This window comes from Arthrobacter sp. Y3223151, assembly GCF_059091125.1.
The window spans coordinates 224,311-334,865 of the sequence record NZ_JBNHGI010000001.1; the positions used below are offsets into that span (position 1 = coordinate 224,311).

Below are 110,555 nucleotides of genomic sequence, written 5' to 3' on the forward strand. Positions count from 1 at the left end.
GGCCGGGGGCGGAGCCTCGGCCTCCCATTGGGCAGCCAGTTGCTCCGGCGTCAGATCGTCTTCGACGATGCCGACTGCCTCGGGGCCCTCGGCGGGCGTGTCGCGGTGGGGCGTCATGGATAACTCGATTCGCTGTGACGGCCGAACGGGGCCGTGCGGGTGGTGCTACTCGCCGGCCAGGGAGATGTCGTACTTCTCGGTGAGTTCCTTGTACTTCGCGGCCAAGTCGTTCCACTGCTGGACGACTTCCTCACCGGAGATCTCCTTGGGGGTCAGCATGTTCTTCTCGTTGAAAGCCTTGTAGCTGTCGGCAGACTGGGCCGCCTCGACGGATGCCACGAGCTTGGCCTTCACATCTTCCGGCAGGCCCTTCGGAGCGGCCAGGGCACGGTACTGGGAGACCGGAACCTCGTACCCTTCTTCGATGGCGGTGGGAACGTCCGGGAGGTAGGTGTTGCGCTCGTCGGAGAAGACGACGATCGGCTTGACGGTGCCGGCGTCGATCTGCGGCTTGGCCTCACCCAACTGGATGGTGGCCAGCTGCACCTGGTTGCCCATGACCGCCGTCAGTGCCGGCGAACCCGAGTCGAAGGGGACCTCGGTGCCCTTGATGTCGGCCTGGGCGAAGAGGATGGCCTGGGCCAGCTGCGAGCCGGTGCCCACGCCGGTGGTGCCGAAGGTCAGCTTCTTGGAGCTGTCCTTGACGTCGTCCAGCGTTTCGATGCCGGAGTCGGCGCTGGCCACCAGGACGTAGTCGTCTTGGGACAGGCCCTTGATGACGTCCAGGTCCTCCAGATTGACGGCTTCGCCCTCGGAGACGGCGAGCGGCGTAATGGTGATCAGCGAGGCGTTCAGCAGGACCAGGTTCTGGCCATCGGGCTTCATGGCCGCGACTTCCTGGGTGGCCAGGGCGCCGTTGGCTCCCGGCTTGTTCACCACGGGAACGGCTACGCCGAGCTCGTCCGCCATGCCTTCGGCTGTGGTGCGTGCGATCAGGTCGGTGGAGCCGCCGGCCGCCTGCCCGACGGTCAGGGTGATGGGGCCGGCGGGGAAGGCTTCCCCCTCGGACGCGGTGCTGCCGACGTTGCCGCCGCAGGCGGTCAGCGCCAGGGCGGCGGAGGCTGCGGTCAGACCGATAATGGTCCGGCGAATGGGAAATGCTTTCACGGGGGCTCCTTGCTCGATGAACAGCGGTGTTCGAACGGGTGGGCCGTGACCGGGTTCATATGAAGCAGGTCACTTGTGGCTCGGACACTGAGCTTAGGAAGAGACTATGATGCATGTCCAAGCCCATTACTGCATTGAATGATACTTGGAAGGCATCATGTTCACTTTGGACCAGGCACGCAGTTTCATTGCGGTGGCGGAGGAACTTCACTTCGGCCGCGCTGCCGAGCGGCTGAACATGACCCAGCCGCCGCTCAGCCGGCAGATCCAAAAACTGGAGCGCAGCATCGGCGTCGAACTCTTGGTTCGTGACAACCGCAAGGTGGCGCTGACCGCCGCGGGGCATGCCTTCCTCGCCGAGGCACGCAAGCTTGCGGTCTCGGCGGACCGGGCGCCCCGGACGGCGCGCCGCATTGCCGCGGGCCGGGCGGGAGAAATCCGGATCGGCTTCACGGCCACCTCCGCCTTCAGCCTGCTGGGTCCGCTGCTGGCCGAGATCTCGCAGGAACTGCCCGACGTGGACGTCGATCTGCAGGAGATGGTGACCAGCGAGCAGGTGCAGGCCATCGAGGACGGCGATCTCGACCTGGGTCTGGCACGGCCCCCCTTCGACACCGACCTGTTCGAGTCCCATCTGTTGTTCTCCGAGAACCTGATGCTCGCCGTCCCGAGCGGGCACCCGCTGGACCGACTGTCGCCGCCGCTTGCCATCGCCGACTTGAAGGACGTGCCGTTGATCATGCACTCGCCTATCAAGGCGCGCTATTTCTACGATCTCGTGGTCCGCCAGATTCCCATCGAACACCGCAACGTTGTCCATACCGTCGACCAGATACTGACCATGGTGGGACTGGTCGCCGCCGGCCGCGGCGTCGCCTTCGTCCCGGAGTCGGCCCAATTGCTGGGAATCGACGGCGTCGCCTACCTGCACCTGCCCGGGCTGGCCCCGGACTCGGTGGAACTCCACGCGATCTGGAACCGGAACTCCCATAACCCTGCGCTGCGTCGGATGCTGGATAGCGTCTGGGCGAAAGCCGCGTAGTTGGACATCTCCCGGAGCAATACTCTTCAGGCATCAATCCATACAAAATAGGGCTTGGACAGGCATCGCATTGCCTTCCTAGGGTGGAGCCAACGCATTCAACCCGCCGCCCGCGGCACCATCGCAAAGGAAGATGCACGTGGCCCAGTACACGCCCCATGAACTCGCAGACAAGCTCAAGGACGGGCTGCTGTCCTTCCCGGTGACGGCGTTTGATGCGGAGTTGAACATCGACGAAGCCGCCTACCGCAACCACCTGGACTGGCAGTCCAGCTTCGACGTCGCCGGCCTGTTTGCCGCCGGCGGCACCGGCGAAGGTTTCAGCCTGACTCCGGCCGAGTCCGCCCGCGTGGTCCGGATGGCCGTCGAGGAAGCCGGCAGCCGGGTTCCCGTCCTGGCTTCCGCCGGCGGTTCCACGGCCCAGGCCATCCAGAACGCCAAGGATGCCGAGGCAGCGGGTGCCGAGGGCCTGCTGCTGCTGCCGCCGTACCTGACCGAATGCGACCAGGCCGGTTTGCTGGCACACGTTTCGGCTGTGTGCTCCGCCACCAACATCGGCGTCATCGTCTATAACCGGGCGAACGCCATCTACGCCGCGGACACCGTTGCGGCACTGGCCGACCGGCACGCGAACTTCATCGGTTTCAAGGACGCCCTGGGCGACATCGAGCACCTCACCAAGGTCTACGCGAAGAACGGCGACCGCCTGTTCTACCTGGGCGGCCTGCCGACGGCGGAGACCTTTGCGCTGCCGCTGCTGCAGCTGGGCATGAGCACGTATTCCTCCGCCATGTACAACTTCGTGCCGGAGTTCGCCCTGGACTTCTACCGCGACGTCCGCAACCAGGACCGCGATGCCGTGACCGAGAAACTCAACCGTTTCGTGCTCCCCTACCTGGACATCCGCGACCGGGTTAAGGGATACGGTGTTTCCATCGTCAAGGGCGGCCTGAAGGCCGTCGGCCGCGACGCAGGCTTCGTCCGCCCGCCGCTGCAGGACCTGACAGAGAAGGACATCGCCGACCTGTCGGCCCTCGTCGAGGCCGCCGGCATCCGCCCGGCAGACACCATCCGGCAGAACGCCTAGCGTTCGCCGCCTGCCCCGGCTTCGCTTCGCTCAGCACGGGGACCCCGGGCGGCTCTCTTGGCCCGAAGCGGCCGCCCGAGACGGGCGGCCGCTTTCCGGCCCTCAGCCACAGCCGACCATCCGCAGAAGCAGTAAAGAAGGAGCATCCGATGCCCAGCACGCAGACAACTCTGACAGGCCACTCGATCATCGCCGGCGAAGCCGTAACAGGCACCGGCGGCACGGTGAACGGTTTCGATCCTGCCACCAACGAGGTCCTCGAACCGGCCTACAGCCTCATCGACGCAGCCCAGCTGGCAACGGCCACCGCCGCCGCCGAGGAAGCCTTCGACTCCTTCAGCACACTGGATCCGGAAGCGCACGCTGCTTTCCTGGAGAAGATTGCCGACAACATCGAAGCGGCCGGGGAAGAGCTGGTGGCACGCGCGATGGCCGAAACCGGCCTCCCCGCCGCGCGGCTGAACGGTGAACGCGGCCGCACCACCGGCCAGCTCCGCCTGTTCGCCGCGGTAGTGCGCCAGGGCGACCATCGCGGCGTCCGCATCGATCCGGCCCAGCCGGAGCGCCAGCCGATGCCCCGGGCCGACATCCGCCAGCGCAAGGTGCCGCTGGGCCCGGTCGCCGTCTTCGGTGCCAGCAACTTCCCGCTGGCCTTCTCCACCGCCGGCGGAGACACCGCCTCCGCCCTGGCCGCGGGCTGCCCCGTGGTGTTCAAGGCCCACAACGCCCACCCCGGCACCAGCGAGATCGTCGGCCGCGCCATCGCCGACGCCGTGGCCGAGGCCGGCCTGCACCCCGGCGTGTTCTCGCTGGTCTACGGCCCCGGCGCCAAGATCGGGCAGGCCCTGGTCGCCGATCCGGTCATCAAGGCCGTCGGCTTCACCGGGTCCCGCTCCGGCGGCACGGCCCTGGTGGCCACTGCCGCGGCACGGCCGGAACCCATCCCGGTCTACGCCGAGATGAGCTCCATCAACCCCGTGTTCTTCTTCGACGGCGCGCTCAAGGGCGACCTGGATGCCCTTGCCGCCGCCTACGTCGGCTCGGTCACCGGTTCCAGCGGGCAGCTCTGCACCGCTCCCGGGCTTGCCTTCGTGCCCGCCGGTGACGCCGGGGACGCGTTCGCCGCCGCCGTGAGCCGCGCCCTGGCCCCGGCCGCCGGCCAGACCATGCTGACCCGCGGAATCGCCGATTCCTGGGTTGCCGGCGTCGACTCCCTCGGCCGGCAGGACGGCGTGGAACTCGTGGCCCGCGGCCAGGAAGGCGCCACGCAGAACGCTCCCGCGCCGGCGGTCTTCGGCACCGATGTCCCCACCTTCTTGGCCAATGACGTGCTGCACGAGGAAATTTTCGGCGCGGCCTCGCTGATGGTCCGCTACACCTCCAGCCAGGACCTGGTGACCTCCGCCAGGCGGCTCGAGGGACAGCTGACCGCCACGCTGCACATGACCGACGAGGACCACGCCACCGTGGCCCCGCTGCTGCCCGTCTTGGAGCGCAAGGCCGGCCGCATCCTGGCCAACGGCTGGCCGACCGGCGTCGAAGTGGGACACGCGATGGTGCACGGCGGCCCCTTCCCGGCCACCTCCGATACCCGCACGACGTCGGTGGGCACCCTGGCGATCGAGCGGTTCCTCCGCCCGGTGGCCTACCAGAACATTCCGGATGCCCTGCTGCCGGCACCGGTGCAGCAGGACAACCCGTGGCGGCTCACCCGCCGCATCGACGGCACCCTGGAGCTCGCCGGAGGGCAGGCATGAGCATCCAACCCACCATTGCCGCCGTCGAGGTGGTCCCGGTCGCCGGACACGACTCGATGCTGCTGAACCTCTCCGGCGCGCACGGACCGTTTTTCACCCGCAACGTGGTCATCGTGACCGACTCCGACGGCCGCACCGGCCTGGGCGAGGTCCCCGGCGGGGAGAAAATCCGCGCCACCATCGAAGACGCCGGCGCCATGGTCACCGGCCGCCCGGTGGCACGCTTCCGCAGCCTGCTGCGGGAGATTGCCGCGGCCTTCGCCGACCGCGACGCCGGCGGCCGCGGGCTGCAGACCTTCGACCTGCGCACCACGGTGCATGCCGTGACCGCGATCGAGTCGGCGCTGCTGGACCTGCACGGCCAGTTCCTGGGCGTTCCCGTGGCCGAACTCCTGGGCGACGGCCAGCAGCGTGACGCGGTGCCGATGCTCGGCTACCTCTTCTACGTGGGCAACCCGGACGCCACGGACCTGCCGTACCTGCGCGAGCCCAACGGGGCGGACGACTGGGAGCGGGTGCGCCGTGAAGAGGCCATGACCCCGGAGGCCGTGGTCCGCCTGGCCGAAGCCGCGCAGGCCCGCTACGGCTTCCAGGACTTCAAGCTCAAGGGCGGGGTGCAGGCCGGCGATCTGGAAGTCGACGCGGTCACCGCGCTCAAGGACCGCTTCCCGGACGCCCGCATCACCCTGGATCCGAACGGCGGCTGGCTGCTGCAGGACGCCATCCGGCTGGGCGGGCGGATGCGGGGCGTGGTGGCGTATGCCGAGGACCCCTGCGGCGCCGAAGGCAAGTTCTCGGGCCGCGAGGTCATGGCCGAGTTCCGCCGAGCCACCGGCCTGCAGACCGCCACCAACATGATCGCCACCGACTGGCGCGAGATGGCGCATGCGGTCCGTACCAACGCCGTCGACATTCCGCTCGCCGATCCGCACTTCTGGACCATGGCCGGTTCCGTCCGCGTGGCGCAGCTGTGCAACGAGTTCGGGCTGACCTGGGGCTCGCACTCGAACAACCACTTCGACATCTCGCTGGCCATGTTCACGCAGGTCGGCGCGGCGGCGCCTGGCGAGATCACCGCCCTGGACACGCACTGGATCTGGCAGGACGGCCAGGGCCTGACCAAGGAACCGCTGTTGATCCGCGACGGCGAGGTCAAGGTGCCGCAGGCCCCCGGACTCGGGGTCGAACTGGACCGCGAGCGCCTGGCCGAGGCCAACGCCCTGTACCTGGAACACGGCCTCGGCGCACGCGACGATGCCGTCTCCATGCAGTACCTGGTGCCCGGCTGGGAGTTCGATCCCAAGCGCCCCTGCCTGGTCCGCTAGTACCCGCCGCCCGCTCCGCACCCTGCGGGGCGGGCGGTCTTTCTGTCCCGCCGTTTGGCCTCTGCCCGGCCGGCCGTCTTGAGCCGGCCGGGCAGAGCCGTGACTTCTGGAGGTCCCGTGGAAGGTGTGCTGCTCGGCTTCGGCGTGGTGCTGGTGATCGTTGCCGTCGGCTTTGCCGCCGCAGCCATCGTCCCGCAGAGGGCGCCGGAGATGCAGCGCGGACTGACCCCGGTGATTTACTACATCACCAACCCGGCGCTGATGCTGGTGCTGCTGTCCGAGGCGGATCTCGCGTCGGTCGTCGGCGTCTTCACGCCGATCGCGCTGATTACCGCCGCCCTCGCGGGATTGGTCTATGCGCTGTTCAGCCGCTTCGTCCTGCGCCGCCCGGCAGCGCAGACGGCCGGCGGCGCCATGGCCTCCACCTATGTCAATGCGGGGAACATCGGGGTGCCGATCGCCCTCTACGCCGTGGGCAGCGCCGACCCGGTCGTTTCGGTGCTGCTGGCCCAGCTGCTGGTCATCGCGCCCGTGTACCTGACCGTCTTCGCCTGGTGCCAGCGGAAGGCTGCGGCGGGAAAACCCTCACCGGACGACGGCGGTGCTCCCGCGGCCGTCCCGCTGTGGCGCACCGTGGTGAAGTCCATCCTTAATCCGGTCACCGTCGCCACCGCCGTCGGCGCGCTCATCTCTGTGACCGGGCTGCGCCTGCCGGAAGTGCTCTGGACGCCGGTGGAAATGCTCGGCAACGCGTCCATTCCGTTGCTGCTGATGCTGTTCGGCATGAGCCTGCGCGGGCAAAAGCCGCTGACTCAACGCGCCCTGCGGGCCGACGTCGCGTTGGGTTCCGTGGTCAAGCTGGCCCTGATGCCGGCCATCGCCTGGGCGGTGGCCCACTTCGTGTTCGATGTCGGCGGCATCCCGTTGCTGGGCGTGGTGGTCATGGCGGCCTTGCCGACGGCGCAGAACGTCTTCCTGTTCACCAGCCAGTTCCGCATGCAGTCCACGCTGGTGCGGGACATCATCTTTCTGAGCTCCCTGCTCTCGCTGCCCGCCGTCCTGCTGGTCGCCCTGCTGCTGGGCTAGGACCCGGACCGCAGCCGGGTCGCAGCAGCCGTACCGGCAGGGGCTGATCCCGGAGTTCGCCGTCGGGACCTGTGGCAGAATCGACGCTGTTGACGTGGGTCCCTGTGTTGCCTGTGCGGCGGGGCCGCGCCGGGAACAGGGCCTGGCGGTGATTGGATGGCAGACATGACGTTCGCGTTGATACTGGACCTCTTCGGCACGTTCTTTTTCGCCATGTCCGGCTGCATCCTGGCGGCCCGGCGGAAGTTCGACATTATCGGCTCGCTGTTCCTGGGTTCGCTGGCAGGCCTGGGCGGCGGAGTCATCCGCGATTTGATCCTGGGCACCGTCCCCAGCGCCTTCAATAATCCGCTGTATTTCGTCCCGCCGGTCCTGGCCGCCCTGGTGGTCTTCTTCCTGTTTCGCAGCGTGGAACGGTTCCAGCGTCCGCTGCTGATCTTCGACGCCGGCGGGCTGGCACTGTTCTGCATCACCGGGACGGTCAAGGCCCTGAGCCTGGGCATGAACCCCGTCGCCTCGGCGCTGCTGGGCCTGACCACTGCCGTGGGCGGCGGAATACTGCGCGACGTCGTGGCCAACCGGGTGCCCCAACTGTTCAGCCCGGACGACCTGTATGCTGTGCCGGCCATGTTGGGTTCGGCCTTGGTGGTGGTGCTGTGGTTTGCCGGGGTCTACGGAACGCTGGCCGCGGTGGGTGTGGCCGCCGTGGTGTTCGGGCTCCGCGTGGTCTCCCTGCACTTCGGCTGGCACATTCCGCACGCCGCCCCGGTATCGCGCCTGCCGCAGGACGACGGCTGATCAGGGAACACCCGCGGCTGGGCGGAAGCGGCGGCGGGACGGAAGCCGCGGCTCTGGCCCCACGCGGCGGCCGGACGGAAGCCGCGGCTGGGGCCCCGCTCCGCTCCCGGGCTTCTTCTGTGAGCGCCGCCGGCGGCCCCGCCCCGTTTCTGGGGCATCTTGTGTGAGCGCCGCTGGCCGCCCTATGCCCGGTTCTGCCGGTGGATCTCCTCGATGATGCGGATGGCCGCCACGGCGTCCGCGGGCTCGACGGGAACCGGGGCGCCCTCGTGGATGGCCGCGGCCAGCTGCCGGTAGTACTCCGGGTAAGCGCCGGCGACGGGGCGAACCCTGCGGGTACGGCCGGGCGTGCCGAAGGTTCCCCACCGCTCTTCGGGCTCCTCGCCGTATCCGGCTGCCCCGGGGACAGCGCCGGCCGCCAGCGCGGCCTCCTGGCTGTCCAGCCCCCAGGAGGTGAAGGCGGCGGCCGAGCCGAGCACATGGAACCTCGGCGCGGGCAGCGCGGAGATGAGGTTCATCGACAACCGCGAGCGCACCCCCGATTCGTGCAGCAGGGAGACGAAGGCGTCCTCGTCGGAGGCTGCGGGGTCGGTGTGGCGGGCGGTCTCGCCGTAGACCGTGGCGGCCGGCCCGAAGAGCGTGAGCGCCTGGTCGATCAGGTGGACGCCAAGGTCGAAGAGGATGCCGCCGCCCCCGGTGGCACCGGCCGTCGCTTTCCAAGCCCGCAGGCCCTCCGGCTTCCAGCGTTCAAAGCGGGACTCGAAGGTGTGCACCCGGCCGAGTTCGCCGTCGCCGATCAGCTGCTTCAGGGTCAGGAAATCCGAATCCCAGCGGCGGTTGTGGAAGACGGAGAGCACCACGCCGGCCCGCCCGGCCCTGGCCAGCAGGGCGTCGCCTTGGGCGGATGCGGGGACGAAGGGCTTGTCCACCACCACGTGCAGGCCGCGGTCAATCGCGGCGTCGGCGAGCGCGTAGTGGCTGGCCGGCGGGGTGGCCACCACCACGAGGTCAAGCGGCTCCGGCGCCGCGAAGAGTTCTTCCGCCGTTGCCACGATCCGGGCGCGCGGGTGCCGGGCCGCTGCCTGTGCGGCCCGCTCGGGATTGGCCGTGACGATCGCGTCCAGCGAATACCCGCTGGCGGCCTCCAGCAACGGCGCGTGGAAGACCCGCCCGGAGAGTCCGTAGCCGATTACGGCGGTGCGCAGCGGGTAGTGCCCGGCCATGGTTGCTCCTAGAATGTTCTGCTGCCGGCCGTAAGTGCCCGGCTGCCTCGAGCCTAGCGGTGGACCTGCGGCTGTTCACGCAACTGCTGCGTGAGGATGTGCGCCTCCTCCAGGAGCAGCTTGCCGAGGAACTCCTGCCGGTCGGGCCGGAACCGTTGTTCGATGCCGGTCAGCGACAGCGCCCAGGCCGGCTGGCCGTGCCGGTCGAACACGGCCGCACCCATCCCCCAACTGCCCTCCAGGATCAGCCCCGGGTTGACGGTATAGCCCCGCTCCCGGGTCTCGGCCAGATTCGCGCGGATCTTGTCCGGCGCATGCGCCGGGCCGAAGCGCTCGACCCGGGCACCGCCGTCGTCGAGCAGCCGGTCGATCTCCGCATCCTCGAGAAAGGCCATGATGGCCAGCCCCGCGGAAGCGATGCCCAGCGGGAAACGGACGCCTTCGTGCAGCACAAAGGAGCGCACCGGGAAGCTGCCTTCCACCCGGACCAGGCAGACGGTTTCGTCGCCCCGCCGGATGGACAGGAAGGCGCTCTCGCCGGTCTCGTCCGCCAACCGCTGCAGGCGCGGCCGGGCCAGGTCCTCGATGGCAAAGCGGCCGGCGGCCACCGACCCGAGCACATAAAGCTCCGGGCCCAGATGCCAGGCGCCGGTCGCGGCGTGGTGGTCCAGCAGGCCTTCTGCGGCGAGGGAGTTCAGCAGCCGGTAGACCGTGGGGCGGGTGAGGCCCGAGGCCCGGACGATGTCGGCCAGGGCCACGCCGGTCTCCGGGGCGCGGCCGACGATCCGCAGCAGTCGGGCCACCCGGCCGACCACTTGGGCACCCTGCACCTGCTTGTCCGGCACTTGTCCTCCTGACGGTCTGGCGGCGGGCCGCGGCGGTCGCCACCCCGTCGATCCACAATGTGGACAGTCTACCGGCCGCTGTCCACACTGTGAATGCGCGACTCGGGCACCCGTTGACGGTTCCGCCGCCGCGCCACTAGTCTGCCGGATAACAGCTGTCCACAAGATGGACAAGTTCCGCGCCGCGTCAGGATGAGTGGGTGCGGACGGCACTCAACGAGGAGGAAGCAATGTCCAAACTGACGGCAGGACCCGCCGCCGCACTGGCCGGCGTGCTGCATGACGGGATGACGATCGCGGTGGGAGGATTCGGGCTCTCCGGCATCCCCGCGGACCTGATTGACGCGGTGCGCGATTCCGGCGTCAAGGACCTGACGGTGGTCTCCAACAACATGGGCATCGACGGCAAGGGCCTGGGCGTGCTGATCGAGGCCGGGCAGGTTCGCAAGGTACTGGCCTCCTACGTGGGCGAGAACAAGCTGTTCGCGCAGCAGTTCCTGGCCGGCACGCTGGAGGTCGAATTCAACCCGCAGGGCACGCTCGCCGAGCGCCTCCGCGCCGGCGGCGCGGGCATCGCGGCCTTCTACACCAAGACCGGGGTGGGCACCGTGATCGCCGAAGGCAAGCCGCACGAGGAGTTCGACGGCGAGCTTTACGTGCAGGAGCGCGGGATCGTGGCCGACCTGGCCCTCGTCCACGCCCACACCGCCGACACCGACGGCAACCTGGTCTACCGCTACACCGCCCGCAACTTCAACCCGGTGGTGGCCACCGCCGGCCGCGTCACCATCGCCGAGGCCGAGGTGATAGTGGAGCCGGGTGCGCTGGATCCGAACCACATCGTCACTCCGGGCGTGTACGTCCAGCGCCTCGTGCAGGCCTCCGGCCGCGCCAAGGACATCGAGCAGCGCACCGTCCGCCCCCGCCCCGCCGTCGTCGGCGCCTAAAGACCACCCCCGAAGGAGCACATCATGGCTTGGACACGAGACGAGATGGCGGCCATCGCGGCCGCCGAACTGAACGACGGAGACTACGTCAACCTGGGCATCGGCATCCCCACGCTGGTGGCCAACAACCTGCCGCACGGCGTGCGGGTGGTGCTGCAGAGCGAAAACGGCCTGCTGGGGATGGGTCCGTTCCCGTACGAGGGCGACGAGGACGCCGACCTGATCAACGCCGGCAAGCAGACCGTGACGGTGCTGCCCGGCGGCTCCATCTTCGACTCGGCCACGAGTTTCGGCATGATCCGCGGCGGCCACGTGAAGACCGCCGTCCTGGGCGCCATGCAGGTCTCGGCCGCGGGCGACCTGGCCAACTGGACCATCCCCGGGAAGATGGTCAAGGGCATGGGCGGCGCGATGGACCTGGTCGCCGGCACCCCGCGCGTGGTGGTCCTGACCGAGCATGTGGCCAAGGACGGCACGCCCAAGATCGTCAACGAATGCTCGCTGCCGCTGACCGGGGTGAAGGTGGTCAACCGGATCATCACGGATCTCGCCGTCTTCGACATTAACGACGACGACGGTGCCCTCCCGCTGCGGCTGGTCCGCCTGGCGCCGGGGGTCACCGTGGCCGAGGTGCGGGAGAAGACCGAGCCGGACTTCGCCGTCGCCCCCGAACTGGACGAAGCCGCCGCCGAACCGGCCGGTGCGCGGAAAACAGCACTGGAAGGAACCCACTGATGAGCCTGAAGCAACATTTCGGCCGGGACATCCTGCTGACCGGCTGGGGGCACTCCCCCTTCGGGAAGCTGGCCGACGAAACGCTGGAATCGCTGATTGTCGGGGTGGCCCGGGAAGCCATCGCCAACGCCGGGCTGGAACCGGGACAGATCGACGAGATCTACCTGGGCCAGTTCAACTCCGGCATGGTGCCGCTGGGCTTCGCGTCCTCGCTGGCGCTGCAGGTCTCCGACGACCTGGCGAACGTGCCGGCCACCCGGGTGGAGAACGCCTGCGCATCCGGATCGGCGGCCGTGCAGCAGGGTGCCAAGTCGCTGCTGGCCGGCACGGCGCACAACGTGCTGGTGATCGGCGCCGAGAAAATGACCCATGCCGGCGCCGACGTGGTGGGCGCCGCCCTGCTGGGCGCCGACTACGAGGCCGCCGGCAAGCCGAGCTCCACCGGGTTTGCCGGCCTCTTTGCCGAGACCGCCAAGCACTACCAGAAGCGCTACGGCGAGGTGGGCGACGTCCTCGGCTCGATCGCCGCAAAGAACCACCGCAACGGTGTGGCCAACCCCTACGCGCAGCTGCGCAAGGATCTCGGTGAGGAGTTCTGCCGGACGGTCTCGGACAAGAACCCCGTGGTCGCCGAGCCGCTGCGCCGCACGGATTGCTCTCCGGTCTCGGACGGTGCCGCCGCCGTGGTGCTCAGCACCGAGTCGCCGCGTTCCGGTGCCGCGGCGGCCGCAGTCCGGCTGGCCGGGTTCGGCCACGCGAACGACTTCATGCCGGCCGAAAAGCGCGATCCCACCGCCTTCGCCGGCAGCCGCGCCGCCTGGCAGCGCGCCCTGGACATGGCCGGGGTGGGGCTGGAGGACCTGGACCTGGCGGAGGTGCACGACTGCTTCACCATCGCCGAGCTGATCATGTACGAGGTCATGGGGCTGACGCCGGCCGGCGAGGGCCGCCGCGCCATCGAGGAAGGCTGGGTGTACCGGGACGGCAAGCTGCCGGTGAACCTGTCCGGCGGGCTGAAGGCCAAGGGCCACCCGGTCGGCGCCACCGGCGTCTCGCAGCACGTGGTCGCCGCCATGCAGCTGTCCGGCACGGCCGGCGACATGCAGCTGTCCGGCGCCCGACGCGCGGCCGTGCACAACATGGGCGGATTGGCGATCGCCAACTACGTCAGCGTGCTCGAAGCCGTGTAGTTCCTTCTAAGTTGGCGGCAACGGGCGCCCGGCAAACCGGCCGGGCGCCCGTTCGCGTCACGGCGGGGCGGCCTCCCTCGCCCGACCGCCTTCCCGCGTCCCTGGCCCGACCGCATCCTTCACCAGCCCGGTCTCCGGCCGGTTCGCTTCCCGGACTCCGTGTCTCCTGGCGCCGGAGGCGGCGTCAAACCGGCAGGCTTGACCTAGGTCGCCGCCCCGTGGTTGATGCCGGCCTCCAGCAACTCCAGCAGCCCCCGGCGGAACAGCTCCTTGCCACCATGGGCCGGGTGGCGAACCTTCGGCACGTTGAGCCCGGCCGCGGCGACGCTGCGGTGGCCTATGTTCCCCACGGCTACGACCGTGTCGATGCCGAAAATGCCGGCCAACTCCTGCCAGAGCGGCAAGCCCGCCTGGATTTCGGCGCTTGAGGGCGTCCGGTTGGAGTGCGGCCGTCCGGGCTGGTGCGGGTGGAACGGGTACGCGCTCCAGAGCAACGGCAGGAAGTCCAGATCGGCCAGCACGTTCCACATCACCGTTGCCGTCGGCTCCGCCGGAACGGTCAGGACCTCCGGCGGGACGACGTAACCGTTGCCCGGGCCGAACATGCCGAACGGGTCACTCCCTGAAATCAGTGCCTTGTTGGTGAAGGGGACTCCTGTCACGGTCATGCCGCGGTACCCGGGGGCCTCCCCGACCAGCAGGACCTTGGGCCGGCGTTCCAACATCTGATCCAAGTACCTGGTGATGTTGTGCCGGCGCGCTGCGTTCGCCGGCACCGATGCCGAGAAGAAGTTGCGGCTCGCTGGGCCCGTCTCGAACTCCCCCAGCCGCACCACAAAGTCCCTGATTTCCTGCTGCGCCGTCACCATCCCAACCTATGCGATCAGCGTTGCGACGGTGGAACCTGACCGGTGGCCCCTGCTACCGAGTTGCTACAAGATCCGAAGCCCCGGCCCGGGACTGCCAACCATCCGAAGCCGCGTCCCCGAGTTGCTAACGATGCGATTCCCGGCCCCGGGGACCGCCAACCATCGACCCCCTGCCCCCCTGCCCCGGATTGCCAACCATCGAGTGGCGGGAAGCTGCAGCGAAACGGCCCTGTTCGCTGCAGCTTCTCACCACTCGAGTGCGCAGGGGAATGCATGTCCAGTCCAGAGGAAAACATGTCGAGGGCCCAGGGGATTACAGGTCGGTGAACTGCTGGTGGGACCAAGCGTCGGGGAGACAACCCAGGTCGCCCGCCCCACCGGCCCCACAGACAACGACGCCGGTGCCCGGGGCGAGGAAGAATCCCCAACCGGGCACCGGCGTCGCGCTGTAAATAGTTGTCAGGCTGCAGCGGGCGCGGAAGCCCGCCGCCCAGCCGCCCAGCCGCTAGGCGCGGGCAGAGTCCTTGGGCAGGCGGGCCGCCAGCTTCCACGCAGCCGGCATGGCCGCTGCCGCGATCAGCGACTTCACGATGCCGCCGATGATGAACGGGTACAGGCCCCACTCGAGCGTCTGCTGCAGGTCGGCGCCCAGGGAAATGGCCAGCCAGATCATGCCGAAGACGAAGGTGATCACGGTGCCCGCCAAGAAGGAGACGGTGGCGCCCAGGAACTTCTTGTCCCAGTTGCGCTTGGCCAGCCAGCCGGTCAGCCCCGCGGCGGCGATGAAGCCCACCAGGTAACCGCCGGTCGGGCCAACGGCGGCGGCCAGGCCGGAGGATGCGTCGGAGAACACCGGCATCCCGGCCACGCCGGCCACCCAGTACAGTGCCATCGACAGCATGCCGCGGACCGGACCCAGCGTGCTGCCCACCAGCAGGACGGCCAGGGTCTGGCCGGTGATCGGCACCGGCCACAGCGGTACGGCCAGCTGCGCCATCACGGCGGTCAGGCCGGCACCGCCCACGACCAGCGCGGTGTTGGCCAGGGCGGTGCTGGGGACCAGGGCGTCGGCCAGGACACCCTGACGCGCAACGGCGGCTGAACTCATATTTGCTCCTTCTCGGGGACATTTCCTTGCGGAAACTGTGGTCCGGTTTCGGCACCACTGTACCGGCAGCCCTCCCCTGCGGAGCCGATTATGGCGATGATTACGCAGTTCCCTGCCGGCTGCGGAAGGACTACCCTGAGATGCAGGAGCGCTATGGAGCCAATCGAAACACTGCTGGCTACTGCACGCGATGCCTACGCGCGCGGGGAATGGCGCCCAGCCTACGACGGATTTGAGCAGGCCCGCAGCCTCTCGCCGCTGGACGTGGAGGATCTGGCCCGGCTGGGCGACGCCGCCTGGTGGGTGGGGGATGTCCGCGAATCGGTAGTGGACTCCGAGGAAGTCTTCCACCGCTACGAGAACGACGGCGAGAAACTCGCCGCTGCCATGAAGGCCCTGGATCTGGGGCTGCTGTGGACGCTGCGCGGGGACCTGATGATCGCCTCCGGCTGGATCAACCGCGCCAGGCGCATGCTGCTGGATGCCCCGCAGAGCCCAATCCACGGTTACCTGCTGTATCTGGACACCGTCAACGCGCTGCTGTTTGCCGAAGACCCGGAGCCGGCCTTGGCCGCTGCCGATGAGCTGCAACAGATGGGGCGCAGGTTCAACGCACCCGTGCTGCATTCCTTCAGCCTCACCCTGGCAGGTTTGGCCGATCTGCGGGCGGGGCGGACCGCTTCGGGATTCGCGGCCTTGGACGAGGCGATGCTCCCGGTCCTCGCCGGGCAGGTGCCCCCGACCTGGGCGGGAGACATCTATTGCACGGTACTCCACGCCTGTTACCAACTGGCCGACCTGCCGCGGATGCGGGCATGGACCGAAGCCACCGAGCGCTGGTGCGAGCAACTGGCGGGCGGCATGGTCTTTTCCGGCGTGTGCCACATCCACCGGCTCCAGATCCGCAGCATAGAAGGCAATTGGGACGGCGTGGAACGCGAGATCGCCCAAAGCAGCCTGGAGTTGGCGGACCGAAACGTGTGGGCCGCCGGTGAAGGGTACTACCAACTCGGCGAGCTGCGCCGGCTGCGCGGCGATGTGCAGGGTGCCAGCGACTCCTACGCCAAGGCGCGCGACTTGGGTGTTGAGCCACAGCCCGGCGAGGCCAAGTTGCTGGCCGCGCGCGGACATGTCGACGCTGCGTGGGCCGGCCTGGCAGCAGCACTGGAGTCCAATGATCGGCTGACCCGGGCGCAAATGCTGCTCCCCGCGGTAGAACTCGCCGTGCAGCTGAAGTTGACGGTGGAAGCCGAGGAATACTGCCGGGAACTGGAGCAATCGGCCGGTGACTTCGGCAGCCCCGGTTTCCTGGCCTGGGCGCGGCATGCCCGCGGCGTCCTGCTGTTTTCCGGCGGCCAAGCCGCGCAGGCCCTCTCCGTGCTGAGGTCCGCGCTGCAGGGGTATCGTTCCCTGCACCACCGGCACGACACCGCGCGGGTGTACGAACTGCTCGCGGCCGTGCACCGCGAGCTGGGCCAGCCGGAGACCGCGGCGTCAGAAGCGGCGACGGCTCTGGCCATCTACCGGGAGCTCGGGGCGGAGCCGGACGTGCGCCGCCTGGACGGCCAAAAGTCCCCGGGCGGCCTGACGGATCGGGAAGCGGAGGTACTTGCCTGCATCGCCCGCGGTGCCACGAACAAGGAAACGGCAGCCGCACTGTTCATCAGCCAGAAAACGGTCGGCAGACATCTGGCAAATATTTTCCTCAAGATCGGCGTCTCGTCCCGCACCGCGGCCGCCGCGTGGGCCCACGAGCACGGCATCACCGCTCCCCTAACCCGGCGCTGACGCCTGCATCTTTTGCCCCATCCGCGCCGCCCGAACCACAGAACTTGCCCGATGTTCCGGATGCCGCCGGCTCCCTACCGTGGGATTCAGCAGGCAACAGGTGCCTGCTTCCAGACCATGGGAGAAGCCATGACCACCATCCAAGAAACTGCCGGGCAGTTCGACACCCAGGCCGCCGAAGCCTTCGTACAGCGCTGCCTGACCATCCTGAACGACGGCGCGCTGGCCATGCTGGCCAGCATCGGTCACCAGACCGGGTTGTTCGATACCTTGGCGGCGTTGCCGCCGGCCACCAGCCAGCAGATCGCGGACGCCGCGGAGCTGGACGAGCGCTACGTGCGCGAATGGCTCAACGGCCTGGCCGCGTCGCAAGTGGTGGCCTACGACCCGGTTGCCCGCACTTACCGGCTGCCGGCCGAACACGCCGCCTCATTGACCAGGGCCGCAGGCCCGGACAACCTGGCGCGGCTGCTTCAGTACATCCCGCTGCTCGGCGGCGTGGAGGAAGGAGTCATCGCCGCATTCCGCCAGGGCGGCGGGCTGTCCTACGCCGACTATCCGCGCTTCCACCAACTGATGTCGGAGGAAAGCTCGGCGGTTTTCGACGCCGGGCTGATCGAGGAAATCCTGCCGCTGGCCGACGGGTTGGATGAACGCCTGCGCCGGGGGATCGACGTGGCCGACGTCGGCTGCGGCAGCGGGCACGCCATTAACCTGATGGCGCAGGCGTTTCCCGCCAGCCGGTTCACCGGCTACGACTTCTCGCCGGAGGGAATCGCCCGGGCACGGCAGGAAGCGGCGCGCATGGGCCTGCAGAATGCCTCGTTCGAGGTCCGGGACGTCGCCGAGCTGAATGAACCGGGACGGTTCGACCTGGTCACCGCCTTCGACGCCATCCACGACCAGGCCCAGCCGGCGCGCGTGCTCGCCGAGGTCCACGCGGCCCTGCGGCCCGGCGGGACCTTCCTGATGGTGGACATGAAGGCCTCCAGCAATGTGGAGGACAACGTGTCGCTGCCCTGGGCGGGCTTCCTCTACACCATTTCGGTGATGCACTGCATGAGCGTTTCGCTGGGCCAGGGTGGCGCGGGACTCGGCACCGTCTGGGGCCAGCAGCTCGCCCTGTCCATGCTGGCGGAGGCGGGCTTTTCCGGGACGGTCGTCAAGGACGTCGAGCAGGACCCGTTCAACGTCTACTACATCGCGGCCAAACACTAACCCCGACGACGGCGGCTCACCGGTCAACGCGAGTGGGCACCCGTCCGCGCCAGGCCGCACTTAGGCTGGCTGGGCGCCGCCGGCTCAGCCGGTCAGGCCGGTGCGGCTCAGGCCGCCAGCCCTGCGGACTGGGCCGTCAGCTCCAGCGCGCGTAGCCGCTGTGCGACGGTCGGCGCCTGGAACGCCACGATCAGCTCGTCGGCGCCGGCGTGCTTCGCGAAGCCTTCCAGGTACTCCGCCACCGCCTCGGGCGTCCCGACGGCCGAGTACTTGACCATCTGCTCCACGTGCTGGCCCTGCGGCGAGTCCAGGATGAGATCCGCTTCCTCGTCGGTAAAGGTCCGGTCGCGGCCGAACAGCAGCGAGACCCGGCTGCGCCGGACAACCTGGAACTGCTCCTGCGCTTCCTCGTTGCTGTCCGCGGCGATGGCGTTCACACCGGCGATCACGTACGGTTCGGCGAGCTGCTCCGACGGCTGGAACTCTCGGCGGTAGACGGACACGGCGTCCTGCAGCGCATTGGGCGCGAAGTGCGAGGCGAACGAGTACGGCAGCCCCAGCGCCGCGGCCAGCTTCGCGCCGAACAGCGAGGAACCCAGGATGTACAGCGGCACGTTGGTGCCCTTGCCCGGTGTCGCATCCACGCCCTTGATGCGCGACTGTCCGGTCAGGTAACCCTGCAGCTCCAGCACGTCCTGCGGGAAGGATTCGGCGCTCATCGGATCACGGCGCAGCGCCCGCAAGGTGTTCTGGTCGCTGCCCGGTGCGCGGCCCAGGCCAAGGTCGATCCGTCCCGGATGGAGCGCCTCCAGCGTACCGAACTGCTCGGCGATGGTCAGCGGGGCATGGTTTGGAAGCATGATGCCGCCGGCGCCCAGTCGGATGCTCTTGGTGTGCGCAGCCACGTGGGCAATCAGCACGCTGGTGGCCGAGGACGCGATCGACGCCATGTTGTGGTGTTCGGCGTACCACACCCGCCGGTAGCCGAGTTCCTCCGCCCGCTGCGCCAAGGACACGCTGCCGGCCAGGCTTTCACCCACGGTTTCGTTCTTGCCGATGGTTGCCAGGTCAAGGATGGACAGAGGTACGTTCACGTCGGCGGGGCCTTTCGTCGCGGGACGCCCGCGGTAGTTGCCGCGGGCACACATCCTGCACAACGACGGCGGTGCCCGTCTTTATTTCTTCCCTCCCGTCCCGTGGGGGCTGGCTGCCGGGCCGTGGGGGCTTCCCTCCCGGCCCGTGGGGGCTGGCTGCCGGGCCGTCGCCGTCGTCACCACGCGGGCGTAGAGTCTGCAGGCATGGAGCATCATCACGACCGCCGGGAAGAGCCCGACCAGTTCTGGGAGTCCTTCTACAGCCAACGGGACCAGGTGTGGAGCGGCCGGCCGAACGCCATGCTGGTCCGCGAGGTCTCCGGCCTGCGGCCCGGCACCGCCCTGGAACTGGGTTGCGGCGAGGGCGCTGACGCCATCTGGCTCGCCGGCAAGGGGTGGACGGTCACGGGCCTCGACATGTCCGGGCTCGCGCTGCAACGGGCGGCCAAACACGCCGACGAAGCCGGCGTTGCGGGCCGCATTCGGTGGCTCCGACAGGACCTGGCCCGCTGGGAACCCCAGGAGAGCTACGATCTGGTCTGCGCCCAATTCCTGCACTCGCCGGTCGAGCTGCCGCGGAACGCCATTCTCACCACGGCGGCCCGCGCGGTAGCACCCGGCGGCACGTTGCTGGTTGTCGGCCACGAATCGTTGCCGCCCTGGTCGGGACATCCGGAGCCCGAGGAACCGCTGCCCACCGCCGGGGAGCTGGCCGATGCACTGGGACTGGGTTCCCCGAACTGGGCCCTCGACACGCTCGACTCCGTCCCCCGCGAGGTCACGGGCCCGGACGGGCAGGCCGCCACGATCACGGACAGCGTCCTGCGCGCCCGCCGGCTGGCCGTTTAGCCGGCAGCGGGCCTGGCCTGCAGCAGGCTTCTGAGCCGGCATCGGGCCTCGCCTGCAGCGGACGTCTGACCCGGCATCGGGCTTCGTCCGCAGTGGGCTTCTTAGCCGGCAGCGTGCTCGATGCTGCAGTCCGTGCCCGGGAAGACGACACTCTCATGGCCGTCGTCGAACCTCACGAAGTAGGGCGGGGCACCGCCGTCGCCCCTGACCTCGATGACTTCGCCGTGCCGGTCAGCCGATTCCACCGTCCTGCCCCTGATGACGATGCGGTCTCCGGGTGCTGCGATCATGACCGCTCACCTCCTTTCCCATAGCCTAGGGGAACGGGCTGCGGCCGACCAGAGTCAGCGCACCCAGCGGTGCGGGGCGGGCCGGCGGGTGCTGGGCAGGGCGTTGCTCTCCCGCCACTCGTGCAGCCATTCGGGCAAAACCAGGTCCGCCGGGGGCCGCTTGCCGACGGCCGCGAAGATCTCCTCATTGGAGACCGGTCCCTGCTTGGAAACCAGCCGGGTGGCGATGTAGGCCCGGGCATGGATTTCGCCGTCGGCCACCATGCGCTGCTCGAAGAAGATGGCGCGGTCGTCAAACCCGATGATGCGGGTTTCGATGCTGTATTGCTGGCCGAGTGTGAGCGATTTACGGAAGGCAATGGTCTCCGCGCCGACCACCGGCGACCAGCCCTTGCGGCGGAAGGTGTCCCACACGCCGGCGCGCACCATCAGCTCGAAGCGGCCGAGGTCCATCAGCGAGAAATACATCCCGTTGTTGACGTGCATGGCGATGTCGATGTCGGTGGGCAGCACGCGCAGGGACAGCGTGGACGAATCCCAGATGTCCAGGGCAGGACGGCGGCGGGCCGTCAGCAGCAGCAGGAGGGTGCGGAAGATCAGGTGCATGCCGCCATGTTACCCGGAGGTAACTTGCCGGGCGGGCGGGACCGGCGTCGCTACGCTGGTCCCGCCACCCTCCAGCCAGTCCCGGCTACGCGTGGTGTCCGTGTTTTTTGCCGTCCCCGAGGTCCTCCGGCAGCCCCCCCGCGGGATGCGCGGGGCCGCCGGAGCCGTTAATGCGCCCGGCCTGGCCCGGCTGCACGACCGGGGTCTCGGACGTCACCGGCACCGCGAACGGCACGTTGCTGGGGACGCTGACGGCTCCGCGCACCGGGCCCATGCGCCGCTGCCGCAGCGGATCCCGGCGCAAGTCCACGTACAGCGAGAGGCAGAGTCCCACCATGATCAGCACGAAGGGCGTTGACGCCAGGATGGTGAACGTCTGCAGCGCGTCGAGCCCGCCGACGAACAGCAGCACGGCCGCGACGGTACCGGTGAGAACGCCCCAGAGGATGACCAGCGGCTTCCACGGCTCCTTTCGGCCGCGGGAGGAAAGCGTTCCCAGCACGACGGCGCCGGCGTCGGCGCCGCTGACGAAAAACACCGCCGTCAGCACCATCACCACGATGGCCGCGCCGAAAAAGAACGGATAGTTCTGCAGGGTTGCGAAGAAACCGGCCGCCTCGTCTCCGGTCCCGGCAATATCTTCACCGCCCAGTTGCAGGTGGATGCCCGCACCGCCGAAGACCGAGAACCAGACCACGCTCACGGCGGTGGGGACCAGCAGCACGCCCAGGACGAACTCCTTGATGGTCCGCCCGCGGGAGATCTTGGCTATGAACGTGCCCACGAAGGGGGTCCAGGAGATCCACCACGCCCAGTAGAAGATGGTCCAGTTGGCCAGCCACTCGGTGCCGCCGAAGACGGCCGAGTGGAAGCTCATGGGGACGATGTTGGCCAGGTAGTCGCCGATCGCGGCGGGGACCAGATCCAGGATGAAGACGGTGGGACCCACCACGAAGACGAACACCAGCAGCACCGCGGCCAGCACCATGTTCGTGTTGCTCAGCCACTTGATGCCGCGGGCAACGCCGCTGGCCGCCGAAATCACCACACCCACGGTCAGCACGCAGATGATCAGGATCGGAGCCACGACGCCGGGGTTCTCCTCGAACCGGCCGGTCCGCAGCAGCGCCAATCCGGCGGCAATCTGCAGCGCCCCCAGGCCCAGCGAGGTCGCTGAGCCGAATTTCGTACAGATGATCGCCAGGATGTCGATCGGTTTGCCCCAGCCCTTTTCCTCAATCCGCTCCTTGCCGAAGATCGCCTGGAAGGGCGAACTCATCAGGTTGCCGCGGCCCATCCGGTACGTCGAATAGGCCAGGGCCAGGCCAACCACCGAGTAGATGGCCCACGGGTGCAGACCCCAGTGGAAGAGCGTGTAGGCCATCGCGCTGTTCGCGGCCTCGGGGGATCCCGGAGCGGCATCCACGAAGGGCGGCGGCGAGGCCAGATGGGTGACCGGTTCGTAGACGCCGAAGAACATCAGGCCGATGCCCATGCCGGCGCTGAACATCATGGCAATCCACGACAACGTGGAGAACTCGGTGGTCTCACCCTCCTGCGCGAGCGGAATGTTGCCATACCGGCCAAAGGCCAGCACCAGCGAAAAGACCACGAAGCCGGTAGCACCGAGGATGAACAACCAGCCGAAGGAGTTGGTCACCCAGCCGAGAATTGATCCGGTTACTTCGGTCACCTGCTGGGTAAAGAAAACGCCCAGCAGGCAGATGGCAACAATAATGCTGCCTGAAACGAAGAAAACCGTCTTGTCGACGGTATTCCAGCCCCGCTGCCCGTCATCACCCGCATCCCGGGAGACCGTCGGCAAGGGGCCGGTAAATTCGCTGCTCATCACTGATCCTCACTGTTGTCACCGGCTGTGCGCGTGCGGCGCTCCGGGCTTCCTGCGGCTCTTCGATGTCAAACGTCCCGTCAGTATGATGGCAGGCATGAGTGGAGATGGCGACTTTCAAAGCGATGATCAGACCCGGATGGACCACTATGGCGACACCGGGTACACCGCCTTCGGCAGCCACGGCGAGGTGTCCAAGAACGACCCGAGGGTGGTCGCGCATGCCGAAGTGGATGCCGCCAACGCCGCGGTGGCCGTGGCCATGGCGAGCGGGGGTGTGTCCCCGGAGGTCAGCGCCATGCTGGTCAGCGTCCAGAACGACTTGTTCGACCTGATGGCCGACCTGCTGGTGCCGTATCGCGGCAATCAGGCGGCGGACGCCCGCATCATCCCCGAGCATGTGGAGCGGCTGGAACGCGCCATTGACCACTTCAGGCAGGAAGCCAAGGACCTCAGCGGCATGCTGCTGCCGGGCGGAACCCTCTCCGCTGCGCTGCTGTATCAAGCCCGCACGGCGGTGCGCCGCGCCGAACGCGTGGTCTGGGCGGCACTGGATGAGTACGGCGACGTGGTGAATTCCGAGACCGGCCGCTACCTCAACCGGCTCTCCGGGCTGCTCTTCGTGATGGCCCGGGTGGCCAACGCCGAGCACGGGGACGTGATGTGGGTTCCCGAGTCCTCCGTCCGCGGCGTCCTCGAGGACCAGTCCGGCACCATCGAGTAGCGCTACGCACGATGTAACCGCCGTCACGATTTCCGATTCGCCGGGTATCCTCGACGGTGATGAGCATCACCTCCGGCGCGCCCGCGACCAGGGCCACGACCGAGCCGTCCGCGCGCACCCTGGCGCGCGGCCTGTCGGTGTTGAGCGTCTTCGATGACGGGCAACCGCAGATGCGGGCGGCCGAGATTGCCGCCCGGGCCGGCCTGAACCGTGCCGCTACGGCACGGGTGCTCCGGACGCTGGTCAGCCTTGGCTATGTGCGCTGCCGGGATGACCTGTTCTCGCTGGCCCATCAGGCCCTGGAGTTGGGCCACGGCTACGTCGCGGGCTCTCCGCTCGTCCGCGCCTCCCGCGGGGCCGTCGAGTGGCTGACCGAGGAATTCAACGAACCGTGCACTGCGGGCGTGCTGGCCGGCGGCGACGTCATCTGCATCGCGGCCACCCGCGTGCCCGGGATGATCCGCGCCGGACTGACCGTCGGCGCCAGGATTCCGGCGCACGCCTCGTCGATGGGCAAGGTGCTGGTGGCCGGGCTGTCCGAGGACGGCCTGCGGTCCGACGTCGACGGAGGCCTTAGCAGGCTGACCGAGCAGACCATCGACAGCACTTGGCGTTTCCGCCAGGAGATCGAGCAGGTCCGGCGGCAGGGCTACGCGGTCAACGACAGCGAACTGCAGCAGGGCCACCGCACTCTGTCCGTGCCCGTGAGGGACGGCGGCGGCACGGTGCTCGCCGCCGTCGGCGTCAACATGCTGGCCACCCCGGACACCCTGGAGGCGGCCATCGCCGGCCACCTCCCCCTGCTGCGCCGCGCCGCGGAGCAGATCACCGAAAGCGCCACGCGCTAAGAGCCCGACGGCGGTGCCTGCGCGCGGGGCCTGTCGGCGCGCCCGCGCGGTGAGATCCGCCCGAAGCGCGCACCGCCGTCGTCGTCCTGCGGTTCAGGAGATCAAGACACCGGATCCGCGGCCGCCGCGAACTGCGACATGTACAGCCGGTAGTAGGGGCCTTCGGCCGCCAGCAGCGCCGTATGGTTGCCCTGCTCCACGATCCTGCCGTCCTCCATCACCAGGATCACGTCGGCGTCCCGGATGGTGGAGAGCCGGTGAGCAATGACAAAGCTGGTGCGGTCCGTGCGCAGCGCGGCCATGGCGTGCTGGACTAGCAGTTCCGTGCGGGTGTCCACCGAGCTGGTCGCCTCGTCCAGGATCAGCAGCGACGGGTTGGCCAGGAACGCCCGCGCGATGGTGATCAGCTGCTTTTCACCGGCGGAGACGTTATTGCCCTCTTCGTCGATCACCGTGTCATAGCCGTCCGGAAGCGCCCGCACGAAGCGGTCCACGTAGGTGGCCTTGGCGGCCGCCATCACTTCTTCCTCGGTGGCGTCCAGGTTGCCGTAGCGGATGTTCTCGTAGATGGAGCCGCCGAACAACCAAGCGTCCTGCAGCACCATGCCCACCTTGGACCGCAGCTCGGCCCGGCTGAGGGCGGTGATGTCCACCCCGTCGAGGGTGATGCGGCCGGCATCCAGTTCGTAGAAGCGCATCACCAGGTTCACCAGGGTGGTCTTGCCCGCGCCCGTTGGCCCCACGATCGCCACCGTTTCGCCCGGCCGCGCGGCGAAGGAGAGGTCCTCGATCAGCGGCTTGTCGGGGCTGTAGCTGAAGCTGACGTTGTGGAACCGGACCTGCCCTTCGGTTTGGGCGGGCAGCGATTCGGTGGCGGTATCGGGGGCCTGCTCGTCGGCGTCGAGCAGTTCGAAGACGCGCTCGGCCGAGGCGACGCCGGACTGCAGCATGTTGGCCATGCCCGCCATCTGGCCCAACGGCTGGTTGAATTCACGCGAGTACTGGATGAACGCGGTGGCATCGCCCAGGGTCATGGAGCCGGAGGCCACGCGCAGGCCGCCCACCACGGCGATCCCGACGTAGCTCAGGTAGGAGATGAACTGCATGACCGGCATGATCATGCCGGAGACGAACTGCGCGCCGAACGAGGCCTTGTAGAGTTCCTCGTTCTTTTCGTCGAACTGTTCCACCGACTGCTGCTCGCGGCCGAAGGCGCGGACCAGATCGTGGCCGCTGAACGATTCCTCGATGTGCCCGTTGAGCGCTCCGGTGTTCTTCCATTGCGCGGTGAACAGCTTCTGGCTGCGCGTGCCGATGAGGCCGGCAGCGACGGCGGAAAGCGGCAGGGCAATCAGGGCGATCAGGGCCAGCTGCCAGGAGACGATGAACATCATGATGGTGATGCCGAGCAGGCTCAGCGCGGACATGATCAGCTGCGCGAACGCCTGCTGCAGCGCCTGCTGGATGTTGTCGACGTCGTTGGTCACCCGGGAGAGCATGTCGCCGCGCTGGCGGGTGTCGAAGTAGTTCAGCGGCAGCCGGTTCAGCTTGGCTTCCACGTCGCGGCGCAGCCCGAAGACCACCCGCATGACGATTTGGTTCAGCAGCCAACCCTGCAGCCACATGAACAGCGACGCGACCACGTACATCCCCAGCACCAGCAGGATCAGGTTGCCCAGCAGCTGGAAGTCGATGCCGACGCCGGGAACCAGTTCCATGCCGCTGAGCATGTCGGCAAACTGGTCCTGTCCCTGGGCGCGGAGCCCGGCGATGACTTCTTCCTGGCTGGCGCCGGCGGGCAGGTTCGCGCCGATGGCGCCGCTGAAGATGACGTCCATCGCGTTGCCCAGCACCTTGGGCGCAATCACGTTAAGCACGACTGCCACCAGCACCATGGCCAGCACCAGGATGATCCCGGCCTTCTCCGGCTTCAGCAGCCCGAACAGGCGCTTCGCGGACGGCCAGAAGTGCTCGGCCTTGCGGACCGGCGTCCCCGTCATGAAATCCTGGTCGGCCTCGCCGGGCTGGAACTGTTCTTCCAGCACCTCGGCCTCGGCTTCGGCGGCGGCTCCCGGCGTCGGCGCAGTCACGGGGTCCGGCCCGGTGGCGACCTTGGTCGGGGCTTCCTTGTCCGGCGTCATGCCGCTTCCTCCACCGCAGTCTGGGATTGAACAATTTCCTGGTAGGTTTCCGAGCTCTCCAGCAGCTGCCCGTGGGTGCCGCGGGCCACGATCTGTCCGTGCTCCATCACCAGGATCTGGTCCGCGTCGATGATGGTGGCGACACGCTGGGCGACGATGATGACCGTCGCGTCGCCGGTGGTCCCCTTCAGGGCAGCCCGCAGCCTGGCGTCGGTTGCCACGTCCAGCGCGGAGAACGAGTCGTCGAACAGGTAGACCTTGGGCTTGGCCACCAGGGCGCGGGCGATGCACAGCCGCTGGCGCTGGCCGCCCGAAACGTTGGTGCCGCCCTGCGAGAGCGCCGACTGCAGCCCCTTGTCCTTGGCGCGGACGAAGTCCTCGCCCTGGGCCACGCGCAGCGCCTCCCAAAGTTCTCCATCCGTGGCGTGCGGATCGCCGAACCGCAGGTTGTGTGCCACCGTGCCGGAGAACAGGTACGGCCGCTGCGGCACCAGCGCCACGCGGTCCGTGATGTCGGTGCGCTCCATCCGGGTGACCGGAACGCCGTCGATGAGCACCTCGCCGCTGTCGGCGTCGAACAGCCGCGGGAGCATGCTGATCAGCGTGGTCTTGCCCGCGCCGGTGCTGCCGATGATCGCGGTCGTCTGCCCCGGCCGGGCCGTGAAACTGACGTTGCGCAGCACCGGTTCCTCGGCGCCGGGATAGGAGTAGGTGACGTCGCGGAACTCGACGACGCCGGCCGGTTCCCGGGCCTTCTGCGGCTCGGCCGGTTCGTGCACGGAGGGCTCGACGTCGAGCACCTCGCCGATGCGTTCGGCACAGACTGATGCCCGCGGGATCATCATCGCCATGAACGTGCCCATCATCACCGCCATGAGGATCTGCAGCAGATACTGCAGGAAGGCCGTCAGGGCACCGACCTGCATCTCGCCCGCGTCCACGCGGAGGCCGCCGAACCACAGCACCGCCGCCGTGGCCAGGTGCAGGATCATGCCGATCGAGGGGAACATCAGCACGAACAGGTTGCCGACCGAGACCGAGACATCGGTCAGTTCGCGGTTGGCCTTCTCGAAGCGCTTGGCCTCGTAGGGCTCGCGGACGAACGCCCGGACCACGCGGATGCCGGTGATCTGCTCGCGCAGCACCCCGTTGATGTTGTCGATCTTCGTTTGCATCATACGGAAGAGCGGCATCAGCTTCCAGACCAGCAGACCGACGACGACGAACAGCAGCGGCACCGATGCCCACACCAACCACGACAGTTGCAGGTCCTCGCGCAGCGCCATGATGATGCCGCCGACGCACATGATGGGTGCCATCACCATGAAGTTCAGGCCCATCAGCACGAGCATCTGCACCTGCTGCACGTCGTTGGTGCCGCGGGTGATGAGGCTGGGCGCGCCGAATCGGCCTACCTCCCGGGCGGAGAACCCGGTGACCTTGTGGAAAATGCCGCGGCGGAGATCGCGGCCCATGGCCATCGCTGCCTTCGAGCCGAAATAGACCCCGGCGATCGCGGCGGCCACCTGGATGAAGCTGACCACCAGCATGAGGCCGCCGGTGTTCCAGATGTAGTCGGTATCGCCCCGGGCCACGCCCTCATCAATAATCTGGGCGTTCAAGCTGGGCAGGTACAGCGCGGCGATGGTCGCAATCAGCTGCAGCACCACCACGGCGAACATGTAGGGAAGGTAGGGGCGGCCGTAATGGCGGATGAGGCGGAGCAGCATCGGGATGTGACGCAACTTTCGGCGAAAGGGTGGATTGAGGCCAGATAGAGGCTACACCTTGGCCCGAACCACTGTAACCCGCCGCAGATGAACTTCTCCCCCGGCCTTCATCGGCCCGCCGGTACCCCCGCTGTTCTTCGTCCCGGGTGACACCGTCGCGCACTCAGTACCGGTGCCTCGGACAAGTCAGCCGGCTGCCGATGGGTTTGCCCCGGGCGCTCACCGGCCGTCCAGCCTCCACCAAAAATCCCCGCCGAAAACCGTCGACATAACTATCTCCATAGGTATAGAGTCAGAGTATCTTGGAAATGTGCAATGCGTCACACTCCGGCCCGCCATCGAGGAGGACAAGAACCCATGAGCGCCAAGAATCTTCAGGAAGTTTTGGACCAGTCCGGCAACACCGTCGAGATGCTGCGCAACTCGCAGATCGGCGCCTACATTTACCCCGTCGTCGCCCCGGAATTCACCAACTGGCGCAGCGAGCAGCGCGCCTGGCGCGAGTCCGCGGTCCTGTTCGACCAGTCGCACCACATGGACAACCTGTTCATCAGGGGCAAGGACGCCCTGAAGCTGATTTCGGACACCGCCATCAACTCGGTGGCCAACTTCCCCGTGAACAAGGCCAAGCAGTACGTGCCCACCACGCCGGCCGGGCACGTCATCGGCGACGGCATCCTGTTCCACGAAACGGAGGACCAGTACGTCTACGTGGGCCGCTCCCCCGCCGCCAACTGGCTGATCTATCACGGTGAGACCGGCGGCTACGACGTGGACATCGAGGTGGACCGGCGCTCCCCGTCGCGGCCCATGGGACAGCCGGTGAAGCGCAAGTACTGGCGCTTCCAGATCCAGGGCCCGAACGCCTGGAAGATCATCGAAAAGGTCAACGGCGGCCAGGTTGAACAGCTGAAGTTCTTCAACATGGACCAGATGCAGGTCGCCGGCCGGCAGGTCCAGACCCTGCGCCACGGCATGGCCGGCGCACCGGGGCTGGAGATTTGGGGACCGTACGAGACGTACGACCAGGTCCGCGACACCATCCTGGAGGCCGGCCAGGAGTTCGGCCTACTGGCCGTCGGTTCGCGCGCCTACCCGTCCAACACCCTGGAATCGGGCTGGATCCCCTCCCCGCTGCCCGCCATCTACACCGGCGAGGAGCTGCGCCCCTACCGCGAATGGCTCGGCGCCGACAGTTACGAGGCGGTCAACGCGGTCGCCGGCAGCTTCGTTTCGGACAAGATCGAGGACTACTACCTCAACCCGTGGGAGCTCGGGTACGGCCACATGGTGAAGTTCGACCACGACTTCATCGGCCGCGAGGCGTTGGAGAAGATCGACCCGGCAGACCAGCGCAAGAAGGTCACGCTCGAATGGAATGCCGAGGACATGGCGAAGATCTTCGCCTCGCTCTTCGACACCGAGGGCACGCCGTACAAGTACTTTGACCTGCCGCTGGCCAACTACGGTTCGTCCAATTACGACGCGGTGCTCGATGCCGCCGGCGAGACGATCGGCCTGTCCATGTTCACCGGCTACTCCGCCAACGAGAACCGGGGGCTGTCCCTGGCCACGGTGGACGCCGACGTGCCGGAGGGCACCGAGGTCACGGTGCTCTGGGGCGAGCCCGACGGCGGTACCCGCAAGACCACCGTGGAGCCGCACCGGCAGCTGAACGTGCGGGCCATCGTCAGCCCGGTGCCGTACTCACAGGCAGTCCGCCAGGACTACCCGGGCGGCTGGCGCTCCGGCCGGAAGGCCTGAGCCAGGCTGCGTTAGGGCGCGACGGCGAACGGCGGGGAAAGTGCCAAGGGCACCTTCCCCGCCGTTTTGCCGTTTTCCGTGCGCCGCTTAGGCGGGGCCGCCGTCAGCTGCTGTTTTCCTGGCTGCCGGTCTCTTCCACGTACCGCTCGCCCGATTCGGTCTCGCCGACGCGGAAATTCTGCTCCATGTGCTTGATCGCCGCGGTGTCTTCGGGGCCGGGCGCGCTGACTGGGTCGTCAATAGCTGTCCGGTCGGCATCGCCGTAGACGTTGGCCAGGCCCTTCTTGGCATCCGCAGGCAACTCACCCGGCGGGAGCAATTCCTCGTCCCGGGAGGTTGCGCCGCCCTGGTTCTCTTCGCGCTCCGTACGGTCGTAGCGGTCCGGGTTGTTGATTTCCTCGCTCATGAATCTCCTTCCCTCAAGCGCTGGTGCGCCCTGCCTTCACCTAATCACAGAGCGGCGGCGCGCAACAGGGCCGGGAATTGCGCACCACGCCCTCAGGAGCTCGATCAGCCGGCCTGGGCGGGCCACGGGGTGGCCCATCCGGCCTAACTCCGGCGAGCGCCGCTCAGGAGCGGCGCTGTCCAAGTATTAAAACCTGCTTAAGCATCGTCCCTTGTCAGTGCGCCATGGCGCACCAAAAGATGGACAATTCCGTCTGAACGTGGACAGCACCGCCCCCCCCCGGAAGCCCGCTACCATCGCCGCGGTCCGGCGAGCGCCCGCGATGAACTTCCGTTCGCGCGCCGCTACCGTCCGGCGCGGAAGTCCCTGACCCAGTCGGCCGTGGCCTTCATCCCGCCGAACGTGTAGAAGTGAAGCTTCACCGTGCCGTGCACCGAGGGGTCGTAACGGTCGGCGAATTCCTCCAGGAACTTGTCCGGCCCGGCGGTCCCCAGCAGGTTGGTCAGGGAGAAGCCGTACTTGTGCACGATCCCGGCGGACGAGGCCACTCCGAACCGCTTGGCATAGTTCAGCAGCCTCTTGACCCCGGCCGGCCCGGGGATGCCGATGCGCACCGGTGCGTGGATCCCGCGGCGGCGGGCCTCGGCCAGCCAGTCGAAGACGGGATCGGTGTCGAAGCCGAACTGTGTGATGATGACCGGTTCGAGGTCTTGCCGCTGCAGTTCGGCATGCTTGTCTTCCAGCGCCTTCCACAACACCTCGCCGGAAATGTCCGGGTGCCCCTCCGGGTAGCCGCTGATGCCCACGCGGCGGATTCCGTATCGGGTCAGGAGCCCGCTGCGGATGACCTCGAGCGAGTCCGGATAAGGCCCCATCGGCTCGGTCGGGTCCCCGCCGACCACGAAGACGTCCTCCGGTGCAGCATCGGCGGACAGCGCCTGCAGGAAGTCTTCCAGCTCGGCCCGCGACGCCAACCGGCGGGCAGAGACATGGGGTACCGGCAAGAAGCCGTGCCGCTTGACGGCGGCGGCCGCCGCAACCCGTGTGGGCAGGTCCTCGTTCCCCAGGAAGGTGACGTTGATCCGCGTTCCCGCCGGAATCGTGCCGGCGGCATCTTCCAGCGCGGGAACATCCTTGCCGGTCATCTCGAGCGAGAAGTCGTCGAGCAATGTCCGGGCCGCCTGCGACGGCGCGTGTTTGGGGTCGGCCATAGTCGGAATTCCTTCCACGTGTGGTGCCGGTCACCCTTGACCGACCTGCAGCGAGTCTAGCCGGAAAGCCACTACCGATATAGGGGGTGATAAGTGATTTGCATTTCTCAATCACTGGGTGGATACTATGTGAGCCCTTCCTTCTAATCCCAGGGAACAACCATGTCCACGCCCCGTGCGCTGCGGCCCTTCGCCCATCGCAACTACCGCATCCTCATTTCGGCCCTGGCCATCTCGGTCTTCGGCACCGGCATGTGGGCCGTGGCCATGGTGTATCAGGTCATCGCCCTGGGCGGCGGGCCCATTCAGCTCTCGCTCGTCGCCACCTGCGCCAGCGTCGGTTTGTTGGCGTTCGTGCTGCTCGGCGGCATCGCGGCGGACCGGCTTCCGCGCCGCCGCCTGATCGTCAGCGTGGAAGCGGCCAATCTGGTGGCCATCGGCGCGGTGGCCCTGTTGGCCATGACCGGGCTGCTGCAGCTATGGCACCTGGCCGCAGCCGCCTTCCTGCTGGGAGTCGGTGCCGCGTTCTTCTTTCCCGCCTACTCGGCCATCCTGCCGAGGATCCTGCCGGCCGAGGACCTGCTGGCGGCCAACGGCATGGAGGGCACCATGCGGCCGCTGCTGCAGCAGGCCGCCGGACCGGCGGCAGCGGGCATGATCGTCGCCTCCTTCTCCCCCGGGGCGGCCATCGGATGGATCACGCTGTGCCATCTGTCCGCGCTAATCATCCTGAACTTCCTCGGCCAGGAACTGGTTCCGGATGCGGGGACCACGGCGTCGGTCGCCGCTGCAGACGAGCCTTCGGGCAAGCGCGGCTCCGTGCTGGCGGATCTCCGCGAGGGGGTGGCCTACACGTTGATGACTCCCTGGCTGCTTTGGACGCTGCTGTGGGCCGTCGTGAGCGTGCTCATCTTCATTGGCCCCATCGAGGTACTGCTGCCGTTTGCGGTTGCAGACCAGCTGGGCGGGGACTCGCGCACGTTCGGTTTCCTGCTGGGCATCTTCGGCATCGGCGGTGCCACCGGGGCTATGGTCACCGCCTCGCTGCGGCTGCCTCGGCGCTACCTGACGGTGATGCTGCTGTTCTGGGGTGCCGGCGCCCTGCCCATCGTCGTCATCGGCTTCACCGGCAGCTTCTGGATGATGGCCGCGGCCCTGTTCGTGGTCGGCGCGACCGGCAGCGCGGGCCAGGTCATCTGGGGCACGCTGCTGCAGCGCCGGGTGCCGCCGCACCTGCTGGGCCGGATCTCCAGCTTGGACTTCTTCGTCTCGCTGGCGTTGATGCCGGTGTCCATGGCGCTCGCCGGGCCGTTGGGCGAAGTCGTGCCCATTTGGCTGATCTTCCTGCTGATCGGCCTCGCCCTGCCGCTCCTGGCTGTGCTGGCGCTCGTTTTCGGCGGAATGCTGAAGGACGAGCTCGAGCATCCGCTGGACCGGACCCTCGAACCGGCCGGACCGGCGCGCACCTAGCGCGGCCGACCGGAGGGTCGGGCGGGTGCGGAGCCGGGCGGCACACGGGGCCGGGGCGGGCACATCCCGAAAACGAAAGGCTTCGGCACCACTATCCGACGATCAACTCAATTTTTGCGTGGCCATACGACTATCGATGGATATAGTGATTGGCAACACAACACTGAAAAGGAAGTTGAATCAGTGAGTCTCCGCTACGCCTTACTGGCGCTGCTCAGCGTCGAACCCATGACCGGTTACGACCTCTATAAGGAATTCGAGTCGTCCGTCGGGAATGTGTGGCACGCGCCCGACTCCCAGATCTATCCGGAGCTGCGGCGGATGGAGCAGGAAGGGCTGCTCGACGGGGAGGAGGTCATCTGGGGCCAGCGCGGGAGGAAGCGCCGCTACCACATCACCGCCGCCGGGCTGCAGGCCTTCCGGGAGTGGATGAACACCACGCTCGACTACACCCGCGTGCGGGATCCCGCCCACCTTAAGGCGGCCTACCTGGAGTGGGCCGAACCGGACGCTGCGCGGGAACAGATGCGCGCGCACATTGAGCACCACACCGCGCTCCGGCAGCAGTGGGAGCAGCGGATCCGCGAGATCGACGAGGACAGCAGCGAGACGCTCAATCGCCGGCTGGCCGGCACCCCGGCGAGCGAACGGACGCGGGTGAAGGCCTTCAAGCGCTTTACCTATGAAGGGCTGGTGGCCCGCGCGGAACAGGAAATTACCTGGGCCCGCTGCGGCCTCGCGCTCATCGACCGGCTTTCCGACCAGCCGGGCAGCCAGCAGCCGCAGGCGCCGCAACCCACCGGCGCCCGCAAATAGCCCCGCGCCCGCAAGTAGCCCCGGCCCGGAGGCAGCCCCGTCTAGTTCGAGTATTCCTTCCGCAGGTCGGCCTTGCGGATCTTTCCGCTGGCCGTCCGCGGCAGGTCCGCCACGAACACCACGGACTTGGGGATCTTGTAGCGGGCCAACCGCCCGTCCAGGTGCTGCTGGATCTCCTCGGCGGACACCGAGAAGCCCTCGCGGACCGTGACCACCGCGCGCGGCACCTCCCCCCACTTCTCGTCCGGGACGCCGATGACGGCGGCACTGCTGACCGCCTCCAGCTCCAGGATGACCTGCTCCACCTCGGCCGGGTAGATGTTCTCGCCGCCGGAAATGATCATGTCCTTGAGCCGGTCGGAGATAAAGAGGAAGCCTTCGTCGTCCACGTAGCCCATGTCGCCGGACTTGAACCATACGCCGTCGGCATAGCTCTCGGCCGTGGCATCGGGCCGGTTCCAGTACTCGCGGATGACGTTCGGACCCGAAATCTGGATTTCGCCGACCTCCCGCGGGGGCAGGGCCTCACCCATCGGATCGGCGATCCGGATGTCCGTGAAGAAGTGCGGGAGCCCGGCGGATCCGGCCTTCGGACGGGACTTCTCCGCCGCCAGCGTGGTGGCTCCGGGCGCCGTTTCGGTCATCCCGTAGCCGTTGGTGAAGGACAGCCCGCGGGCCTCGTAGGCCTCCAGCACCCGCATGGGAACGGCCGATCCGCCGCAGGTCAGCTTGTTCAGGGAACTGATGTCCGTCTTGCCCCAGTCCGGATGCTCGCACAGCAGCTGGTAGGTAGTCGGCACGCCGCTCATGCTGGTCGCCCTGTACTTCTCGATCAGCATGAGGGTCCGCCCCGGATCGAACTTGGGCTCCAGCACCACGGTGGCCCCCTTGAGCAGGGCCGGCAGCACGCCCATGCCCAGGGATGCCACGTGGAACATCGGGGCGATCATCAGGGCGACGTCGGTGCTGGCCATGTCGAAGTCCACCAGCACATTAATGCTGTTCCAGGTCATGTTGCCGTGCGTGAGCAGCGCGCCCTTGGGCCGGCCCGTGGTGCCGGATGTGTAGAGAATCATGGCCGGGTCATCCAGCGACACTGCTTCATCGCGGCGTACCGCGCTGCCGGAAGCAATGACTTCCTCCAAAAGTTCGACGGCGGTGCCCGGCTCGACCGCCTCGGCACCGGTTCCCGCCGGGGTATCTTCCACCACGATCCGCTGGTGTAGCCCCAGCAGGGCACTGCCCCGGGCGGCCAGCGTCTCCAGGCTGCGGGCGTGGACCAGGATGCGGCTGCCGGAGTCCTGCAGGGCGAACTGGACTTCGGGCGGGGCCAGCCGGGTGTTCAGCGGGACGAAGATGGCGCCCAGGGTCCCGCACGCAAAAAAGGTTTCCAGGAACGCCGGGTGGTTCTCCCCCAGGTAGGCCACCCGGTCGCCGCGGCCGATGCCGCGGTCCGCCAGGGCGTTGGCCAGCCGGTCCACCCGCCCGGCGAACTCCCCGTAGCTCAGTTCACCCGCGCTGCTGATAATGGCGGTTTTCGCGGCGGACTTCATGCGTCGCTTGTGGATCCAGGCCCCGAGACCTTGATTCTGCATCGTGACATACCTTCCGACGTACCCGGCGAGCGGGTCTCGACAGCCCCGCGAGCGGGCCCGACCCCCAGCCCGGGCGGGCGGGGCCGGACTCACGGCTCCGCGGTGAACCAGATCACAGCGGACATCTCCAACGTAGGGCGTTTTAGTTGAGAAAGTCAATAGTTGACGTTGCAGTCGTACCGCGGGCCTCTACCGTCCACCGCTTGGCCGCATGCGTCATCAGGAACAGGAAAACACCCCTCCGCAAACGCGGAGGGGTGTTTCTGCCCATCACCCGCCCGGGCAGCGCCACCAGGCACAGCCGGAGCGTCGGGAACACGTGGCCGGCCAACGCATCCTGCCAGCCTTATTGCTGCGGCAGGAGCGCCTCCATGTCCGGGATCTCCTCGATCAGGCCGTTCTTCAGGGAGATGTCGGCGATCTCCTGGATGGACTCGGCGTTGACCTCCTGCGGGAATTTCGGCAGGGTCAGCTCCTCGATGACCGCGGGGTCAAGCTGCGTGTACTCGGGCAGGATCTCGCGCACCCGGTCCGGATTCTCGTCGGCGAACGCCAAGGACTTCTTCATGGCCCGAACAAAGGCCTCGGTAACATCCGGCTTCTCCCCGGCAATGTCGTCCGATGTGAAGTAGGTCGCCACGGTGAGGTTCTCCACCGGATAGGCATAGTTGGAGAACACCGGCACCGCGCCGTCGCCTTCGACGATGGTCACGAACGGTTCAACGGCGGCGATCGCGTCGACGTTGCCGTTGGCCAGCGCCGCGGGCATGTCCGGGAAGGGCATCTCGACGAAATTCAGGTCGGACGAGTCCGCGCCGGCCTGCTCCACCGCCTCACGGATCGTCGAGTCGCTGATGTTGTTCAGGGTATTCACGCCGATGCGCTTGCCGGTCAGGTCCCCAATCTCCTTGATCCCGCTGTCCGGCTTGACCATGACGGCCGCGAAATCCTCATCCTGGTTGCCGGTGGTTGAAGCGCCGTTCGCCACCATCTGCATGTTCAGCCCCTTGGAGCGGGCAATCACCAGCGAGGTGACATTGCTGAAGCCGAAATCCATCTGACCGCTGGTGATGGCCGGAATGATGGCCGCGCCGCCCTGTGCCGGGACGAGCTCGAGATCCAGCCCCTCTTCTTCGAAGAATCCCTCCTGGTCGCCCAGGTAGATGGGAGCCACGTCAACGATCGGGATGACCCCAACCTTGATCGGAGTCATTCCGCCGGCGGCTTCGGTGCCGCCGGTTTGCGCCGCATCACCGCCACCGGACGGGCTGCCCCCACCGCAGCCTGTCACCGCCAGCACGGCCGCCAGCGCAACCGCCGTTCCAATTCTTTTCACGGGTCCCTCTCCCACTCACCGCCCCATGCAGCAAGAGTGTGCCTTAGGTCACAGTATCTACGGACATAGTGGAGGCCGTCAACGATGCGGGGCGGCTCCCGCATCCCGGGAACCGCCCCGCCGCCAGAGGCCAAGAGCGAAGGCTACTGGACGGCCATGGCCGGCACGTCGGGGGCCTTGTCCACATACTCGTACTTGACCATCAACTCGCCCATGTCGCTGAGAACATCCACCGGAAGCTCGGCGTCGAACGTTTCCATTTTCAGGCCCTTCGCCACTTCTTCGGGCATGCCCATGAAGTCCGGCAGGACCGCGCGGACGCCGGCCGGATCCGCTTCCGCGGCCGTCAGGGTTTCCGAAACGGCTGCCTTGAAGTCGGCCACGATCTCCGCGTTCTGGTCGGCGTAGCTGCCGCTGGTGAAGGTCACCATGGTGGGCAGGCCCGGCAAGGCCTTCTGGTTCGGGTGGCCCAGCAGCTTGTACTCCTTGTTGGCCAACGCCTTCGACTGGAAGGGTTCAGGCACCCAGATGGCATCAACGTTGCCGCGCTCCAGCTGGGCTTCCATGTCCGGGAACGGCATTTCGCTGAACTTCAGCTTGGAGGGGTCACCCCCGTCGATCGCCGCCGATTCCATGATGGTGAGGTCGCCCTGGGTCTTGAGCGTGTTGACGGCGGTGGTCTTGCCCTCCAGGTCCGCGAAGTCCTCGATCCCGGAATCAGCCTTGACGATCACGGCGTTGATGTCCTCACCCTCCGCCTTGGAGTTGCTGTAGCCCGTGACGATATTCATATCCAGGCCCTTGTCCACCGCCGTCATCACCGACAGCGGATTGCCGACGGCGAAGTTCAGGGTGCCGGTGGAAACGGCGGGCAGCATGGCAGCGCCGCCCTGCCCGGTCTGCAACTCCAACTCCAGGCCGTGCTTCTCGAAGATGCCCTCATCGATGCCGTACTGCATGGCTCCCGACGGGGCGATCGGCAGCACGCCCACAGTGAGCTTGGTGAGCCCGGAGCCGGCGGGGCCGGGCTGTTCCGCCGGCGCTTCGTTCGACCCGGACGGGGAACCGGAGCCGCAGCCGGTCAATGCCATCGCGGCAACCGCGCCACCGGCCAGTAACTTCGCCAAGTGCTTCTTCATGAAATGCTCCTCGCGGTCCTTGGCGCCGCCGCCCCCGCCGTCGGGAGACTGACTGTGATCGGCACCACACCTAAATACAATGTAGATACAATAGTTGAATAAATCAACAGTTAGGGCAGATTTCTGCACCGACCTTGCTTCCGAACCGGGAGCGGCCCGGCGTCAGGCGTAAAAGCGGGCCAAGAACTCCGCGATGACCGCGGGGCGCTCCTCGCCTTCGATCTCGATGGTGTTGTTGGTCTTGATCTGGACGCCGCCCTTCACCTCGGTGACCTCGGAAATCACCGAATGCAGGCGGACCTTGGAGCCGACCTTCACCGGACTGGTGAACCGCACGCGGTCCAGGCCGTAGTTGACCTTGGTCGTGACGCCTTCCACGTCGAACAGTTCACTCCACAGCGGAATGACCAGCGACAGGGTCAGGAAGCCGTGGGCGATCGGCGCGCCGAACGGCCCTTCCTTGGCCTTTTCCGGGTCGGTGTGGATCCATTGGTGGTCATCGGTGGCATCTGCAAATGTGTTGACCTGGTCCTGCGTGATTTCACGGTAGTCGGTGTAGCCCAGGTCCTTGCCGACCAGGTTGGGCAGTTCTTCGAGGCTGACGACGGTGTTGCTCATGGAGTGCTCCTTGGGAATACGGACGGTTCTAGCGGAATGCGCCGGTGCCGGTGATTGCCCGGCCGACTATCAGGGCGTTGATCTCGTGGGTGCCTTCATAGGAATAGACGGCCTCGGCGTCGGCATGGAACCGCGCGACGTCGGTGTCCAGGGTGATGCCGTTGCCGCCCACCACTTCCCGGGCCAGGGCAACGGTCTCGCGCATGCGGGCGCTGCAGAACATCTTGGCCAAAGCCGAGTTCTCGTCCTTGTAGATGCCGTCCTCCTGCTGCTGGGTCAGCCGTACCGCCATGCCGAGCGAGGCCGTGAGGTTGCCGAGCATGGTGGCCAGTTTCTCCTGGACCAGCTGGAATCCGGCCAGCGGCTTGCCGAACTGCCGGCGCTCCTTGACGTAGCGCAGCGCGGCCTCGTAGGCGCCGGCTTGGACGCCGGCGGCGATCCAGGCGACGTCGGAGCGCATGTTGCGCAGCAGCGAGGCCACGTCAGCGAACGAATTGACGTTCTGCAGCCGCGCGGAGTCCGGTACGCGGACTCCGGCCAGGGTGATGTCGGCGTTCTGCATCATGCGCAGCGAGGTCTTGCGCAGGATCTTGGCGATGCCGACCCCGGGGGCATCGGTCGGGACGAGGAAGCACTTGACCTGTCCGTCCGCCTGGTCGCGGGCGAAGACGGCGAGCACGTCGGCAGCGGCGGCCCCGCCGATCCAGCGCTTGGCGCCGTCGATCACCCATTCGCCTCCCTCGCGGCGGGCGCTGGTCTCGAGCCCGCCGGCGATGTCCGAGCCGTGTTCCGGTTCGGTCAGCGCAAAGACGCCCTTCAACTCGAAGCTGCGGATCTTCGGGTCCAGCTCTGCAGCCTGCCCGGCGCTGCCGCCCAGAGTCACGGCCGTGCGGAACAGTCCTGACTGGGCGTTGTAGAAGGTGGCGACGGAGGCGTCGGTCCGGGCGAGCTCGAAGTTGCGGAAGCCCTCGTAGAGTCCGGAGGTCTTCGCGCCGCCGTCGGTCAGTTCGGCCGGCGCCATCAGGTTCAGGTCATACAGCGGCTGGGCAATCTGATAGGGAAACTCGCCCTGTTCCCAGTAGTCCGCCAGCAGCGGCTGAACCTGCTCCTCGAGCACGCTGCGCAGCCGGCCGAGCACGGTCCGTTCGGCGTCGGTCAGCAGCGCGGCGTAGCCGTACTGGTCGGAAGGATAGAAGGGTCCGGCCGCGGTGCCGGCCTTCTCTTGGGCCACCGTGCTCATGCCTGCCCACCGCCCAGCCCGAGCAGGCGCACCGCGTTGTCCTTGAGGATTTTCGGCCGGACCTCGTCCTTCATCGGCAGGTCCGCGAAGGCGCCCAGCCACTTCTGCGGGGTGATCAGCGGGTAATCGGTGCCGAACAGCACCTTGTCCTGCAGGACGGAGTTGGAAAGTTTCACCAGGGATTCCGGGAAGTACTTTGGCGACCAGCCGGACAGGTCGATGAACACGTTCGACTTGTGCGTGGCAATCGAGTTGGCCTCGTCCTGCCAGGGCACCGAGGGGTGCGCCATGATGATCTGGAAGTCCGGGAAGTCGGCGGCGATCTCGTCCAGCAGCAGCGGGTTCGAGTAGCCGAGTTTAATCCCGGAGCCGCCGGGCGTGCCGGCCCCCATGCCGTTCTGGCCGGTATGGAACACCGCCGGCAGGCCCAGCGATTGCAGGGCTTCCCACAGCGGGTAGAACCGCTCGTGGGACGGGTTGAAGCCCTGCAGGCTGGGGTGGAACTTGAAGCCCCGCACCCCGTAGTCCTCGGCCAGGGACTTGGCCCGGTCAATGGCCTCCGGACCCGTCAGCGGGTCGACGGAGCCGAACGGGATCAGCACGTCGTTGTTGCGGGCGGCGCCCTCGGCGATGTCCTCGATGCTGTTCGGCTCGTGCTTCAGGCGGGTCCGGGCATCCACGGTGAACACCACCGCCGCCATCTTCAGTTCCCGGTACGTTTCGGCAATCGCATCCAGCGACGGCGTCCGCTCCTCCGCCTTGAAGTACGCGCTCGACGCGTCCATCAGCTCCTGCGGCAGCGAGAGGTGTCCGTGGCCGTCGATCTCGACGTGCACATGCATGTCGATCGCGGCCAGCGACGCGACGTCGAGCGCCGGTTCGTAGCGTCTGGGAGGCACGGCTACTTCGCCGCCGTCTCGGGCTGCAGTTCCGCCGGCAGTTCGGGGAACGTCTCGCCCACGCTCTGCAGCCGGCCGCCGAACAGGTCCTGGAAACGCTCGCTCAGCGCTTCGTAGCTCCAGCCACCGTCCAGGTACTCGGTGGCGACGGGCTCCGGGTGGGACCACAGCTGCAGCCGGTCGCCGCCCACGCCGATCGCCTGGCCGGTCACGTTGGCTGCCGCATCGGAGGCGAGGTAGGCAACCAGCCCGGCAACGTCGTCGGCCGTTCCAAAGCCCAGGTCCTTGCGGAAGAAGTCGGGCATGGCCTCGCCGCGTTCGTCCGCTTCCACGGCCTTCTGGAAGAACGGCACCGTCTTCGTCATCGCGGTAGCTGCCACCGGGATCACGGCGTTGGCGGTGACGCCGGCCTTCTTCATCTCCAGCGCCCAGGTCCGGACCATCCCGACGATGCCGGCCTTCGCCGCGGCGTAATTGGTCTGGCCGAAGTTGCCGCGCTGGCCGGTGGGTGAACCGATCGTGATGATCCGGCCCGCGACACCGCTCTCTTTAAAGTACGCGTAAGCCTCGCGCACGCAGGTAAAGGTGCCGCGCAGGTGCACGTTGATCACCAGGTCGAAGTCCTCGTCGGTCATCTTCAGCAGCGATTTGTCCCGCAGCACCCCGGCATTGGTCACCAGGATGTCCAGGCGGCCGAAGGTCTCGACGGCGGCGCCCACCAGCTGCCGGGCGGTTTCGGTGGACCCCACCGGGGCGACGACGGCCGTGGCTTGGCCGCCGGCGGCAGTGATGCTGGCAACGGCTTCCTCCGCGACCTGCGCGTCCACGTCATTGACCACAACGGAGGCGCCCTGCCGGGCAAGCTCCTGGGCGTAGGCCAGGCCGAGGCCCCGGCCACTTCCGGTGACGATCGCTGTTTTTCCGGCCAAAGACATCTGCTGCTCCTAGTCCCGCACGGTGGAGGTGCGTTGCGGTTTATGCTGGTCTGAAACCTATGACAACCCATATGATTGAAAAAGTCAATCATTTTGGCAGGCACCAACTTCTAGCGAGGGAACATGTCCGCAGCAACCACGGCCGTCCGCCCGTCGGCGACCGCCGGCCTTGAACGGCTGTACGGTACCGATCTGGCCAACGAAATCGAGTTCCTCACGGCGCGGGCGCGTTCGCTGGGGTCCGGCTTAGCCAACAACATGCTGGCCGAGCTTGACCTGAAGGTGCGGTCCTACTCGGTGCTGTCACTGGCGTGCAGCGGGGAGAACCCGTCGCAGCGCGAACTGGCCGATTTCCTGAGTCTGGACCCCAGCCAGATCGTGGCGCTGGTGGACCAGTTGGAGCGGCGCGGCGCCGTCACCCGCGAAGCCGACCCGCGCGACCGCCGTTCCAAGGTCATCGTTGCGACGGCATCGGGCCGGAAGCTGTACAAGCAGGCCGAAGCGATCATCCGCAAGGCGTCGGACGAGTCCCTGGCACAGCTGAACGAACACGAACGGGAAACGCTGCGCGACCTGCTGCGCCGCATCGCCTTCTGACCGGCCGCGAGACGCATCGCCTTCCGACCGGCCGCGAGACGCATCGCCTTCCCGGTCGCGACGGGCGCCGGGCGCCGGGCGCCGCGCACCGGCTACCCCCTCCCCCAAGCCCCTCCCTCAACCCCTCCCCCTTCGACTACTCAAATAACGCCCTTTTCAGTGCTGAGAAGGGCGTCATCTGAGCAGCCGATCTCAGAGGGCGGGCGGAACCGGGGCGCTGGTTAAGGAACGGAGCCGGCCGCACCCTTGCTAGGATGCGGCCGGCGCACGCTGCCTCCTGCTAGCCGGCGCTGCCGGCCTGGGTGGCGGCGGCGGGGCGGTGGCCCTGCTTGGCGAGCTGGATCTGTTCGTAGACGTGGTGGCGCAGTTCGGTGAACCGCGGCAGCGCGCGGGTGTTCAGCTGGTCACGCTCGTCGGGCAGGTCGATCTCGAGGTCTTCCTGGATCACGGTCGGCGAGGAGGACAGGATGATCACGCGCTGGCCCAGGTAGACCGATTCGTCGATGTCGTGGGTGACGAACAGGACGGTGACGCCCAGTTTCTTCCAGACCGTGCGGATCAGGTCCTCCAGGTCTGCCCGGGTCTGGGCGTCGACCGCGGCGAACGGCTCATCCATGAGCAGCACCTCGGGCTGGTAGGCCACCGCCCGGGCGATGGCCACGCGCTGCTGCATGCCGCCGGAGAGCTGCCACGGGTAGGACTGCGGCACGTGGTCCAGGCCCACGGCCTCCAGGGCGTCGTCCACAAGCTTGTCGCGCTCGGCCTTGCCCATGCCGGCGTTCTTCAGCGGCAGTTCCACGTTCTCGCGCACCCGCATCCAGGGGAACAGCGAGCGGCCGTATTCCTGGAACACCACGGCCATCTTCTTGGGCGGGCCGGTCACCCGGGCGCCGTCCAGCAGCACCTCGCCCTCGGTGGGGGCCAGCAGGCCGGAGATGCACTTGAGCAAGGTGGTCTTGCCGGACCCGGACGGGCCGACCAGGCAGGCCAGCTCCCCTGCCCGCAGGTCGAAGGTAAGGTTGCGCACCGCCTCGATGTCGCCGCCGTCGGTGTGGTAGACCTTCTTGACGCCGCGCACCGAGAGCATGGCCTGGCCTTCGGGCAGGGTTTTGCCGGTCGGAACCGGGGTGGTTTCAGGCTGCATTTTCTACCTCTCGCAGGCCGTGGTACCAGCGCAGGATCTTGCGCTCGGTCCATTGGAAGATGAATGACATGGCAACACCGATCAGGCCCAGCACCACGATGCCGGACCACATTTCGGGGATCGCGAAGGAACGCTGGAACTGCACGATGGTAAAGCCAAGCCCCGAGGACGAGGCGAACATTTCGGAGATGACCATCAGGATCAGGCCGATGGACAGGCACTGGCGGACGCCGGCCATGATCTGCGGGCCCGCAGAGGGCAGCACGAGGTGACGCACGCGGGCCATGCCGCCGATGCCGTAGGTGTGCGCCGAGTCCGAAAGCACCGAGTCGATGGCGCGGACGCCTTCGATGGTGTTCAGCAACACCGGCCAGATGCAGCCGGAGATGATGACCACAATCTTCATCGTGTCGGTGATGCCCATCAGCAGCATCAATACCGGAATCAGCACCGGCGGCGGGATGGCGCGGAAGAACTCCAGCACCGGCTCGGTGAAGTCGCGCAGCCACTTGATCGAGCCGATCAGCAGGCCGGCGACGATACCCAGGATGATCGCCGCGGCCACCCCGATGATCAGCCGCCCGATCGAGGGCAGCACGTCGGACAGGAGCCGTTCGCCGAACCAGGTCTCGGCGAACGCGTCGACGAGCAGTGCCGGGGTGGGCACGAAGAAGTTTGTCGCGCCCAGCGTCGAGGCCCACCAGATCAGCACCAGGATGACCGGCAGCGCCAGAGCGTAGGCAATGCTTTTCAGGACTTTCACGCGATCACCTCGGAACGGATCGATTCATGCCACGACAGGGTCTTGCGCTCAATGAAGCGCATCACCAGGTTGACCAGCACGCCGATCAGTCCCGTGGCCAGCACCAGCGCATACATGCCCGCGATCGCGCCGCCGGACTGCGCCAGCGCGATTTCCCTGCCCAGGCCCGGCGAACCGATCACCAGTTCGGCCGTGATGGCCAGGATGAGCGCCACCGCTGCGGCCAGGCGCACCCCGGTCATCAGGTACGGCAGGGCGGTGGGGAAGACCACGTGGCGGACCCGAGCGAACCGGCCCAGGCCGTAGGACTTGGCCGTTTGCATTGCCACGTTGTCCACGTCGGCCACCCCGTACAGCACCTGGATGAAGACCTGCCAGAACGATGCGTAGACGATCAGCATCAGCGAGGACTCGATCTTCACGCCGAACAGCAGCACGGCCAGCGGAATCAGCGCCACCGACGGGATGGGCCGCAGGAACTCCACCGTGGAGTTGGTGAACTTCCGCAGGAAGTTTGACGAACCGATGATGAAGCCAAGCACCACGGCCAGCAGCACCGCCATCAGCAGGCCAAGGAACCATGCGAGCATGGTTTCGCCCACCGCAAGCCAGAACGCCGCCAAGCCGAAATCGTTGAACAGCACGGCGAGCACCTCGGAGGCAGGAGGCAGGAAGCGGGCCTCAACAATCCCAACCCGCGGCACCAGTTCCCACACCAGCAGGAACGCAAGGATCCCGGCAAGCCCCAGCAGCTGCTTGGTGGGACGCTTCTTGGAAGGGCGCCGGCGGGACCGGCTGGCCGCCGGACCCTTGCTGTCCGTTGTCACCGCGGGGGCGCTCATGGGAGCATCCCGAGGTGCGGCGCCCTATACAGCGCACAATTCATTTCCACTCCTTCTGCCCCGAGGAGAACGGGGATACAGACCACGCTGTTCGCTAGCCGAACATGCGTTCACTAGCTCAAGTGTGGTCGACGCCACTTGGTGACGTCAAACACTCTAGGCCATCGTTACGCAGGCAACACTGTGCGACGGTCTTTAACCCCGTTGAATTGAAAAGATCAACGGTTTGTGCTTAGGAGTTCAGCGCTTTCGCCCGAGCAGGAAATAGGCCACCGGGCCGATGAAATTGAGGAAGGAAGCGGCAAACCACACCGGCTTCGGCCCGTTGACCAGGGCGGCCGGGCGCTTCTTCAGGTCCTTGAGAGCGGCCGTCTGCAAGACAAGCTGCAGCCCGGCCATGATGGCCACACGCAGCCGCTGCCCCCCGCTCAAATCGCTGAAGGACTTCTTCTTCATGGCTTTCTTCATGGCGGCCTCCCGGTCGGTTGTGGCAGCAGGTGCCTCAAGTGTAGGCGTGCACCAGCCGGCGGCGCAGGGCTAGCGGTTCCTTTCGTACCGCCACGGCAGCGACCCGGTGGAGAGCCGGTGCCTGGCCCCGGCGGCCGCCGCCGGCCCGGGACCGGGGTAGGCGTCGTCGCCGGCCCAGACGATGACCTGACCGCCGGCCGGGTCGTCAATCACGTGGCTCTCATAGTTGAAAGGCTCCGTGTTCCGGGCGGCTTCCAGCGCGTCCGCCACGGTATCGAAGCGGCCCAGTTCATGCAGGGTTACCCAGGTCGGCGGGACCAGCCGCATCAGCCCGGACTCATGCCGCCGGAGCGCTTCGCCGGGCCGCATCCAGGCGAAGCCGGCCAGCTCGCCGTCGTTGAGCTCGACCTCCCCGGCCGGTGCCGCTGCGGTGAAAAACCATGTTTGGAAGCGGCGGACCAGGCTGTGGCGGGGCACCCAATTGGACAGGTGCACCAGTTCCTGGCCGCCGATCCGCAGGCCGGTCTCCTCGAAGGTCTCGCGCGCCCCTGCGATCTTTGCCGCCGCCAGCTGCCGGCCCTGGTCACCTTCGACGGCGCCGCCGGCCCCTGTGCGGGCTTCGGCTTCGGCTTCGGCTTCGGCTTCGGCTTCGGCTTCGGCTTCGGCGGCACGGTAGTCCCCCGGGTCCACCTTGCCGCCGGGGAACACCCAGGCCCCCGCGAAGGATCCACCGCCGGGGCGTTCCAGCATCAGGACTTCCAGTCCCTCCGGGCCGTCGCGCAGCAGGATGACTGTTGCCGCCAGCTCGGCCTGGTCCATTTGTTTGTCCACCGCTTTATCCACACCCTTAGCTTAGGACGGCGGCGGAAGGCGTTGATTCGAGCCGAGGAGATGGCCCGCGGGTGCACCGGCGGCGTGTCGTGCCTACTTCCGGGCCAGCAGCCGCTCAACGCGCGGCTTGACCTCGGTGGCCAGCAGCGTGATGGAATCGATCAGGTGCTCGTGCGGCAGCCCGCCGATGTCGGTCTGCAGGAAGTGGCGCACATGTCCGAGGTATCCGTGCAGGTGGGCAATCCGCTCGGCCACGTCATCCGGATCGCCGACGTAATAGGCGCCCGGGGCCTCGGCCTGGGCCAGAAAAGCGCGCTTGTCCGGTGCGGGCCAACCACGCAGCCTGCCCATTTCCACGTTGAGGTTGTGCCAGCCGGGGTAGAACCGGTCGAGGGCCTCCTGCTTGCTCGGCGCCACCAGCCCGAGGGCGGCAACGGAAACCTTGATCTGCGGACCGCTGTGGCCGGCCTGGGCCGCGGTTCGCCGGTAGAGCTCGGCCAGCGGAGCGAACCGGTGCGGGGCTCCGCCGATAATCCCGTAGGAGACGGGCAGCCCGAGCTGCCCGGCCCGGGCGGAAGAACCGGCGTTGCCCCCGGTGGCCAGCCAGATGGGCAGCGGCCCGGCGGCAGGGCGCGGCACGACGGCGAGGTCCGCGATGGGCGGCCGCCGGGATCCGCTCCACGTCACTTCGGGGGCGCGGCTGTTGTTGATGGCCATCAGCAGATCCAGCTTCTGCGCATACAACTCGTCGTAGTCGCCCAGGTCGTAGCCGAACAGCGGAAACGTTTCCACCGATGAACCGCGGCCCGCGGTGATCTCGACGCGGCCGCCGCCGGAAATCGCGTCCGCCGTGGAGAACTGCTGGAACACGCGAACGGGGTCGTCCGTGGAGATGATGCTGGCGGCGCTCCCTAGCCGGATCTGCTTCGTGGCGGCCGCGGCCGCGGCGACGATCGCGCCCGGTGAGGATGCGGGCATGCTGGTGGTGTGGTGCTCGCCGATCCCGAAGTAATCCAGGCCAACCTTGTCGGCGTGGAGGATCGCCTCAAAGAGATTGCGGATGGCCTCCGACGTCTCCCGCTGGCTGCCGTCCGGATTGAGTTGCGTGTCGCCGAAGCTGTAGGCACCGATTTCCATGTCTTGTCCTGTTCTGCCGGTCGATGCCGTCATGGACGCGCCGGTTCGTTGGCCTCCGCCAAGAGGCCTCGGAGCTCGTCGGCGGCATGGGCGGCGTTGAAGATGCGGGTGCCCGGTTGGAAGGCGCGGCCGGCCGACAGTGGGCCGGCATCGATCGGGTCGTAGCCGAGGCGATCGATGAAGGCCGCGACCAGGATTTTGGCGTCGTCGTGATCGCCGGCAAGAGCCAAGGCGCGGCGGGCGGCGGAGCCGGCGCTGCGGCTGTCCTCTTCGAGTTCCCGGTACCCGATGTGGTTCAGGGTTTTGACCACGTGCGCGCCCGCCAGGAAATCCTGGACGACCTCGCTGCTGCCGCGCGGGTCGCTCTCGAAGTCGCCGATCACGCCGTCGGTCGAAGCCCAGTAGTTCATCGCATCGATCACGGTCTTGCCGGCCAACCGGCCCGGATCCAGCGTGCGGTATCTGTGCAGTGGAATCGCGGCGAGAACCAGGTCCGCCGTCCCCACTTCGGCGGCGCCGACCGGCTCCGCCCCCGGCGTGATGATTTCCGTCAGCAAGGCGATCTCTGCAGCCGGCTTGGACGTTGCGATCTTCACCCGGTAGCCGGCCTTGAGCGCCTGCCGGGCGACGGCGGTGCCCACGCGGCCGGCCCCCAGGATGCCAACGGTGCCAAGCTTCATTTCAACTCCAGTCTGCGAATATGCTGTCCGACAGACTATATTCATCGCAGATTATCTGTGCAACTTCGCATGATTCGTTATCATGAGAGGCATGACAGGAGAACGAGCCGCCACAGCGGACAGGACGCACAGCCCGGTTCCCGGCGACTTCGGATGGAACCTCGGGATGGTCCTGCGCGGGTACCAGTCAAAATTCGAGGAGGCCGTCACCGGGATGCCGGAAGGCATCCGCGGCTACCAGATCCTCTCCGCCGTCGTTCATCGGGACCCGCCGAACCAGCAGGCCCTCGGGGCCCACTTGGCGATCGACCGCACCGTACTGACCTACATCCTCGATAAACTCGTGGCCGCCCGGCTGGTGGAGCGCGTCCCCGCCGCCAACGACCGGCGCGCACGGAAAATCGTTCCCACCGCACAGGGACGGGCCGCACTCTCGGAGCTTGAGGTCCGCGTCGCACGTGCCGAGCAGGAGTTGCTCTCCGGCCTGTCGCCGGAGGACGTGCGCACGCTTTCCGCCTTGGTCGAGATGTTGGCCATGGGAATCCACCGCGCGCAGCCGAACTCCAGCCCGTGCGAGGCGATGGACCACCTGCCCTAAACTCGTCAGCATGTGGATCGGCTGGATTGAGTTCGACCTGCTCCTGGGCGACGTGCATTCGCTCAAGGAAAAGCGTTCCGTGCTGCGGCCGATCATCGCCGAGGTGCGGAAGCGGTTCGATGTCTCAGTGGCGGAAGTCGGCCAACAGAACCTCTACCGGCGGGCCGAGCTAGGCATCGGGCTGGTAGGCGGCGACCGGGCCCATGTGGTCCAGGTGCTGGACACGGCCGAGAACTACATTGCCTACCGCCCCGGCGTGGACCTGCTCAGCACGCGGCGGAAAATACACTCGAGCGACGACTGAGCCCGGCCCCGCGCCGGCTGCAAACCGGTCCTGCAGGCCGCCGGTGCGCATCGACCGGCGTGGATATTGGTAGCGTTGGTCACGCCCATGATCCGCGCCACATCCGGAGGCTCCGTTGACTACCCCCGCCACCGACGAGCAGTTTTCCACCGTCGAGGAGCTTGTCCGCCACCGCTATGCCTCCGACAAAGCGTCGCAGCACCTTGGCATCGAGGTGCTCGAGGCCGAAGAAGGCCGCGTGGTGATGTCCATGGGCGTCCAGGACTACATGCTGAACGGCCACCACATCCTGCACGGCGGCTACCTGTTTACGCTCGGCGATACGTGCTTCGCGTTCGTTTGTGAGTCACTGGGCCGGCCGTCGGTCTCCCGTCAGGCGGAAATAACGTACATTGCGCCCGGCGCGGCGGAAGCCCGTCTGGTGGCCACCGGCGTCGAACGTACCCGCTATGGCCGCAACAACATCGTGGATATCTCCATTCACGACCATGACGGCCAGCACTTGGCCGAGATGCGCGTCTACGGCGTGCTGGTCCCGAAGAAGTAGTTTCCCCCTGCACCAAAGGAGCATTCCCGATGTCCGCAGTGCCCGCGATCGATCTCAACAACGGCGTCAGCATCCCGCAGCTGGGCTTCGGCGTCTTCAAGGTGCCGCCGGCTGAAACGCAACGGGCCGTTGAAGCTGCACTGGAGGCCGGTTACCGCCACATCGACACCGCCGCCGCCTACCGCAACGAGTCCGGCGTGGGGGCGGCGATCAGATCCAGCGGAATTCCGCGCGAGGAACTGTTCATCACCACGAAACTCCGCAACGGCGAGCAGGCGACGGCCCGCAAGGCGTTCGATGCCAGCCTGCGGGAGCTGGGCCTGGACTTCGTGGACCTGTACCTGATCCACTGGCCGGTGCCATCGCAAAACCTCTACCTGCGGGCGTGGCACGAACTCGAGGAGGTCTACGCCGAGGGCCTCAGCCGCGCGATCGGCGTCTCCAACTTCCTCATCGAGCATTTGGAAACCGTGCTGGCCGCCGGCGGTACGGTTCCGGCGGTGAACCAGATCGAAATCCACCCCACCTTCCAGCAGCGCGAGGTCGCGGAGTTCAGCCGTGGGCACGGCATTGCCGTCGAGGCCTACAGCCCGCTGGGCCAAGGTGCGGATTTGGAGAGCCGGACGGTCACCGCCATCGCGGCAAAGTATCTGGCGACCCCGGCCCAGGTGGTGCTCGCCTGGCATCTTGCCAACGGCGCCGTCGTGATCCCGAAGTCCGTCAATCCCCGGCGGATGGCGGAAAACCTGGCCGCGGCACGGCTCACGCTCGATGCGGAGGACCTGGCCGCGATCACGGCGCTTGACGCCGGCGGTCGCATCGGCGCGGACCCGGCCACGGCAGCCTTCACGCAGCTCTAGAAACGACGGTTGCCGGTGTCCGCGTTGGACACCGGCAACCGTAGGGAACCTGCTGAGCGCAGGCTGAGCGCTAGAGCCGGCGGTACTCGGCCACCATCGGGCAGTCGAACGGGTCACGCGCCGACAGGCCGACCTTGTTCAGGTACTGGACCACGATGCCGTAGGACTTGGGCAGCGACGTTTCGGTGTACGGGATGCTGTGGTTGGCGCAGTATTCGCGCACGATGTGGGCGGCCTTGGCCAGGTTGGGCCGCGGCATGCTCGGGAACAGGTGGTGCTCCACCTGATAGTTGAGTCCGCCCATGAGCGCGTTGAGGGCGCCGCTTCCCGCGGGAGTGCGGCCAACGATGTTGCGGCTGGTCAGGACCTGGCGGCTGAGGAAGTCCACCTTCGAGTCCTTGGGGATCAACGGCATGCCCTTGTGGTTCGGCGCGAAGGACGCACCCATGTAGACGCCGAAGACGGCCAGCTGGACCCCGATGAAGGCGAACGCCATGCCGGTGGGCAGGAAGATGAAGATCGCGGCAATGTACAGCGACAGCCGGGCGAAGAGGATGGCCAGTTCGCGCTTGCGGCCCTTGACGGGGCCGCGGGCAAACAGCGACCTGATGGAGGTGGCGTGCAGGTTGATGCCCTCGAGCATCAGCAGCGGGAAGAACAGGTAGCCCTGCCGGCGGGTGAACCAGGCCATTAGGCCGCGGCGTTCGGCGGCCTGCTCCGGCAGGAAGGAGACGGTGTCCTGCTCGATGTCCGGGTCTTTCCCGATGGTGTTCGGGTTGCCGTGGTGCCGGGTGTGCTTGTTCATCCACCACTGGTAGCTGATGCCCACCACGGCGTTGGCCAGGAACCTTCCGGCGCGGTCGTTGGCCGGGCCGGTTTCGAAGACCTGCCGGTGCGCGGCCTCGTGGGCCAGGAACGCCAGCTGCGTGAACAGGATGCCCAGTGCGCCGGCAATCAACAGCTGGAACCAGCTGTCGCCGAGCAAAACGAATCCGGTGGCCGCTCCGGCCAGCCCCAGCGCCAGCGCGACAAAGAGGCTGATGTAGAACCCCCTGCGCTTTCGCAGCAGACCTGCATCCCGCACGGTACTCAACAGCTGGGAGTAGCCGCTGGCGGCGGAAGAACCGCGCTTGCTACGGGTAGAAGTTGTCGGTGGAGATACAGATATGCTCATGCAGCCTTCAGTGGATCGGGTCCGACTTCCCAGCCGCTTTAGTAGGGCGTGTGCCCCGTAGATGAAGATCACTTTACGGTAGCAACCTGAACGCGTCCTGAACAGTGGGGGCCGTGGTAGTGCCATTCGGCTTCCCGTTCAAAGTCCTGTACAGTGATTCTTGTAGTTGTTGTGTTGCGCATTTGATTTTGAGCAACAAGCCCTTCACCGAAGGGTTTGTGCTTCTCTGAACGGCGGACGAAAAACACCGCTGCAAGCGACCCGTGAAGTCCGCGGGCCGTGTAAATACTCGGAGGAGTACAAATAATGGCAACTGGAACCGTCAAGTGGTTTAACTCTGAAAAGGGCTTCGGCTTCATCGCTCCGGACGACGGCTCGGCCGACGTTTTCGCTCACTACTCGGCTATCGAGAACAGTGGCGGCTACCGCGAACTGCGTGAAGACCAGAAGGTCGAATTCGAAACCGTGCAGGGCCCCAAGGGCCTGCAGGCTGCCAACATCCGCGGCCTCTAAGACGGCAGCGGCAACGCCGCTCTAGTCTTTTCCAATGGAGCCGGTTCCCGTACGGGAGCCGGCTCCATTGTTGTGTCCGGCTGTTTTGCCCGCTGTTTTGCCCGGCAATTCATTCCCACTGGCAGTAAGCGAGCCTCCGGGGGCAAACTTGAGGCATGCCCTTGACACCAGTGCCCGCCAGTACCGCAACCTTCGTGGCCGACATGGTCCTGCAGATTTTGATGTTCACCGGCATCGCCGTGCTCTGCGTCGGGACGGCGGCGGCCGTGGCCGTGTGGCTGGTGGTCCGCAGGATCCGGCGCTCCCGCAGGTTGAGGAACGGGCTCCGCAGGGGGTCTCTCACCGTCCGCAGTTTCACCCGGGACGACGCAGGACGCCGCCTGGCCCGCCAGCGGCTCGGGTTGCAGCGCTCGGCGGAAGCGACGGAACGGGCACTCGCCGCGGCACGGTCGGAGGGTCGCCCCGTCGGGGAGCTGCCGCTGGTGGCGGCCAGGCTTGAAACTGCTTCCCGGTCCCTGGACGAACAGCTGAAGCTGGCGGAAGGCGAACCGGTGCTTCAGGTGAAGCGCTCCCTCGCCGCCAGCCTGAGCGGGCGGGTCGAACAACTCAACCGGCTGTCAGGCCAATTGCGGCAACAACTGGTGGAAGCCGGGTATTCTGCCGACGCCGAACAGCTGGACCTGGCCGGGCAGCATCTGTCCCGGGAGATCGAGGCGCTGCATGCCTGGTCCTCGGCCTACCGCCGTGTCCGCGACGGGCGCAGCACTGCTGTCCCGCCACGCCTTCGCTCCGGCTTCCCGCCGCGCCGCCAGCCCGCCCCGGCCCAGCGTCGGCCCGATCCCATGAGGAGCTAACGTGTCCATCAAGCACCGCCTCGGACGCATCATCCGCGCCAACCGCGCGGCGAAAGAGGCTCCGGTCGATCCCCTGGCGGCCATCGAGGCCAGCCAGCAGCGACAGTCCCAAGCAGTAGACCAGGCACGCCGCAGCGTAGCGGACATCGCGGCCGACTGCCGCCGGATCGGGCTGCTGCTGGATGAAGCCAAGGCAGAGCAGGCGTACTGCGACCGCCAAGCCGAAGAGTGCGTGGCCCGCGGCGACGACGACGGGGCCCGCGAGTTCCTGCACCGGAGCATCACGGCGTCGAAGCGCGTGGAAACCCTCTCCAGGCAATATGAGCGCATGGCCGATCAGTGGCGCCGGCTGGACGGCGAGTTGGCCCGGTTGTCCTCGCGGATAGACGAAAGCCGGATGCGCTACCAGACCCTCCAGGCGCGCCACAACGTCGCCCAGGCCACCCTCGGCATGCAGCAGGCCGCCTCGGCGGCAGCCGGCAGCGCAACCGGAATGCAGTCCGCCGCCCGGGATGCTGAGCGGGAGACCCGGCGCATCGAGGCCGAGGCATCCGCGCGCAACGAAATCGCGTGGTCGGATCCGGACTCGCCGCAGGTGCAGGATGCCTTCGAATGGCTGGAGGCCAGCACGGAAGTCGACGACCAACTGGGCGCGCTGAAGTCGCGGCGCGACAAGGCGCCGGAAGCCTGATGGCCGCAGTCACCAGACCCGTCGTCGCCGTGCTGTACAAAGACCAGCTGCCACCGGGCATGGAGGATGTGGAGGCCGCCGCCGAGGTGCGCTATGCCACCGCGGATCAGCTGGCCGAGGCCCTGGACGGCGCACAGGTGCTGTTCCTGTGGGACTTCTTCTCCTCGGCCCTGGAGGACGCGTGGCATGCCGCCGGGTCGCTGGAGTGGATCCATGTGGCGGCCGCCGGCGTGGACAAGCTCCTGTTCCAGGACCTGCGGGATTCAGGCGTGGTGGTTACCAACGCCCGAGGCATCTTCGACCGGCCGATCGCCGAGTTCGTGCTCGCCGGGATGCTCGCCTTCGCCAAGGACCTGCCCGGCCTGCTGTCCCTGCAGCGGGAGCGCACCTGGCAGCACCGCGAGACCGAACGCTTGGAGTCGGGCCGCGCGCTGATCGTCGGCACCGGTGCCATCGGACGCGAGATCGCCCGCGTGCTCAAGGTCCTCGGCCTGAGGGTTGCCGGGGCCGGGCGGACCGCCCGCAGTGATGACGCAGACTTCGGCGAGGTGTACGCGTCGTCGGAACTCGCCGCCGTCGTCGGAGACTTCGACTGGGTGGTGATGGTGGCACCGCTGACCGAAGAGACCCGGCACCTCGTGGACGCAGCCGTGCTGGAGGCGATGAAGCCCACGGCCCGGCTGGTCAACGTGGGCCGCGGGGCGTGCGTGGACACCGATGCACTGGTGGCGGCGCTGCGGTCCGGCGCCATCGCCGGAGCCGCCCTCGACGTGTTCGAAACCGAGCCGCTGCCGGCCGACCACGCGCTCTGGACGATGGACAACGTGATCATCTCGCCGCACCTCAGCGGTGACGCGCGGGGCTGGCTGCCCCAGCTGGCGGGGCAGTTCGCGGACAATTTCGCCCGCTACATGCAGCTGCAACCGTTGGAGAACATGATCGACAAGAAGCTGGGTTTCGCGGCGCCCGCAGGATCGTGAACGAGCAGCCGGCCAGGGTCGACCGCGGCAGCCTCGTAATCCGTGCGGCGCCGCCGAAAATCTACCGCGCCATGACAGATCCCCTCAGCCTTGAAGCGTGGCTGCCTCCGGAGGGCATGGCCGGACGGGTGGACCGCTTCGATCCGCGGACCGGCGGAGGGTTCCGCATGGTCCACGAGGCCGGGATAGCCTCGTCCCTGGCGAACCTCGCCGCGCATGTCGAGCAGGGAACCTTCTAAGGCACGTCTGTGCTGCGGCCCCTTCTCAGCGCGCGCCTTCGGAAGGTTCGCCCTCTTAGCGGATTTGCTCCCCCGTGACGGCGTCGATGAATACGTCGGTGCTGGAGCCGTCTTCGCGGTCGATCTCGATCTCCCACACCGGGAGGCCGTCCTCATTCCCCAGCGTTACTTCGTCCACGTTCCCCGGTTCGGCTTCCGCGGCGGTGACAAGTGCCTCGGACATGGAGACCCTGGTTTGCTCCAACTCTCGGGAGTGCTCCGGTTCGGCACCCCCGGATTCCCGTTGCTCAAGCACCTCGCTGCCGTCCGGCGAGACCTGTACCTCGATCTCGGCATCGACGTCGAAGACGTCCACTTCCCAGGCCTGAAGCCGGTCGCTGAAGTCGAGTTCGATCGCGGAACTGCCGTGGACGGCGGTGACCGCGGTTTCGACAGCGGCCCTCGCATTGCGTTCACCGGGCATGGCAGATCCGGTGCCGCCAGGGCTCGGGTTGCCGGCCCCGGCCGGGGTTTCGGCCGGCTGGGCCTGGCCCGGTTCCGGCTGGGATATGTCGTCGCCGGTGGCGTCACAGGCCGAGACCGTAAGGGCCAGCCCGGCAGCAATCGAAAGGGCAATGAAGGTCTTCCTCAGCTGTTCCATAGACCGATTCTCCGCCCCGGCAACCGGCTTGGCCATGCTCCGGGCCCTCCGCTGTCCCGGTAAGCCCGACACCATGCACTGCTGTCCTAGACTGGCATCGAATGCCCCCGAGTGATCAGGAGTAGGACTTTGGCCGACAATCCGACGTACCAGAACGTCACGTTCGAATCCGCAGGCACCGAGGCCCACGGTTATCTGGCCGTACCTGAGTCAGGGTCCGGCCCCGGCGTCATCGTCATCCAGGAGTGGTGGGGCCTGGTGGATCACATCCGCGATGTTGCCGACCGCCTCGCCGCCGAAGGTTTCGTCGCGCTGGCACCGGACCTCTACGGCGGACGCATCGCCCACGACGGCAAGGAGGCCGCCGCGATGATGTCCAAGCTGCCGGAACAGGAAGGCGCCCGGCTGCTGGCCGGCGCCGTGGACTACCTGCTGGCCCACGAGTCGGTCACCAGTTCCACCGTGGGTGCCATCGGTTTCTGCATGGGCGGCGGCTTTGTGCTGGCGCTGGCCGCGCAGCAGGGCGAGCGCATCAGCGCGGCCGTTCCGTTCTACGGCGTGGGCCAGGGCGTGCCCACGTCGTATGAAGGGGTCCGCGCCGCCATCCAAGGCCACTACGGCGAACAGGACTCGTCCTACCCGGTGGAGAAGGCCAAGGCGCAGGAGGAGCAGATCCGCCGCGAGTCCGGCGCGGAAGTGACCTACTACTTCTACGACGCCCCGCACGCCTTCCACAACGACGAGAACCCGCAGGGCAACTACCGTCCCGAGGAGGCCAAGCTGGCCTGGAGCCGGTCCGTGCAGTTCCTCAAGGACAAGGTCAAGTAGCTTCCACCGGTTATGGGACGACGTCGGTGCTCACCCCGGGCACCGACGTCGCCCTTCTTTCGATGCATCACTCCGCGTCGGATGGCTCCCGCTCCGGCGTGAGATAGAGCTTCCGCAGGGTTTCGTGCACGGTCCACGTGGTGCGCATTCCTGCCGACAGCAGCATCAGCGAGCCCGGGGCCAACGGGACCGCCGTCCCGGCGGCGTCATGGGCGTCCTCGTGGTGGAATGCCACGGTGGCGCTGCCGGAGACGACCAAGAACAGTTCGTCGGCTTCCGTATCGTTCATGCTGCCGGTGGACATTTCCCAGACGCCAACGCCGAGGTCGCCCAGCCGGCCCAAGCCGTGCAGGGCGGTAGTCGGCGCGCCCTCGGCCACTTGGGCTGCCGGCACGGGCAGGTGTTCCAGTGTCAGGTCGGTGATATTCAGCGGCAGTCCGGGGGTCAGTATCTTCATCAGGGTGCTCCGTTCGCATGTTGGCCGGGAGGTCCGTCAACCGTGGCTTCAACGAATTGCCCAGGCCGGGCCTCCCATCGCTGTGATCGCATTCCCCCATTGTGACCGTCGGCGGCCACTTTTCCGCGGCGGCGGCTTCCGGCCACGACGTCGTGCCCGGCCCGGCGCAGTCCTTCGGTCCCCCTCCCCGACCGGGGCGGAGCAGGAAGCCATGTTGTTCTTTCACGGGGGCCGCTACTCTGTTGACCATGAAGCCCGAGGCGGCGTTGGTCGGCTGGCTGCTCGACTCCGATCCGACACTGCGCTGGCAGGTCGAACGGGACCTCGCACATGCGCCGCCTCCGCAGTGGGCGGCGACGAAAGCGAGGGTGGCCGCCGAGGGTTTCGGCGCGCGGCTGCTGGCGCACCAGGACCCCGATGGCCAGTGGGCCGGCGGGGCCTACTTCCCCAGCGACTTCGACTTCCAGGGGCCGGAAGCGGCCGAGGGTGCCGGACAGCCGTGGACGGCCACCACGTGGTCGCTCAATTCCCTTCGGGACTGGGGCCTCGACGCAACAGTGCTGGCCGGCACGGCCGACCTGCTCGCGGCCAACAGCCGCTGGGAGTACGAGAACCTGCCGTACTGGGACGGCGAAGTGGACTGCTGCATCAACGCCTTCACCCTGGCCAACGGCGCGTGGCTGGGTGCGGACGTGGGCCGGATCGCCGCCTGGTTTATAGAGCACCAACTGCCCGACGGCGGCTGGAACTGCGAGTGGATCGAAGGTTCCACCCGCTCGTCCTTCCATTCCACGCTCAACACGTTGAAAGGGCTGCTGTATTACGAGTCCGTCACCGGGGGCTCAGACGATCTCCGCGCCGCCCGCCACGCCGGCGAAGAGTACCTGCTGGAACGCCGGCTGCTGTACACCCGGTCCACCGGTGAACTCGTCGGGCCTTGGGCTGCGCGTTTTGCCTTACCCGTTCCGCTGGCTCTACAGCGCGCTGAACGCCGTGGACTACTTCAGGTCGGCAGCGCTCCACGACGGCACGTCAGCCGATCCCCGGCTGGCCGACGCCATGAAGCTCATCGCGTCCGCGCGCCGGCCCGACGGCACGTGGCTGCAGGAACGCCGCCACCCCGGCCGCGCCTGGTTCGACGTCGACGTGCCCCCGGGCGAGCCGTCCAAGTGGCTCACGTTCTACGGCACGCGGGTGCTGGCTTGGTGGGACGAGGCAGGCGTCCTCCCACCCGCTCCGGGCTACCGGTCCGAGACGGTGTGACGTCGGTCGCGGGCCTCTTAAACAGGACGAGCGAAGCGGTGACCCGACACCGGGAGCTCGATTTCAAGCAATTGCGAGGCGGTGATGCCAACGGATTCCCCCCAATTTGCCGGGTGCAATCTCCGTGGCTATCCTTGCCTTATCCACGGGCCTCCCGGTCTAGTCTCTGACCGGTTGTAGATAACGGGTGGACACTTCTTTTTGTTAAGGACTAGGGAGTTCTACATGCATTTAACGCCCCGTGAGCACGAAAAACTCATGATTGTGGTCGCCGCCGACCTTGCCAGAAGGCGCCAGCAGCGCGGCCTGAAACTCAACCATCCCGAAGCGGTGGCCCTGATCACCTATGAACTGATCGAGGGCGCCCGCGACGGCCGGACGGTCGCGGACCTGATGAGCTACGGAACCACGATCCTCTCCCGCGGCGACGTCATGGACGGCGTGGCGGAGATGATCGCCGATGTGCAGGTCGAGGCCACTTTCCCCGACGGCACCAAGCTGGTCACCGTCCATAACCCGATCCGCTGAGCCTGAGGAGAGCACCCATGAAACCGGGAGAATACATCCTGCGCGGCGAGCCCATCATCTGCAATGAGGGCGCCGCGACCCGCATCATGAACGTGACCAACCGGGGCGACCGCCCGGTCCAGGTCGGGTCGCACTACCACTTCGCCGAGGTTAATCCTGCGCTGGACATGGACCGGGTCGCGGCGCGCGGCTTTCGCCTGGATATTCCGGCGGGCACGGCCGTGCGATTCGAACCCGGCGACGCGCGCAGCGTGCACCTGGTGGAGATCGCCGGGAACCGCGAGGTCTACGGCTTCCGCAACCACGTGAACGGGTCGCTGGGCGCCAGCGTCCCCCCGGCCTACACCGAGGCCATCGGCGGCACCGCCGGCATCAATGCCGAGGCCGAGCCGGAGCTGGCGGCCGAATACAACATCGACCTGCCCAACGTTGGCTTCGAGGGGGCCGGCTTCCACACCACGTACGGCATGGACCCGATCGATGAATCCCGCGGCCCGAAGGCCGCCGGCGCCGGCAGGAAGGCGGGCGGGCGCGGCGAGGCCGCGGAGAAGACCGAACAAACTACCGGCGAGAAGACCGACGGCGGCGGGGAGGGACAGCGATGAGCTTCGAGATGAACCGCAGGCACTATGCGGAGATGTACGGGCCGACCACCGGCGATGCGATCCGGCTCGCGGACACCGACCTGCTGCTGGAGATCGAACACGACTACACGCGCTACGGCGAGGAAGTGGTCTTCGGCGGCGGGAAGGTCATCCGGGACGGCATGGGCCAGAACGGACAGCGCACCCGCGACCAGGACATTCCGGACACGGTCATCACCAACGTCGTCGTGCTGGATTACAGCGGCATCTACAAGGCCGACGTGGCACTGCGTGACGGGCACATCTTCAAGATCGGCAAGGCCGGCAACCCGGACATCTCCGACGGCGTCGACATCACCATTGGTGCCGCGACGGACGTGATCGCCGGGGAGCACAAGATCCTCACCGCGGGCGGCATCGATACGCACGTTCACTTCATCAGCCCCGACCAGGTGCCGGTGGCCCTGGCGAACGGCGTCACTACCCTGATCGGCGGCGGCGCCGGGCCGTCGGATGCCTCCAAGGCGACCACCGTGACGCCGGGGCCGTGGCACATCGGCCGGATGCTGCAGGCGGTTGACGACCTGCCGATCAACATCGGGCTGCTGGCCAAGGGCCACGCCAGCGCGCGCGGTCCGCTGGCCGAACAAATCCGGGCCGGGGCCATCGGCTTCAAGGTGCACGAGGACTGGGGCGCCACAACCTCCTCGATCGACATGTCGCTGCGGATCGCCGACGAGTTCGACGTGCAGGTCGCCATCCACGCCGACACCCTCAACGAATGCGGTTTCGTGGAGGACACCATCCGCGCCATCGACGGCCGCGTGATCCACACCTTCCACACCGAAGGCGCCGGCGGCGGGCACGCCCCGGACATCATCCGCGTCGCCGGGCTGCCCAACGTCCTGCCGGCTTCGACCAACCCGACCCTGCCCTACACCACCAACACGCTCGACGAGCATCTGGACATGCTCATGGTCGCCCACCACCTGAACCCGGACATCCCCGAAGACGTGGCCTTCGCCGACTCCCGGATCCGCAAGGAGACTATCGCCGCCGAAGACGTGCTGCATGACCTCGGCGTCTTCTCGATCACCAGCTCGGACGCCCAGGCCATGGGCCGTGTCGGCGAGATGGTGCTGCGGACCTGGCAGGTGGCGGATGCTATGAAGCGCCAGCGGGGCAAGTTCGAGCAAGACCCGGAAATCGGCGACAACTTCCGACTCAAGCGCTACGTCGCCAAGTACACCATCAACCCCGCGCTCGCCCACGGCATCGCCGACTCCGTCGGCAGCGTCGAGGTGGGTAAGTTCGCCGATCTGGTGCTTTGGGATCCGGCCTTCTTCGGCGTCAAACCGGAGATGGTGATCAAGGGCGGACAAATCGTGCAGTCCATCATGGGCGACGCGAACGGTTCCATTCCTACCCCGCAGCCGCGGACCCTCCGGCACAACTTCGGGGCGTTGGGCAGCGCCGTGCACTCATCCTCGATCACGTTCATGCCGAAGATCGCCATCGACGAGGGCATCCCGGACCGGCTGAACCTGCGCCGGACCGTCCGCGCGGCCCACGGCATCCGCACCCTGACCAAGGCCGACCTGAAGTACAACGGGGAGACCCCGGACATCCAGGTCGACCCGCAAACCTACACCGTCACGGTCAACGGTGAAGTAGCGACCTGCGAGCCCTCGACCGTGCTGCCCATGGCCCAGCGCTACTTCCTGTTCTAGACCGAGCCATACCCGAAAGGACGTAGTCAATGATTATTGAGCGCGTCATCGCCAACCGGCACGATCTTCCGCACGCGGAGCTTGCCGGCCTGCACGAGGAGAAGGTGGCACTTCCCAGCAGCGAACTGGTCAAACGCGTCCAGCGCGTGACCACCGATCACGGCCGCGAAATCGGCATCCGCCTGGCCACGCCGGGAGACCTGCGCGACGGCGACATCCTGTTCCGCGACGAGTCGAACGTCATCGTGGTCAGCGTCCTGCCCACGGACGTGCTGGTGATCGCCCCGCGCACCATCCGCGAGATGGGCGTGGTGGCCCACAGCCTGGGCAACCGGCACCTCCAGGCGCAATTTTTCGACGCCGGAAGCGACTACCGGGCGGAGGTCATGGTGGTGCAGTACGACCACACCGTCGAAGACTATCTGCAGCACATGCAGGTGCCCTACTCCCGGCAGGAGCGGGTCATGCCCGTGCCGTTTCGACATGCCGAACACACGCACTGAGGCACCCGGGCGCCACCCGTCGTCGTACCTGCTGCCCCTGCTGCAGCTGGCCGACTCCGCCCTGCCCACGGGCGCCTTCAGCCACTCGTTCGGGCTCGAGACGTTCCTGACACGCGGGCTGGTCCGCGACGAAAAGACCTTCGCGGTTTGGCTCGGCCAGTTCATCCACACCCAGCTGACGTACAGCGACGGCCTCGCCATCCGGCTGGCCCTGGAAGCCCGCTCGACGGCGGAGCTGCGGGAGCTGGACGTGATGCTGGCGGCGCAGGCCCTGCCGCGGCAGGTGCGCGAGGCGGGCGTGAAAATGGGTGCGCGGATGCTCCAGATCGCCTCGGTCATCCTCGACAGCGACGAGATCGAGCAGTACCGCGAGGACGTCGCCAGCGGCGCGTGCAGCGGGCATCCGGCGCTGGCGTTCGCCATCGCCGGGCGCAGCCTGCACGTTCCGCTGCCGGAGCTGCTGGGCACCTACCTGTTTTCGACGGCGACGTCGCTGACGCAGAACGCCATCCGCGGCATCCCGATCGGCCAGGACGCCGGGCAGCGGGTGCTGCGCCAGGCCCATCCGGAGATCGCCGCCGCAACGGCGAGGATCGCCGGGCTGGGACGCGGCGACTTCGGCGCCGCCGCCCCGGGACTGGAAATCGCCCAAATGCGCCACGAGCGGCAGCGCGCCCGCATGTTCATGTCCTGACGTGCCGCCGCCACCACAAGACCCGGCCGCCCGCGGCCGGCCCACGGAACAAGGAGTAAGACAATGGAACCCATCAAGATCGGCATCGGCGGCCCCGTCGGCGCCGGCAAGACCCAGCTGGTCGAGCGCCTGACCCGGCACCTGTCCGGCGAAATCTCCATGGCCGCCATCACCAACGACATCTACACCATTGAGGACGCGAAGATCCTGGCCGCCAACGGCGTGCTGCCGCTGGACCGGATCATCGGCATCGAGACCGGCGGCTGCCCGCACACCGCCATCCGCGAGGACACCTCGATGAACTCCGCCGCGGTGGAGGAATTAGTCAACCGGCACCCGGACCTGCAGGTCGTGTTCATCGAAAGCGGGGGCGACAACCTTTCGGCGACGTTCAGTCCGGAACTGGTGGACTTCTCCATCTACATCATCGACGTGGCGCAGGGCGAGAAGATCCCGCGCAAGGCCGGCCAGGGCATGATCAAGTCGGACCTGTTCATCATCAACAAGACCGACCTGGCGCCGTTCGTGGGCGCCGACCTGTCGGTGATGGAGTCCGACTCGAAGGAATTCCGCGGAGACAGGCCGTTCTGCTTCACCAACCTGAAGACGGACGAGGGCCTGGACAAGGTCATCGCCTGGCTCCGCCGCGACGTGCTGATGCAGGACCTGGCACAATGAGCGCGGCCCAGCCGGCGGGCGTGCAGCTTCCCACCGGTGAGCTGCGCCTGACGGTGGGCCAGCGCGGCGGCCGCGGCGTCGCCACCTCGCAATACCACCAGGGCGCGCTGCGCGTCATCCGCCCCCACTACCTGGACGCGTCCGCCCAGGTCGCTTACACGATCGTCAACCCGGGCGGCGGCTACCTGGGAGGGGATGTCTACGAGGTGGACGTCCAGGTCGAGGACCAGGCCCGCCTGCTGCTGACCACCCAGTCCGCCACCAAGATCTACCGGACGCCGGGCGATCCGGCCGTGCAACACACCCGGTTCCGGCTCGGCCCCGGTGCAAGCCTGGAGTACCTGCCCGACCAGCTCATCGCGTACCGGGAGGCCACCTACCGGCAGGAGACCGTCGTCGAACTCGCCGCGGACTCCTCCCTGGTGATGTGTGACGTGGTCACTCCCGGCTGGTCCCCGGACGGCAGGCCCTTCCGCTATGAGGAGGTGCGCATCCGCAACGACATCTACCGCGACGGCCGCCTGCTCGCCCTGGACAACCTGTTGATCCGCCCCGCCGATCCGGACGCGCCGCTGTCCAGCATGCTCTTCCTCGAGGACTATTCACACCTGGGCTCGATGCTCGTGGTCGACCCCCGGGTGGACGACGTCTTGGTGCGGGAGTTGCAGGACCTGCTGGCCCCGATGGACCCCGGCGGGCAGCTCGGCCTGTCGCTGCTCAACGGCCCGGGCTTCGCCCTGCGCGCCCTGTCCCGCAGCACCGACACGCTGAACGCCATGCTGCACGCCGCCGTCGATCTGCTCCGCCACCGCTGGTTCGGCCAGCAACCACTGAATCTTCGCAAGTACTGACCGAGCCTTGTTGGAGGCAATGATCTTCTTCCCGTCACCGGCCCCTGCCCCGCGCGAACGCGACATGCGCGACGGCCACACCTCATGCGACTCGGACCCGCTGCTGCGGTCAAGGCTCCGGCGTCGCCATCTCTTCTGGGTCTTGACGCTGGCCGCGCTTCTCCTCGCCGGAATGGTGCTGTCCGTGGCGACCGGGCCCGTCATGCTGAATACCGCGACCGTAGCCCAAGTGATCTGGTCGCATATGCCGGGCCAACTATCCGCGTATCAGCCTGATCCAACAGCCTCTGCAATTGTTTGGGACGTGAGGCTGCCCCGCGTGCTGCTCGGATGCGCTGTTGGCGCCGGATTGGCGGTATGCGGAGCAGCCCTGCAGGCAATGGTGCGCAACGTGCTGGCGGACCCCTACTTGCTCGGCATAAATTCGGGGGCTTCCAGTGGTGCAGCAGCCATGATCCTGTTCGGCGTCGGTTTGGGTGTGGGCGAACACGCTCTGCCCGCGAGCGCCTTCATCGGTGCGCTGACCGCGTCGATGATGGTCTTCCTGGTCGCACGCTCGGCCGGACGGGTAACCTCAATCCGGTTGCTGCTGGCCGGCGTTGCGATCGGGTACGCGCTGACCGCCGTGACCAGCTTCCTGATCTTCGCCTCGGGCTCCGCAGAGGGCGCCCGCTCCGTGATGTTCTGGCTGCTTGGGTCCCTGGCCCTGGCCAGGTGGGGAAGCCCCCTGGCGATCGTCGTCGTGGTGGTCCTGATAACCACTTGCCTGCTGGCTCTCAGCGGACGGCGTTTGGACGCTCTGGCCATCGGTGACGAAACTGCGCACATTGTCGGCGTTGCACCCGGCAGGTTCCGCACCCAACTACTGGTCATCATCTCCCTGTGCATCGGCGTGGTCGTCGCGGCCTCCGGATCGATCGGTTTCGTTGGACTGGTAGTTCCGCATTTGGCCCGCAGGCTGGTCGGCGCCGCCCACTCCCGGGTTGTCCCGGTCTCTGCCCTGCTCGGCGGGATCTTCCTGATCTGGGCCGACTTGCTCGCTCGGACCCTGCTGCAGCCGCAGGAATTGCCGATCGGGATCATCACGGCTTTCATCGGGGCTCCCTTCCTGCTTTACCTCATCCGCAGGATGCGCCCGGCGGGCTGAGTGTTTACCCCACGCCCGCGTTATCGCTCACATCCACTAGCCTGAGGAGAATTCATGAAAGCTGCCGCCCACCTGCTGTCCGCCGCAGCCGCGGCGGCATTGGCCTTCGGCCTGGCCGGCTGCGCCGGGACTTTCGGGAGCGCCGGGAACGCCGAAAACGCCGGGGCCCCCGAGGCACCCGAGGCCGATGGGTACCCGCTGACCGTCACCAATTGCGGCGCAGCAGTCACCCTGGAGGCGCCGCCGGAACGGGTTGTCCTGCTGGACAGTTCACCGGTTTCCTACCTGGCAGCACTGGGTGTCATGGAAACGGTCGTGGCCCGCGCAGGCGTCTACCCGTCCGAATACTTCGACCCAGCCACCGAAACCGAATTCGCCCGCATTCCGCTCTTGACCGACCGCTTGGACACAACGGGGCACCTGCAGATTTCGCAGGAAGTCGTCCTGGCGCAGAAACCGGACCTCGTCCTCGGCTCGGCTGAAAACCTCAACCGTGAAACACTTGCCGCCGCCGGCATCCCGATGCTGCAGGAACCGTCCTTTTGCCCCGACGCCCCGCAAACGCCGGAGTTCAGCACTATTGAAGATCAGCTCCGCACCTACGGCAAGGTGTTCGACGTCGAAAACCGGGCGGAGAAAGCAGCCGGCGAGCTCAAGGCCAGGGTGGAGCAAATCACCGCCAGGACGGCCGGCACCGGTGGCCGCACTGCGGCCGTCCTTTACCCGACAGTCGGCGGCGGAAGCACCTACGCCTACGGCACCGAGTCCATGGCCCAACCGCAGTTGGAAGCCGCCGGGCTGAAAAACGTTTTCGACGACATCAACCAGAGGGTCTTCGAGGTCACGCGCGAGGAACTCATTGGCCGTAACCCCGATGTCCTGATCCTGCTCCACTCCGCCGGGGACCCACGCGAGGTCGCCGACGCCGTGACGTCTTTGAAGGGAGCCTCCTCCATGACCGCCGTCGCCAACGATGACATCCTCGTGCAACTGTTCAACTTCACCGAGCCGCCGTCCCCGCTGTCGGTCACCGGACTCGAGCGGATCGCCGAGCGGTTCGGCCAGTGATTTCCGGCTCCGGCATCTCCTTTTCCTACGGCTCCCGCAACGTCCTGGACCGCGTTGACCTCCACGCCCGGCACGGCGAAGTCCTCGGCCTGGTGGGACCGAACGGCAGCGGCAAGAGTACCCTGCTGCGGATCCTGTACGGATCACTGGCCCCGCACGCCGGCACCGTCATGCTGGACCACACGGAACTGCTCCGCCTCAACGCACAGGAGCGCGCGAGGACGGTCTCCGTGGTCGTGCAGGAGACGCCGGGCGACCTGCCGCTGCTGGTTTCCGACATGGTGCTGCTGGGCCGCACCCCGCACCAGCCGCGGCTGGGTCGGCGTAAGGCGCGGGACGAACAGGCCGCCGCTCGCGCGCTGGAACGGGTCGGCATGCTTGGCCAGGCGGACCAGAGCTTCGAGCTGCTCTCCGGCGGGGAACGGCAGCGGGTACTGATCGCCCGGGCGCTGGCGCAGGAAGCCACGCACCTGCTGCTCGACGAACCGACCAATCATCTGGACATCCGCTATCAACACGAGATCCTCAAGCTGGTGCGCGATCTGGCGGGGACCAACAACCATGCCATCGTCGTGGTCCTGCACGACCTCAACCTCGCCGCTGCCTACTGCGACCGCGTCCTGCTACTCAACGAAAGCCGGGTGGTCGCAGCCGGCACACCGTCCGAGGTCCTGGTCCCGGAATACCTTGAGCCGGTGTACAAGATCGGGGTCCGCCGTTTCCCAGTCGACGACGGCTTCCAACTGGTGTTCAGCCCATTCCCTGTAGCTCGGCCATCAAACTGAGTGCGTCCCTTGTCCACGGCGAGTGGCCAAGAACAACCGTCGAAGGCATGGCGGCGGCCTCAGCCAACGTAGACGATTCCGTTGCGTCTCTGCCGGCTAGGTGGGGCGCAAGGGCCTCTTGATGCCAAACCTGTCGTTACCGAGGTCACGAATGACACCGACGAGCCGCGTCTTGAGCTCCTCGATCTCGCCGTCGTCCTCGCCCAAAAGCTCCTGTCCCAGTTTCACCACGTGTTGGAAGGTCGCCTCGCCTCGCTCCGAGATGTTAACCCGTTGCTCGCGGCGGTCGTTTTTGCTGCGGGCTCGGGATATGTAGCCAGTCGCTTCCAGCCGTGCCAGGGTCTTGCCCACGGTCTGGGGCTGCACCCGCACGCGCTTTGCCAGCTGCGCCTGCGCCATCGGCCCCTCGACGGCCAGGATTTCCAGCACCGTTGCTCCGGCGTGGGTCAGGCCGAGGGAAGCCAACTGCTCGTTCCACTCGTATTCGACAAGCCTCGCGGCTGTGGACAGGAGCCGGGGCATGGGCCATTTCGAAAGATCGGGCATGCAGGATTATAAGCAAACTGACCTTTGAATGGTCAATGGTTTAGCCTCGGTGCTGGGCCTTTGCTGTAGGCTTCGACTCAGGAGACGGGCCTGTCTGTCTCCACCACGCAGAAAGCGCCCTCCCGCCACAGGAAGAAGCGCTGCATTTTCCCTTGAAAGGGACACCGATGGATCCCGTGAACGAACCCAACACGCTGCCCCTGTCCATTGCGGAGCTGGACTCCACGATCTATACCGGGCGGCCACCAGAAGCAGGCGCACTCCCCGAAGGACAGGTCCAGTCGGTTTCCGATCTGACCCCCGGGCAGAAGAAAGCACTGGAAGCAGTTACGGTCCGCGCGGGACAAGTCGAGGCGGCGGAATGGGCGCTCGACCAGGCGAAGGTCGTCTTCCAGGAGCAGACAACCGCCGCACTGGCCTCCGGTGTGCCTGCAGAGCTGGTTGCCGCGGCCGCCGGAACATGTGCCTCCGCCCTCCCGGCACCGACCGGCGGGGCTGGCGCGAACTCCCAGGACTTAGTGGCCATCGGGTGACCCCGCGGTGCCGCACGGTCGGCCTCAAAGGCGGCACTGCTGAGCCACGACGTCGACGGCCCTGCAACCTCAAACGGGGCGGTCAGCCCCTACCCCCGGAAGATCGAAGCGCCGGCGTCGAGATGACACTGCCGGCTCTGGTCAGCCGGATCGGTTTCGCGGGCTGAGGGATACCAAAATCGCGGCGGCCACCTCGCCAACCGGGCGTCCCGGAGTCGCCCCGCGGAGTGCTGGAACGATCCGTTTTGCGGGTTGCCGCACCCTCTTCCCGGCGAAGGGTATCGAGGGTAGGCCATCCTGAGAATACTGGTCCCATGAGCCTCTTTCGGACCAAATCAATCGAGCAGTCCATCGCGGATATGACGGAGCCGGGGCGCGAGCTGAAACGCACGCTCAGCACCTTCGACCTGATGGTCCTCGGTGTGGCAGTCGCCGTCGGGGCCGGCATCTTTTCCGTCGGTGCGAAGGCCGCCGGCAGCTACGCCGGCCCGGCCGTGACGGTGTCCTTCGTGTTGGCGGCCATCACCTGCGCGCTGGCCATCATGTGCTACGCCGAGTTCGCGTCGGCCATTCCCGTGGCCGGCAGCGCCTACACCTATACCTACGCAACCCTGGGCGAACTGCTGGCCTGGATCATCGGCTGGGACCTGATTCTGGAGCTGTTCACGGCAGGGGCCGTCATCGCGAAATATTGGGGGATCTATCTCAGCAACGTCTTCCTGCTCTTTGACGTCAATGTCCCGACCACGGTGAATGTCCTCGGCCTGGAGCTTACCTGGGGCCCGCTGCTGATCGTTGCCGTCTTCACGACCCTGCTGGTCCTTGGCACCGAGCTGTCGGCCCGGGTGAACAACGTGTTCACCATCATCAAGGTTGCCATTGTCCTGTTCGTGATCGTCGTCGGCTTCACGTACGTACGGGCAGAAAACTACACACCGTTCGTGCCGGATCCGGTCGCCACCGCGAGCGCCGGGGGGAACGTCTGGACGCAGTCGCTCTTCTCCTTCCTCAGCGGTGCCGAGCCCCAGCAGTACGGCGTGGTGGGCATCCTGGCGGGTGCGGCACTGGTTTTCTTCGCCTTCATTGGATTCGACGTCGTGGCTACGAGCGCGGAAGAGGTGCGCAACCCGCAAAAGACGCTGCCGCGGGGTATTTTCGGCGGCCTGGCGATCGTGACCGTGCTGTACATCCTGGTCACCCTGGCCCTGACGGGCATGGTCTCCTACCGGGAGCTGGCGGAAGCCGATGAGGCCTCGCTGGCCACGGCGTTCATAGGAGTCGGGGCGGACTGGGCCGCGCAGGTCATTTCGGTCGGCATCCTGATCGGGCTTACCACCGTCATCATGGTCCTGTTGATGGGCCTCGCCCGGGTTGCCTTCGCGATGAGCCGTGACGGCCTGCTGCCGCGATGGCTCAGCCACACAACGGAGCACCAAAAAACCCCGGCGCGCGTGCAAATCCTGGCCGGGGCCCTGGTTGCCTTAGTGGCGGGGTTCACCAACGTGGACGTTCTGGAAGAAATGATCAACATCGGCACCCTCTCAGCCTTCGTGCTGGTGAGCATCGGCATCGTCGTGCTCAGGAGGAAGCGGTCGGATCTGCCCCGCGCCTACCGTGTCCCGGGCTCGCCCGTGGTGCCGATCCTCTCCGCTGTGCTGTGCTTCTGGCTGATGCTGAACCTGACCACGCTCACCTGGGTGCGCTTCGCTGTCTGGCTGCTTATCGGCTTCGCCATCTACTTCCTCTACGGCCGCCAGCATTCGCGGCTGAACCATCCGGAACTCATAGCACTCGAACACCAGCGCGAGGAGCACCGCCGGCTGGAGCACGAGCAGCGTGTCCGCGACCGAAAGGACCACCGGCACAACCCGGAGCCCTAGCTCCGGGCCCCCGGCCTATGGGTCGGCCGCTCCCGCCGTCCGGGACCCCGGGTGTTTTCGTCTATGTGCCCCACCCGGACACGCCGTGGCTATGATGCGAGGAGTCCAGGGTTTCGGAGAATGGAGCAACACATGCAACTCGGCGCTTTTTCGCTCAGCCTCGCAGTGAAGGACCTTGCGGCTTCTGCCGCGTTCTACGAGAAGCTCGGGTTCAGCAAGCACGGCGGTGACATCACGCAGAACTGGCTGATCCTGAAGAACGGTGAGGCCGTCATCGGACTCTTCCAGGGCATGTTCGACAAGAACGCCTTGACCTTCAACCCGGGCTGGAATCAAGACGCCCAGGCCCTTGACTCATTCGCAGACGTGCGCGACCTCCAGCGGCAATTGAAAGCGGAGGGCGTGGAATTCCTGTCGGAAGCAGACGAGGCAACGACCGGTCCTGCCAGCTTCGTTCTGCAGGACCCGGACGGCAACCCGGTCATCGTCGACCAGCACGTCTGATTCCCGAGACGAGCAGGCGACGTCGGCGCCCGCCCGGGCACCGACGTCGTCCGTCGCTTTGCTAGCTGCTGGCTTCGCCGGTGCGGGAACCGAGCTGCTCGTCCAGGCGCAGCAGGCCGGGCCCGTCGTCGTTGACCAGCTTGACCCGGCCGATGATTTCACCGACCGTGGCTTCTTCCTCCAACTGCTCGTCGACGAACCAGTTGAGCAGCGGAATGGAGTCGATGTCGCCCTCCTGCTGGGCGAGCCGGTACAGGTCGCGGATCGACTCGGAGACCTTCTTCTCGTGTGCCAGCGAGGCTTCGAACGCCTGCAGTACGGTCTCGGCGAAAATTGTCGGAGCCGTGATCGCCTGGATCTTCGGGTGGGCGCCGCGGTCCATCATGTGCTCGATGAACTTGTTCGCGTGGACCACTTCTTCCTCGGCCTGGGCGCGGAACCAGCCGGCGATCCCGGGCAGGTCGATGGCATCCATTTCGATGGCGAGCTGGCGGTAGACCACGGAGGCCTGGAGTTCCAGCGTGACCTGGTCGTTAAACGCTTCTGCGAGTTTTCCTGTGAGTCCCATGGCTCCAGATTAGGCGCCGCTTTGTATCCCCGCCAGCAAGGTAAGGCAAGCCAAGATTAGGAAAGCCTGTGCTATCCGTTCCCCGGGCTGTCGGTGGCGTTCAGCGGCACGCCGGGCTTCGCCAGCCCTTCAATCACGACGGCGCCGGGCAGCTTGAGCAGCTCCTCCGGCTTGAGCAGCAGTTTGCTGGACCGGTTCCCGCCGCCCATCACCACGCGTTCCCGGCCGATCACGGCGGCGTCGATGTAAACGGGCTGGCCGGAGGTTCCGACGGCGGTCACTCCCCCGATCTCCATGCCGGTCACGGCTTTGGTGGTCTCCGCATCGGCAAAGGACGCGCGCTTCACGCCCAGCAGTTCCCGGACCTTCTTGTTCACGTCCAGCCGGGCTGTCCCCAGCACCACGCATACCGCGTATTTGGCCGGTTCCACCTTCTTCGACGCCACCAGAATAGTGTTGGCCGACTGCTCCAGGGTGAAGCCGTAGTGTGCGCAAAACGCCGCCGTGTCCGCCAGGTCCGGGTCGCAGGCGAGGACTTCGCAGGTGAGGCCGTGCCCGGCGAGCGCAGCCTCGACGGCGGGCAGGAGTTTGGCTGTGCTCACTGCGCCCCGGTTGCCTCAACGGTCTTGGTCACTGCGGCCAGGATGGCTTCGCCGAGCTCGGCCGGTTTGGTGAACTGCGGCCAGTGCCCCGTGGGCAGGTGCACGTACTCCACGTCCCGGATTCTGGCCAGTTCGACCACCTGGAGTGCGCCGGCGTCGATCCAGCCCTGCAGCTGTTCGGGCGTGAACTCGCAGGTGATCACCGTGACCGGCACGTTGAAGCGCCGTTCGTCGGACAGGTGCTGCGGATCGGAGGCGACGCCCCTCGGCTGCGGAATGGCCCGGGCACGGAACGCGGCGCGGAGCCCCTCGTCGAGGTCCGCCAGGTCTTCTTCCTCGAAGAGGCTCCAGTCCGGCAACGGCACGTCGTCGCCTTCGACCGGCAGCTCGTCATTGATCACGCCGCCTTCGCCGAGCGGGCCGCTGTCCACGTAGACGGCGCGGGCGATCCTGTCCGGGCGCTGGTCTACCACGCCGTGGATGATGGCCCCGCCGCCGGAGTGGCCCACGAGGACCACCGGCCCGTCCACGCCGTCCACGGCCTTGACGGTCGCGTCGATGTGGTCGCGCAGGCCGATCCCCGCCCGCGGCGCATCCGGTGCTTCCAGCCCGGGCAGCGTCAACGGGCGGACCCGGTGCCCGGCGGCGGCCAACGGCGGGGTTACCTCCGCCCACGAGGATGCGTCCAACCAGAATCCGGGTACCAGGATGATGTCCATGTCAGGTGACTCTAGTGCCCGACCGTGACCCGGAACACCCTTCGGACACAATTCAGGACAACGACGGTCCCTGAGGCGGCTCCGGAGGAGAACAACGGCGGGCCCACCTGGCAGAAGAGCCATAGGCTGGCTTCGGATAGCTTATTGGGCCGGCAGGAGGACCGCATGGGAATCATGAACGACCTGCTGGGGCCGGCCGCAGTCGAGCAACTGCGCACTTCCCTGGCCGGAACCGGTGACCAATCTGCGTGGCCGGCGCTGAGGGAAGCGCGAGATCGGCTCGACCCGCTGCCCCTGCGGGCGCGCGCCGACTTGCTGGCGGAAGCGCTCCTCGTCGACCTGGCTGCCGGCTACGAACCGGCCGCCGCCCTGATCCGCGCGGCGCTGGACGACGGCGCCTTCACCGGCTGGATGCTCTGGCCGGTGGGTGAGGCGGCCGTGACCCGCGCCTTGGAAGACGGGAGCCAGCGGGCCTTCGACGACGCGATGGCACTGCTCGCGGAACTGACTCCGCGGATGACGAGCGAGTTCGCCATCCGCCGGTTGTTGATCCGAGACCTGGACCGGGCGCTGGGAATCATCCGGGACTGGACGGCCCACCCGGATGAACAGGTGCGGCGGCTGGCCAGCGAAGGGACGCGGCCGTACCTGCCGTGGGCCGTCCGGGTACCCGGCATCGTCGCCCGGCCGGCGGCCACCTTGCCGATCCTCGACGAGCTGTTCCAGGACGAGAGCGAAGCCGTCCGCCGCTCGGTGGCCAACCACCTGAACGATGTCTCGCGGCATGCCCCGGACGACGTGGTGGCGACCGCGGCCCGATGGAACGCCGCGCCGGACGCCCACACCGCCCGGGTGGTGCGGCACGGGCTGCGCACCCTGGTGAAGAAGGCCCACCCCGGCGCCCTCGCAGCGCTGGGTTTCACCTCCAACGCCCTCTCGGTGGCCGGCCCGCAACTCGACCAGGACACTGTCCACCTGCCCGGGGAGCTCGGCTTCGCCGTCGAAATCCGCAATGAAGCGGACGCCCCGGCCCGTGTGGCGGTGGACTACGTGGTCCATTACGTCAAGGCCAACGGTTCGCTGGCTCCCAAGGTCTTCAAGCTGGCGGTCGCCGACCTCGCCCCGGGCGAGGCCCGGCAGTTCCGCAAAGCGCACGCCTTCCGCCAGATGACCACGCGCGTGCATTACCCCGGACGGCACCTCGTCCAGGTGCAGGCCAACGGAACGCTGTCGCCCGAGGCGGGCTTCGACGTCGTGCTCTGACACAGGCACCGCCCGCAAACGATTGGAATTCGCTCTCGGCATGGTGCGCCCGCATCTACCGGTTTGGGCCGGTAGCATCCGGTAATCTTGCTGCAACCTTTGTCCGGGGTGCCGGCCCTGACGGCACACCCGGAGGCTCCGACCCGTCCCACGAGGAAAAGTGCATGAAGTTTGACTTGCCCTTGCCGCAAAGCACGTGCAGCGCGGCGCGCATCCGTCCATGCGGACTCATCCAGCAGACAGGACTCCTATGAACCCGTTGGCCGAGCAGGAACGCAAGCTCCAGGTTTCGCACCACGACGCTGAAGACATCGGCGCGCTGGCAGCCGACATCGTCGCCGGCCTCGTCCAAGAGCTACCCGGGGCCGTCATCGGGCTGGCCACCGGGTCATCGCCGCTGCCGCTGTATCAGTCCCTGGCGCGGCGCCGCCTGGATCTGTCCGGCGTCCGCTGGTTCGCGCTGGACGAATACGTGGGACTTCCGGCCGGGCACCCGGAGAGCTACGCGCAGGTGATTGACCGGGAAGTGATCCGGCCGCTGGGGCTCGACCGGGCGTCGGTCCTGCTGCCGGACGCCGACCGGGCCGACGTGGATCGGGCCGCTGCGGACTATGAAGCGGCCATCGCGTCGGCGGGCGGAATCGACCTGCAGATCCTGGGCATCGGCCACAACGGCCACCTTGCCTTTAACGAGCCCGGCTCGGCCCTGGACTCCCGGACCCGGGTCGAGGAGCTGACGATGACGACGCGCCGGGCTAATGCCCGGTTCTTCCCGTCGCTCGACGACGTCCCCACCCGCTGCATCACGCAGGGCCTGGGCACCATCCTGGATGCCAGGCGGCTGCTGTTGTTGGTGCAGGGCCGGGACAAGACCGACATCCTTCACCGCGCGCTGACCGGGCCCATCGACCCCGACTGCCCGGCCTCGGTGCTCCAGCTGCACCCGGACGTCACCGTCCTCACCGATGTCGCGGCAGGCTCCCGGTTTCCCGCCGAATAGGCCTGGATTCCGCCATGACACGCCACCGCGCCGGCAGCACCAACGGCTCCCCCGTCCCGTTCCGCGAGGTTGCTCCCCTGCCGGGCGGCCGGATAATCCTTCGGGGCAGAATCCACGCCGCCGAGGGTGAACTGCGGGACGGAGCCGTTGCGGTGTCCGGCGCGGAGATCAGCTACGTCGGTCCGGCGGAGGCCCTGCCGCCCGGCGAGGCGGACACCGTCGTCGACGTCCCCGCCGGCCAGCGGGTGATCCCCGGGTTGGTCGACCTGCACTGCCACGGTGCCTTCGGCGTCGATTTCCCCACCGCCGACGAAGCGGACGCGCGCCGCGCGGCGGCCCGCATCCATGCTGCGGGCACCACCACGCTGCTGGCGAGCCTGGTGACCGCGCCGCCCCGGGATCTGCTCGGCGGACTCGACGTCCTCGCGCGGATCGCCGCCGACGGCGAGATAGCCGGCATCCACGTGGAGGGGCCGTTCCTGTCACCCGCACGGTGCGGTGCCCAGGACCCGCGGTGGTTGCTGGAACCGGACCTCGGCTTGGCACGGGAGCTGCTCACGGGCGGCCGCGGCTTCCTGCGGACCATGACGTATGCGCCGGAACTGCCCGGCGCCGAGGGGCTCGTGGAGCTGCTGGCCAGCCACGGCGTGGTCCCCTCGCTGGGCCACACCGCGGCGGAGACCGCGGTCGCGGCCGGCTCCCTGCGCCAGGCACGGACCGCCCTCGCCCGGCGGTTCGGCGAGGCATCGGCGGTGCCCACGGTGACCCACCTGTTCAACGGAATGGAGCCGCTGCACCACCGATCCCCCGGCGCCGTGAGCGCCTGCCTCCGGGCCGCCCGGGCCGGCGAGGCGGTCGTGGAACTCATCGCTGACAATATCCACCTGCACCCCGACCTCGTCGCGACCATGTTCGAACTGCTGGGCGCCGACAACATCGCCTTGGTCACCGATTCGATGGCGGCGGCCGGACTATCCGACGGCGTGTACTCCCTGGGACCGGCGGAGGTGCGGGTGCACTCGGGAGTGGCCCGCCTGGCCTCCGGAGCCATCGCCGGAGGAAGGGCCGGCATGATGGACGTGTTGCGGAACGCCGTCGAGGCCGGAGTGCCCTTCGACCAGGCCCTCCGGTCGGCCACCGTGGTCCCGGCCCGGACCATTGGCCTGGCCGGCAGCGTCGGCACCCTGGCGCACGGCACGTTGGCCGACCTCGTAATCATCGATGAAGCCCTGGCGGTCACCGGCGTCATGCGCCGGGGCCGGTGGCTGGACCGTCACTGAGCGCGGGCCCGACCGGCGGGGATGGAATACCAGCCCGCCGGCCACGTTGTGACTGGTATGCAGCCTGCCTCCCTTCCGGTCTCCATCCTGGACCGCGCCAACGCCCGCGAGGGCACCTCGGCGTCGGCGGCCCTGGGCGCCACCATTCGCCGGGCACGGCATGCCGAGCAGCTGGGTTACCACCGCTTCTGGGTGGCCGAGCACCACGGCGTGCCGGGGATCGCCGGTTCGGCTCCGACGGTGCTGATGGCCGCGGTGGCATCGCAGACCGAACGCATCCGCGTCGGCTCCGGCGGAGTGATGCTGCCCAACCACCAACCGCTGGTGGTGGCCGAACAGGCCGCCACCCTGCAGGCGCTTTTTCCCGGCCGGATCGACCTCGGGATAGGACGCTCCGTAGGATTCACGCCGGCGGTACGCTCGGCGCTGCGGCAGGAGAAGGACGCCGCGGACCGCTTCGGCGAGGACCTGGCAGAACTGATGGCCTATCTCGACGGCAGCGCCGCCGTCACCGCCCGCCCGTCCGACGGCGGTGCGACGCCGCTTTTCGTGTTGGCTACCGGCAAGGGAGTGGACCTCGCCGCCAGGACCGGCCTCGCCGTCGTGGTGGGCGGTCCTGCCTTTACCGGCGGCAATCCGGAACCGGCCCGCGGGGTTCTGGGGCGCTACCGGAAGAATTTTAGGCCCTCCCCCTCTTGCCCCGAGCCATATGTGATCGCCTCCGCCACCGTGGCCGTTGCCGAAACCGCCGACGAGGCGCGGGACCTGCTGCTGCCCGAGGCGTGGGCAATGGCGCTGTCCCGCACCCGCGGGGAGTTCCCGCCCCTCGCGCCCGCCGACTCCATCCGGTCGGCTCCGATGACCTCCCGGCAGGAGCGCCTGGTGGCCGAGTCCCTGGCCGCCTCGGTGCACGGAACCGCGGAGCAGGTGGGCCGGCGGCTCGGACGCCTGCTGGAGGTGACCGGCGCCAACGAACTCATGGTCACCACCAACACCTTCGACACGGCCGCGCTGGCCGACACGGACCGGCGGCTTGCCGCGCTCTTCGGCCTCGGCTGACAGCTCAGGTGAACCATCGCAGCTGCGGCGGATGTGGTTTACGCTACGGTCACGGATGCGACTTCCGCGCGGACGACGTCGAGGAACTTCTGGAAGCCCGGTTCTTCCACTGGAAAATGTCCGCATCCCTCGAGCTCAACCAGTCGATGGTTCCCGGCAAGCCGGCTCAGGTACCGGCTGCTGATCCCCGTGGGGGTCCACCGATCCTCGCCCGGATGGACCAGCAGGACGGGCGGTCCGCCATATGACTCCGGCGGAACTGCTGGGCCAGCCTCCAGGAACGACCGGAACCAACCCAGCGGCATGGAACCTCCCCCACCGCGCGAATCGCGCAAAACCTGGGCGGATAGTTCGGGGTCGTTGGAAATCTTCCGCATCGGGGCGAGCCACCGCAGCGGAAGAGGTATCCGCTGAACCGGCCCGCTGATGGTTTTGAGGAAGGGCGCCGCGAGACGGGCCATCCATGGGGCACGCACGACGGCCGATCGAACGTCAGGGTCGGTGGCGTCGAGGAGGCACGTCACGATCACCCGGTCACCCCTGCCGCTCACAGCAGCCGCATCCAGCGCCAGCATGCCGCCCATACTGGCGCCCAGGAGCAGCAGCGGCCTCTGGTCGGCGATCCGCACCGCAAGGTCCGCCAGAAGCCGCTGCCAATCCTGGTACGAGATGCGCGCGCTTCCGCGGGGACGCGTACGTCCATAGCCCGGAAGGTCAACGAGCGTGACGAGGGCTCCCAGTTGCGACAGATGCGCGGCAAAAGGCCACATGGCCGCAGCGTTTCCTCCTGCACCGTGCACCAGAAGCATCCGCACCGGCGCTTCAGGGGACCCGACGTGTTCAATATGTACGTCCCACCCGCGCCAGGCCCAGGTTTCAGCGCGGCGTTCCACCGATGGGTCGAAAGGACGGACGTAGGGTTCGTACCTGCGATCCGTCGCTGTGAAAGTCACGCATTCATCCTTCCCGAAATTGCACACCCGGCCCGGACGAGAAAGGTTCACCGGCGGGAGAGCGGTCAGAGGCTGGCGAGGAGTTCCTCCATTTCCTGGATCTCGCCTTCCTGGTCTTCGATGAAGGTCTGTGCCATTTCCTTGGCCTGCGGGTTGGAGCCCTGCTCGACTTCCTGCTCGGCCATCTTCACGGCACCTTCATGGTGGGCGATCATCTGGGTCAAAAACAACCTGGCAGCCTCGGGGCCCTGCGCGGACGCCAGCCGTGCCAGGTCCTCCTCCGACATCATTCCTTCCATGGCACCCATGCCGGCTTCCCCGGATTCTGCGCCGTGCATGTCGTGGCCTTCCATGCCGCCGGCGGCCGCGTCCGAAGGCATACCGGCCGGCTCTCCCCAGGCTTCAAGCATGGCGGCCATCCGGTCGATTTCCGGGCCCTGTGCTTCCTTGATGCGGGTCGCCAGCTCGGTGATCCGCGCGTCCAGGCCTTCCTTGGACAACATGGTCTCGCTCATCTCCACTGCCTGCTGATGATGCGGGATCATCATCTGCGCGAACATCGTGTCGGCGTCGTTGTGCTCGGTGCCGGTTTCCGCGCCGGCCTGAGGCGCCGTCCCCGTGGTCGCGGCGGTCGGCGCAGGGGCGGTTTGGCCGCCGGAGTCTCCGGTTGCACAGCCGGCGAGCGCGAGGACGACGGCGAGGGCGGCAGCGGACAGGGTCAGGTCATGCTTCATGATTTTGTTCCTTCGAAATAGCTTGCTCGTGCGGGTGTGGCTCCGCACTGCTACTGGATTCGTTCCGGGTCCAGGTCAATCCGCCGCAGCAACTGGGCGTTGAGGGCGACCACGATGGTAGAAACGGACATCAGGATCGCCGCAATGGCCGGGGAGATGGCGACCCCGGCGAAGGCAAGCACACCGGCGGCCAGCGGCACGGCGATGATGTTATAGCCGGTGGCCCAGATCAGGTTCTGAACCATCTTCCGGTAGCTGGCCCGGGACAGGTCGATCATCGACAGCACGGACCGGGGGTCGTTGCCCGCCAACACGACGCCGGCAGATTCCATCGCCACGTCGGTGCCGGCTCCGATGGCGATGCCGACTTCGGAGCGGGCCAGGGCTGGCGAGTCGTTGACGCCGTCGCCGACCATCGCCACTTTCAGGCCGCGTTGCTGCAGTTCGGTGACCTTCTTGTCCTTGTCCTGCGGCAGGACCTCGGCGAAGACCTCGTCGATGCCCAGGTCGCGGCCCACGGAGTTGGCGACCTGGCGGGCGTCCCCGGTGATCATGGCGACCTTGAGCCCGCGCTCCTGCAAGGCCCTGACCGCCGCCCGCGACTCAGGGCGGACCTTGTCTTCCAGGGCCAGCGCCCCAATAATCTTGCCGTCGCGGACCACATGCAGCACACCGGCGCCCCGATCCATCCAGGCCGAGGTTTCTTGGGCTATCTCCGCCGCCTCGGCCAGGTTCAACTCCCGGAGCATGTTCGGCCCGCCCACGGAGATGTCGGCCCCGTTAACCACGGCGCGCACGCCCCGGCCGGTGCTGGAGGTGAAGTTGCGTCCGGTCAGGCCCAGTCGTGCCGCCTCGGAATGCTCGGCGGCAGCCCGGACGATCGCGCGGGCGACGGGGTGTTCGCTGTCGGATTCGGCGGCGCCAGCCAGGGCCAGCAGCTCGCCTTCGGTCACACCCTCGACTGCGGCGACGGCCGTGACCGCGTGTTCGCCTTCGGTCAGCGTGCCGGTCTTGTCGAACAAGACGACGTCGATGGTGCGCATCCGCTCTAGGGCGATGCGGTTCTTGATCAGGACGCCGGAGCGCGCGGCGCGTTCGGTGGAGATAGCGATGACCAGCGGGATGGCCAGGCCCAGCGCATGGGGGCAGGCGATGACCAGGACGGTCACGGTGCGGACGACGGCCTCATCGGGACTTCCGAGCAGCAGCCAGGCCCCGAAGGTGATGATGCCGGCCACCAGCGCGAAGTAGAACAGCAGGGCCGCAGCCCGGTCGGCCAGGGCCTGGGCCCGGGACGATGATGCCTGGGCCTCGGCCACGAGGCGCTGGATGCCCGCCAGCGCCGTGTCGGAGCCCACGGCAGTAATCCGCACCCGCACCGAGTTGTCCGTGGCGACCGTACCGGCGACCACCGTATCGCCGGCCGCCCGGGCGACGGCTTTGGATTCCCCGGTGATCATCGATTCGTCGAACTCGGCGCCGCCGTCGATGATCTGCCCGTCTGCCGGCACGCGGGCGCCGGAGCGCACCAGCACGATATCGCCGGTGGCGAGGGACCCGACCGGCACGGTTCGGACACTTCCATCGCTGTTGACCACGTCCGCCTCATCCGGCAGCAGGGCGGCCAGCGCGTCGAGTGCTCCCTGCGCGGAGCCCAGTGCACGCATTTCCATCCAGTGGCCCAACAGCATGATCACGATCAGCAGCGCCAGTTCCCACCAGAAGTCCAGGTCGAACCCGCCGATGCCGAGCGTCGTGATCCACGAGGCGGCAAAGGCAACCGTGATGGCCATTCCAATCAGCAGCATCATGCCCGGCTGCCGGGACCGCAGTTCCTTCACCGCCCCCTTCAGGAAGGGGGTGCCGCCGTAGAAGAAAATAATGGTGCCAAGTACCGGCGGGATCCACGCCGCCCCGGGAAACTCCGGGATGGTGTAGCCCAGGAGCATGGCGAACATCGGGCTGAAGAAGATTACTGGGACCGACAGGACCAAAGACAGCCAGAACTTGTTCTTGAACATCGCCGTACTGTGCCCGGCGTGCTGGCCATGCGTATGGACGGCATGTTCTTCGTCCACCGCCGAATGGACGGGTCCGTCCGGCATGGCCTGCCCGTGCGATTCGTGGTCGGTCACCGTCGGGCCCTGGCCCGGATGGCGGTGCTCAGGGCCAGGGCTTTGGGTCTGCTGGCCGGAATTGTAGAGGTGCTGCGAATGCTCGCTTTTCATGACTCTTCTTTCGCGGGCGCCCCTGCCTTTGGAAGCGGGGCGGCCCTTAGCGGGGAACCTGATCTTCAGGAGGCAATAAGTTCGTAGCCGGCGTCGGCTATGGCCGACCGGACGGCGGACTCGCTGACCGGCGATACGGCCAGAAGGGTGACAGTGGAAATGCCGCCGGGCACGAGGGCGACCTTCACATCGCTCACGTCGTCGAGAGCACCAAGTGCATCCGTAACGCTGGAGGCGCAGTGTCCGCAGGTCATGCCGGCAACCCGGTACTCTGCCTGAACGGCCGACAACATTGACGAAGCCTTCGGCTCGCGGCGCTCGGTTCGTTTTCCGGAGGCGCCGGTCGGGGCGCAGCAGGTGCATCCTTGTGCGGACTTGGCGGTCAGGGACAGTTCCCGCTCGAGGGATTCGGCCATGGTGTTCTCCTCACACATCGTGGTGCTGGCTGCGGGAAGTGGGAACGCCAGACCAGGGGAATGACGCTCCGCCGCCGAAGCCGGTGAGGACCTTCACTGCGTTGAAGCCTTGGCGGGCTCGTGACGCTTGTTCCGGTGAGTCTGAACTTATACCCCCGGGGGGTATAAGTCAAGGGGCGGGCAGGGGCTGGGGATGCTGCTGCGGCGGTGGCCACAGTCCCAGCGTAGGGGCTACGGTGCTGCCGTCGCCGTTCCAGTCGGCGATCTCCACCGCTCGCGCTGCTCCCCATCCGGCCGAAACGTAGGAGCGCTTGTTCAAGTCCCTCCCCTTGGCTGACGGATATAGGTAGAGCTTGCCTGCGGAGTCCACGGCTGCAACATCGCCGGACTTGGCCTTGGCCGGGGCGACGGCGGCCGGCAGTGCCTTCAAGTCGTTGGCGATCAGCTTCGGCATGTCATAGGTGTAGTGCGTGACACCCGGGAGGATGGTCATCTTCGTGTTGGTGAACCCGAGGCTCTTGTATTTTTTCTCAGCGCTCTTGGCGCTGCCCAGGGCTGACCAGGTTTTCAAGCTGGTGCCGCCGCGTCCGTCGCGACTGCCGCAGATCCAGTGCAGCTTCATCTTCTTCACCGCCGCGGGAGCGGCTGTCTCCATGCCCGTGTATCCGCCGCCGCCGACGATGGTGGCCCCGCCGCCCTTCATCCAATCCTGTCGGTCTGCGAGGAGTTCATAGGTGATGAACTCGGCTCCGCCGGAGTAGCCGTGGAACCAGATGCGGCGGGCATCGAGCTTGTATTTGACGATCAGTGTTCCGGCCAGGGCCCGGAAGTAGTCACCGTTGCGGTCGGCATCCTCCCACCAGGTGATGCCGCCTTTCTTGTCCGGGGTGATGACGGGAACCATGATCATGTTCTTCTTGGCCGCCTCGGCCGCCATCTTCTTCATGATGGACCCGTTGGGGTGGTGGACGTACGACTGCGCTGGGTAGGAGTAGTCGCCGTGGAAGACGAATAGGACGCCGACCGGCTTCTTCGTATCGATGCCGTTGGTGTAGACATGGTATTTGCTGCTGACACCGTTGGGAGCGGTGTAGGTCTGGTAGGTCGCGTTTCGCGGTGCCGTGGCCTGGGCCGGAGTGCTGACAACCAGGGCTGACGCGAGCATGGTCGTCCCTAGGACTGCTCCCAGGAGCGCGCGGATGAGGGCCTTCATCAAGCTGGTTCCGTTCATAGTGCTGCCGCACTGCGCGAATGCGGCACGGGCGCTAAGGGATGCAATCGGACGTAAAGGCTCATCCGTAAGGGATCTGGGAAAACCGCGCCAGTTCCCCCCTCGAAGTAGGGGTGCCAAATCGTGGGACGGGAGCCGCATTTGCCTTCGGACAGGAACAGCCGGTTCCTGAATGCGGGGAGGACTCATATGTCGCTGGCGGTTTGGGACGCCGCAGGAATCAAGGGTCTTCCGCGGGCAGCGGTTGTGCTGGTCATGGCTCTGGGAGGAGCGGGCAGTTGGGCGGCAACGATCGCCGTCAGGGACAAGCCGAAGCCCACCACCTGCCACGGACCCAGCACCTGCCCCAGCAGCAGCGCCCCCAAGGCCGCGGCTACCAGCGGGGACAGCAGGCCCAGCACCGCCACCGCGGCAACCGGGATGCGTCCGATGCCCCAGAACCAGATCACGTAAGCAGCGAGCCCGCCGACAGTCCCCAGCCACGCATAGCCAGCAACCGCCGGGAGGTCCAGGTGTGGCGGGATGCCTTCCAGCAACAACGTCACCGGCAGCAGGAACAGGCCGCCGGCAGTCAGCTGCCAGCCTGCCAGCGCAACAGGCCCAACCCCCGGAGGCCGGCCCCATCGCTTGGTGAGAGTGACGCCGGCAGCCATTGCGGCCGCACTGGCCAGTCCGGCTGCGACTCCGGTGGCATCCAGCACCGCGGTGGAGCGGAGAACTACGAGGGAGACGCCGGCCAGACCGATGAAGCCCCAGCCCAGCCGCCAGCCCGACAAGCGCTCCCGGAGCACGATCACGGCGAGCAGGGCAACGATCAGCGGCTGGGTCGCCCCGAGGGCGGAGGCCACCCCGCCTGGCAGCCGGTAGGCGGCCGCGAACAGCAACGGGAAGAACGCCCCGATGTTCAACATGCCCAGCACCACCGCCTTCCACCACCACCCTCCCCTCGGCAGCCGGCGGGTGAAAACCAGCCCGATGATCCCGGCGGGCAGTGCCCGGATCATCGCGGAGAACAACGGGTAGCCCTCCGGCAACAGCTCGGAGGTCACCACATAGGTGGTCCCCCAGGCAAGTGGCGCGATGGCAGTAAGCAGGATGACGGCGGCGCCGGCCATGCTTCCCCCTAACGGATGTGCTTGAGCTGCTGCCGCAGGCCGGCCTGTCGCCGCACGGCGGACCGACAGGAAGGAATGCTTCACCCCGTTCGAGAGGCTATTCATCCGCATCGCGTGCTCCGGACCCGTTTGTCGTGTCAACTGACGGATTTGGAGCGTCCCATCTTGGAGCTACTCAAGGAGTGAGATATCTAAGTGCTTAGGTATAATAGCTAAGCACTTAGATATTTGCAATGGTCTCTTCGACGTTCGGGAGTTGATGTACAGACCGGCCATCTGTTCAACGCCATCTGGCCCGGCGCGGCATCAGCCGTTCCCGAGCATCTGAATGGGTTTGAACCGGCACATGAAAACCAGATTCATCAGCACATAATAGGTTGGAGCGTATGAACGACCATTTGGAATCGATCCTGGGCCAGTGGGCTGCCGAACGTCCCGACCTGGATGTTTCTCCCATGGCGGTGATCGGTCGCCTTTCACGCATCTCCAGAATGATCGACACCAGGCTCGCACGCACCTTCGCTGATCACGGGCTGGACTCCGCATCGTTTGACGTTCTTGCAACCCTTCGGAGGTCCGGAGCCCCCTACACGCTGAGCCCTAGTGAATTGACCAGCAGTGCCATGGTTACCTCTGCCGCCATCGCCCAGAGACTAAACCGGCTTGAAGAAAAGGGTCTGGTCACCCGCTCAAAAAACGAAGCGGACGGCCGGGGCAAACAGGTCACACTAACATCCAGGGGTCTCGTCCTTATCGAGCAGGCACTACCAGACCACGTCCGAACCGAGCACGATTTGCTTAGCTCACTCAGCAAAGCCGAGAGAGACTCCCTGGCCTCGCTCCTGGCGAAGCTCGAATCGGGCTTCAGCTAGCGGGACCCCCGTCACTGCTTGAAGAGCGTTCGTCGAAGATGCGGCTCGACGTCAACAGTGCCGAACTCAACAGGATCTAGCCTCACACCTTGCTTCATGCCGACCAGGGATACAGCCGGCTCTCTTTTCCAAGGAACACGAGCAAGATGACGAGACGCTCAGGCCCGTCCCTTCAGGATCAGGTGCCAGTAGACCTGCGGGAGGATCCGCCGGTCCATTACCCACTGCCAGCGCCGTTCCTTTGCCATCCTGAGGACCGGATAGCTCGGTTGAGGGCGGTATTGGTCATCGAACTCGGCAAAGAACGCGGTGCGGCGGCTCAGCGTGAACGGGCAGACTGAGTAGCCGTTGTAACGCGCGCCAGGCGCGCGCCCGGCCAGGACAGCGGTGAGGTTCTTCGCCAGTACCGTGGTCTGCTTGCGGAGCGCCCCGCCGGACTTGGAGTTCCGTGTTCCGGCGGCGTCGCCGAGGGACCAGATATTGGGAAATCGCGGATGGCGCAGAATCTCTGGATCCACCTCGACAAAGCCGCCACTGCTCCCCCGCGGCGGCAGTGAAGTGGCTTTCAACCAGTCCGGCGCCGACTGCGGCGGAACCGCGTGCAGCAGGTCGTACCGGACCTCCCGGTCCCCCGAGGAGCCGTGCAGCACCAGTGTCTGTGCCTCAGGATTAACCGAGGCTACGGTGGTGGAGGTCCACAGCGTGATCCCGTACTCGCTGATCTTGCGCTCCAGCTCCCGGTCCACCTCCGGCATCCCGAAGACGGTAGGCGTGGGCACCACCAAGTGCACATTTATGTCCTGCAGCACGCCCTGTCCGCGCCAGTAGTCGCAGGCCATGTAGGCAATTTTTTGGGCGGCACCTGCGCACTTTGCGGGCCCGGGCGGCTGAGTGAATACGGCGGGGCCGGAGCGCAGCCCTCGCACAAGGTCCCAGGTCTTGGGAACCAGCTCGGCGTCGTAATTGGACGAGCCGTGCGGCGAGGCCATCGCCTCGGCCAGCCCGGGAACGTCGTCCCAGTCCAACTGCAGGCCCGGACAGACCACCAAGTGCTCGTAACCAACGCGATCGCCTCCGGCCAGGACGACGACGTTCTCCTCCGGCCGCACGTCGGCCGCCTCCCCGCGGATCCAGTCAACCCCCTTCGGCATGACATCCGTTTGGGCGCGGACTGCTTCGGCCATCCGTGCAGCTCCGGCTCCTATGTGGGAGAACAGCGGTTGGAAGTAGTGCTGGTCCCGAGGTTCGATGATGGCGATGTCCTCAACGTTCTGCCGGCGAAGCCGCGCGGACAGCGAGATTCCCGCATTGCCGCCTCCAACAACCACTATCTGATGGTGCTTGTCCATGTTTCGGCCTTCCGTCGATGGCGGCCGCGCCCCCGCCGCTGCCGCATCCGCCCAGTCCACAGCGCCCAGGGCCGTCCGTCAAGGCGCGAGCGAGCCGGGACCGGGTCCTGAACGTCTGCCTTGATCTCCAAAACAGCGGTCCGCGCAGGATGGGGCCGTGCCGTTACGGCGGCGGATCCGCGACCAGCCGCGGGTCCTGGAACCGCCGTTGGGCCGGCGGTTCTGGCGGTAGCGGGCCGGTGACGGCATATGCGCGGGGTCGCGATTGGCGGCTGCGAGCACCAGCGCGACCGGCGCGTCCGCGGTTTCTGCGCCCTGATTTGGCGGCATGACGACGAGAGCGAACGTTGGCCTCGAGGCCCTTATCACTGCCAAGGCGTGTGTGGAAAGTGTGTATCTTGCTAGCCGGAACCACAGAAGACCCGCATCTTCAGTGGAGCTTAGGGGAATCGAACCCCTGACCTTTTCATTGCGAACGAAACGCTCTACCAACTGAGCTAAAGCCCCGGATGCGCGTGTTACCCGCGCAATCACACGTGTGTAAGGGTAGCGCATCGACCCGCGTGCATACCAAATGAATCCAAAGCTTTTTGATGTACCGTCCGCGTCGTGCTCGGACTACTACTTCTCCTGCAGAACGGACAGCACGTTCCCGGATGGATCCTTGAACCATGCGATGTAGGGGCCTTCTTCGCGGAAGATGCCCTTGTCGTCCTGGGCAAAACCCTCATAACGCTCGAACCGCACTCCCTGCGAGGCCAGTCCGGTCACGGCCGTTTCGATGTCATCCACTTGAAAGTTGAGGATCGTGAAGCTGGCTGGAACGGAGTCCGGCTGTTCATAAACAAGCGTGTCCCGGCCGCCGGCCAGATGCAGCCACATCAGGCCATACTCCTCGGACGTTTTCAGGCCAAGAGTGTCGCGGTAAAAGCGTTGCGCCTCCTGTAGATCATGAACGGCGATACCGCTGTAGGCCTTGCTGTTGGTGAGCTTCATGGCAACCCCTCCCGGGTCGACCCAACCGTGAATGTGCAGGGCTTGTCCCCACGTTTCCGGCCGTGGCGCTTGGCCGGTGGTGATCCATCACAGCGCAGGTTCCTGCTCAACAGTGTTGCAGGCGCGGGGAACCTTGGGGAAGACGTGAGCCCACTCAAGCCCCGGCAGTCGCTACCTCTCTGGAGTAAAACGCTACAGCCGACTGCGAGCCCTGCGTCGATTCTCCGAGGCATGGGGGAAAATGAATACTCTTCATTTTACCAATACCGGATAAGAAACTGTTGGGGGATCAATGGTCACACCCTTGGGCGCAGCCCTTTCAAGCGCATGGATAGGCATGACGAGCACAATCGTCGGGAAAACTGCCGTCGCTGCCGTCGCCGCTGCCGGGATAGCAGCCGGAAGCCTCGCCGTCGTTGGAGCCGTGAATCATGATCAAGGCTCGGTCGTGCGCGTCGTTGACGGCGATACGTTGGTCATCAACTACAACTTCCGGGAAGAAACGGTACGGCTCCTCAACGTCGATACTCCTGAGACCAAAGATCCCAGCCAGCCGGTTGAATGTTTGGGACACGAGGCGACACAGAATCTTGAACAGCTCGCTCCGCCCGGCACGAAGGTCCGCCTCGACTTCGACGTCGAGCGTCACGACCGGTATGGCCGCACGTTGGCAGCAGTCTTCGTCGGCGACTCCCTGGTAAACGCAGAGATTGCCAGACGGGGCTTAGGGCACGCTGTCTACTACGAGCCCAACCGGAAGTACCTGAGCCAGGTGCAAGAGGCTCAGTCGGAAGCAGCGGGAACAGAGCAGGGCATGTATGACCCGTCGATCGGTTGCACCATTCCCGGACAAGTCCAAGAGGCAATTGAACAGGTAGAGGCGACAGCCGCAGGCAATCCGGCCGACACTTCGTCCGCGACAGCCGAGGCAGTAACTGCCTTGGCCTTGACCATCGCAGCAGCAAAGGCGATGGACTCCACGCTCCACACTGCTTCTCACACGGCAGATGCCGTGCTGTGGGCGGCTCTATCGAGTGCTGACCGGAAGCAACTCAGCAGCCAGTTGTCGGACGCCATAAAAGCCGGCGAAGCGAAACATCAACAACTGTCGGTCCAACGCGACAAGCTCAAGGTTGCCGAGGACAAGGCAGCCGCCGAGAAGAAAGCGGCCGAGGAAAAGCGGAAGGCGGAAGCGAAGGCCAAGGCGAAACGGATTGCGGCTGAAAAGAAGGCGGCCAAGGAACGCGCTCAAGCGGAACGGGCGGCGGCCGAGCAAGCGGCAGCACAGGCCGCTGCCGCGGCTGAGGCGGCCCGGCAGGCCGAAATCACCAGGCAAGCGCAAATTGCCGAAGCAGAACGGCAGTGGCGCCAACAACAGCAACAGGCTCCTGCCCCCGCACCTCCGGCTTCCAATCCCTACCCTGGCTACACCGGACCCCGATGCTATGCACCCGGCGGCCGTTCGTGGACGCCCTGCCCTTAGCCCTTAGCCCTTAGCCCTTCACGGCACCAACCAGCAAGACCCCTGGCGGTCCGCATCCGGACTGGCAGGGGTCTTCAGCTGTGTGAACAACAAGGTCCGGGCTTCGCGGGCCCGCAAACACTGCTCCGGCTTCGTGGGCCTGAACTGTGTACCTCAACGGACTAACAGCTTGTGGCTTCGCCCGATCTGATAAGTATCAGAGCACCTTGCAGACAATCCGTGCAAGCGCTGGGCTTACAATTGATCAGACTGTTCAAGCAGTCGCACAGCGTTCGACAGGAAGTGGTCATTTTGCAGCAACTCGATGCGACCGACCGGCGGATCCTGCTGGCGCTGGATGAGGACCCGCGCATTCCGGTGATGATGCTGGCCCAGCGGCTCGGCCTGGCCCGCGGCACCGTCCACTCGCGGCTTGAGCGCCTGGCTGCCTCGGGTTGCCTGCGCACGCACTCGGCCCGGGTGCTGCCGGAAGCGCTAAATCGCGGGGTGATGGCCATGGTGAGTGCGGAACTGGACCAGAGCAAGCTCAACGATGCCGTGGAAGCGCTCCGGAAGATTCCGGAAGTGCTGGAATGCCACGCCCCGGCGGGCGATACGGACTTGCTGATCCGGGTGGTGGCCAGCAGCCCGGACGATCTGTATCGGGTGAGCGAGGAGATCCGTTTCTGCCCCGGCATCACCCGCACCTCCACGCAGATGTTCCTGCGCGAGGTGATTCCCTACCGCACCACGGGCCTGTTGAAGCAGGACTGACCGTTCGGAGCCAGCGTCGGCACCGCCGCACCGGTGCAAAAGAGCCGGTGGCTGGGAAGGCCGGCCCGGGGGCAAACCGCTAGAAGAAGAAGTGCGCCAGCACACCGATCACCCAGACGGCCCCGGCGGTAAACGCGCAGCCGAGCTCCACCAGCATGCCCAGGCCCACGGCCTTGAGCGCCGCCCAGCTGGCCCCGACCGCCTGGCCCAAGTCCCGCCGTCGTGCGTATTCGCTGAGCAGGAGCCCGGCGGCAAACCCGATGAACAGCCCGACGACGGGGATCACGAACATCCCGACCACACCCACCAGCACGCCCGCCAGGATTGACCAGTTGGGCACCTGCCGTTGTTTCAGCCGGCGCCCGGTGAGTACCAGGCTGGCCAGCATGCCGGCGGCGACGAACACCATCCCGATCGCGAAGACCACCCAACCCAAAGTGCTCTGCAGCACTATGGCCCAGACGAGCAGGCTGATGCCGATGGTGATGGTGCCGGGCAGCACGGGGACGACGATGCCGGCAATGCCGACGGCGATGAGCAGACCGCAGAAGACGGTCGCGAGTATCTGGGCTTCCACCCACCCAGCCTACTGGGGCGCGCCGGGCGGATCCTGGCAGGCCTGTCCAGTCGAGGGTGGTATGCGGGCAGTATTCACAGGACCTGCTGCGGGCGGCGCCTGCGCGGCTGGCTGGGCGTGTCACTAAAACGTGGCGCGCACCTCGTTTCCCCTTCGATCCCCGTTCATTCGCACGGGCAACAGTTGAGGGGCCGGCCACCTCCAACGGCCGGCCATCACTCAACCGGAGGTCCAATTCGTGCACGCGTCCCCAATTCCGAAACCAGCCTGGCTGTCCCGGCCCCTGCGCCTGACCGGCGGGGCCCTGGCCCTGCTGGCTGCCGGCTCCATGCTCGGCCCCGCCGCCACCGCCGCTCCCACCCCCGTCGACGCTGAGTGGGCCGCCTCTGCCTACCGGGGAGGCATCGACGTCGTTGATGCTTCGGATGCCGACCAGCAGACCCTCGACGGCACCGTCTTTGATGACAAGAACAAGAACTCCAGGCAAGACGTCAACGAACCGGGCCTGCGCGGTGTCACCGTCTCCAACGGCCGCGACGTCGTCACCACGGACAGCCATGGCCGCTACGAACTGCCGGCGTTCGACAACATGACCGTCTTCGTCACCCAACCCCGCGGCTACCAGGTGCCGGTGGACGACGACAACGTCGCCCAGTTCTTCTACCACCACCTGCCGGAGGGATCCCCAGACCTGAAGTTCGGCGGCATCGCCCCGACCGGAGCGCTGCCTGACAAGGTCAACTTCCCGCTGGCCAAGAGCAAGCTCACCCAGTCCCCGGACCAACACTGCGCATTCGGCGCCGACGTCCAAACCTACAACCAAAAAGAGGTGGAGTTCGCGCAGAACGGCGCCTTCGCCGACCTGGCCGCCCGCTCCGACTACGCCGGCTGCGGCGCGCTCTTCATCGGCGACATTGTGGGCGATGACCTGTCTCTTTTCGAGCAGACCCGGGAACTGACCGCCAAGCTCAACGGTCCGGCCCGGTTTCTGCCCGGCAACCACGATCTCGACTTCGACGCCCTCGACGGCGAGCACGAGTTTGACACTTACCGCAGCCAGTTCGGCCCGGAATACTACTCGTACGACGCCGGCAAGGCCCACGTCGTCGCCATGAGCAACATCGAATATCCGACGGCGATCCCCGCGAAGAAGAGCAATTACACGTACGCCCTGGGCGAGCGCCAGCTCGAATGGCTGCGCCAGGACATCGCGAAGGTGCCCAAGGACCGGGTGATCGTGCTGGCCGGCCACAGCCCGCTGCTCGAGTTCTACTACAGCAACTCTCACACCACGAAGCAGCTGCAGGCGATTTACGGGATACTCGAGACCCGCGAAGTCGTTTCACTGGGCGGGCACACCCACATGTCGGAGAACCTCCGGGAGGGCGACCTCATGGTCGGCTGGCGCGACGAGCTCGGCGACACGGGCCTGCCGTTCACCCACTTGACCGTCCCGGCAGTGTCCGGCCATTGGTACAACGGCCGGGTGCTCGCGGAGGGCTTCCCCACCGCCATCCAGCGTGATGGGACCCCTCCCGGCATCCTGACCCTGGATATCAAGAACACGGAGGTCCGCGAGCGTTTCACAGCCACCGGCGACGACGGCTCCGACCAGATGGCTCTGGGCATCAACTCCCCCGCCTACCGCGCCTGGTTCGACGAATACAAGAACCAGCGCGGCAAAGCCCCGTCCCCGGCGAACCCGAACGCGGTGGCCCAAGGTGAACTCGGTGAGACCTGGCTGACCACCAACTTCTGGATGGGCTCCACCGGCTCCACCGTGAAGGTCTCCATCGATGGCGGCGAAAGCACCGAAGCCACTCGCACCCAGTCGATGACCGACGACGACGTCCCGCTGATTGGTGCCGAGTACACCGATCCCACCGCCACCATCGAGCAGTTTGTGCACGGCGGCGGCCTGCACGACCGCACCTCCCACCTGTGGCGACTCGAACTGCCGGCCGGCCTGGCCGTCGGCGAGCACACAGCCACGGTCACCGCGACCGACGTGCACGGCCGCGAGTTCACCGAGACCATCACCTTTGAGGTCGTCAAGTAACCCTGCCTGAAGTCCGACGGCGGGTGGTTGCGTCACGCAGCCACCCGCCGTCGCTGGCCTTCCGCTGGCCGGTGGGGCGCTTAGGCTACCGCGGCCTTGACGAGCGCCTCGAACTTCTCCTCCACCGCCGGGGTCCATTCCACTATTGCGAACGAGACCGGCCACATCGGCCCGTCGTCGAGCGTGGCCGCGTCGTTGAATCCAAAGGTGGCGTAGCGGGCTTGGAACTTGGCCGCGCCCTGGAAAAAGCAGACGACCTTGCCGTCCGTGTTGGCGTACGCGGGCATCCCGTACCAGGTCTTGGGAAGAAGCTCCGGCGCGTTCGCGGTGACGAGCGCGTGAATGCGTTCCGCGAGGACACGGTCGGCGTCGGGCATTTCGGCGATCGCGTCGAGCACGGCGCGCTCGTTGTCGGCCTTCTTCTGGCCGCTGCGGCCCTGTGCCCTCAGCTCCTGGGCCCGCTCCTTCATGGCGGCCCGCTCGGCCTCCGAGAAGCCGCCCGCATCGGACTTCTGGTTGGTGCTCATCTCGATCTCCCTTGTACGAACCACGACCGACAGTAGCAGCCGCTTGGGGCGCGGGCTTCTCGAATCCTGCTCGCACCGTGAAAAAAACGTAGCCGTCGGCGGGCAATCTGATATACGGTGCAGCGATACCTCGCGGCCACAGGGCGGGGCTGGTTAAACGGAAGGCGCGGGGACATCATGGACGACGCACAGAACCGCCAGGACCTGACCCGGCAAATCGACCAGCGCCGCGATGAGATCAGGGCGTTTCTTCGCCGCGCCCGTCCCAAACGCAACCGCCTGACCAGTGTCAGCGTCGTTGGTAGCTCGGTCGTCGCCGCGTTGACGGCGGGCCCGGGCTTCGGTCAAAACACTTTCAACACGGCGGTGGCAGGCGCTTTTTCGCTGTCCAGCACGTCGGTCGTATGGCAGGTCATCTGCATCCTGGCATCGATCCTCTCCCTTGCCGCGGCGATTGCGTCCGGCCTTGCCAACTCACGCAACAGCGCGGAGCAGATCTCAACGGCCGAGTCCGCCAGCGCGCAGCTCGACGGGCTGCTGACCGCCCTGAAGTACGGCCAGCTGCCGGTCGGCGACGCTGCGCGGCTCTATCAGGAGTACAGCTCGAAAGCGGCCTTCATCGACTAGCCGGTCCCGCGGCCAGCCCGCCGGCCCGGCCCCGAGCGGGGCTGCCTGAGCCCGGAGCGGCGACGAGGTCGGGGAATCGACGTGCGCATGGCGGCTACCGCACGCCTTTGATTTTGACCACGAAGACCGCGCCGAGCAGCCCGATCACGGCGGAAAGCGCGAACAGCGCGGTGTAGCCGCCGAGGTAGAGCACGGTAGGGGCGGCGATCAAGGGTGCGATGACCTGCGGCGACGAGGCCGCGATGTTGATGACGCCCATGTCTTTGCCCCGGTCGGCGGCGCTCGGCAGCACTTCCGTGAGCAGGGCGAAGTCCACGGCCAGGAACATGCCGAAGCCCGCGCCGAGGACCATGGCCGCGCCGACCACGGCCGGCCACGCGGGCGTGATCGCCACGATGACCGACGCCGTCGCGATGGTGATCGAGGACGCGATGACGAACGGTTTGCGGCGCCCCACCCGGTCGCTGAGAGGTCCGCCCACCACCGCCATCACCACCACCGCGGCCGCGTAGACGCCGGTCAGCAGCAGCACGCCGCCGGCCGGGTCCGGATGCCCCACGGCGTCCTGGAGGAAGAAGAACAGGTAGAGGGTGAAGATGTTGTTGCCTAGATTGACCAGGAAGCGGGTCAGCCACGCCCAACCGAAGTCGGGGTGCTTGGCCGGGGAAATCCAGAAGCCCTTCAGGAAGCCGGGCCAGGCGAAGGGCGGGCGGTCGGCCTTGCGCAACGGGGTGTCCCGGCCGGCAATCACGAACGGAATAATGCTGGCCAGCAGGAACACGGCGCAATAGATGTAGCCGAGGACGAAGCCGCCGGCCAGGTTGGCCAGCACCGCGCCCATCACAATGCCCAACGTCTGCCCGATCGCCGCCAACCCGCCGATCTGGCCGCGCTGCCGCCGCGGCACGCGGTCCGGAATGCTGGCAGTTACGGCCGCGTAGGCGCCGTTGCAACCGGCCTGCACCAGGCACCAGCCGATCACCATCACCGCGATGTTGGGGGCGCCGGATAACAGCAGCAGCGCGGCGAAGCCCAGGACGCCGCCGGCCAGGGCCCACGGCACCCGTCGTCCGAACCGGGAGGTGGTGCGGTCGCTCAGCGCTCCGAAGACCGGATTGGCGACGAGGGACACGGCGGCGCCGAAGCCGGTGGCCATCGCCAGGACGGCTTCCTTGTTCACGGCATCGAACGCCTGCGACTGCTGGGCCAACAAGACCTGCAGCGGGCCGAAGAAGGCAGCATTAATCCCGAGGTTGGTCAGCAAGACGGCGGTGACCCAGCCGGCCCGGACCTTGATGGTGGGTTCCCGGAACGCCGCGGGAAGGTCGAGCGCCGGCACGGGATCGCGCGGTTCCTGGACGGACATGGCGCCAACCCTCCTCACCGACGGCGCGGCGTGACCCGCGGTCCCCTGTTGTTGCAACAGCGTACAGCCGCCGCCGGGCAGGCGGGTAAGGCCAGGCAATCGCTGCCGGCGGTGTCGCCCAACGGCAGGTCGGCAGCGCTGACCGGCTGGCCTTTAGGACGTGCGGGGCGTGAGCGCAACCTGCGCCCTCCGGCGGCGGCCGGGCGACGAATGCGGGATGTCAGCCTGCGTCGCAGCGGTCGGGCGACGACTGGACCGGATGTCAGCCCGCGCCGGCGGCGGCACGCTGCCGGGCCAGCTTTTTCAGCCCGCGCGAGACCTGGACCGGCTCCGGCCAGCGCGGCGCAAGGTTGTCCCCCAGCGTGACGCCCTTGAGCTTGCGGCCGAACATCGGGACCACCCATTCCTGCAGCCAGTCGCGCTCGCGCCGGAGTGCCTCGCGCCAACCCGCCCGCACCGGAGCCTCCGGCCGCTTCAGCCGGAGTGTGTGCTCCACGCCGAGGGCCTCGAGGACCCTGGCCGCCATGTACTTGTGCCCCAGCGCGGACATATGCAGCCGGTCCGTGTCCCACATCCGTCGGTCCTGATAGACGTCGAACGCCCAGTGGTCCACCAGCATGGCGTCGTAACGCCGGGACAGGTCACGGACAGCCTCGTTGAACACCCAGTTGCGCCGCCGCATCGGCTCCAGGACCGGCGGAAGCATGACCTCAAAGCCGGTGAAGAGGATTAACTGCGCACCCGTTTCGGCCAGCTGGCGGACGGCGGATTCGTAGTCGGCCAGAAGCTCCGGCATGCTGCGCTTGAACTCCAGGATGTCGTTGCCGCCGGCATAGAAGGAGACCAGGGTGGGTTGCATGGCGACGGCCGGTTCCAACTGGTCGGCGATGATTTGGTGTAGCCGCTTGCTGCGTACCGCCAGGTTGGCATAGCGGAAGTCCGGATCCTGCTTGCCCAACTGCTTGGCCACCCGGTCGGCCCAGCCGCGCACGCCATTGGGGAAGTTGGCGTTGTAGTCCCCCACGCCCTCGGTAAAGCTGTCGCCCAGCGCCACGAATAGTCCGCCCACCTGCCGAAGACTAGCTGCGCCGGGCAACGCACCGGCAAACACGCGGTGAAGTCCGTCGCTGTGCCGGCCCGGTTGTCCGCTGCGGGGTGGCGAGACCCGGGGCGAGCCGGCAGCTGCCCGCCTGCCGTCAGCTGGGGCCGGGAACCAGCTCGGGCGGCTCGAAGATCCACGGCTCAACCGGCAGGGCATCGGGCCGGAACTCGGACAGCAGCTTGGGCAGCGGGACGTCCGGCAAGCCCAGCGAGGCCAGCAACAGGCCGCGCACCGCGGCCGCGTCCAGCCCGGCCAGCTCGAGTGCGCCCAGGGTCACCGCGCCGTCGCGCTTGGCCAGGCGCCGCCGTCGTTCGTTGAGGACCAGCGGCACGTGGACGTATTCGACCGGCGGCAGCCCCAGCAGCGACCCGAGGTATGCCTGCCGCGGGGCGGAGGTCAGGAGGTCGTCGCCGCGCACCACTTGGTCCACGCCCTGTGCGGCGTCGTCCACCACCACCGCAAGGTTGTACGCGGGGACGCCGTCGTTCCGCCGCAGCACGAAGTCGTCAACGACGCCGGTGTAGTCGCCGTGCAGTCGGTCGGGCACCGTGTAGCTGGCGGTGGAAGCGCGCAGCCGCAGGGCAGCGGGGCGGAGTTGGCGGCGTTCCTCGCGTTCGGCGTCGGTAAGGTTGCGGCAGGTTTCCGGATACGCCCCCTCCGGAGCATGCGGCGCGCTGGGAGCCTCGGCAATCTCGCGCCGCGTGCAGAAGCATTCGTAGAGCAGGCCTGCCTCCGCCAGCTGTCCGAGCGCGTGGCGGTAGACCGCGGCGCGGTCGGTCTGGCGCACTACCTCGCCGTCCCAGTCCAGGCCGATGGCCGCCAGATCCGCCAACTGCCGCGCCTCGAACCCGGCCCGCGCCCGGTCCAGGTCCTCCACCCGTATGAGGAAGCGGCGGCCGGTGCTGCGGGCGAAGAGCCAGGCGAGCAGCGCGGTGCGCAGGTTGCCGACGTGCAGTTCACCCGAGGGGCTGGGCGCGAACCGACCGGCGGGACTCTGGGCTGTTGGCACGTCCCCACGGTAGCAGGCCGCTCCCCGCCCACCGGGGTGTTGCCGCGCCTATTAGGCTGGTGCCATGAGCACACCCGACTCCCGCATGGAAACCCCGATTGCCGTCACCGGTGCCACCGGCGAGCTGGGCGGCATGGTCGCCAGGATACTGGCGGAGCAGAACCTTTCACAGCGGCTGATTGTCCGTGACCCGTCGCGTGCACCGCAGCTGCCCGGGACGACGACGGCGACTGCCGGCTATGGCGACAAGGCCGCCGTCGCGGCTGCGCTGCAAGGCATCGAGACAGTGTTCATGGTGTCCGCCGCCGAAGCCGAGGACCGGCTGCAGCAGCATTTCACCTTCATCGATGCCGCCATCGACGCCGGCGTGCAGCACATTGTCTACACCTCGTTCATCGGTGCGACCGAGGACGCAACGTTCACCCTGGCCAGGGACCACTACGCCACCGAGGAGAAACTGCGCGGAACCGGCCTGAAGCACACGCTGCTGCGCAACAACTTCTACGCAGACGTCCTGCCGTCGTTCGCCGACGAATCGGGCGTGATCCGTGGTCCGGCGGGGGACGGGAAGGCGGGCTTCGTTGCCCGCGAGGACGTAGCCAGGGCGGCCGCGACCATCCTGGCCGAACCCATGCCCCATGCCGGCTTCACCTATGAGCTGACCGGCCCGGAGTCGGTGACCCTGGCCGAGGCGGCGGCGGCCATCGCAGAGGCGACGGGCCGTCCGACGTCGTTCCTCAACGAAACGGTGGAGGAGGCCTACGCGAGCCGGGTGCACTACGGCGCCCCGGACTGGCAGCTGGATGCCTGGGTCAGCACCTACACGGCAATTGCCGCCGGGGAGTTGGACCTGGTGACCCACGACGTGGACCTACTCACCGGGCGGCCGGCGCTGAGCCTGCGGGAGCTGTTCGGCGTCGGGCGCTGACCCACGTCCGGGCGGCGCCGACGGTGCCGCCCCGGACGGAACCCCGCCCCCGGCGTGAGACCTAGGCGTTCCAGAGTCCGTAGGAGTCCGCGAGCGAAGAGATCTTCTCGGCGCGGGCGAGCCGCGGCAGGTAGGAACCGTCGCCCACCACCGCGCCGGCGGCGTGCGCATCGAGCAGTTCGTGCGCCCACCTAATCTCCGACTCGCTGGGTGAGAGCCCCTTGTTGATGGTGTCGGCGGCATCGGTGAGCAGGCAGAGCTTGCCCGTCATGCCCATGGACGCCGTCACCTTGCAGGCTTCCAGCAGTTCTTCGCCGAGTGCCCCGACGGTCGGGCCGTCGATGGGGCCGGGCAGCTGGCCCACGCGGGAGGCAACCACCAGCCGGGAACGGGCGTACGCCAGGGCCATCGGTGAATCGCTGGCCCCGGTGTCGCGGCGGAAGTCGCCCACGCCGAAGGCGAGGCGGAAGGTTCCCGGAGCGCGGGCGATGTCGGTAGCGTTCTCAATGCCGACGGCGGATTCGATCAGGGCGAGCACCGGGGTGCCGGCCTGCAGCCGCATGGCGGTGTGCGTAACCTGCTCGGGCTTCTCCGTCATGGCCAGCATGACGCCGCGCAGGCCCGGCGCCTTGGACAGGGCGGCCAGGTCGTCGGCCCAGTAGTCGGTTTCCATGCCGTTCACGCGGACCCAGGCGGTCATGCCGGTGGAGAGGGCCTCCACCACCCGCTCCCGCGCCGCGGCCTTGCCCTCCGCCGGCACGGCATCTTCCATGTCGAAGATGACGGAGTCTGCTTCAGAGGCGAGTGCCGGGCCGAAATTCGCTTCGTCTGCCGCCGAGGCCAGAAGCCAAGAGCGGGACAATTTTGCGGGAAGGGCGGCGGCACGACGGTTTCTTAGAGCGGACATACTCCTAGCCTAATGTTTCCGCCGCCGGGGCCACTAACGTAAGGGGCGAATGCCGATTGAGGCATGCGCCACCTCCGTCCGTGGCGGGAGATAAACCGGCGTCAGAGCGATGCCGGATGGCGTCGCCGCCGGCGGGCCACAACGATGGCGGCGACCACCGCCGCCACCAGCAGCACCACGACGGCGATACCCAGCGGGGACCCCGCGGCCGCGGCCAGCCAGGCGTTGAGGGCGGCCAGGCCCACGGTGGCATACAGCACTGCCCACAGCACCGAGCCGACCACGACGGCCGGCAGGTACCTGCGCAGCGGCATCCGGCCAAGGCCGGCGGTCGCGTTTACCGCCGTCTGGACGCCCACCGTCAGGAAACAGAGCGCGACGGCGAGGGCTCCCCAGCGGGCGATGACAGCCTCCGCGCGGCGCATGGCCGGCGAATCCAACTGGCGGACCAGGCGGGTGTGCCGCCCGCCGGCGGCCACTCCCCTGCCGGCCCAGTACGTGGCATTGGCGCGCAGCATCACGATCACGAACAGCACGCTGACCGCGTATCCGAAGGGGAGGCTGGCGATGTGCTCCATGTCAGGCCGCGGGCTCCGGCCGGTGCGCGGCGTGCGCGGCGCCCATCGGTGCGGCGCCGAAAGGTCTGCCCACGATGGTCTCCTCGGGAGTCGGCGGATGTTCGCTTCCGCGGACGGCGCACGATGTCCGGCCGCGAACAGCAGTTTACGCCTACCCAACGCCGGGCACTCGGGGAATGTTAACGGCCGCCGCCGGGCCGCCGGCGAAGGTCAACGGGCCGCCCCGGGCACATGCGCGGCAACCACGACGGCGCAGCACGCCTTCCCCGGTGCGGGCCGGGAAGTGTCTTACGCTGTCCCCATGGCCCAGCTGACTCCCCGCACCACCGATGCCCTCCCGGCCGCCCAGGCGCAGCGGCTGCAGCGGGCGCTCGACGAGAGCGCCGACGTCACCGTCTTCGTCAACGGCACCACGGTGAAGCTGCCCGCCCAAGCCTCGGACGCCGTCGTCGATATGCTCCGCCGCTTTGCCCACGGCGATGCGGTGATGGTCAGCTCCGCAGTCGAACTGTTGAACACCTCGCAGGCGGCGGAGGTGGCCGGCGTATCGCTGACCTACATGCGCCGCCTGACCGACGCCGGGACCATTCCGGTCCAGTACCGCGGAACCCACCGGCGGATCCTGCTCTCCGACGTGTTGGCCTGGCTGGAGACCCGGACCGCCGCACCCGACGCAGGTTCGGCGGACACCGCCTCCGCTGCCGGTTAGCGGACTCTTCCCGTCTGGGAATCCGCAACCTACGGCATCCTCTTCTCCGTCTGCCGCCCGGGCTGCGGCCGGCACCCGGGGTGCACAGCCGGCGCGATCACCCCTAGGCTGGGTGCCACGGGCCCGGGACCGGGTCCTGAAGGACAACCAGAGGAGACTGTGACCGTGGCCGACCTGCTTGCTCCGCTCGTGACCCTCCGCAACGGGGCCAAGATGCCGCTGCTGGGACTGGGAACCTGGCCCCTGGACAATGCGGAAGCCGCCCGTACGGTCGAAACTGCACTCAACCTCGGCTACCGGCTGTTCGACACCGCGGAAAATTACCGGAACGAGGAAGGCGTCGGCGAGGGGTTGCGCCGCAGCGGGCTTGACCGCTCGGAAATCTTCATCACCACCAAGTTCAATAAGCAGTGGCACAGCGTCGACGGCGCGCGGCAGGCCTGCGAGGCCAGCGCCCGCCGGCTGGGCGTCGACTACGTGGACCTGCTGCTGATCCACTGGCCCAACCCCGGGCAGGACCGCTACGTCGAGGCGTTCGAGGGGCTGACCCGTTTGCTGGAGGACGGGAGCGTGCGGGCCATCGGCACGTCCAACTTCAAACCCGCGCACCTGCAACGGCTGTTCGACGCCGGGCTGGTACCGGAGGTCAACCAGATCCAACTGGATCCCCGGCATACCCGCGGGGACCTGGTGGAGATACACCGCCAGCGCGGCATCGTCACGGAGTCCTGGAGCCCGCTCGGGAAAGGCGGCGACCTGTTGCGGGAACCGGCGGTTCGGTCGCTGGCCGGCAAGTACGGCAAGAGCCCGGCCCAGATCGTGCTCCGCTGGCACACTCAGCTGGGGCACGTGCCCATCCCCAAGTCCGCGCACCCGGACCGGCTGGCCGAGAACTTCGCCATCTTCGACTTCATGCTGGAGGCCGGTGAGCTGGCCCGGCTCTCCGCGCTGGACCGGGGCACCGCGGACATCACCGACGCGGACGTTTTCGGCCACTAGGCGGCCGCTGGACGGCCGCTGGACGGCCGCTGCGGCGCTGCTTCGGTTTGGCCTGCCCCGGCACGCTTTAACATGCAAAGGAATGAATCCTGACGGGTCTGTGTTACGCCTAGTGACACCGGTTGTAATTCGACGGTGTCCACCGCAGCCGGCCGTGGCGCTGGATAAACGCAACGGCGGGCTGGAAGCAGTACAAAGGAGACATCAATGACTGTGCAGGACAAGGTCGCTCTCGTAACCGGCGCCGGCCAAGGCATCGGGCGGGCTATCGCTCTTCGCTTGGCCGAAGACGGCTTCAACGTCGCCATCGCCGATATCGAGCCGCAGCGCGCCAAGGGCGAGGCTGTCGCGGCGGAGATCGAAGGCCTCGGGCGCAAGTCCGTTTTCGTGGCAGCTGACGTCGCCAAGAGGGACGACGTCGTTGCGGCTGTAGACACGGCAGCCGACCAGCTCGGCGGATTCGACGTCATCGTCAACAACGCAGGCATTGCCCAGATCAAGCCGGTCCTTGAAATCAGCGAGCAGGAACTCGACCAGATTTTCAATGTGAACGTCAACAGCGTGGTCTGGGGCATCCAGGCCGCGGCCGCCAAGTTTGACGAGCTCGGCCACGGAGGCAAGATCATTTCGGCTGCCTCCATCGCGGCCATCCAAGGCTTCCCGATCCTCAGCGCCTACTCCGCCTCCAAGTTCGCGGTGCGCGGCTTCACGCAGGCGGCGGCGCAGGAGCTGGCACCCAAGGGGATCACGGTCAACGCGTATGCGCCCGGCATTGTCGGAACCGGCATGTGGGAGCTCATCGACAAGGAACTCAGCAAGATCAACGGAAAGCCGATCGGTCAGAACCTCAAGGAGAACGTGGAGGGCATCGCCCTCGGCCGGATCGAGACGCCCGAAGACGTGGCAAAGATCGTGTCCTTCTTCGCCGGCCCCGACTCCGATTACGTCACCGGCCAGGTGCTGCTGGTAGACGGCGGCATGCTCTACAACTGATCAGGGCGTGCGAGCGGGCCGTCCCCTCCACGGCGTGAGGGGTAGAAACAGCCCCTGAGGGGCAGCACCCGCGAAGACAGGACCAGGCCGGAGCGTTGGGGGTCGCTCCGGCCTGATCCTGTTGGGGGGAGGAATGATGTGGGGGCCGACGCAGATGCCGGCGGGCATTCTCCTATTGCCACGCCTGGTCTGCCCACGCGGCGTCGCGAGAGTAGTTGCTGCCGGTGAGGTTCCAGAGGTCATCATCCTGGGCGTGCGCTCCCAGGACCCCGACCTGATCCAGGGATGATGCTGTTCCTTCGTTCGGGACATCCGGAACCTTGGTGGATTCGGGTCCAATCGACGAGAAACCGAACGGGCTCATTTTGTCCTCTTCTCCAACAGCGAAGATTCGACTTCGGGCGACCAGGCCCTGGCGTAGACGCCGAGTGCCGCCTCTTCCCACGTGGTGAACCCCAACCGGTTCATCAGCAGGTGGGCCTGGGAAAACGTCAATTGCTGCGCGCTGCGGCTAACGCGCGCACGGTCCGCCCGGTACAGGTACGAGTCAAGCGTCCTGATCCAGCGGCGGCGCCAGTTCTGAACGCTGCTTTCGTCCGCCGTCGCCGCCATCAGGCGGTGCATCGGTGCGGTGCGGGCAACCAGTCCTGCGGTGAGGCTGTGCCGCGCCTTCGGAGCCGAACGGCCCAGCTCGGCCGTGGACACCCGAAGATGGTTGTCCCAGCAGTAGTCCCAGGACAGCCTGCCCCGGTCCGGCCACTGTTGCGCCTTCGGCCCATACATCATGGCCCACGCCGCATCGCAGAGGAGCAGGGAGGCGAGCGCCGAACGTCCTTGGGCCTTGCTGAAACGCTGCGTGGCCCACATGGCCAGCTCGGAGGACAGTTCGAATACCTCCTCCGCGAGATCCAGCCCATCGGGTCCCCCAAAACGGTCCAGGTCCGCTTCGGGTACGGGGACGGCGGCATCGGCCGGCGAAAGCTGAATGGAATCCTCGCTGCCGAAAGGCAAGACGAAAGTTTCCTGGGTCGTGATGCCTGGCAGGATGTCGAGGACCCGGTCCCGGGCCGCCAGCTCGAACCTTTGGAGGCTGTCGAGGATTGGGCGGCGGCCCAGGAACCGGACCTTCAGGTGAGGCCCCATCTGGTCGGCACTGTGGTTGAAGTACCAGCGGCCCACGCCTTCGCGGCGAGCGTGGGCGACCAGCGGTGTAACCAGTTCTCCTATGACTGCGTCGACTACGTCCTGCCTACCCGTGTAAATAGACAGAACCCACCAGTACGATTTAACGTTCACCGAACTTGTTGGGCGGATGGCTGTCAGCTGGCTCATGCGCTACTCCTGGTTCGATGTTCTGGTGGTTGGGGAGGGATAGCCGGCGTCATCCTGGTTACGGAATCAGCACAATGCCGATGAGATGGGGCGGCTTTTTACCAGTCCCAGATATAGGCGGAAGCGGTGGCGTTTTCAGAATGGGGAACCGGTCCTAGATCGGCGGCTACTGCCGGAGTGGCCGCAGAGACCGCCCCCAAGGCAACCAGCAGACCTGCCGCGATGCTTGCGATCTTCTTGAACATGTCATTCCCTTCACATGGCTTAGGTTCGTACAGTGACAAATCCAGCCGGGTTGCTCGCCCCCGACATGTTCAAGAGTTCCGTGCTTCTGCTGCGCCTGTCCAGCCAATCCCGTTGCAACATCCGGACATGCCATGATCGTGCCTCCGGGCTTGCTCTGTCACGTTCCGGACAGGTGGTCAAAACCGCCTGCCGCCCCGGAAATCCGGGGAAAGGAGCACCCCCTCGGGATCATCGGCCACAAACCGCCAAGCGATGGCATAATGTGGCCATGGCAGCAAGTGGCCGCCGGCAAATGGCGCAAGATGGGCCCAAGAAGTGCTTTAGACTGGCCAAAGAGCGGCCGCACCGCACCGGAAACAGCAGGCCCTGCGTGATACGTAAATGGATCAACCGGAGGAGCGCCCTATGCTGAGCGGGACGGCATTCGAGGTCTATGAATTCGCCGTGGCCCATCCCGGCTGGACCAAAGAAACCATGTCCACGGCACTCGGCTACACCATCCGTGACCTCAACATCGCCATCGGCGAGCTGGTCAGCAGGCAATTGCTGCAGCAGCCGGCACCCGATGTCGAATGCTATGTCGCCATCTCCCCCGACGTTGCCCTGTCGCAACTGGTGGACTCCGACGAGCGTCTGCTGATCGACCTGCGCACCAAGATCAGCGGACACCGTGCGGACATGGCGGCTCTCGTGCCCACCTACCTGGCAGCCCGCAAACGGGTGTCGCTGGACTCCTCCGTGGAGGTCCTCGAAGACCCCGGGGTAATCCGCAAGCTGCTGGTGGACTATGGCCGTGACGTTTCCGAGCAGGTGCTGATCAGCCAGCCGGGCTCCGGCGCCTCCGCCGATGTCCACGAAGAGGGCATCCAAAAGGACATCGAACTCCTCAACCGCGGGGTCGTCCGCAAGAACATCAGCCACGCCAGCACCCTGGACCATGTGCCCACCCGCAAAGCGGTCGCCGCGATCTCCCCGGCCGGCGGCGAGTACCGAACCCTGCCCTACGTGCCGCTCAAGATCATGATCTTCGACCGCAACCTCGCACTGATCGGGCGCCAGCTGCATCCGGAAGACCGCGGCGCTCTGGTGGTACGCGACTTCAACCTGATCCAGGTCTTCATCAACCTGTTCCATGTGGCCTGGGAGCTGGCCGATCCCTACGTTTTGGACGGGCAGGATAACGGCGCCTCGGATCTCAACGGCATCCAGCATTCCATCCTCAATGCCATGGCCGCCGGTTACTCCGACGAGGTGATTGCGCGGAGGCTGGACATCAGCGTCCGCACCTGCCGGCGCCACATCGCCTGGATGCTGGAGCAGCTCGGCGCGGAAAGCCGTTTCCAGGCCGCGCTCAAGGCCAGGGACGCGGGCTGGCTCTAGCCCCGGGCAGCACCAATAGAAAACTTCTGTTTCCTATCCCGTAACGCCCCGGGCTATCCTGTGTGAGTGACTTCACAGGACGCAGACCTTTCCGAAACCCTGCCCATCGAAACGGAAGTGGCGCTGGAACGCGCCACTGCGGCGCACCGGCACCAGCACCTGTTCTCGCAGCGCGCCGCAAACATCAAACAATCAGCCGTCCGCGACGTCTTCGACATCTCGATGCGCCCCGGACTGGTTTCCCTGGCCGGCGGCAACCCCTACCTGCAGTCCCTGCCCCTGGAGAAGATTGCCGGCATGGCGCAGCGGCTGATCGCCGAGCATGGGATGACCGCCCTGCAATACGGCGGCGGCCAGGGTACCCCGGACCTGCGGCGAAAGATCTGCGAGGTCATGGCGCGGGAAGGCATCACCGGCGTGGATCCGGAGAACGTGGTCGTGACGGCGGGTTCACAGTCCGCCCAGGATGTGGCCGCCAAAGTCTTCTGCAACCCCGGCGATGTGGTGCTGTGCGAGGATCCCACCTACGTGGGCGCACTGAACACCTTCGAGGCCTACGAGGTCCAGGTGGAGCCGGTGTCGATGGACGAACACGGTCTCGTGCCCTCGGAACTCCAGCGCCGCATCGAGGAGCTGCAGGGCGAGGGCCGCAGCATCAAGTTCCTCTACACCATTCCCAGCTTCAACAATCCCTCCGGCATCACGCTGGCCGCCGAGCGCCGGCAGCAGATCGTGGACATCTGCCGCGAGGCCGGCGTCCTGGTGCTCGAGGACAATCCGTACGGACTGCTGCGCTTCGACGGCCAGCCCTTGCGGCCGCTGCGCGCAGACAATCCCGACGACGTGGTCTACCTGGGTTCGTTCTCGAAGATTTTGGCGCCGGGCCTGCGGATCGGCTGGGCGCTGTTGCCCGACCACCTGCAGCGGAGCTTCTACCTCGCCAACGAGGCCGTCACCCTGTGCCCGCCCACCCTGAACCAGATGCTGATCTCTGCCTACCTGGACGAGCACGACTGGGTGGGGCAAATCGATACCTACCGCCGGTTGTACGCCACCCGGTGTGCCGCCATGTTGGCGGCGCTGGAGGAGTTCATGCCGGCCGGAGCCAGCTGGACCGAACCCGACGGCGGCTTCTTCGTCTGGATCACCCTCCCGGAGGGCGTCGACACCTACCCGCTGCTCTACGACGCGATCGAGGCCGGCGTGGTCTTCATCCCGGGGGCGGCGTTCAGCCCCTCCGAGGAGCCGTCACGCCAGCTGCGGCTGGCTTTCAGCGCCGTGCCCGAAGAGGCCATTCGCGAGGGCGTGCGGCGACTGGCGCCCGTCCTCGCAAAGGCTATGGCCGGCGCCGGTTCTTGAAATAGCGGTAGTACGCGTAGCGGCCGGCGAAATACAGGCCGATCACGATGATGATCCGCAGGATGGGGTGCAGTCCCGGCATCAGCCAGATCATGACGTAGCTGAGCAGGAAGACGGCCGCCATGGCCCACAGGGTGCCCTTCCAGTCGATCCTGGGCACCCCGGAGTCCTTGCGCTGACCCGAGGGCCTGTTGTTACTCATGCTCCCAGTCTTTCACAGCCGGTACGGCGCCCGCGGTCCGTCAGGGAATGCGGCCGGTAGTGTGCCGTCAGGCGCCCACCAGGATGCCGTCCAGGTCGGCATGGACCGTGGCGCCCGGCCGGAACAGCACGCCACCGATCTCGACGGGAACGTCTGCTTCCCCGCTGGCGTCCTTGGCGCTCTTCCGCGGGTTGCTGCCGAGCGCCTTGACGCCGAGCGGCAGCTGCGCGAGGGCCGCCCGGTCCCGGACCGCCCCGTTGATGATCACCCCGGACCAGCCGTTGGCCACGGCGGCCGCGGCGATCATGTCCCCCATCAGGGCCGTCTCCAGCGAGCCGCCGCCGTCGACCACCAACACGGCGCCGTGGCCCGGGGAGTTGAGGACGGATTTCACCAGCCCGTTGTCCTGGTAACACCTGATGGTGCGGACCGGCCCGCTGAACGACGCCCGGCCGCCGAAGTTACCGAACTGGAGCGACAGCGACGCCAGTTCGTCGCCGCGCTGGTCGTACAGGTCCGCCGTCGGGATCACTGTAGGTTCTGCGCCGTGGGTCGCCGCGTTGCCCGCTGTCTCAATCACCTGATGGTGCTCCTCCTCGCCACACCGCGATCATAACCAACCGCGGCCCGGCGGGCATCCGCGCGCAGGGCAATGTCCGTCCGGCATGCGGCAGCGAACGTCTCGTCAATTGCGACGACGACGCCGTCAATCCAGCATGCCGCACGCACCGTCAGTCCAGCAGCAGGGCCGGTTCTTCCATGATCGCCGCGACGTCTGCCATGAATCTGGCGGACAGGTCGCCGTCCACCACGCGGTGGTCGAACGATCCGCCCAGCGTGGTGATCCAGCGCGGAATGACTTCGCCGGAGACGACCCACGGTTTCTGCCGGATGGTGCCGAAGGCGACGATGGCGACTTCGCCCGGGTTGATGATCGGGGTGCCGATGTCGATTCCCAGCGCCCCGATGTTGGTGATGGAGAGGGTGCCGTTCTGCATGTCGGCGGGCTTGGTCTTGCCGGCGCGGGCCGTGGTGGCCAGGTCGTTGAGGGCTACCGCGAGCTCTTTGAGCGAGAGGTCCTGGGCGTCCTTGATGTTCGGAACCAGCAGGCCGCGCGGGGTGGCGGCGGCGATGCCCAGGTTCATGAAGTGCTTGACGTGGATCTCGTCGCCGGACTCCGTCTCCACCCAACTGGCGTTGACGTTCGGGTTGCGCGCGGCGGCCCAGATGACGGCCTTGGCCAGGATGAGCAGCGGCGACACCCTGACGCCTTCGAAGTCGCGGGACTTCTTCAGCCGCTGGACGAACTCCATGGTCCGCGAGGCATCCACATCCACGAAGATGCTCACGTGCGGGGCGCTGAAGGCCGACTCGACCATGGCCTTGGCGGTCGCCTTGCGCACGCCCTTGACCGGGACCCGCTCGATCCGGTTGTCCAGCCCCTTGCGGGGGGCCCAGAACGTCGGGGCAGCTGCCTGCTCGGCCTCGCGCTGGGCCTGGTAGCTGAGCAGATCCTGCTTGGTGACCTCGCCGCCCTTGCCGGTGGGGGTGATGTCCGCCAGGTTGATGCCCAGGTCCTTGGCGGCCTTGCGCACCGGCGGCTTGGCGAGCACCCGGGTCAGCAGCCGGGTGACGGCGGCCTGGACGGCTTCGCCCCGGGCGTGCCCGGCACCGGCGGCGGGAGCCGCCCCCGGAACGGCGGAGTCGTCGTCGGCGGGAACCGGCGGCACGTGCTGGGCCTGGCCGTGCGGCTCGGGCAGATGGATTTCCGCGGCGGGTGCGTTCCCGCCGCCGGAGCGGGCCGCGGAAGGGCGCGCCGCCGTCGTCGTTGTGGGAGGGGAAGCCGGGGCACTGCCGCGGCGCGGGCGCCGCCTCACCGGATCGGCCTTCGGACCGGAGCCGACCAACGGCCCGCCCTCGGCGGTGGCCTCGGGCACGGGCTGTTCCGGAACGGGGGCCGCGGGGCGCGCCGGAGCGGCGGGCTGCTCCGGGGCGGCGGGCTGCCGTGCGGCGCCCTCGGCGGCGACGGCGAAGATCGGGGTGCCGACCTCTACGGTCTGCCCCTCCGGCACCAGCAGTTCCGACACCACGCCCGCGTAGGGGCTGGGGAGTTCGACCAGCGACTTGGCCGTCTCGATCTCCACGATGACGTCGTTGACCGCCACGGTGTCTCCCGGCTTGACCTTCCAGGACACGATTTCGGCCTCGACCAGTCCCTCGCCGACATCCGGGAGGTTGAAAATCTGCGTGTTCGACATGGAAACTCCGATATCAGTAGGCGAGCGAACGGTCGAGGGCCTCGAGCAGGCGGTCGATGTCCGGCAGGTACTGTTCCTCCACCTTCGCCACCGGGTAAGGCATATGGAAGCCGCCGACGCGCAGCACCGGCGCCTCCAGGCTCAGGAAGGCGCGTTCGCCGACGCGCGCGGCGATCTCCCCGCCGATGCCGCCGAAGGTCGGGGCTTCGTGGGTGACGATCAGCCGCCCGGTCTTCTCCGCGGATGCCGTGATGGTGTCGAAGTCGATCGGGGAGATGGAGCGCAGGTCGATGACCTCCACGCTGTTGCCGTCCTCTTCCGCCGCCTTCGCCGCGGCCAGGGCGACCGGTACCAGCGGCCCGTAGGCGACGATCGTCGCGTCGGTGCCTTCGCGAACCACCTGAGCGCTGAAGGCGTCGCGGCCGGCCGACCCGGTGTCCACCTCGCCCTTGAGCCAGTAGCGGCGCTTGGGCTCGAAGATGATGACCGGGTCCTGGCTGGCCACTGCCTGCTGGGTCATCCAGTAGGCATCGTGCGCGTTCGAGGGGGTGATGATGCGCAGGCCGGGCGTGTGCGCGAAGAGGGCCTCCGGGGACTCCGAGTGGTGCTCGATGGATCCGATGCCGCCGCCGTAGGGGATGCGGACGACGACGGGGGCCGACAGGAGCCCGGAGCTGCGGGTCCGGATCTTGGCCAGCTGGGTGGTGATCTGGTTGAACGCCGGGAAGACGAAGCCGTCGAACTGGATCTCGCAGATCGGCCGGTAGCCGCGGAAGCACAGCCCGATGGCGGTGCCGAGGATGCCGGACTCGGCCAGCGGCGTGTCGACCACGCGGTCGGCGCCGAACTCGGCCAGCAGCCCTTCGGTGACCCGGTAGACCCCGCCGAGCTTGCCGATGTCCTCGCCCATGATCAGCGTCTTCGGATCATTGGCCAGGGCCTCGCGCAGCCCGCTGGTGATGGCCTTCGCGATCGTCATGGTGGTCATCGGCGTGCCTCCCCGGCAGCGTTGTCGTCGGTGGCGGAATCGGCGAAGCCGGCTTGGTACTGCCGGTGCCATTCCAGCTCCTCGCGGACCAAGGGGTGCGGATCGGCGTAGACGTTGGCGAAGTGGTCCTCGAAGTCCGGGGCCTCCATGGCCAGGACGTCGGCGCGGGTGGCTGCCGCGAGCTTGTCGGCTTCGGCCGAAACCTCGTCGAAGAACCCGTCGCCGGCCGTGTTGGTGCTGCGCAGGTACCGTTCCAACCGCAGCAGCGGATCGCGTTCCCGCCAGCCCTCTTCCTCGGCAGCCTCACGGTATTTGGTCGGGTCGTCCGCGGTGGTATGGGCGCTCATCCGGTAGGTGAACGCCTCGATCAGCACGGGCCCGTTGCCCGAGCGGGCGTGTTCCACGGCCCACCGGGTGACCGCGTGTACGGCGACGACGTCGTTGCCGTCCACCCGGATGCCCGGGAACCCGTAGCCGGTGGCACGCATGGACAGCGGAACGCGGGACTGGACCGCCGTCGGCACGGAGATGGCCCAATGGTTGTTCTGGCAGAAGAACACCACCGGGGACTGGTTAGAGGCGGCGAACACCATCGATTCGTGGACGTCGCCTTCCGAGCTGGCGCCGTCGCCGAAGTAGGCGACGGCCACTCCGTCGTCGCCGTCGCGCTGAATGCCCATGGCGTAGCCGACCGCATGCAGCGACTGGGCGGCAAGCACCAACGTGTAAAGGTGGAAGTTCGTCTCCCGCGGGTCCCAGCCGCCCTGGCTGATACCACGGAAAAGCTTGAGCATGTTGGAGAGGTCCAGGCCGCGGGTGAGGGCGACGCCGTGCTCGCGGTAGGTGGGAAACACATAGTCCTGCGGCTCCAGCGCGCGGCCGGAGCCGATCTGCGCCGCTTCCTGCCCGAGCAGGGGAGGCCAGAGCAGCAGTTGGCCCTGCCGCTGCAGGGCGGTGGCTTCCTGGTCGAAGCGGCGGACCAATGCCATGTCGCGGTACATCCCGCGCAGCGCCTCGCCGTCGAGGTGGGCTGCGTAGGGGCTGTACTTCGCATCGTCGCGGACGGTCCCGTCGGGGGCCATCAGCTGCACCAGCGCGGGCGCGTCCGAGGGGTCGCTGGACACCAGCGACTGTTCCAACTCTTCGATGTCGAATTCCGAGGCGGGCAGGTGCTCAGCGCCCATACGAACTCCTCGCCGATCCGCTGCCTAAGCGGCAGAGATCTTCGCTGTTCATATATGCCGGGCCGGGAATACATTCCAGGCCCGGCATATATCTGTCGTTTATCTCGTCCTAGCCTAATGGCAGGTGCCGTGCGGGCCGGTCACATTACCGTCAGGAAACGCCCGGACCGTTTGTATAGTTCTCACAGAGCGCCAGGAAGCGGCTGTTGGCTTCCACTTCACCGATACTGACCCGCACGCCCTCCCCGGCGAAGGCCCGCACGGACAGCGCCTGCCGGCCGGCCAGCTCTGCGAACTCCTGCGCCCGGTCGCCCAGCGGCAGCCAGACGAAGTTGCCCTGCGTCTCCGGGATCTTCCAGCCGAGCAGGTTAAGTCCGGCGACCACGCGGTCCCGTTCGTCGACGAGCCTTTGTACCCT

114 protein-coding genes, 1 tRNA gene and 2 pseudogenes (2 of these 117 only partly in view) are annotated in these 110,555 nt (G+C 67.1%); 57 read left to right on the forward strand and 60 right to left on the reverse strand.

What is annotated here, in order from left to right; translation table 11 throughout:
• On the reverse strand, positions 1-117 hold the 5' end (the start) of the coding sequence (locus tag AC5RUP_RS01055) for a tripartite tricarboxylate transporter TctB family protein (RefSeq protein WP_494149802.1). Its footprint begins 435 nt before the window's first position; the window shows 117 of its 552 coding nt (coding positions 1-117); the start codon lies at positions 115-117; its stop codon lies beyond the left edge, outside the window.
• A gap of 48 nt (positions 118-165) precedes the next feature.
• The gene (locus AC5RUP_RS01060; protein WP_494153739.1) at positions 166-1,167 is read right to left on the reverse strand and encodes a tripartite tricarboxylate transporter substrate binding protein; all 1,002 of its coding nucleotides are present in this window, start codon (positions 1,165-1,167) and stop codon (positions 166-168) included.
• A 157-nt stretch (positions 1,168-1,324) separates the two neighbouring features.
• Here AC5RUP_RS01060 and AC5RUP_RS01065 point away from each other — a divergent pair, with 157 nt between their 5' ends.
• The 6 genes from AC5RUP_RS01065 to AC5RUP_RS01090 all read left to right on the forward strand — a co-directional run bounded on the left by AC5RUP_RS01065 (position 1,325) and on the right by AC5RUP_RS01090 (position 8,262).
• The gene (locus AC5RUP_RS01065; RefSeq protein ID WP_494132390.1) at positions 1,325-2,209 is read left to right on the forward strand and encodes a LysR family transcriptional regulator; all 885 of its coding nucleotides are present in this window, start codon (positions 1,325-1,327) and stop codon (positions 2,207-2,209) included.
• A gap of 139 nt (positions 2,210-2,348) precedes the next feature.
• Positions 2,349-3,296 (forward strand): 5-dehydro-4-deoxyglucarate dehydratase, encoded by a 948-nt coding sequence (kdgD, locus tag AC5RUP_RS01070; protein ID WP_494153740.1) that lies wholly within the window; start codon positions 2,349-2,351, stop codon positions 3,294-3,296.
• Between the two features lie 149 nt (positions 3,297-3,445).
• Positions 3,446-5,053, forward strand: a complete 1,608-nt coding sequence (locus AC5RUP_RS01075) for an aldehyde dehydrogenase (NADP(+)) (protein WP_494132392.1) — start codon at positions 3,446-3,448, stop codon at positions 5,051-5,053.
• Positions 5,050-6,378 carry an enolase C-terminal domain-like protein gene (locus AC5RUP_RS01080; RefSeq protein WP_494132393.1) on the forward strand — a complete coding sequence of 443 codons (1,329 nt, stop codon included), beginning with the start codon at positions 5,050-5,052 and terminating at the stop codon, positions 6,376-6,378. Before AC5RUP_RS01075 ends, AC5RUP_RS01080 begins: the two co-directional genes overlap by 4 nt.
• 117 nt (positions 6,379-6,495) lie before the next feature.
• Positions 6,496-7,464 (forward strand): AEC family transporter, encoded by a 969-nt coding sequence (locus AC5RUP_RS01085; RefSeq protein ID WP_494132394.1) that lies wholly within the window; start codon positions 6,496-6,498, stop codon positions 7,462-7,464.
• Between the two features lie 165 nt (positions 7,465-7,629).
• Positions 7,630-8,262 carry a trimeric intracellular cation channel family protein gene (locus tag AC5RUP_RS01090; protein WP_494092709.1) on the forward strand — a complete coding sequence of 211 codons (633 nt, stop codon included), beginning with the start codon at positions 7,630-7,632 and terminating at the stop codon, positions 8,260-8,262.
• Positions 8,263-8,444: 182 nt separating this feature from the next.
• Here AC5RUP_RS01090 and AC5RUP_RS01095 read toward each other — a convergent pair whose 3' ends face one another.
• Both AC5RUP_RS01095 and AC5RUP_RS01100 read right to left on the reverse strand, forming a co-directional pair.
• Positions 8,445-9,485, reverse strand: coding sequence for a Gfo/Idh/MocA family protein (locus tag AC5RUP_RS01095; RefSeq protein ID WP_494132395.1), 1,041 nt, complete (start codon positions 9,483-9,485; stop codon positions 8,445-8,447).
• 53 nt (positions 9,486-9,538) lie between these two features.
• Positions 9,539-10,330, reverse strand: coding sequence for an IclR family transcriptional regulator (locus AC5RUP_RS01100; RefSeq protein ID WP_494154637.1), 792 nt, complete (start codon positions 10,328-10,330; stop codon positions 9,539-9,541).
• A gap of 230 nt (positions 10,331-10,560) precedes the next feature.
• Here AC5RUP_RS01100 and AC5RUP_RS01105 point away from each other — a divergent pair, with 230 nt between their 5' ends.
• Genes AC5RUP_RS01105 through AC5RUP_RS01115 form a run of 3 tightly spaced genes read left to right on the forward strand, consistent with a single transcriptional unit; the run spans position 10,561 to position 13,202 of the window.
• Positions 10,561-11,277, forward strand: coding sequence for a CoA transferase subunit A (locus AC5RUP_RS01105; RefSeq protein ID WP_494132397.1), 717 nt, complete (start codon positions 10,561-10,563; stop codon positions 11,275-11,277).
• Between the two features lie 24 nt (positions 11,278-11,301).
• Positions 11,302-12,012 (forward strand): CoA transferase subunit B, encoded by a 711-nt coding sequence (locus tag AC5RUP_RS01110; RefSeq protein WP_494154636.1) that lies wholly within the window; start codon positions 11,302-11,304, stop codon positions 12,010-12,012.
• Entirely contained in the window at positions 12,012-13,202 is a 1,191-nt protein-coding gene (locus AC5RUP_RS01115; RefSeq protein ID WP_494154635.1) for an acetyl-CoA acetyltransferase, read from the forward strand. Before AC5RUP_RS01110 ends, AC5RUP_RS01115 begins: the two co-directional genes overlap by 1 nt.
• Positions 13,203-13,405: 203 nt before the next feature.
• Here the strand turns inward: AC5RUP_RS01115 and AC5RUP_RS01120 are convergent, their stop codons facing one another.
• The gene (locus tag AC5RUP_RS01120; RefSeq protein ID WP_494132400.1) at positions 13,406-14,068 is read right to left on the reverse strand and encodes a uracil-DNA glycosylase; all 663 of its coding nucleotides are present in this window, start codon (positions 14,066-14,068) and stop codon (positions 13,406-13,408) included.
• A 508-nt stretch (positions 14,069-14,576) separates the two neighbouring features.
• A complete protein-coding gene (locus AC5RUP_RS01125; RefSeq protein ID WP_494091692.1) occupies positions 14,577-15,179 on the reverse strand; it encodes a biotin transporter BioY in 603 nt (200 codons plus the stop codon).
• Between the two features lie 153 nt (positions 15,180-15,332).
• Here AC5RUP_RS01125 and AC5RUP_RS01130 point away from each other — a divergent pair, with 153 nt between their 5' ends.
• Positions 15,333-16,967 (forward strand): LuxR C-terminal-related transcriptional regulator, encoded by a 1,635-nt coding sequence (locus tag AC5RUP_RS01130; protein WP_494154611.1) that lies wholly within the window; start codon positions 15,333-15,335, stop codon positions 16,965-16,967.
• Between the two features lie 129 nt (positions 16,968-17,096).
• Positions 17,097-18,185, forward strand: a complete 1,089-nt coding sequence (locus AC5RUP_RS01135; protein WP_494154612.1) for a class I SAM-dependent methyltransferase — start codon at positions 17,097-17,099, stop codon at positions 18,183-18,185.
• A 107-nt stretch (positions 18,186-18,292) separates the two neighbouring features.
• Here the strand turns inward: AC5RUP_RS01135 and AC5RUP_RS01140 are convergent, their stop codons facing one another.
• Positions 18,293-19,279: an LLM class flavin-dependent oxidoreductase gene (locus AC5RUP_RS01140; protein WP_494132403.1), complete on the reverse strand. Its 987-nt coding sequence runs from the start codon at positions 19,277-19,279 to the stop codon at positions 18,293-18,295.
• A 204-nt stretch (positions 19,280-19,483) separates the two neighbouring features.
• On the opposite strand from AC5RUP_RS01140, the gene AC5RUP_RS01145 reads away from it, so the two are divergent.
• Entirely contained in the window at positions 19,484-20,128 is a 645-nt protein-coding gene (locus AC5RUP_RS01145; RefSeq protein WP_494153357.1) for an SAM-dependent methyltransferase, read from the forward strand.
• A gap of 101 nt (positions 20,129-20,229) precedes the next feature.
• On the opposite strand, the gene AC5RUP_RS01150 is transcribed toward AC5RUP_RS01145, so the two are convergent.
• The 3 genes from AC5RUP_RS01150 to AC5RUP_RS01160 all read right to left on the reverse strand — a co-directional run bounded on the left by AC5RUP_RS01150 (position 20,230) and on the right by AC5RUP_RS01160 (position 22,873).
• Entirely contained in the window at positions 20,230-20,418 is a 189-nt protein-coding gene (locus AC5RUP_RS01150; RefSeq protein ID WP_494065124.1) for a DUF1918 domain-containing protein, read from the reverse strand.
• A gap of 54 nt (positions 20,419-20,472) precedes the next feature.
• On the reverse strand, positions 20,473-21,024 hold the full coding sequence (locus tag AC5RUP_RS01155) for an acyl-CoA thioesterase (protein WP_494132405.1): 552 nt from the start codon (positions 21,022-21,024) through the stop codon (positions 20,473-20,475).
• An 85-nt stretch (positions 21,025-21,109) separates the two neighbouring features.
• Complete coding sequence (locus tag AC5RUP_RS01160) at positions 21,110-22,873, reverse strand: BCCT family transporter (RefSeq protein WP_494132406.1); 1,764 nt, start codon at positions 22,871-22,873, stop codon at positions 21,110-21,112.
• Between the two features lie 97 nt (positions 22,874-22,970).
• Here AC5RUP_RS01160 and AC5RUP_RS01165 point away from each other — a divergent pair, with 97 nt between their 5' ends.
• Together AC5RUP_RS01165 and AC5RUP_RS01170 are read left to right on the forward strand one after the other, a co-directional pair.
• On the forward strand, positions 22,971-23,597 hold the full coding sequence (locus tag AC5RUP_RS01165) for a cob(I)yrinic acid a,c-diamide adenosyltransferase (protein ID WP_494065127.1): 627 nt from the start codon (positions 22,971-22,973) through the stop codon (positions 23,595-23,597).
• A 59-nt stretch (positions 23,598-23,656) separates the two neighbouring features.
• Complete coding sequence (locus AC5RUP_RS01170; RefSeq protein WP_494153358.1) at positions 23,657-24,445, forward strand: IclR family transcriptional regulator; 789 nt, start codon at positions 23,657-23,659, stop codon at positions 24,443-24,445.
• Between the two features lie 101 nt (positions 24,446-24,546).
• On the opposite strand, the gene AC5RUP_RS01175 is transcribed toward AC5RUP_RS01170, so the two are convergent.
• On the reverse strand, positions 24,547-26,586 hold the full coding sequence (locus AC5RUP_RS01175) for an ABC transporter ATP-binding protein (RefSeq protein ID WP_494153359.1): 2,040 nt from the start codon (positions 26,584-26,586) through the stop codon (positions 24,547-24,549).
• Positions 26,583-28,316, reverse strand: a complete 1,734-nt coding sequence (locus AC5RUP_RS01180; RefSeq protein WP_494153360.1) for an ABC transporter ATP-binding protein — start codon at positions 28,314-28,316, stop codon at positions 26,583-26,585. Before AC5RUP_RS01180 ends, AC5RUP_RS01175 begins: the two co-directional genes overlap by 4 nt.
• A gap of 357 nt (positions 28,317-28,673) precedes the next feature.
• Here AC5RUP_RS01180 and ligM point away from each other — a divergent pair, with 357 nt between their 5' ends.
• Positions 28,674-30,080 (forward strand): vanillate/3-O-methylgallate O-demethylase, encoded by a 1,407-nt coding sequence (gene ligM, locus AC5RUP_RS01185; protein WP_494000897.1) that lies wholly within the window; start codon positions 28,674-28,676, stop codon positions 30,078-30,080.
• Between the two features lie 103 nt (positions 30,081-30,183).
• Here the strand turns inward: ligM and AC5RUP_RS01190 are convergent, their stop codons facing one another.
• Together AC5RUP_RS01190 and AC5RUP_RS01195 are read right to left on the reverse strand one after the other, a co-directional pair.
• Entirely contained in the window at positions 30,184-30,486 is a 303-nt protein-coding gene (locus AC5RUP_RS01190) for a hypothetical protein (protein ID WP_494153361.1), read from the reverse strand.
• Positions 30,487-30,830: 344 nt separating this feature from the next.
• Positions 30,831-31,697 carry a methylenetetrahydrofolate reductase gene (locus tag AC5RUP_RS01195; RefSeq protein WP_494153362.1) on the reverse strand — a complete coding sequence of 289 codons (867 nt, stop codon included), beginning with the start codon at positions 31,695-31,697 and terminating at the stop codon, positions 30,831-30,833.
• A 162-nt stretch (positions 31,698-31,859) separates the two neighbouring features.
• Between AC5RUP_RS01195 and AC5RUP_RS01200 the strand changes: the two genes are divergently transcribed.
• Both AC5RUP_RS01200 and AC5RUP_RS01205 read left to right on the forward strand, forming a co-directional pair.
• Positions 31,860-33,167: an MFS transporter gene (locus tag AC5RUP_RS01200; RefSeq protein WP_494153363.1), complete on the forward strand. Its 1,308-nt coding sequence runs from the start codon at positions 31,860-31,862 to the stop codon at positions 33,165-33,167.
• A 183-nt stretch (positions 33,168-33,350) separates the two neighbouring features.
• On the forward strand, positions 33,351-33,983 hold the full coding sequence (locus AC5RUP_RS01205; protein WP_494153364.1) for a PadR family transcriptional regulator: 633 nt from the start codon (positions 33,351-33,353) through the stop codon (positions 33,981-33,983).
• 41 nt (positions 33,984-34,024) lie between these two features.
• Here the strand turns inward: AC5RUP_RS01205 and AC5RUP_RS01210 are convergent, their stop codons facing one another.
• The 7 genes from AC5RUP_RS01210 to AC5RUP_RS01240 all read right to left on the reverse strand — a co-directional run bounded on the left by AC5RUP_RS01210 (position 34,025) and on the right by AC5RUP_RS01240 (position 41,745).
• Positions 34,025-35,578, reverse strand: a complete 1,554-nt coding sequence (locus tag AC5RUP_RS01210; protein WP_494153365.1) for an acyl-CoA synthetase — start codon at positions 35,576-35,578, stop codon at positions 34,025-34,027.
• Between the two features lie 346 nt (positions 35,579-35,924).
• Positions 35,925-36,914 carry an ABC transporter substrate-binding protein gene (locus AC5RUP_RS01215; protein ID WP_494132415.1) on the reverse strand — a complete coding sequence of 330 codons (990 nt, stop codon included), beginning with the start codon at positions 36,912-36,914 and terminating at the stop codon, positions 35,925-35,927.
• Between the two features lie 143 nt (positions 36,915-37,057).
• Positions 37,058-38,053 (reverse strand): ABC transporter substrate-binding protein, encoded by a 996-nt coding sequence (locus AC5RUP_RS01220; RefSeq protein ID WP_494153366.1) that lies wholly within the window; start codon positions 38,051-38,053, stop codon positions 37,058-37,060.
• A 162-nt stretch (positions 38,054-38,215) separates the two neighbouring features.
• Positions 38,216-38,671, reverse strand: coding sequence for a MaoC family dehydratase (locus AC5RUP_RS01225; protein ID WP_494065139.1), 456 nt, complete (start codon positions 38,669-38,671; stop codon positions 38,216-38,218).
• Between the two features lie 28 nt (positions 38,672-38,699).
• Positions 38,700-39,911 carry an acyl-CoA dehydrogenase family protein gene (locus tag AC5RUP_RS01230; protein WP_494153367.1) on the reverse strand — a complete coding sequence of 404 codons (1,212 nt, stop codon included), beginning with the start codon at positions 39,909-39,911 and terminating at the stop codon, positions 38,700-38,702.
• Positions 39,908-40,753, reverse strand: a complete 846-nt coding sequence (locus tag AC5RUP_RS01235) for an amidohydrolase family protein (protein ID WP_494153372.1) — start codon at positions 40,751-40,753, stop codon at positions 39,908-39,910. Before AC5RUP_RS01235 ends, AC5RUP_RS01230 begins: the two co-directional genes overlap by 4 nt.
• Positions 40,754-40,812: 59 nt before the next feature.
• Positions 40,813-41,745, reverse strand: a complete 933-nt coding sequence (locus tag AC5RUP_RS01240; RefSeq protein ID WP_494153368.1) for an SDR family NAD(P)-dependent oxidoreductase — start codon at positions 41,743-41,745, stop codon at positions 40,813-40,815.
• Between the two features lie 123 nt (positions 41,746-41,868).
• Between AC5RUP_RS01240 and AC5RUP_RS01245 the strand changes: the two genes are divergently transcribed.
• Positions 41,869-42,342 carry a MarR family winged helix-turn-helix transcriptional regulator gene (locus AC5RUP_RS01245; RefSeq protein ID WP_494153369.1) on the forward strand — a complete coding sequence of 158 codons (474 nt, stop codon included), beginning with the start codon at positions 41,869-41,871 and terminating at the stop codon, positions 42,340-42,342.
• Between the two features lie 280 nt (positions 42,343-42,622).
• Here the strand turns inward: AC5RUP_RS01245 and AC5RUP_RS01250 are convergent, their stop codons facing one another.
• The 7 genes from AC5RUP_RS01250 to AC5RUP_RS01280 form a co-directional block, all read right to left on the reverse strand.
• Positions 42,623-43,486: an ABC transporter ATP-binding protein gene (locus AC5RUP_RS01250; protein WP_494000910.1), complete on the reverse strand. Its 864-nt coding sequence runs from the start codon at positions 43,484-43,486 to the stop codon at positions 42,623-42,625.
• A complete protein-coding gene (locus tag AC5RUP_RS01255; RefSeq protein ID WP_494000911.1) occupies positions 43,476-44,249 on the reverse strand; it encodes an ABC transporter permease in 774 nt (257 codons plus the stop codon). The genes AC5RUP_RS01250 and AC5RUP_RS01255 overlap by 11 nt, the downstream gene beginning before the upstream one ends.
• Positions 44,246-45,091 carry an ABC transporter permease gene (locus tag AC5RUP_RS01260; RefSeq protein ID WP_494000912.1) on the reverse strand — a complete coding sequence of 282 codons (846 nt, stop codon included), beginning with the start codon at positions 45,089-45,091 and terminating at the stop codon, positions 44,246-44,248. Before AC5RUP_RS01260 ends, AC5RUP_RS01255 begins: the two co-directional genes overlap by 4 nt.
• 240 nt (positions 45,092-45,331) lie before the next feature.
• Positions 45,332-45,559, reverse strand: a complete 228-nt coding sequence (locus tag AC5RUP_RS01265) for a PLDc N-terminal domain-containing protein (protein WP_494132422.1) — start codon at positions 45,557-45,559, stop codon at positions 45,332-45,334.
• A 69-nt stretch (positions 45,560-45,628) separates the two neighbouring features.
• Positions 45,629-46,402: an NUDIX hydrolase gene (locus AC5RUP_RS01270; protein WP_494158220.1), complete on the reverse strand. Its 774-nt coding sequence runs from the start codon at positions 46,400-46,402 to the stop codon at positions 45,629-45,631.
• Between the two features lie 81 nt (positions 46,403-46,483).
• Positions 46,484-47,527: an LLM class flavin-dependent oxidoreductase gene (locus AC5RUP_RS01275; RefSeq protein ID WP_494132424.1), complete on the reverse strand. Its 1,044-nt coding sequence runs from the start codon at positions 47,525-47,527 to the stop codon at positions 46,484-46,486.
• A gap of 29 nt (positions 47,528-47,556) precedes the next feature.
• On the reverse strand, positions 47,557-48,207 hold the full coding sequence (locus tag AC5RUP_RS01280) for an NADPH-dependent F420 reductase (protein WP_494153392.1): 651 nt from the start codon (positions 48,205-48,207) through the stop codon (positions 47,557-47,559).
• A 91-nt stretch (positions 48,208-48,298) separates the two neighbouring features.
• On the opposite strand from AC5RUP_RS01280, the gene AC5RUP_RS01285 reads away from it, so the two are divergent.
• The 4 genes from AC5RUP_RS01285 to AC5RUP_RS01300 all read left to right on the forward strand — a co-directional run bounded on the left by AC5RUP_RS01285 (position 48,299) and on the right by AC5RUP_RS01300 (position 50,516).
• A complete protein-coding gene (locus AC5RUP_RS01285) occupies positions 48,299-48,805 on the forward strand; it encodes a MarR family winged helix-turn-helix transcriptional regulator (RefSeq protein ID WP_494132426.1) in 507 nt (168 codons plus the stop codon).
• A 10-nt stretch (positions 48,806-48,815) separates the two neighbouring features.
• Complete coding sequence (locus AC5RUP_RS01290; RefSeq protein ID WP_494000918.1) at positions 48,816-49,109, forward strand: DUF503 domain-containing protein; 294 nt, start codon at positions 48,816-48,818, stop codon at positions 49,107-49,109.
• A gap of 115 nt (positions 49,110-49,224) precedes the next feature.
• A complete protein-coding gene (locus tag AC5RUP_RS01295; RefSeq protein ID WP_494013685.1) occupies positions 49,225-49,656 on the forward strand; it encodes a hotdog fold thioesterase in 432 nt (143 codons plus the stop codon).
• A 29-nt stretch (positions 49,657-49,685) separates the two neighbouring features.
• Positions 49,686-50,516, forward strand: a complete 831-nt coding sequence (locus AC5RUP_RS01300) for an aldo/keto reductase (RefSeq protein WP_494153391.1) — start codon at positions 49,686-49,688, stop codon at positions 50,514-50,516.
• A 70-nt stretch (positions 50,517-50,586) separates the two neighbouring features.
• Here AC5RUP_RS01300 and AC5RUP_RS01305 read toward each other — a convergent pair whose 3' ends face one another.
• Positions 50,587-51,690, reverse strand: a complete 1,104-nt coding sequence (locus AC5RUP_RS01305) for a fatty acid desaturase family protein (protein ID WP_494065151.1) — start codon at positions 51,688-51,690, stop codon at positions 50,587-50,589.
• 306 nt (positions 51,691-51,996) lie between these two features.
• Between AC5RUP_RS01305 and AC5RUP_RS01310 the strand changes: the two genes are divergently transcribed.
• The 5 genes from AC5RUP_RS01310 to AC5RUP_RS01330 all read left to right on the forward strand — a co-directional run bounded on the left by AC5RUP_RS01310 (position 51,997) and on the right by AC5RUP_RS01330 (position 54,967).
• The gene (locus AC5RUP_RS01310) at positions 51,997-52,203 is read left to right on the forward strand and encodes a cold-shock protein (protein ID WP_127512299.1); all 207 of its coding nucleotides are present in this window, start codon (positions 51,997-51,999) and stop codon (positions 52,201-52,203) included.
• 155 nt (positions 52,204-52,358) lie between these two features.
• On the forward strand, positions 52,359-53,057 hold the full coding sequence (locus tag AC5RUP_RS01315; protein ID WP_494065152.1) for a hypothetical protein: 699 nt from the start codon (positions 52,359-52,361) through the stop codon (positions 53,055-53,057).
• 1 nt (position 53,058) lies between these two features.
• Positions 53,059-53,748: a PspA/IM30 family protein gene (locus AC5RUP_RS01320; protein ID WP_494153390.1), complete on the forward strand. Its 690-nt coding sequence runs from the start codon at positions 53,059-53,061 to the stop codon at positions 53,746-53,748.
• Positions 53,748-54,728 (forward strand): D-2-hydroxyacid dehydrogenase, encoded by a 981-nt coding sequence (locus tag AC5RUP_RS01325; RefSeq protein WP_494153389.1) that lies wholly within the window; start codon positions 53,748-53,750, stop codon positions 54,726-54,728. The genes AC5RUP_RS01320 and AC5RUP_RS01325 overlap by 1 nt, the downstream gene beginning before the upstream one ends.
• On the forward strand, positions 54,725-54,967 hold the full coding sequence (locus tag AC5RUP_RS01330; RefSeq protein WP_494153388.1) for a hypothetical protein: 243 nt from the start codon (positions 54,725-54,727) through the stop codon (positions 54,965-54,967). Before AC5RUP_RS01325 ends, AC5RUP_RS01330 begins: the two co-directional genes overlap by 4 nt.
• 55 nt (positions 54,968-55,022) lie before the next feature.
• Here AC5RUP_RS01330 and AC5RUP_RS01335 read toward each other — a convergent pair whose 3' ends face one another.
• A complete protein-coding gene (locus AC5RUP_RS01335; RefSeq protein ID WP_494153387.1) occupies positions 55,023-55,607 on the reverse strand; it encodes a PepSY domain-containing protein in 585 nt (194 codons plus the stop codon).
• 129 nt (positions 55,608-55,736) lie between these two features.
• Here AC5RUP_RS01335 and AC5RUP_RS01340 point away from each other — a divergent pair, with 129 nt between their 5' ends.
• Positions 55,737-56,435 (forward strand): dienelactone hydrolase family protein, encoded by a 699-nt coding sequence (locus AC5RUP_RS01340; protein ID WP_494153386.1) that lies wholly within the window; start codon positions 55,737-55,739, stop codon positions 56,433-56,435.
• 67 nt (positions 56,436-56,502) lie between these two features.
• Here the strand turns inward: AC5RUP_RS01340 and AC5RUP_RS01345 are convergent, their stop codons facing one another.
• A complete protein-coding gene (locus tag AC5RUP_RS01345; RefSeq protein ID WP_494153385.1) occupies positions 56,503-56,892 on the reverse strand; it encodes a cupin domain-containing protein in 390 nt (129 codons plus the stop codon).
• A gap of 248 nt (positions 56,893-57,140) precedes the next feature.
• Here AC5RUP_RS01345 and AC5RUP_RS01350 point away from each other — a divergent pair.
• The 11 genes and pseudogenes from AC5RUP_RS01350 to AC5RUP_RS01400 all read left to right on the forward strand — a co-directional run bounded on the left by AC5RUP_RS01350 (position 57,141) and on the right by AC5RUP_RS01400 (position 66,723).
• Positions 57,141-58,155: pseudogene (locus AC5RUP_RS01350) on the forward strand (squalene cyclase).
• 225 nt (positions 58,156-58,380) lie between these two features.
• Positions 58,381-58,683: an urease subunit gamma gene (locus tag AC5RUP_RS01355; protein WP_494000932.1), complete on the forward strand. Its 303-nt coding sequence runs from the start codon at positions 58,381-58,383 to the stop codon at positions 58,681-58,683.
• Between the two features lie 17 nt (positions 58,684-58,700).
• Positions 58,701-59,135: pseudogene (locus AC5RUP_RS01360) on the forward strand (urease subunit beta); the annotation flags it as partial.
• A 149-nt stretch (positions 59,136-59,284) separates the two neighbouring features.
• Positions 59,285-60,997, forward strand: coding sequence for an urease subunit alpha (gene ureC, locus AC5RUP_RS01365; RefSeq protein ID WP_494000933.1), 1,713 nt, complete (start codon positions 59,285-59,287; stop codon positions 60,995-60,997).
• A gap of 29 nt (positions 60,998-61,026) precedes the next feature.
• Positions 61,027-61,500: an urease accessory protein UreE gene (gene ureE / locus AC5RUP_RS01370; protein ID WP_494132437.1), complete on the forward strand. Its 474-nt coding sequence runs from the start codon at positions 61,027-61,029 to the stop codon at positions 61,498-61,500.
• Positions 61,481-62,194, forward strand: coding sequence for an urease accessory protein UreF (locus tag AC5RUP_RS01375; RefSeq protein WP_494153384.1), 714 nt, complete (start codon positions 61,481-61,483; stop codon positions 62,192-62,194). The genes ureE and AC5RUP_RS01375 overlap by 20 nt, the downstream gene beginning before the upstream one ends.
• Positions 62,195-62,257: 63 nt before the next feature.
• Positions 62,258-62,872, forward strand: a complete 615-nt coding sequence (ureG, locus tag AC5RUP_RS01380) for an urease accessory protein UreG (protein ID WP_494153383.1) — start codon at positions 62,258-62,260, stop codon at positions 62,870-62,872.
• A complete protein-coding gene (locus AC5RUP_RS01385) occupies positions 62,869-63,723 on the forward strand; it encodes an urease accessory protein UreD (protein WP_494153382.1) in 855 nt (284 codons plus the stop codon). The genes ureG and AC5RUP_RS01385 overlap by 4 nt, the downstream gene beginning before the upstream one ends.
• A gap of 64 nt (positions 63,724-63,787) precedes the next feature.
• Positions 63,788-64,870: a FecCD family ABC transporter permease gene (locus tag AC5RUP_RS01390; protein ID WP_494153394.1), complete on the forward strand. Its 1,083-nt coding sequence runs from the start codon at positions 63,788-63,790 to the stop codon at positions 64,868-64,870.
• 54 nt (positions 64,871-64,924) lie between these two features.
• Complete coding sequence (locus tag AC5RUP_RS01395) at positions 64,925-65,938, forward strand: ABC transporter substrate-binding protein (protein WP_494153381.1); 1,014 nt, start codon at positions 64,925-64,927, stop codon at positions 65,936-65,938.
• Positions 65,935-66,723 carry an ABC transporter ATP-binding protein gene (locus tag AC5RUP_RS01400; protein WP_494065166.1) on the forward strand — a complete coding sequence of 263 codons (789 nt, stop codon included), beginning with the start codon at positions 65,935-65,937 and terminating at the stop codon, positions 66,721-66,723. Before AC5RUP_RS01395 ends, AC5RUP_RS01400 begins: the two co-directional genes overlap by 4 nt.
• Before the next feature lie 96 nt (positions 66,724-66,819).
• Here the strand turns inward: AC5RUP_RS01400 and AC5RUP_RS01405 are convergent, their stop codons facing one another.
• Positions 66,820-67,269 carry a MarR family winged helix-turn-helix transcriptional regulator gene (locus tag AC5RUP_RS01405; protein WP_494065167.1) on the reverse strand — a complete coding sequence of 150 codons (450 nt, stop codon included), beginning with the start codon at positions 67,267-67,269 and terminating at the stop codon, positions 66,820-66,822.
• Between the two features lie 176 nt (positions 67,270-67,445).
• Between AC5RUP_RS01405 and AC5RUP_RS01410 the strand changes: the two genes are divergently transcribed.
• The 3 genes from AC5RUP_RS01410 (at position 67,446) to AC5RUP_RS01420 (ending at position 70,186) form a co-directional block, all read left to right on the forward strand.
• Positions 67,446-67,802, forward strand: a complete 357-nt coding sequence (locus tag AC5RUP_RS01410) for a hypothetical protein (RefSeq protein WP_494153380.1) — start codon at positions 67,446-67,448, stop codon at positions 67,800-67,802.
• 314 nt (positions 67,803-68,116) lie between these two features.
• Positions 68,117-69,682 carry an amino acid permease gene (locus AC5RUP_RS01415; protein WP_494153379.1) on the forward strand — a complete coding sequence of 522 codons (1,566 nt, stop codon included), beginning with the start codon at positions 68,117-68,119 and terminating at the stop codon, positions 69,680-69,682.
• A 132-nt stretch (positions 69,683-69,814) separates the two neighbouring features.
• A complete protein-coding gene (locus tag AC5RUP_RS01420; protein ID WP_494153378.1) occupies positions 69,815-70,186 on the forward strand; it encodes a VOC family protein in 372 nt (123 codons plus the stop codon).
• A gap of 61 nt (positions 70,187-70,247) precedes the next feature.
• Here AC5RUP_RS01420 and AC5RUP_RS01425 read toward each other — a convergent pair whose 3' ends face one another.
• The 3 genes from AC5RUP_RS01425 to AC5RUP_RS01435 all read right to left on the reverse strand — a co-directional run bounded on the left by AC5RUP_RS01425 (position 70,248) and on the right by AC5RUP_RS01435 (position 72,075).
• The gene (locus AC5RUP_RS01425) at positions 70,248-70,754 is read right to left on the reverse strand and encodes a ferritin (RefSeq protein ID WP_494000945.1); all 507 of its coding nucleotides are present in this window, start codon (positions 70,752-70,754) and stop codon (positions 70,248-70,250) included.
• Positions 70,755-70,825: 71 nt separating this feature from the next.
• A complete protein-coding gene (locus tag AC5RUP_RS01430) occupies positions 70,826-71,356 on the reverse strand; it encodes a YbaK/EbsC family protein (RefSeq protein ID WP_494153377.1) in 531 nt (176 codons plus the stop codon).
• Positions 71,353-72,075 (reverse strand): alpha/beta fold hydrolase, encoded by a 723-nt coding sequence (locus AC5RUP_RS01435; RefSeq protein WP_494153376.1) that lies wholly within the window; start codon positions 72,073-72,075, stop codon positions 71,353-71,355. The genes AC5RUP_RS01430 and AC5RUP_RS01435 overlap by 4 nt, the downstream gene beginning before the upstream one ends.
• Positions 72,076-72,240: 165 nt before the next feature.
• Here AC5RUP_RS01435 and AC5RUP_RS01440 point away from each other — a divergent pair, with 165 nt between their 5' ends.
• From AC5RUP_RS01440 to AC5RUP_RS01455, 4 genes are all read left to right on the forward strand, one after another.
• Positions 72,241-73,338, forward strand: a complete 1,098-nt coding sequence (locus tag AC5RUP_RS01440; RefSeq protein ID WP_494153375.1) for a DNA alkylation repair protein — start codon at positions 72,241-72,243, stop codon at positions 73,336-73,338.
• A 250-nt stretch (positions 73,339-73,588) separates the two neighbouring features.
• The gene (locus tag AC5RUP_RS01445) at positions 73,589-74,338 is read left to right on the forward strand and encodes a glucosamine-6-phosphate deaminase (RefSeq protein WP_494153374.1); all 750 of its coding nucleotides are present in this window, start codon (positions 73,589-73,591) and stop codon (positions 74,336-74,338) included.
• A gap of 14 nt (positions 74,339-74,352) precedes the next feature.
• On the forward strand, positions 74,353-75,618 hold the full coding sequence (locus AC5RUP_RS01450; RefSeq protein ID WP_494158221.1) for an N-acetylglucosamine-6-phosphate deacetylase: 1,266 nt from the start codon (positions 74,353-74,355) through the stop codon (positions 75,616-75,618).
• 57 nt (positions 75,619-75,675) lie between these two features.
• The gene (locus AC5RUP_RS01455) at positions 75,676-76,677 is read left to right on the forward strand and encodes an LLM class flavin-dependent oxidoreductase (protein WP_494153574.1); all 1,002 of its coding nucleotides are present in this window, start codon (positions 75,676-75,678) and stop codon (positions 76,675-76,677) included.
• A 38-nt stretch (positions 76,678-76,715) separates the two neighbouring features.
• Here AC5RUP_RS01455 and AC5RUP_RS01460 read toward each other — a convergent pair whose 3' ends face one another.
• The 6 genes from AC5RUP_RS01460 to AC5RUP_RS01485 form a co-directional block, all read right to left on the reverse strand.
• Positions 76,716-77,486 carry an alpha/beta hydrolase gene (locus tag AC5RUP_RS01460; protein WP_494153579.1) on the reverse strand — a complete coding sequence of 257 codons (771 nt, stop codon included), beginning with the start codon at positions 77,484-77,486 and terminating at the stop codon, positions 76,716-76,718.
• A 209-nt stretch (positions 77,487-77,695) separates the two neighbouring features.
• The gene (locus AC5RUP_RS01465) at positions 77,696-78,364 is read right to left on the reverse strand and encodes a DUF305 domain-containing protein (protein ID WP_494153575.1); all 669 of its coding nucleotides are present in this window, start codon (positions 78,362-78,364) and stop codon (positions 77,696-77,698) included.
• 50 nt (positions 78,365-78,414) lie between these two features.
• Positions 78,415-80,592 (reverse strand): heavy metal translocating P-type ATPase, encoded by a 2,178-nt coding sequence (locus tag AC5RUP_RS01470; protein WP_494153576.1) that lies wholly within the window; start codon positions 80,590-80,592, stop codon positions 78,415-78,417.
• Between the two features lie 65 nt (positions 80,593-80,657).
• Entirely contained in the window at positions 80,658-81,008 is a 351-nt protein-coding gene (locus AC5RUP_RS01475; protein ID WP_494149744.1) for a heavy-metal-associated domain-containing protein, read from the reverse strand.
• Between the two features lie 169 nt (positions 81,009-81,177).
• Complete coding sequence (locus tag AC5RUP_RS01480) at positions 81,178-82,221, reverse strand: alpha/beta hydrolase family protein (protein WP_494153577.1); 1,044 nt, start codon at positions 82,219-82,221, stop codon at positions 81,178-81,180.
• Positions 82,222-82,424: 203 nt separating this feature from the next.
• A complete protein-coding gene (locus tag AC5RUP_RS01485) occupies positions 82,425-83,354 on the reverse strand; it encodes an EamA family transporter (RefSeq protein ID WP_494149742.1) in 930 nt (309 codons plus the stop codon).
• Positions 83,355-83,740: 386 nt separating this feature from the next.
• Here AC5RUP_RS01485 and AC5RUP_RS01490 point away from each other — a divergent pair, with 386 nt between their 5' ends.
• Entirely contained in the window at positions 83,741-84,226 is a 486-nt protein-coding gene (locus tag AC5RUP_RS01490) for a MarR family winged helix-turn-helix transcriptional regulator (protein WP_494149741.1), read from the forward strand.
• 158 nt (positions 84,227-84,384) lie between these two features.
• Here the strand turns inward: AC5RUP_RS01490 and AC5RUP_RS01495 are convergent, their stop codons facing one another.
• From AC5RUP_RS01495 to AC5RUP_RS01505, 3 genes are all read right to left on the reverse strand, one after another.
• Positions 84,385-85,575 (reverse strand): NAD(P)/FAD-dependent oxidoreductase, encoded by a 1,191-nt coding sequence (locus AC5RUP_RS01495; RefSeq protein WP_494149740.1) that lies wholly within the window; start codon positions 85,573-85,575, stop codon positions 84,385-84,387.
• A gap of 434 nt (positions 85,576-86,009) precedes the next feature.
• Positions 86,010-86,082, reverse strand: a tRNA-Ala gene (locus AC5RUP_RS01500).
• Between the two features lie 114 nt (positions 86,083-86,196).
• Entirely contained in the window at positions 86,197-86,571 is a 375-nt protein-coding gene (locus tag AC5RUP_RS01505; protein ID WP_494065185.1) for a VOC family protein, read from the reverse strand.
• A gap of 337 nt (positions 86,572-86,908) precedes the next feature.
• On the opposite strand from AC5RUP_RS01505, the gene AC5RUP_RS01510 reads away from it, so the two are divergent.
• Positions 86,909-88,054 (forward strand): thermonuclease family protein, encoded by a 1,146-nt coding sequence (locus AC5RUP_RS01510; protein WP_494149739.1) that lies wholly within the window; start codon positions 86,909-86,911, stop codon positions 88,052-88,054.
• 291 nt (positions 88,055-88,345) lie between these two features.
• Positions 88,346-88,807 (forward strand): Lrp/AsnC family transcriptional regulator, encoded by a 462-nt coding sequence (locus tag AC5RUP_RS01515; RefSeq protein WP_493989860.1) that lies wholly within the window; start codon positions 88,346-88,348, stop codon positions 88,805-88,807.
• Between the two features lie 79 nt (positions 88,808-88,886).
• Here AC5RUP_RS01515 and AC5RUP_RS01520 read toward each other — a convergent pair whose 3' ends face one another.
• The gene (locus AC5RUP_RS01520) at positions 88,887-89,384 is read right to left on the reverse strand and encodes a DUF456 domain-containing protein (protein WP_494065187.1); all 498 of its coding nucleotides are present in this window, start codon (positions 89,382-89,384) and stop codon (positions 88,887-88,889) included.
• A gap of 238 nt (positions 89,385-89,622) precedes the next feature.
• Between AC5RUP_RS01520 and AC5RUP_RS01525 the strand changes: the two genes are divergently transcribed.
• Entirely contained in the window at positions 89,623-91,443 is a 1,821-nt protein-coding gene (locus tag AC5RUP_RS01525) for a calcineurin-like phosphoesterase C-terminal domain-containing protein (protein WP_494153578.1), read from the forward strand.
• An 80-nt stretch (positions 91,444-91,523) separates the two neighbouring features.
• Here AC5RUP_RS01525 and AC5RUP_RS01530 read toward each other — a convergent pair whose 3' ends face one another.
• Complete coding sequence (locus AC5RUP_RS01530) at positions 91,524-91,970, reverse strand: iron chaperone (RefSeq protein ID WP_494149737.1); 447 nt, start codon at positions 91,968-91,970, stop codon at positions 91,524-91,526.
• Between the two features lie 177 nt (positions 91,971-92,147).
• Here AC5RUP_RS01530 and AC5RUP_RS01535 point away from each other — a divergent pair, with 177 nt between their 5' ends.
• The gene (locus AC5RUP_RS01535; protein WP_494091062.1) at positions 92,148-92,597 is read left to right on the forward strand and encodes a hypothetical protein; all 450 of its coding nucleotides are present in this window, start codon (positions 92,148-92,150) and stop codon (positions 92,595-92,597) included.
• Between the two features lie 94 nt (positions 92,598-92,691).
• On the opposite strand, the gene AC5RUP_RS01540 is transcribed toward AC5RUP_RS01535, so the two are convergent.
• The 3 genes from AC5RUP_RS01540 to gluQRS form a co-directional block, all read right to left on the reverse strand.
• Positions 92,692-93,963, reverse strand: coding sequence for an MFS transporter (locus AC5RUP_RS01540; RefSeq protein WP_494000964.1), 1,272 nt, complete (start codon positions 93,961-93,963; stop codon positions 92,692-92,694).
• 262 nt (positions 93,964-94,225) lie between these two features.
• Positions 94,226-95,032, reverse strand: a complete 807-nt coding sequence (locus tag AC5RUP_RS01545; RefSeq protein WP_494149736.1) for an SGNH/GDSL hydrolase family protein — start codon at positions 95,030-95,032, stop codon at positions 94,226-94,228.
• A gap of 127 nt (positions 95,033-95,159) precedes the next feature.
• Positions 95,160-96,074: a tRNA glutamyl-Q(34) synthetase GluQRS gene (gluQRS, locus tag AC5RUP_RS01550; protein ID WP_494149735.1), complete on the reverse strand. Its 915-nt coding sequence runs from the start codon at positions 96,072-96,074 to the stop codon at positions 95,160-95,162.
• Positions 96,075-96,138: 64 nt separating this feature from the next.
• On the opposite strand from gluQRS, the gene AC5RUP_RS01555 reads away from it, so the two are divergent.
• On the forward strand, positions 96,139-97,002 hold the full coding sequence (locus tag AC5RUP_RS01555; RefSeq protein ID WP_494149734.1) for an SDR family oxidoreductase: 864 nt from the start codon (positions 96,139-96,141) through the stop codon (positions 97,000-97,002).
• Positions 97,003-97,063: 61 nt separating this feature from the next.
• Here AC5RUP_RS01555 and AC5RUP_RS01560 read toward each other — a convergent pair whose 3' ends face one another.
• Together AC5RUP_RS01560 and AC5RUP_RS01565 are read right to left on the reverse strand one after the other, a co-directional pair.
• Complete coding sequence (locus tag AC5RUP_RS01560) at positions 97,064-97,909, reverse strand: HpcH/HpaI aldolase/citrate lyase family protein (protein ID WP_494149733.1); 846 nt, start codon at positions 97,907-97,909, stop codon at positions 97,064-97,066.
• 101 nt (positions 97,910-98,010) lie between these two features.
• On the reverse strand, positions 98,011-98,487 hold the full coding sequence (locus tag AC5RUP_RS01565) for a DedA family protein (RefSeq protein ID WP_494153821.1): 477 nt from the start codon (positions 98,485-98,487) through the stop codon (positions 98,011-98,013).
• Positions 98,488-98,788: 301 nt separating this feature from the next.
• Between AC5RUP_RS01565 and AC5RUP_RS01570 the strand changes: the two genes are divergently transcribed.
• The 3 genes from AC5RUP_RS01570 to AC5RUP_RS01580 all read left to right on the forward strand — a co-directional run bounded on the left by AC5RUP_RS01570 (position 98,789) and on the right by AC5RUP_RS01580 (position 101,188).
• A complete protein-coding gene (locus AC5RUP_RS01570; protein WP_494153820.1) occupies positions 98,789-99,196 on the forward strand; it encodes a helix-turn-helix domain-containing protein in 408 nt (135 codons plus the stop codon).
• Positions 99,197-99,355: 159 nt separating this feature from the next.
• Complete coding sequence (locus AC5RUP_RS01575; protein WP_494153819.1) at positions 99,356-100,195, forward strand: aldo/keto reductase; 840 nt, start codon at positions 99,356-99,358, stop codon at positions 100,193-100,195.
• Between the two features lie 207 nt (positions 100,196-100,402).
• Complete coding sequence (locus tag AC5RUP_RS01580; protein WP_494013633.1) at positions 100,403-101,188, forward strand: acetoin reductase; 786 nt, start codon at positions 100,403-100,405, stop codon at positions 101,186-101,188.
• Positions 101,189-101,360: 172 nt separating this feature from the next.
• On the opposite strand, the gene AC5RUP_RS01585 is transcribed toward AC5RUP_RS01580, so the two are convergent.
• The 3 genes from AC5RUP_RS01585 to AC5RUP_RS01595 form a co-directional block, all read right to left on the reverse strand.
• Positions 101,361-101,552, reverse strand: coding sequence for a hypothetical protein (locus AC5RUP_RS01585; RefSeq protein WP_494153818.1), 192 nt, complete (start codon positions 101,550-101,552; stop codon positions 101,361-101,363).
• Positions 101,549-102,520, reverse strand: coding sequence for a lantibiotic dehydratase C-terminal domain-containing protein (locus tag AC5RUP_RS01590; protein WP_494013631.1), 972 nt, complete (start codon positions 102,518-102,520; stop codon positions 101,549-101,551). Before AC5RUP_RS01590 ends, AC5RUP_RS01585 begins: the two co-directional genes overlap by 4 nt.
• A 98-nt stretch (positions 102,521-102,618) precedes the next feature.
• Entirely contained in the window at positions 102,619-102,765 is a 147-nt protein-coding gene (locus AC5RUP_RS01595; protein WP_493979969.1) for a hypothetical protein, read from the reverse strand.
• 406 nt (positions 102,766-103,171) lie between these two features.
• On the opposite strand from AC5RUP_RS01595, the gene AC5RUP_RS01600 reads away from it, so the two are divergent.
• Positions 103,172-104,146 carry a helix-turn-helix transcriptional regulator gene (locus AC5RUP_RS01600; protein ID WP_494013630.1) on the forward strand — a complete coding sequence of 325 codons (975 nt, stop codon included), beginning with the start codon at positions 103,172-103,174 and terminating at the stop codon, positions 104,144-104,146.
• A 66-nt stretch (positions 104,147-104,212) separates the two neighbouring features.
• Positions 104,213-105,505, forward strand: coding sequence for an aminotransferase-like domain-containing protein (locus AC5RUP_RS01605; protein WP_494153817.1), 1,293 nt, complete (start codon positions 104,213-104,215; stop codon positions 105,503-105,505).
• On the opposite strand, the gene AC5RUP_RS01610 is transcribed toward AC5RUP_RS01605, so the two are convergent.
• From AC5RUP_RS01610 to AC5RUP_RS01635, 6 genes are all read right to left on the reverse strand, one after another.
• Positions 105,483-105,707: a hypothetical protein gene (locus AC5RUP_RS01610; RefSeq protein ID WP_494132468.1), complete on the reverse strand. Its 225-nt coding sequence runs from the start codon at positions 105,705-105,707 to the stop codon at positions 105,483-105,485. The genes AC5RUP_RS01605 and AC5RUP_RS01610 overlap by 23 nt on opposite strands.
• 67 nt (positions 105,708-105,774) lie before the next feature.
• Positions 105,775-106,287: a ribonuclease E activity regulator RraA gene (gene rraA, locus AC5RUP_RS01615; RefSeq protein ID WP_494153816.1), complete on the reverse strand. Its 513-nt coding sequence runs from the start codon at positions 106,285-106,287 to the stop codon at positions 105,775-105,777.
• A gap of 151 nt (positions 106,288-106,438) precedes the next feature.
• Positions 106,439-107,965, reverse strand: coding sequence for a dihydrolipoamide acetyltransferase family protein (locus tag AC5RUP_RS01620; protein ID WP_494158222.1), 1,527 nt, complete (start codon positions 107,963-107,965; stop codon positions 106,439-106,441).
• A 13-nt stretch (positions 107,966-107,978) separates the two neighbouring features.
• On the reverse strand, positions 107,979-108,953 hold the full coding sequence (locus tag AC5RUP_RS01625) for an alpha-ketoacid dehydrogenase subunit beta (protein WP_494154711.1): 975 nt from the start codon (positions 108,951-108,953) through the stop codon (positions 107,979-107,981).
• A complete protein-coding gene (gene pdhA, locus AC5RUP_RS01630; RefSeq protein WP_494154712.1) occupies positions 108,950-110,137 on the reverse strand; it encodes a pyruvate dehydrogenase (acetyl-transferring) E1 component subunit alpha in 1,188 nt (395 codons plus the stop codon). Before pdhA ends, AC5RUP_RS01625 begins: the two co-directional genes overlap by 4 nt.
• Positions 110,138-110,288: 151 nt before the next feature.
• A protein-coding gene (locus AC5RUP_RS01635) for a histidinol-phosphate transaminase (protein WP_494154713.1) crosses the window boundary here: on the reverse strand, positions 110,289-110,555 show its end. 888 nt of this gene lie beyond the right edge of the window; only the last 267 of its 1,155 coding nucleotides appear in the window; its start codon lies beyond the right edge, outside the window — the gene reads right to left on this strand; its stop codon occupies positions 110,289-110,291.

Bases quoted from the DNA above. Each gene is read 5' to 3' on its own strand.
- AC5RUP_RS01065 (WP_494132390.1), top strand. From the start codon at position 1,325: ATGTTCACTTTGGACCAGGCACGCAGTTTCATTGCGGTGGCGGAGGAA.
- AC5RUP_RS01075 (WP_494132392.1), top strand. From the start codon at position 3,446: ATGCCCAGCACGCAGACAACTCTGACAGGCCACTCGATCATCGCCGGC.
- AC5RUP_RS01080 (WP_494132393.1), top strand. From the start codon at position 5,050: ATGAGCATCCAACCCACCATTGCCGCCGTCGAGGTGGTCCCGGTCGCC.
- AC5RUP_RS01090 (WP_494092709.1), top strand. From the start codon at position 7,630: ATGACGTTCGCGTTGATACTGGACCTCTTCGGCACGTTCTTTTTCGCC.
- AC5RUP_RS01095 (WP_494132395.1), bottom strand. From the start codon at position 9,485: ATGGCCGGGCACTACCCGCTGCGCACCGCCGTAATCGGCTACGGACTC.
- AC5RUP_RS01105 (WP_494132397.1), top strand. From the start codon at position 10,561: ATGTCCAAACTGACGGCAGGACCCGCCGCCGCACTGGCCGGCGTGCTG.
- AC5RUP_RS01110 (WP_494154636.1), top strand. From the start codon at position 11,302: ATGGCTTGGACACGAGACGAGATGGCGGCCATCGCGGCCGCCGAACTG.
- AC5RUP_RS01115 (WP_494154635.1), top strand. From the start codon at position 12,012: ATGAGCCTGAAGCAACATTTCGGCCGGGACATCCTGCTGACCGGCTGG.
- AC5RUP_RS01125 (WP_494091692.1), bottom strand. From the start codon at position 15,179: ATGAGTTCAGCCGCCGTTGCGCGTCAGGGTGTCCTGGCCGACGCCCTG.
- AC5RUP_RS01130 (WP_494154611.1), top strand. From the start codon at position 15,333: ATGGAGCCAATCGAAACACTGCTGGCTACTGCACGCGATGCCTACGCG.
- AC5RUP_RS01135 (WP_494154612.1), top strand. From the start codon at position 17,097: ATGACCACCATCCAAGAAACTGCCGGGCAGTTCGACACCCAGGCCGCC.
- AC5RUP_RS01145 (WP_494153357.1), top strand. From the start codon at position 19,484: ATGGAGCATCATCACGACCGCCGGGAAGAGCCCGACCAGTTCTGGGAG.
- AC5RUP_RS01150 (WP_494065124.1), bottom strand. From the start codon at position 20,418: ATGATCGCAGCACCCGGAGACCGCATCGTCATCAGGGGCAGGACGGTG.
- AC5RUP_RS01155 (WP_494132405.1), bottom strand. From the start codon at position 21,024: ATGCACCTGATCTTCCGCACCCTCCTGCTGCTGCTGACGGCCCGCCGC.
- AC5RUP_RS01160 (WP_494132406.1), bottom strand. From the start codon at position 22,873: ATGAGCAGCGAATTTACCGGCCCCTTGCCGACGGTCTCCCGGGATGCG.
- AC5RUP_RS01165 (WP_494065127.1), top strand. From the start codon at position 22,971: ATGAGTGGAGATGGCGACTTTCAAAGCGATGATCAGACCCGGATGGAC.
- AC5RUP_RS01170 (WP_494153358.1), top strand. From the start codon at position 23,657: ATGAGCATCACCTCCGGCGCGCCCGCGACCAGGGCCACGACCGAGCCG.
- AC5RUP_RS01175 (WP_494153359.1), bottom strand. From the start codon at position 26,586: ATGACGCCGGACAAGGAAGCCCCGACCAAGGTCGCCACCGGGCCGGAC.
- AC5RUP_RS01180 (WP_494153360.1), bottom strand. From the start codon at position 28,316: ATGCTGCTCCGCCTCATCCGCCATTACGGCCGCCCCTACCTTCCCTAC.
- ligM (WP_494000897.1), top strand. From the start codon at position 28,674: ATGAGCGCCAAGAATCTTCAGGAAGTTTTGGACCAGTCCGGCAACACC.
- AC5RUP_RS01190 (WP_494153361.1), bottom strand. From the start codon at position 30,486: ATGAGCGAGGAAATCAACAACCCGGACCGCTACGACCGTACGGAGCGC.
- AC5RUP_RS01195 (WP_494153362.1), bottom strand. From the start codon at position 31,697: ATGGCCGACCCCAAACACGCGCCGTCGCAGGCGGCCCGGACATTGCTC.
- AC5RUP_RS01200 (WP_494153363.1), top strand. From the start codon at position 31,860: ATGTCCACGCCCCGTGCGCTGCGGCCCTTCGCCCATCGCAACTACCGC.
- AC5RUP_RS01210 (WP_494153365.1), bottom strand. From the start codon at position 35,578: ATGCAGAATCAAGGTCTCGGGGCCTGGATCCACAAGCGACGCATGAAG.
- AC5RUP_RS01220 (WP_494153366.1), bottom strand. From the start codon at position 38,053: ATGAAGAAGCACTTGGCGAAGTTACTGGCCGGTGGCGCGGTTGCCGCG.
- AC5RUP_RS01225 (WP_494065139.1), bottom strand. From the start codon at position 38,671: ATGAGCAACACCGTCGTCAGCCTCGAAGAACTGCCCAACCTGGTCGGC.
- AC5RUP_RS01230 (WP_494153367.1), bottom strand. From the start codon at position 39,911: ATGAGCACGGTGGCCCAAGAGAAGGCCGGCACCGCGGCCGGACCCTTC.
- AC5RUP_RS01235 (WP_494153372.1), bottom strand. From the start codon at position 40,753: ATGCATGTGCACGTCGAGATCGACGGCCACGGACACCTCTCGCTGCCG.
- AC5RUP_RS01240 (WP_494153368.1), bottom strand. From the start codon at position 41,745: ATGTCTTTGGCCGGAAAAACAGCGATCGTCACCGGAAGTGGCCGGGGC.
- AC5RUP_RS01245 (WP_494153369.1), top strand. From the start codon at position 41,869: ATGTCCGCAGCAACCACGGCCGTCCGCCCGTCGGCGACCGCCGGCCTT.
- AC5RUP_RS01250 (WP_494000910.1), bottom strand. From the start codon at position 43,486: ATGCAGCCTGAAACCACCCCGGTTCCGACCGGCAAAACCCTGCCCGAA.
- AC5RUP_RS01260 (WP_494000912.1), bottom strand. From the start codon at position 45,091: ATGAGCGCCCCCGCGGTGACAACGGACAGCAAGGGTCCGGCGGCCAGC.
- AC5RUP_RS01265 (WP_494132422.1), bottom strand. From the start codon at position 45,559: ATGAAGAAAGCCATGAAGAAGAAGTCCTTCAGCGATTTGAGCGGGGGG.
- AC5RUP_RS01275 (WP_494132424.1), bottom strand. From the start codon at position 47,527: ATGGAAATCGGTGCCTACAGCTTCGGCGACACGCAACTCAATCCGGAC.
- AC5RUP_RS01280 (WP_494153392.1), bottom strand. From the start codon at position 48,207: ATGAAGCTTGGCACCGTTGGCATCCTGGGGGCCGGCCGCGTGGGCACC.
- AC5RUP_RS01285 (WP_494132426.1), top strand. From the start codon at position 48,299: ATGACAGGAGAACGAGCCGCCACAGCGGACAGGACGCACAGCCCGGTT.
- AC5RUP_RS01290 (WP_494000918.1), top strand. From the start codon at position 48,816: ATGTGGATCGGCTGGATTGAGTTCGACCTGCTCCTGGGCGACGTGCAT.
- AC5RUP_RS01300 (WP_494153391.1), top strand. From the start codon at position 49,686: ATGTCCGCAGTGCCCGCGATCGATCTCAACAACGGCGTCAGCATCCCG.
- AC5RUP_RS01305 (WP_494065151.1), bottom strand. From the start codon at position 51,690: ATGAGCATATCTGTATCTCCACCGACAACTTCTACCCGTAGCAAGCGC.
- AC5RUP_RS01310 (WP_127512299.1), top strand. From the start codon at position 51,997: ATGGCAACTGGAACCGTCAAGTGGTTTAACTCTGAAAAGGGCTTCGGC.
- AC5RUP_RS01315 (WP_494065152.1), top strand. From the start codon at position 52,359: ATGCCCTTGACACCAGTGCCCGCCAGTACCGCAACCTTCGTGGCCGAC.
- AC5RUP_RS01325 (WP_494153389.1), top strand. From the start codon at position 53,748: ATGGCCGCAGTCACCAGACCCGTCGTCGCCGTGCTGTACAAAGACCAG.
- AC5RUP_RS01335 (WP_494153387.1), bottom strand. From the start codon at position 55,607: ATGGAACAGCTGAGGAAGACCTTCATTGCCCTTTCGATTGCTGCCGGG.
- AC5RUP_RS01345 (WP_494153385.1), bottom strand. From the start codon at position 56,892: ATGAAGATACTGACCCCCGGACTGCCGCTGAATATCACCGACCTGACA.
- AC5RUP_RS01355 (WP_494000932.1), top strand. From the start codon at position 58,381: ATGCATTTAACGCCCCGTGAGCACGAAAAACTCATGATTGTGGTCGCC.
- ureC (WP_494000933.1), top strand. From the start codon at position 59,285: ATGAGCTTCGAGATGAACCGCAGGCACTATGCGGAGATGTACGGGCCG.
- ureE (WP_494132437.1), top strand. From the start codon at position 61,027: ATGATTATTGAGCGCGTCATCGCCAACCGGCACGATCTTCCGCACGCG.
- AC5RUP_RS01375 (WP_494153384.1), top strand. From the start codon at position 61,481: ATGCCGAACACACGCACTGAGGCACCCGGGCGCCACCCGTCGTCGTAC.
- ureG (WP_494153383.1), top strand. From the start codon at position 62,258: ATGGAACCCATCAAGATCGGCATCGGCGGCCCCGTCGGCGCCGGCAAG.
- AC5RUP_RS01385 (WP_494153382.1), top strand. From the start codon at position 62,869: ATGAGCGCGGCCCAGCCGGCGGGCGTGCAGCTTCCCACCGGTGAGCTG.
- AC5RUP_RS01390 (WP_494153394.1), top strand. From the start codon at position 63,788: ATGCGCGACGGCCACACCTCATGCGACTCGGACCCGCTGCTGCGGTCA.
- AC5RUP_RS01395 (WP_494153381.1), top strand. From the start codon at position 64,925: ATGAAAGCTGCCGCCCACCTGCTGTCCGCCGCAGCCGCGGCGGCATTG.
- AC5RUP_RS01405 (WP_494065167.1), bottom strand. From the start codon at position 67,269: ATGCCCGATCTTTCGAAATGGCCCATGCCCCGGCTCCTGTCCACAGCC.
- AC5RUP_RS01415 (WP_494153379.1), top strand. From the start codon at position 68,117: ATGAGCCTCTTTCGGACCAAATCAATCGAGCAGTCCATCGCGGATATG.
- AC5RUP_RS01420 (WP_494153378.1), top strand. From the start codon at position 69,815: ATGCAACTCGGCGCTTTTTCGCTCAGCCTCGCAGTGAAGGACCTTGCG.
- AC5RUP_RS01425 (WP_494000945.1), bottom strand. From the start codon at position 70,754: ATGGGACTCACAGGAAAACTCGCAGAAGCGTTTAACGACCAGGTCACG.
- AC5RUP_RS01435 (WP_494153376.1), bottom strand. From the start codon at position 72,075: ATGGACATCATCCTGGTACCCGGATTCTGGTTGGACGCATCCTCGTGG.
- AC5RUP_RS01440 (WP_494153375.1), top strand. From the start codon at position 72,241: ATGGGAATCATGAACGACCTGCTGGGGCCGGCCGCAGTCGAGCAACTG.
- AC5RUP_RS01445 (WP_494153374.1), top strand. From the start codon at position 73,589: ATGAACCCGTTGGCCGAGCAGGAACGCAAGCTCCAGGTTTCGCACCAC.
- AC5RUP_RS01450 (WP_494158221.1), top strand. From the start codon at position 74,353: ATGACACGCCACCGCGCCGGCAGCACCAACGGCTCCCCCGTCCCGTTC.
- AC5RUP_RS01455 (WP_494153574.1), top strand. From the start codon at position 75,676: ATGCAGCCTGCCTCCCTTCCGGTCTCCATCCTGGACCGCGCCAACGCC.
- AC5RUP_RS01460 (WP_494153579.1), bottom strand. From the start codon at position 77,486: ATGCTTCTGGTGCACGGTGCAGGAGGAAACGCTGCGGCCATGTGGCCT.
- AC5RUP_RS01465 (WP_494153575.1), bottom strand. From the start codon at position 78,364: ATGAAGCATGACCTGACCCTGTCCGCTGCCGCCCTCGCCGTCGTCCTC.
- AC5RUP_RS01470 (WP_494153576.1), bottom strand. From the start codon at position 80,592: ATGAAAAGCGAGCATTCGCAGCACCTCTACAATTCCGGCCAGCAGACC.
- AC5RUP_RS01475 (WP_494149744.1), bottom strand. From the start codon at position 81,008: ATGGCCGAATCCCTCGAGCGGGAACTGTCCCTGACCGCCAAGTCCGCA.
- AC5RUP_RS01480 (WP_494153577.1), bottom strand. From the start codon at position 82,221: ATGAAGGCCCTCATCCGCGCGCTCCTGGGAGCAGTCCTAGGGACGACC.
- AC5RUP_RS01485 (WP_494149742.1), bottom strand. From the start codon at position 83,354: ATGGCCGGCGCCGCCGTCATCCTGCTTACTGCCATCGCGCCACTTGCC.
- AC5RUP_RS01490 (WP_494149741.1), top strand. From the start codon at position 83,741: ATGAACGACCATTTGGAATCGATCCTGGGCCAGTGGGCTGCCGAACGT.
- AC5RUP_RS01495 (WP_494149740.1), bottom strand. From the start codon at position 85,575: ATGGACAAGCACCATCAGATAGTGGTTGTTGGAGGCGGCAATGCGGGA.
- AC5RUP_RS01505 (WP_494065185.1), bottom strand. From the start codon at position 86,571: ATGAAGCTCACCAACAGCAAGGCCTACAGCGGTATCGCCGTTCATGAT.
- AC5RUP_RS01510 (WP_494149739.1), top strand. From the start codon at position 86,909: ATGACGAGCACAATCGTCGGGAAAACTGCCGTCGCTGCCGTCGCCGCT.
- AC5RUP_RS01530 (WP_494149737.1), bottom strand. From the start codon at position 91,970: ATGAGCACCAACCAGAAGTCCGATGCGGGCGGCTTCTCGGAGGCCGAG.
- AC5RUP_RS01535 (WP_494091062.1), top strand. From the start codon at position 92,148: ATGGACGACGCACAGAACCGCCAGGACCTGACCCGGCAAATCGACCAG.
- AC5RUP_RS01540 (WP_494000964.1), bottom strand. From the start codon at position 93,963: ATGTCCGTCCAGGAACCGCGCGATCCCGTGCCGGCGCTCGACCTTCCC.
- AC5RUP_RS01555 (WP_494149734.1), top strand. From the start codon at position 96,139: ATGAGCACACCCGACTCCCGCATGGAAACCCCGATTGCCGTCACCGGT.
- AC5RUP_RS01560 (WP_494149733.1), bottom strand. From the start codon at position 97,909: ATGTCCGCTCTAAGAAACCGTCGTGCCGCCGCCCTTCCCGCAAAATTG.
- AC5RUP_RS01565 (WP_494153821.1), bottom strand. From the start codon at position 98,487: ATGGAGCACATCGCCAGCCTCCCCTTCGGATACGCGGTCAGCGTGCTG.
- AC5RUP_RS01570 (WP_494153820.1), top strand. From the start codon at position 98,789: ATGGCCCAGCTGACTCCCCGCACCACCGATGCCCTCCCGGCCGCCCAG.
- AC5RUP_RS01580 (WP_494013633.1), top strand. From the start codon at position 100,403: ATGACTGTGCAGGACAAGGTCGCTCTCGTAACCGGCGCCGGCCAAGGC.
- AC5RUP_RS01585 (WP_494153818.1), bottom strand. From the start codon at position 101,552: ATGAGCCCGTTCGGTTTCTCGTCGATTGGACCCGAATCCACCAAGGTT.
- AC5RUP_RS01590 (WP_494013631.1), bottom strand. From the start codon at position 102,520: ATGAGCCAGCTGACAGCCATCCGCCCAACAAGTTCGGTGAACGTTAAA.
- AC5RUP_RS01595 (WP_493979969.1), bottom strand. From the start codon at position 102,765: ATGTTCAAGAAGATCGCAAGCATCGCGGCAGGTCTGCTGGTTGCCTTG.
- AC5RUP_RS01600 (WP_494013630.1), top strand. From the start codon at position 103,172: ATGCTGAGCGGGACGGCATTCGAGGTCTATGAATTCGCCGTGGCCCAT.
- AC5RUP_RS01610 (WP_494132468.1), bottom strand. From the start codon at position 105,707: ATGAGTAACAACAGGCCCTCGGGTCAGCGCAAGGACTCCGGGGTGCCC.
- AC5RUP_RS01620 (WP_494158222.1), bottom strand. From the start codon at position 107,965: ATGTCGAACACGCAGATTTTCAACCTCCCGGATGTCGGCGAGGGACTG.
- AC5RUP_RS01625 (WP_494154711.1), bottom strand. From the start codon at position 108,953: ATGACCACCATGACGATCGCGAAGGCCATCACCAGCGGGCTGCGCGAG.
- pdhA (WP_494154712.1), bottom strand. From the start codon at position 110,137: ATGGGCGCTGAGCACCTGCCCGCCTCGGAATTCGACATCGAAGAGTTG.